The 89,566-nt window shown below is 71.4% G+C and carries 76 protein-coding genes, 4 tRNA genes, 2 pseudogenes and 1 riboswitch (1 of these 83 cut by a window edge); of the genes and pseudogenes, 44 read left to right on the forward strand and 38 right to left on the reverse strand.

What is annotated here, in order from left to right; all coding sequences use genetic code 11:
* Nucleotides 1–169: the 3' end of a globin domain-containing protein gene (locus tag ACGFRF_RS15475; protein WP_393739995.1), read on the forward strand. It extends 1,127 nt beyond the left edge of the window; the window shows 169 of its 1,296 coding nt (coding positions 1,128–1,296); the start codon falls outside the window, past its left edge; the stop codon is at nt 167–169.
* A 5-nt stretch (nt 170–174) separates the two neighbouring features.
* Here the strand turns inward: ACGFRF_RS15475 and ACGFRF_RS15480 are convergent, their stop codons facing one another.
* From ACGFRF_RS15480 to ACGFRF_RS15500, 5 genes are all read right to left on the reverse strand, one after another.
* Nucleotides 175–657: an NUDIX domain-containing protein gene (locus ACGFRF_RS15480; protein WP_391696324.1), complete on the reverse strand. Its 483-nt coding sequence runs from the start codon at nt 655–657 to the stop codon at nt 175–177.
* A gap of 88 nt (nt 658–745) precedes the next feature.
* A complete protein-coding gene (locus ACGFRF_RS15485; RefSeq protein WP_393739997.1) occupies nt 746–1,651 on the reverse strand; it encodes a LysR family transcriptional regulator in 906 nt (301 codons plus the stop codon).
* Nucleotides 1,652–1,888: 237 nt separating this feature from the next.
* Nucleotides 1,889–3,037, reverse strand: coding sequence for a cystathionine gamma-lyase (locus tag ACGFRF_RS15490; RefSeq protein ID WP_393739999.1), 1,149 nt, complete (start codon nt 3,035–3,037; stop codon nt 1,889–1,891).
* Nucleotides 3,034–3,525, reverse strand: coding sequence for a low molecular weight protein-tyrosine-phosphatase (locus ACGFRF_RS15495; RefSeq protein ID WP_393740001.1), 492 nt, complete (start codon nt 3,523–3,525; stop codon nt 3,034–3,036). Before ACGFRF_RS15495 ends, ACGFRF_RS15490 begins: the two co-directional genes overlap by 4 nt.
* 7 nt (nt 3,526–3,532) lie before the next feature.
* The gene (locus ACGFRF_RS15500; protein ID WP_393740003.1) at nt 3,533–3,910 is read right to left on the reverse strand and encodes a phage holin family protein; all 378 of its coding nucleotides are present in this window, start codon (nt 3,908–3,910) and stop codon (nt 3,533–3,535) included.
* A gap of 59 nt (nt 3,911–3,969) precedes the next feature.
* On the opposite strand from ACGFRF_RS15500, the gene ACGFRF_RS15505 reads away from it, so the two are divergent.
* The 4 genes from ACGFRF_RS15505 (at nt 3,970) to ACGFRF_RS15520 (ending at nt 6,306) form a co-directional block, all read left to right on the forward strand.
* A complete protein-coding gene (locus tag ACGFRF_RS15505) occupies nt 3,970–4,287 on the forward strand; it encodes a cupin domain-containing protein (protein WP_023548672.1) in 318 nt (105 codons plus the stop codon).
* Between the two features lie 132 nt (nt 4,288–4,419).
* On the forward strand, nt 4,420–4,632 hold the full coding sequence (locus ACGFRF_RS15510) for a DUF5326 family protein (RefSeq protein WP_393740005.1): 213 nt from the start codon (nt 4,420–4,422) through the stop codon (nt 4,630–4,632).
* Nucleotides 4,633–5,032: 400 nt separating this feature from the next.
* Nucleotides 5,033–5,770 carry an IclR family transcriptional regulator gene (locus ACGFRF_RS15515; RefSeq protein ID WP_393740155.1) on the forward strand — a complete coding sequence of 246 codons (738 nt, stop codon included), beginning with the start codon at nt 5,033–5,035 and terminating at the stop codon, nt 5,768–5,770.
* Between the two features lie 98 nt (nt 5,771–5,868).
* Nucleotides 5,869–6,306 (forward strand): SsgA family sporulation/cell division regulator, encoded by a 438-nt coding sequence (locus ACGFRF_RS15520; RefSeq protein WP_393740007.1) that lies wholly within the window; start codon nt 5,869–5,871, stop codon nt 6,304–6,306.
* A gap of 140 nt (nt 6,307–6,446) precedes the next feature.
* On the opposite strand, the gene ACGFRF_RS15525 is transcribed toward ACGFRF_RS15520, so the two are convergent.
* Nucleotides 6,447–7,910 (reverse strand): YibE/F family protein, encoded by a 1,464-nt coding sequence (locus ACGFRF_RS15525; RefSeq protein ID WP_393740157.1) that lies wholly within the window; start codon nt 7,908–7,910, stop codon nt 6,447–6,449.
* Between the two features lie 80 nt (nt 7,911–7,990).
* Nucleotides 7,991–8,168: riboswitch (TPP riboswitch) on the forward strand.
* Here ACGFRF_RS15525 and thiC point away from each other — a divergent pair.
* Both thiC and ACGFRF_RS15535 read left to right on the forward strand, forming a co-directional pair.
* A complete protein-coding gene (gene thiC / locus ACGFRF_RS15530; protein WP_393740009.1) occupies nt 8,161–9,945 on the forward strand; it encodes a phosphomethylpyrimidine synthase ThiC in 1,785 nt (594 codons plus the stop codon). (Overlaps the previous riboswitch by 8 nt.)
* Before the next feature lie 111 nt (nt 9,946–10,056).
* A complete protein-coding gene (locus ACGFRF_RS15535; protein WP_393740011.1) occupies nt 10,057–11,160 on the forward strand; it encodes a hypothetical protein in 1,104 nt (367 codons plus the stop codon).
* Nucleotides 11,161–11,221: 61 nt separating this feature from the next.
* Here the strand turns inward: ACGFRF_RS15535 and ACGFRF_RS15540 are convergent, their stop codons facing one another.
* From ACGFRF_RS15540 to ACGFRF_RS15550, 3 genes are all read right to left on the reverse strand, one after another.
* Nucleotides 11,222–12,085: a hypothetical protein gene (locus ACGFRF_RS15540; RefSeq protein ID WP_393740012.1), complete on the reverse strand. Its 864-nt coding sequence runs from the start codon at nt 12,083–12,085 to the stop codon at nt 11,222–11,224.
* 182 nt (nt 12,086–12,267) lie between these two features.
* Complete coding sequence (locus tag ACGFRF_RS15545; protein WP_393740014.1) at nt 12,268–13,347, reverse strand: metallophosphoesterase; 1,080 nt, start codon at nt 13,345–13,347, stop codon at nt 12,268–12,270.
* 321 nt (nt 13,348–13,668) lie between these two features.
* Nucleotides 13,669–14,781 carry a LacI family DNA-binding transcriptional regulator gene (locus ACGFRF_RS15550; protein ID WP_393740016.1) on the reverse strand — a complete coding sequence of 371 codons (1,113 nt, stop codon included), beginning with the start codon at nt 14,779–14,781 and terminating at the stop codon, nt 13,669–13,671.
* Between the two features lie 426 nt (nt 14,782–15,207).
* Here ACGFRF_RS15550 and hisC point away from each other — a divergent pair, with 426 nt between their 5' ends.
* A complete protein-coding gene (gene hisC, locus ACGFRF_RS15555) occupies nt 15,208–16,287 on the forward strand; it encodes a histidinol-phosphate transaminase (RefSeq protein ID WP_393740018.1) in 1,080 nt (359 codons plus the stop codon).
* A 13-nt stretch (nt 16,288–16,300) separates the two neighbouring features.
* Here hisC and ACGFRF_RS15560 read toward each other — a convergent pair.
* Nucleotides 16,301–16,486 (reverse strand): annotated as a pseudogene (locus ACGFRF_RS15560) (cyclophilin-like family protein); the annotation flags it as partial.
* Nucleotides 16,487–16,750: 264 nt separating this feature from the next.
* Here ACGFRF_RS15560 and ACGFRF_RS15565 point away from each other — a divergent pair.
* Genes ACGFRF_RS15565 through cydD form a run of 3 tightly spaced genes read left to right on the forward strand, consistent with a single transcriptional unit; the run spans nt 16,751 to nt 23,043 of the window.
* Nucleotides 16,751–18,259, forward strand: a complete 1,509-nt coding sequence (locus tag ACGFRF_RS15565; protein ID WP_393740019.1) for a cytochrome ubiquinol oxidase subunit I — start codon at nt 16,751–16,753, stop codon at nt 18,257–18,259.
* A gap of 15 nt (nt 18,260–18,274) precedes the next feature.
* The gene (gene cydB / locus ACGFRF_RS15570) at nt 18,275–19,294 is read left to right on the forward strand and encodes a cytochrome d ubiquinol oxidase subunit II (protein WP_393740021.1); all 1,020 of its coding nucleotides are present in this window, start codon (nt 18,275–18,277) and stop codon (nt 19,292–19,294) included.
* Between the two features lie 59 nt (nt 19,295–19,353).
* Nucleotides 19,354–23,043: a thiol reductant ABC exporter subunit CydD gene (gene cydD / locus ACGFRF_RS15575; RefSeq protein ID WP_393740023.1), complete on the forward strand. Its 3,690-nt coding sequence runs from the start codon at nt 19,354–19,356 to the stop codon at nt 23,041–23,043.
* 265 nt (nt 23,044–23,308) lie between these two features.
* Here the strand turns inward: cydD and ACGFRF_RS15580 are convergent, their stop codons facing one another.
* From ACGFRF_RS15580 to ACGFRF_RS15600, 5 genes are all read right to left on the reverse strand, one after another.
* Nucleotides 23,309–24,196 (reverse strand): Cof-type HAD-IIB family hydrolase, encoded by an 888-nt coding sequence (locus ACGFRF_RS15580; RefSeq protein WP_393740025.1) that lies wholly within the window; start codon nt 24,194–24,196, stop codon nt 23,309–23,311.
* A gap of 131 nt (nt 24,197–24,327) precedes the next feature.
* Nucleotides 24,328–25,230: an LLM class flavin-dependent oxidoreductase gene (locus ACGFRF_RS15585; RefSeq protein WP_393740027.1), complete on the reverse strand. Its 903-nt coding sequence runs from the start codon at nt 25,228–25,230 to the stop codon at nt 24,328–24,330.
* A 112-nt stretch (nt 25,231–25,342) separates the two neighbouring features.
* A complete protein-coding gene (locus ACGFRF_RS15590) occupies nt 25,343–25,891 on the reverse strand; it encodes an RNA 2'-phosphotransferase (RefSeq protein ID WP_393740029.1) in 549 nt (182 codons plus the stop codon).
* Between the two features lie 702 nt (nt 25,892–26,593).
* Nucleotides 26,594–28,348, reverse strand: coding sequence for an SDR family oxidoreductase (locus ACGFRF_RS15595; protein WP_393740031.1), 1,755 nt, complete (start codon nt 28,346–28,348; stop codon nt 26,594–26,596).
* Nucleotides 28,345–29,187, reverse strand: a complete 843-nt coding sequence (locus ACGFRF_RS15600) for a M24 family metallopeptidase (protein ID WP_393740033.1) — start codon at nt 29,185–29,187, stop codon at nt 28,345–28,347. Before ACGFRF_RS15600 ends, ACGFRF_RS15595 begins: the two co-directional genes overlap by 4 nt.
* Nucleotides 29,188–29,482: 295 nt before the next feature.
* On the opposite strand from ACGFRF_RS15600, the gene ACGFRF_RS15605 reads away from it, so the two are divergent.
* The 6 genes from ACGFRF_RS15605 (at nt 29,483) to ACGFRF_RS15630 (ending at nt 33,644) form a co-directional block, all read left to right on the forward strand.
* Nucleotides 29,483–30,445 (forward strand): ABC transporter ATP-binding protein, encoded by a 963-nt coding sequence (locus tag ACGFRF_RS15605; RefSeq protein WP_393740159.1) that lies wholly within the window; start codon nt 29,483–29,485, stop codon nt 30,443–30,445.
* Nucleotides 30,435–31,343, forward strand: a complete 909-nt coding sequence (locus ACGFRF_RS15610; protein WP_393740034.1) for an ABC transporter permease — start codon at nt 30,435–30,437, stop codon at nt 31,341–31,343. The genes ACGFRF_RS15605 and ACGFRF_RS15610 overlap by 11 nt, the downstream gene beginning before the upstream one ends.
* Complete coding sequence (locus ACGFRF_RS15615; protein WP_393740036.1) at nt 31,340–32,251, forward strand: ABC transporter ATP-binding protein; 912 nt, start codon at nt 31,340–31,342, stop codon at nt 32,249–32,251. The genes ACGFRF_RS15610 and ACGFRF_RS15615 overlap by 4 nt, the downstream gene beginning before the upstream one ends.
* A 10-nt stretch (nt 32,252–32,261) precedes the next feature.
* Complete coding sequence (locus ACGFRF_RS15620) at nt 32,262–32,981, forward strand: ABC transporter permease (protein WP_393740038.1); 720 nt, start codon at nt 32,262–32,264, stop codon at nt 32,979–32,981.
* 77 nt (nt 32,982–33,058) lie between these two features.
* The gene (locus ACGFRF_RS15625; protein WP_393740040.1) at nt 33,059–33,301 is read left to right on the forward strand and encodes a hypothetical protein; all 243 of its coding nucleotides are present in this window, start codon (nt 33,059–33,061) and stop codon (nt 33,299–33,301) included.
* A gap of 255 nt (nt 33,302–33,556) precedes the next feature.
* Nucleotides 33,557–33,644 (forward strand) — tRNA-Ser (locus tag ACGFRF_RS15630).
* 69 nt (nt 33,645–33,713) lie between these two features.
* Here the strand turns inward: ACGFRF_RS15630 and ACGFRF_RS15635 are convergent.
* The 10 genes from ACGFRF_RS15635 to ACGFRF_RS15680 form a co-directional block, all read right to left on the reverse strand.
* Entirely contained in the window at nt 33,714–34,121 is a 408-nt protein-coding gene (locus tag ACGFRF_RS15635) for a hypothetical protein (RefSeq protein ID WP_393740042.1), read from the reverse strand.
* A 37-nt stretch (nt 34,122–34,158) separates the two neighbouring features.
* Entirely contained in the window at nt 34,159–34,956 is a 798-nt protein-coding gene (locus tag ACGFRF_RS15640; RefSeq protein ID WP_393740044.1) for an HAD family hydrolase, read from the reverse strand.
* Nucleotides 34,953–36,230 (reverse strand): serine--tRNA ligase, encoded by a 1,278-nt coding sequence (gene serS, locus ACGFRF_RS15645; RefSeq protein WP_393740046.1) that lies wholly within the window; start codon nt 36,228–36,230, stop codon nt 34,953–34,955. The genes ACGFRF_RS15640 and serS overlap by 4 nt, the downstream gene beginning before the upstream one ends.
* Nucleotides 36,231–36,770: 540 nt before the next feature.
* Nucleotides 36,771–37,703 carry a prephenate dehydratase gene (gene pheA, locus ACGFRF_RS15650; protein WP_393740048.1) on the reverse strand — a complete coding sequence of 311 codons (933 nt, stop codon included), beginning with the start codon at nt 37,701–37,703 and terminating at the stop codon, nt 36,771–36,773.
* A gap of 79 nt (nt 37,704–37,782) precedes the next feature.
* A complete protein-coding gene (gene efeB, locus ACGFRF_RS15655; protein WP_393740050.1) occupies nt 37,783–39,066 on the reverse strand; it encodes an iron uptake transporter deferrochelatase/peroxidase subunit in 1,284 nt (427 codons plus the stop codon).
* Between the two features lie 6 nt (nt 39,067–39,072).
* On the reverse strand, nt 39,073–41,130 hold the full coding sequence (locus ACGFRF_RS15660) for a copper resistance protein CopC (RefSeq protein WP_393740052.1): 2,058 nt from the start codon (nt 41,128–41,130) through the stop codon (nt 39,073–39,075).
* A gap of 13 nt (nt 41,131–41,143) precedes the next feature.
* On the reverse strand, nt 41,144–41,602 hold the full coding sequence (locus tag ACGFRF_RS15665; RefSeq protein ID WP_393740054.1) for a copper chaperone PCu(A)C: 459 nt from the start codon (nt 41,600–41,602) through the stop codon (nt 41,144–41,146).
* Nucleotides 41,599–42,252, reverse strand: a complete 654-nt coding sequence (locus tag ACGFRF_RS15670) for an SCO family protein (protein WP_393740056.1) — start codon at nt 42,250–42,252, stop codon at nt 41,599–41,601. Before ACGFRF_RS15670 ends, ACGFRF_RS15665 begins: the two co-directional genes overlap by 4 nt.
* Before the next feature lie 90 nt (nt 42,253–42,342).
* Nucleotides 42,343–43,083: a YcnI family protein gene (locus tag ACGFRF_RS15675; RefSeq protein WP_393740057.1), complete on the reverse strand. Its 741-nt coding sequence runs from the start codon at nt 43,081–43,083 to the stop codon at nt 42,343–42,345.
* Between the two features lie 160 nt (nt 43,084–43,243).
* A complete protein-coding gene (locus tag ACGFRF_RS15680) occupies nt 43,244–44,080 on the reverse strand; it encodes a hypothetical protein (protein WP_393740059.1) in 837 nt (278 codons plus the stop codon).
* Nucleotides 44,081–44,266: 186 nt separating this feature from the next.
* On the opposite strand from ACGFRF_RS15680, the gene ACGFRF_RS15685 reads away from it, so the two are divergent.
* Both ACGFRF_RS15685 and ACGFRF_RS15690 read left to right on the forward strand, forming a co-directional pair.
* Complete coding sequence (locus ACGFRF_RS15685) at nt 44,267–44,713, forward strand: ATP-binding protein (RefSeq protein WP_393740061.1); 447 nt, start codon at nt 44,267–44,269, stop codon at nt 44,711–44,713.
* Between the two features lie 42 nt (nt 44,714–44,755).
* On the forward strand, nt 44,756–45,319 hold the full coding sequence (locus ACGFRF_RS15690) for a GNAT family N-acetyltransferase (RefSeq protein ID WP_393740063.1): 564 nt from the start codon (nt 44,756–44,758) through the stop codon (nt 45,317–45,319).
* A gap of 90 nt (nt 45,320–45,409) precedes the next feature.
* On the opposite strand, the gene ACGFRF_RS15695 is transcribed toward ACGFRF_RS15690, so the two are convergent.
* The 3 genes from ACGFRF_RS15695 to ACGFRF_RS15705 all read right to left on the reverse strand — a co-directional run bounded on the left by ACGFRF_RS15695 (nt 45,410) and on the right by ACGFRF_RS15705 (nt 49,903).
* Nucleotides 45,410–46,780 carry a PLP-dependent aminotransferase family protein gene (locus ACGFRF_RS15695; protein WP_393740065.1) on the reverse strand — a complete coding sequence of 457 codons (1,371 nt, stop codon included), beginning with the start codon at nt 46,778–46,780 and terminating at the stop codon, nt 45,410–45,412.
* Between the two features lie 93 nt (nt 46,781–46,873).
* A complete protein-coding gene (locus ACGFRF_RS15700) occupies nt 46,874–48,358 on the reverse strand; it encodes an aminopeptidase P family protein (protein ID WP_393740067.1) in 1,485 nt (494 codons plus the stop codon).
* 156 nt (nt 48,359–48,514) lie between these two features.
* Entirely contained in the window at nt 48,515–49,903 is a 1,389-nt protein-coding gene (locus ACGFRF_RS15705) for a PP2C family protein-serine/threonine phosphatase (RefSeq protein WP_393740069.1), read from the reverse strand.
* A 634-nt stretch (nt 49,904–50,537) separates the two neighbouring features.
* On the opposite strand from ACGFRF_RS15705, the gene ACGFRF_RS15710 reads away from it, so the two are divergent.
* Both ACGFRF_RS15710 and ACGFRF_RS15715 read left to right on the forward strand, forming a co-directional pair.
* Nucleotides 50,538–51,203, forward strand: a complete 666-nt coding sequence (locus ACGFRF_RS15710) for a bifunctional DNA primase/polymerase (protein ID WP_393740071.1) — start codon at nt 50,538–50,540, stop codon at nt 51,201–51,203.
* Nucleotides 51,204–51,257: 54 nt separating this feature from the next.
* A complete protein-coding gene (locus tag ACGFRF_RS15715; RefSeq protein WP_393740073.1) occupies nt 51,258–51,854 on the forward strand; it encodes a hypothetical protein in 597 nt (198 codons plus the stop codon).
* A gap of 260 nt (nt 51,855–52,114) precedes the next feature.
* Here the strand turns inward: ACGFRF_RS15715 and ACGFRF_RS15720 are convergent, their stop codons facing one another.
* The 3 genes from ACGFRF_RS15720 to ACGFRF_RS15730 form a co-directional block, all read right to left on the reverse strand.
* Nucleotides 52,115–53,104 (reverse strand): DUF5926 family protein, encoded by a 990-nt coding sequence (locus ACGFRF_RS15720; protein WP_393740075.1) that lies wholly within the window; start codon nt 53,102–53,104, stop codon nt 52,115–52,117.
* A 163-nt stretch (nt 53,105–53,267) separates the two neighbouring features.
* Nucleotides 53,268–53,906, reverse strand: a complete 639-nt coding sequence (locus ACGFRF_RS15725; protein ID WP_393740077.1) for an ATP-binding protein — start codon at nt 53,904–53,906, stop codon at nt 53,268–53,270.
* Between the two features lie 73 nt (nt 53,907–53,979).
* Nucleotides 53,980–54,807: a glycerophosphodiester phosphodiesterase gene (locus ACGFRF_RS15730; protein ID WP_393740078.1), complete on the reverse strand. Its 828-nt coding sequence runs from the start codon at nt 54,805–54,807 to the stop codon at nt 53,980–53,982.
* Between the two features lie 230 nt (nt 54,808–55,037).
* Here ACGFRF_RS15730 and ACGFRF_RS15735 point away from each other — a divergent pair, with 230 nt between their 5' ends.
* The 8 genes and pseudogenes from ACGFRF_RS15735 to ACGFRF_RS15770 form a co-directional block, all read left to right on the forward strand.
* Nucleotides 55,038–56,540 (forward strand): trypsin-like peptidase domain-containing protein, encoded by a 1,503-nt coding sequence (locus ACGFRF_RS15735; RefSeq protein WP_393740080.1) that lies wholly within the window; start codon nt 55,038–55,040, stop codon nt 56,538–56,540.
* 316 nt (nt 56,541–56,856) lie between these two features.
* On the forward strand, nt 56,857–57,489 hold the full coding sequence (locus tag ACGFRF_RS15740; protein WP_393740082.1) for a LysE family transporter: 633 nt from the start codon (nt 56,857–56,859) through the stop codon (nt 57,487–57,489).
* 990 nt (nt 57,490–58,479) lie between these two features.
* Nucleotides 58,480–59,838 carry an ice-binding family protein gene (locus tag ACGFRF_RS15745; RefSeq protein WP_393740084.1) on the forward strand — a complete coding sequence of 453 codons (1,359 nt, stop codon included), beginning with the start codon at nt 58,480–58,482 and terminating at the stop codon, nt 59,836–59,838.
* Nucleotides 59,839–60,235: 397 nt separating this feature from the next.
* A complete protein-coding gene (locus ACGFRF_RS15750) occupies nt 60,236–60,784 on the forward strand; it encodes a DUF5819 family protein (RefSeq protein ID WP_393740086.1) in 549 nt (182 codons plus the stop codon).
* 79 nt (nt 60,785–60,863) lie between these two features.
* Nucleotides 60,864–61,922: an HTTM domain-containing protein gene (locus ACGFRF_RS15755; protein ID WP_393740161.1), complete on the forward strand. Its 1,059-nt coding sequence runs from the start codon at nt 60,864–60,866 to the stop codon at nt 61,920–61,922.
* Nucleotides 61,923–62,335: 413 nt separating this feature from the next.
* A tRNA-Ser gene (locus ACGFRF_RS15760) sits at nt 62,336–62,420 on the forward strand.
* Nucleotides 62,421–63,093: 673 nt separating this feature from the next.
* On the forward strand, nt 63,094–63,843 hold the full coding sequence (locus tag ACGFRF_RS15765; protein WP_393740088.1) for a hypothetical protein: 750 nt from the start codon (nt 63,094–63,096) through the stop codon (nt 63,841–63,843).
* A pseudogene (locus ACGFRF_RS15770) lies at nt 63,843–64,227 on the forward strand (hypothetical protein); the annotation flags it as partial. The gene ACGFRF_RS15765 and the pseudogene ACGFRF_RS15770, both read left to right, overlap by 1 nt.
* Here ACGFRF_RS15770 and ACGFRF_RS15775 read toward each other — a convergent pair.
* A complete protein-coding gene (locus ACGFRF_RS15775; protein ID WP_393740090.1) occupies nt 64,195–65,067 on the reverse strand; it encodes a bifunctional DNA primase/polymerase in 873 nt (290 codons plus the stop codon). The pseudogene ACGFRF_RS15770 and the gene ACGFRF_RS15775 sit on opposite strands and share 33 nt — an antisense overlap.
* A 370-nt stretch (nt 65,068–65,437) precedes the next feature.
* On the opposite strand from ACGFRF_RS15775, the gene ACGFRF_RS15780 reads away from it, so the two are divergent.
* From ACGFRF_RS15780 to ACGFRF_RS15790, 3 genes are all read left to right on the forward strand, one after another.
* Entirely contained in the window at nt 65,438–65,749 is a 312-nt protein-coding gene (locus ACGFRF_RS15780) for a hypothetical protein (protein WP_393740092.1), read from the forward strand.
* A 492-nt stretch (nt 65,750–66,241) separates the two neighbouring features.
* Nucleotides 66,242–66,835 (forward strand): SigE family RNA polymerase sigma factor, encoded by a 594-nt coding sequence (locus ACGFRF_RS15785; RefSeq protein WP_393740094.1) that lies wholly within the window; start codon nt 66,242–66,244, stop codon nt 66,833–66,835.
* Between the two features lie 99 nt (nt 66,836–66,934).
* Nucleotides 66,935–68,590: a long-chain fatty acid--CoA ligase gene (locus tag ACGFRF_RS15790; RefSeq protein WP_393740095.1), complete on the forward strand. Its 1,656-nt coding sequence runs from the start codon at nt 66,935–66,937 to the stop codon at nt 68,588–68,590.
* 67 nt (nt 68,591–68,657) lie between these two features.
* On the opposite strand, the gene ACGFRF_RS15795 is transcribed toward ACGFRF_RS15790, so the two are convergent.
* Nucleotides 68,658–69,872: an MFS transporter gene (locus ACGFRF_RS15795; RefSeq protein ID WP_393740097.1), complete on the reverse strand. Its 1,215-nt coding sequence runs from the start codon at nt 69,870–69,872 to the stop codon at nt 68,658–68,660.
* 133 nt (nt 69,873–70,005) lie between these two features.
* Here ACGFRF_RS15795 and ACGFRF_RS15800 point away from each other — a divergent pair, with 133 nt between their 5' ends.
* Nucleotides 70,006–70,587: a TetR family transcriptional regulator gene (locus tag ACGFRF_RS15800; RefSeq protein WP_393740099.1), complete on the forward strand. Its 582-nt coding sequence runs from the start codon at nt 70,006–70,008 to the stop codon at nt 70,585–70,587.
* 50 nt (nt 70,588–70,637) lie between these two features.
* Here ACGFRF_RS15800 and ACGFRF_RS15805 read toward each other — a convergent pair whose 3' ends face one another.
* Nucleotides 70,638–75,488 carry a PAS domain-containing protein gene (locus ACGFRF_RS15805; RefSeq protein ID WP_393740101.1) on the reverse strand — a complete coding sequence of 1,617 codons (4,851 nt, stop codon included), beginning with the start codon at nt 75,486–75,488 and terminating at the stop codon, nt 70,638–70,640.
* Nucleotides 75,489–75,682: 194 nt separating this feature from the next.
* The gene (locus tag ACGFRF_RS15810; RefSeq protein ID WP_393740103.1) at nt 75,683–76,189 is read right to left on the reverse strand and encodes an SSI family serine proteinase inhibitor; all 507 of its coding nucleotides are present in this window, start codon (nt 76,187–76,189) and stop codon (nt 75,683–75,685) included.
* A gap of 241 nt (nt 76,190–76,430) precedes the next feature.
* On the opposite strand from ACGFRF_RS15810, the gene ACGFRF_RS15815 reads away from it, so the two are divergent.
* A tRNA-Ser gene (locus tag ACGFRF_RS15815) sits at nt 76,431–76,521 on the forward strand.
* Between the two features lie 214 nt (nt 76,522–76,735).
* Nucleotides 76,736–76,808: transfer RNA gene (locus ACGFRF_RS15820), tRNA-Arg, on the forward strand.
* Nucleotides 76,809–77,018: 210 nt separating this feature from the next.
* Here ACGFRF_RS15820 and ACGFRF_RS15825 read toward each other — a convergent pair.
* Nucleotides 77,019–77,513, reverse strand: a complete 495-nt coding sequence (locus ACGFRF_RS15825) for a MarR family transcriptional regulator (protein ID WP_393740105.1) — start codon at nt 77,511–77,513, stop codon at nt 77,019–77,021.
* 82 nt (nt 77,514–77,595) lie between these two features.
* Here ACGFRF_RS15825 and ACGFRF_RS15830 point away from each other — a divergent pair, with 82 nt between their 5' ends.
* From ACGFRF_RS15830 to ACGFRF_RS15870, 9 genes are all read left to right on the forward strand, one after another.
* On the forward strand, nt 77,596–77,970 hold the full coding sequence (locus ACGFRF_RS15830) for an HGxxPAAW family protein (protein ID WP_393740107.1): 375 nt from the start codon (nt 77,596–77,598) through the stop codon (nt 77,968–77,970).
* 81 nt (nt 77,971–78,051) lie between these two features.
* Complete coding sequence (locus tag ACGFRF_RS15835; protein WP_393740108.1) at nt 78,052–78,930, forward strand: DUF2797 domain-containing protein; 879 nt, start codon at nt 78,052–78,054, stop codon at nt 78,928–78,930.
* Nucleotides 78,931–79,018: 88 nt separating this feature from the next.
* Nucleotides 79,019–79,375 (forward strand): antibiotic biosynthesis monooxygenase family protein, encoded by a 357-nt coding sequence (locus tag ACGFRF_RS15840; protein WP_393740110.1) that lies wholly within the window; start codon nt 79,019–79,021, stop codon nt 79,373–79,375.
* Between the two features lie 101 nt (nt 79,376–79,476).
* Nucleotides 79,477–80,217 (forward strand): response regulator transcription factor, encoded by a 741-nt coding sequence (locus ACGFRF_RS15845; RefSeq protein WP_393740112.1) that lies wholly within the window; start codon nt 79,477–79,479, stop codon nt 80,215–80,217.
* Complete coding sequence (locus ACGFRF_RS15850) at nt 80,214–81,878, forward strand: sensor histidine kinase (protein WP_393740114.1); 1,665 nt, start codon at nt 80,214–80,216, stop codon at nt 81,876–81,878. The genes ACGFRF_RS15845 and ACGFRF_RS15850 overlap by 4 nt, the downstream gene beginning before the upstream one ends.
* 14 nt (nt 81,879–81,892) lie before the next feature.
* Complete coding sequence (locus ACGFRF_RS15855; protein ID WP_393740116.1) at nt 81,893–83,395, forward strand: glycosyltransferase; 1,503 nt, start codon at nt 81,893–81,895, stop codon at nt 83,393–83,395.
* Complete coding sequence (locus ACGFRF_RS15860) at nt 83,392–85,578, forward strand: ArnT family glycosyltransferase (RefSeq protein ID WP_393740118.1); 2,187 nt, start codon at nt 83,392–83,394, stop codon at nt 85,576–85,578. Before ACGFRF_RS15855 ends, ACGFRF_RS15860 begins: the two co-directional genes overlap by 4 nt.
* A gap of 49 nt (nt 85,579–85,627) precedes the next feature.
* On the forward strand, nt 85,628–87,052 hold the full coding sequence (locus ACGFRF_RS15865; protein ID WP_393740120.1) for an MFS transporter: 1,425 nt from the start codon (nt 85,628–85,630) through the stop codon (nt 87,050–87,052).
* A gap of 117 nt (nt 87,053–87,169) precedes the next feature.
* Nucleotides 87,170–87,928, forward strand: coding sequence for a TetR/AcrR family transcriptional regulator (locus ACGFRF_RS15870; RefSeq protein ID WP_393740122.1), 759 nt, complete (start codon nt 87,170–87,172; stop codon nt 87,926–87,928).
* 27 nt (nt 87,929–87,955) lie between these two features.
* On the opposite strand, the gene ACGFRF_RS15875 is transcribed toward ACGFRF_RS15870, so the two are convergent.
* Together ACGFRF_RS15875 and ACGFRF_RS15880 are read right to left on the reverse strand one after the other, a co-directional pair.
* Nucleotides 87,956–88,426, reverse strand: coding sequence for a PPOX class F420-dependent oxidoreductase (locus ACGFRF_RS15875; protein ID WP_393740124.1), 471 nt, complete (start codon nt 88,424–88,426; stop codon nt 87,956–87,958).
* Between the two features lie 145 nt (nt 88,427–88,571).
* A complete protein-coding gene (locus tag ACGFRF_RS15880; RefSeq protein WP_393740126.1) occupies nt 88,572–89,393 on the reverse strand; it encodes a YceI family protein in 822 nt (273 codons plus the stop codon).
* Nucleotides 89,394–89,566: the final 173 nt, after the last annotated feature.

Below are 89,566 nucleotides of genomic sequence, written 5' to 3' on the forward strand. Positions count from 1 at the left end.
GCTTCCCGACGCCGTACGCCAGTACGGCCCCTGGAACGAGTACGAGGCCTATCTCTCCGGGCCGCCCGGCATGATCCGCAGCGGAGTCGACGTGCTCCGGAACATCGGCATCCCGCCCAGCCGCATACGGCACGACTCGGTGGAGGAACTGCTCGTCGTCGGAGACTGACCGCGCTATCCGAGGTCGGGAGCATGCATGGCGCGTACCCCCTCGATATTGCCGTCCAGGTAGTGGCGCAGCGACAGCGGGACGAGATGGACGGAGGCGATGCCGACGCGGGTGAACGGGACACGAACGATCTCGTACTCACCGGCCGGCTCGTCCACTTCGGGGCCGTGGCGCAGGGAGGGATCCATGGATTCCAGTCGGCAGACGAAGAAGTGCTGCACCTTCACACCGGTGGCGCCGCCATCGTCACCGATGTGCTCCACGGTGTCCACGAAGCACGGCACCACATCGGTGATCTTGGCGCCGAGCTCCTCGTACACCTCTCGATGCAGGGCGTCCACGACGGTCGGATCGCCGGGCTCGACCCCGCCGCCGGGCGTGACCCAGTAGGGATCGACACCGGGCTTGGTGCGCTTGATCAGGATCAGGTCGTCACCGTCCAGCAGAACGGCACGGGCGGTGCGCTTGACCACGGGTCGGACGGTCATGGGAGAAATGTGGCCCGGCAGGTTCCACGTGAAACATCGCAAAGCGCCACCGTGCGACCGCAGGGAGTGCGCTCCTGGAAAGGCGCCGTCAGCACCAGGCCGCGGCAGCCCGCTGGAGCCACTCGAGGGCCCGGGCGATATGGGGCATGGCGAGGGTGCCGGTGCGCACCACCAGGAAGTATGTGCGCAGTGGTGGCACCACCGGGTCGTGCAGGCTGACGATCGTGCCGTGGGCGAGGGCGGGGACGCACAGGTAGCGGGGCAGCACCGCCAGCCCGGCGCCCGCGATCGCACAGGCGAGCACAGCCCGCAGGTCGGGGACGATGACCGCGCCCGAGGCAGCCGGGCGGGAGTCGAAGACGGAGGCCCAGTAGCGTGAGACGAAGGGCAGCGACTCATGGACCTCGACGACGGGCAGGTTCTCCAGGGCCGGCGCTCCCTTCAGGCGCAGCGCGTCCGAGCCGATCCGCTGTGCCCAGCGCGGGGCGGCGACCAGCAGGTGCTCCTCGTCGCAGAGCGGAGTGGCGGTGAGCAGGGCGCCGCGTGGCCGGGCGGTGCTGATGGCCAGATCGTGGTGTCCGGCGGCCAGCCCCTCCAGTGTTTCCTCCGCGGTACCGAAGGAGGCGCGCAGCGTGAAGCCCTGGCCGTCCTCGCCGGTCAGCTCGGTGAGGGCGGGCAGGGCGCGTTCGGCCGTGAACTCCGGCGGGCCGGCGAGATGCAGCGTCCGTAACGACGACTCGTCGTCCAGGCCGGTCTCGGCTATCTCCACCAGGGCGTCGAGGTGCGGTGCGGCCTTGTGCGCCAGCTCGTCGCCGATGGTCGTCGGGGTCACCCCGCGGGCCTGCCGGAGGAAGAGAGGTCTGCCCAGCTGGCGCTCCAGCGTGCGGATCTGCGAGGTGACCGCGGGCTGGGAGAGCCCGAGCAGGGCGGCGGCGCGGGTGAAGGAACCGGCCCGGTGCACGGTGACGAAGGTCCGCAGCAAGGCCAGATCCATGGCGTGCCCTCCCCTGTCCCTGCCGTCCTCCGGCCCCCGGGCAGGCAACTATAAATAAGTCGATAGGTCTCTGTCGCTAGCGTGATTGGACACTGACACAGAGTCAACTAGCCTTGTCCGGACGGTTCTCAGCACGCGGAACCGAGGACGGTCCGAGCCACGAGGGGGGAGGCTCGGACCGTCCGCCGACACCAGCGGGCGGACGCGTCCCAGCTCATTCGGTGGCTGCGGCCCGGCTCACTCCGCGGACTCGTCCAGGGCACGCTGCAGGTCGGCGATCAAGTCGTCGGGATCCTCGGCGCCGACGGACATGCGGATGAAGCCCTCCGGGACCGCGTCCCCGCCCCAGCGGCGGCGGCGTTCGGCCGTGGAGCGCACCCCGCCGAAGCTCGTCGCGTCCTCCACCAGACGCAGGGCCTCGAGGAAACGCTCGGCACGCGCGCGCGTGGGCAGCGTGAAGGACACCACGCAGCCGTAGCGGCTCATCTGCTGTGAGGCGATCTTGTGCGAGGGGTCGTCGGACAGACCGGGGTAGCGCAGGTCGGACACCTCGGGCCGCTGCCGCAGCGCCTCGGCGACCCGCAGGGCGGTGGCGTTCTGCCGGTCGACGCGCAGCTGGAGCGTGGCGATGGACCGGTGCGCGAGCCAGGCCTCCATGGGGCCGGAGATCGCCCCGACGATCTTGCGCCAGCGGCGTACGGCGGCCATCGCCTCGGCGTCCCGACCGCTGACGTAGCCCAGGAGGACGTCTCCGTGCCCGGTGAGCTGCTTCGTGCCGCTGGCCACGGAGAAGTCGGCGCCGAGCTCCAGCGGGCGCTGTCCGAGCGGGGTGGCGAGGGTGTTGTCGACGGCCACCAGAGCACCGCACGCGTGCGCCGCGTTCACCAGCCGCCGGATGTCGCACACGTCGAGCCCGGGGTTCGACGGGGACTCGATCCAGAGCAGCCGGGCGCCGTCGAGGACCTCCAGCTGGGCGTCGCCGCCGGTGGGCGCGGTGCGCACCTCGACGCCGTACGCCTCCAGCTGGGCGCGGACCAGCGGCAGCACCTGGTAGCCGTCGGAGGGCAGCACGACCGCGTCCCCGGCGCGCAACTGGGAGAAGAGCACCGCGGAGATCGCCGCCATGCCGGAGGCGAACACCAGCGTCTCGACGTCCTCCGCCCCCGGCGCCTCCAGCTCGGCGATGGCGCTCTCCAGCAGCGTCCAGGTCGGGTTGTCGTCACGGCCGTAGGAGTACGGCCCCGTCACCTCGCCGGGCAGGTGGAAGTGAGCCGCGAACACCGGTCCCGGCAGGGTCGGCTCGTGCTTGACCGGCTCGGGCAGTCCGGCCCGTACCGCGCGCGTGCCGTCGCCGATGGGGCCCTCGTCGTTGGTGGCGTCGCTCATGCGGCCCGTCCCTCCAGTTGTTCCTGTACGGCGGCGAGCAGACCAGTGCTCGCCGCTTCCACCATCTCAAGACACTCCTCGAAGCCGTCCCGGCCCCCGTAGTACGGGTCCGGAACGTCGAGGTCGCCGTCGGCGGTGAGATCGAACGAGCGCAGCAGGTGGATCTTCCGCGCGTCCTCCTCGGTGGGGGCGATGCGGCGCAGGGCCTGGAGGTGGCCGGTGTCGAGGGCGATCACGAGGTCGAGCCGGCCGAACCACGAGGGCTGGAACTGGCGGGCGATGTGCTCGGTGTCGTAGCCGTGCTCCTCGAGGACCGAGACGGTGCGCGGGTCGGCGGCCTCGCCCTCGTGCCAGCCTCCGGTACCGGCGCTGTCGACCTCGACCAGGTCCTCGAGCCCGGCCTCCGCCACGCGCGCGCGAAAGACGGATTCGGCCATGGGGGAGCGGCAGATATTGCCGGTGCACACGAAGCAGACGCGGTAGGACATGGCGCGTTCAGTCCTCGTCGGGCAGGACGACGTGCAGCGCCCAGGAGACGACGGAGACGATCAGACCGCCCAGGACGGCCGTCCAGAAGCCCTCCACGTGGAAGCTCAGGTCGAGCTTGCCGCACACCCAGGAGGTCAACAGCAGCATCAGCGCGTTCACCACCAGGGTGATCAGCCCCAGGGTCAGGATGAACAGCGGGAAGGTGAGTACCTTCAGGACCGGCTTGACCAGCCAGTTCACCAGGCCGAAGATCAGCGCTACGACGATCAGCGTGCCGGCCTTCTTGGCCGTGCTGTCACCGGTCAGGGTGATCTTGTCGAGCAGCCACACGGCGACCGCGAGGGCGCCCGCGTTGGCGATCGTCTTGACTACGAAATTCTTCATGTATCTGATCGTGGCAGACCGGAAGGGAAGCGGGCAGTGAGGCGAGGGCGGCAGCGGCGATGAAGGCATTCCGGCTGGACGAACTGGAGGCGGAGCGCGCCGCCAACGAGGGTGCCTACCTGCAGTTCCTGCGGGAGCGGAACATGTCGGTCGGCCTGTACGCCCTCAACGCGGGCGAGCACGACCCACAGAAGCCACACAATCAGGACGAGGTGTACTTCGTCGTCAGCGGACGGGCGTCGATCACGGTCGGTCTGGAGACGACCGAGGTGGCGCGGGGCAGCGTCGTGTACGTGCCCGCCGGGGTCGCGCACAAGTTCCACCACATCAGCGAGGACCTGAGGGTGCTCGTCGTGTTCTCTCCGCCCGAGGCGTGAGCCCGGACCCGGGGTTCCCTAGGGGACGCGTCAGGGGACGACAAGGGATACGCGACCCCCACGGCCCCCTTGGCGGCCCTAGCATCGAGTGCAGAACATCGACAACGCACGAGAACGCAAAGGACGAGGGCGATGCGAGAGATCTTCGCGGGGCTGCCGTGGTGGGTGAAGTGGGTCGCGGTGCCGATCACCGCCCTGGTCGTGTTCGGCGGCCTGATAGTGACCGTGGTCGGATTCGTGATCAACCTGCTGTTCAAGGCGCTGATCTTCGTCGCCCTGGTCGGCGGTCTGATCTACCTGGTGCGCAAGTTCATGACGAACTCCTCCACGCGCGGCGACTGGTGAGGAGGCGGGGACCGGCGACCGGTGAACGGTGAGGTGAACCGGTTCCCTCGGGGGAGGGAAGTTTCCCCGTGAGACCGCCTGCGCGCGGTGGCTGACGATTAGAGTCCGGAACTCCCCACGAAATCCGTGGTGGCGCAGACCCCCATCCGTGCTCTACCTCCGCACGGGCTGCCCCCTCGCGCTTCGGGAGTGACCCTTGGCCACGGTTGACACCGCACCGGCAGAACCCCACGCACCCCCTACCTCACCGCGCTCCTGCCCGCCCCCCGTCCAGCGGCCACCCACCGCGGTCGTCCCCGGGCAACCGCAGGCCGCGGACCACCCAGGCCATCCGCTGCCGGCGGGCGTCGCAGCGCAACCGGCCTCCAGGCACACTCACGGATCACCGGCCGCGGCGACCCTGATCGGGTCCGTACAGCGAGCCATGCGACTGCTGGAAACCGTCGCCGCGCACGCCTACGGCGCCCCCGCCAAGCAACTCGCCCGCGAGACCGGCCTCGCCCTGCCCACGACGTACCACCTGCTGCGCACCCTGGTCCACGAGGGATATCTGCGCCGGGAGAAGGGGCTGTTCTTCCTCGGTGACGCGGTGGAGCGGCTGAGTAGCAGCGGAGCACAGCAGAAACGTCGCAGCACGGTGGCTGACACGCTCGCGCACTGGCGCGATTCCATCGGTGTGCCGGTGTACTACGCGATGTACCGGGACGGCCAGATCGAGGTCATGTGCGTCTCCGACTCCCCGGAGGCCCCCGCGGTCGAGGAATGGGCCGACTTCCGCGAGACCGGTCACGCGCACGCGATCGGGCAGTGCCTGCTCTCCCAGCTGGACGAGGACGCCCGACGCGACCATCTCACCCGTTACCCGGTGCAGGCCATCACGCCGTACACCGTGCGGGACAACGATGCGCTGCTGCGACGGCTGGCCCGGACGCGGCGCATGGAGGCGGTCGTGGAGCGTCAGGAGTACGCGCTCGGCACAGTCTGCGCTGCGGTTCCCATCACGGTCGGCACCACCGCGGCCACCATGGCCATCTCCCTGCCCGCCCGCCACGCCGATCGCCTGCTGCCCGCGGCCCACCGGTTGCAGGCGGAGATCGGGCGCCACCTCGGGTCTCTCACCCTCTCTATCAGTATCTGAAAAACTACTCCTTGTGATCTCTCGAGTACTTTCAGCAAGATTTGACCCGGTCAGAGGGATCAATCCCGGCCAGTCGATGTCATATGACGGGGTAGACGATGCGCGAGTCCGTACAGGCAGAAGTCATGATGAGCTTTCTCGTGTCGGAGGAGCTCTCCTTCCGCATTCCGGTGGAGTTGCGCTACGAGACCTGTGATCCCTATGCGGTGCGACTCACCTTCCATCTGCCCGGCGACGCCCCGGTGACGTGGGCCTTCGGGCGGGAATTGCTGATCGACGGGGTCGGCCGGCCGTGCGGGGAGGGGGACGTGCACATCGCACCCGCCGATGCCGAGGTGCTGGGCGAGGTGCTGATCCGACTTCAGGTCGGTGGCGACCAGGCCCTGTTCCGTTCGTCCACCCCGCCCCTCGTGGCTTTCCTCGACCGGACGGACAAGCTCGTGCCGCTCGGCCAGGAGGGTGCTCTGGCGGATTTCGATGCCCATCTCGACGAGGCCCTGGACCGCATCCTGGCTGAGGAACAGAGCGCCGGCTGAGGCGTTACGGCAAGGGCACCAGGCGCTCTCCGCCATGCACGTGTGGGCGTGTGCAGGAACGCTTCTGCAGGGGGCTGGCACCGTCGGCCGTACACGGTGTGCGTGACACCGTCTGCCTTGCACGGTCGGCCGTGCCCAGTTCACCGCTTGCGGCGGCGGCCCCGGCCGGCGCGGGCTGGAGGCCGCTGTTCCGCGGTGGGTGCAGGGGCGGCCGGTCCGGACCGGTCGGCCGACACCACCAGCGCGGCGAGCGCGGTGGTGACCGGGACCGAGGCGACCAGGCCGATCGATCCCACCAGCGTGCGCACGATCTCCTCGGCCACCAGTTCACTGTTGGCCACGGTCCCCACGCTGCTCTGCGCGATCGAGAACAGCAGCAGCAACGGCAGCGCGGCACCGGCGTAGGCGAGGACGAGCGTGTTGACGACGGACGCGATGTGGTCGCGGCCGATGCGAATGCCCGCCCGGTACAGCCCGCGCCAGCCCATCGACGGATTGGCCTCGTGCAACTCCCAGACGGCCGACGTCTGCGTCACCGTCACGTCGTCCAGCACACCGAGCGAACCGATGATGACACCAGCCAGCAGTAGACCGCTCATGTCGATCGACGGATACAGGCCATGGATCAGACCGGTGTTGTCGTCCGTGTTTCCGGTGAGGGCGGCCCAGTCGATGAATTCCGAGCCGAGGACGCCGATCAGCAGGAGGGAGACCAGCGTGCCGAGCACCGCGACCGATGTACGGGCCGACAGCCCGTGGCACACGTACAGCGCGATGAGCATGATCGCGCTCGACCCGACGACGGCCACCAGCAGTGGATTCGATCCCTGGAGGATCGCGGGCAGGATGAACAGCGTGAGCACCAGGAAGCTCACGGCCAGCGCGACCAGCGCCATGACCCCGCGCAGCCGGCCCACCACGACGACGGCGAGCGCGAAGATCCCGGCGAGCAGTGCCATGGGGAACTTCCGGTTCACGTCGGTCACCGAGTACTGCAGGTCCTTGGGTGCCGCGGGCTCATAGGCGACGACGAGCTTCTCGCCCTCGTGCAACTGCCGTGACTGGTCCGGCTGCACGATCTCGGTGAAGGTACGGCCCTTGTCCTTGCCGGTGTCGACCCGGATGGTCGCCTTCTTGCAGGTGCCGCCCGCTTCTCGCACCGCCGAACTGCCCTCGGCGGTGGAGGTGTCGCCGGTCGGGGTTCCGCCGGAGGCGTTCACCGACTTGCAGCTGACCTCGACGACCCTGGTGACCGTGGCCTGCTGAGTCTGCCGGTCGAAGCCGACGCCGGTCGGCTTGTGCGAAGGGGCTCCGCCAGGCCAGAGCACGACCAGACCGACCAGGACCGCCGCGGTGAACGGGACCAGGATCGCCGCGATGACCTTGCGCAGGTGCTGGGAGACGGGCGCGGCGGGTCCGTGGCTGTGACTGTGCCCGTGCGCGTGGCCCGGTCCGTGTCCGTCGCCCCCGCCGGAGCCGTGGCCGTGGCCGTGCCCGGCGCCGGGCACGCGGCCGTCATGGGCGGGTTCAGCCACCGGTCCGCCGCCCGGTCCTGAGGCGTCTCGGCGGCGCGGCTCGGGCGGCTGGTACGGGTACTGCTCCATCCTGGTCACCGCCCGATCATCGCAAGAAGGGCAGAGGCCCACTGTTCACCGCGCCACAAATGACGCTAGCGTGGAGGCACCTTTGCACACGCGGGAGCTCGGAGCACCGGGCTGAGAGGGCGCTGACCTCCGTATACGCGATGTTTCACGTGGAACGAGCCATGTTCCACAGGGAACGTCGACAGACGGAAGCCGCTGCGTCGACCGCCGAACCTGTTACCGGGTAATGCCGGCGTAGGGAGTAGGTCTCATGACCAACAAGGACGCACGCACGCCTGCCTCCGTCCAGGACGACACGTCCCAGGAGGCCGGGAAGTCCATCGGCTGGCACAAGGCGTATGTCGAGGGCTCGCGCCCCGACCTGCGCGTGCCGGTCCGTCAGGTGCACCTCACCAACGGGCAGTCGGTCACGCTGTACGACACGTCGGGCCCGTACACCGATCCACTCGTCGATACGGATGTCCGCAGGGGTCTGCCCCCGCTGCGGGAGAACTGGATCATCGCCCGCGGCGACACCGAGGAGTACGCGGGCCGTCCCGTCCGTCCCGAGGACGACGGGATCAAGCACACCGCGCCGCGCGGCGGCCTGCGGAACCTGGACGCGGTCTTCCCCGGGCGCCCGCGCCAGCCGAGGCGGGGCCGCGGCGGCGCGGCGGTGACGCAGCTCGCGTACGCGCGTCGGGGCGAGATCACGCCGGAGATGGAGTACGTGGCCATCCGGGAGAACGTGTCACCCGAAGTGGTCCGTGAGGAGATCGCGGCGGGCCGGGCGGTGTTGCCGGCCAACGTCAACCACCCGGAGATCGAGCCGATGATCATCGGTAAGCGGTTCCTGGTGAAGGTGAACGCCAACATCGGCAACTCCGCGGTGACGTCCTCCATCGAGGAGGAGGTCGAGAAGATGACCTGGGCGACCCGGTGGGGCGCCGACACGGTCATGGACCTCTCCACCGGCCGCAACATCCACACCACCCGCGAGTGGGTGCTGCGCAACTCCCCCGTGCCCATCGGCACGGTGCCCCTCTACCAGGCGCTGGAGAAGGTCGACGGCAGGGCCGAGGAACTGACCTGGGAGATCTACAAGGACACCGTCATCGAGCAGGCCGAGCAGGGCGTGGACTACATGACCGTCCACGCCGGTGTGCGTCTGGCCTACGTACCGCTGACGGCCAACCGCAAGACCGGCATCGTCTCGCGTGGCGGCTCGATCATGGCCGCGTGGTGCCTGGCACACCACAAGGAATCGTTCCTGTACGAGAACTTCGAGGAGCTGTGCGAGATCCTCGCCGCCTACGACGTCACGTACTCGCTGGGCGACGGCCTGCGGCCGGGCTCGATCGCGGACGCCAACGACGAGGCGCAGTTCGCGGAGTTGCGCACCCTCGGGGAACTCAACCGGATCGCCAAGCGTTTCGACGTACAGACCATGATCGAGGGTCCGGGACACGTCCCGATGCACAAGATCAAGGAGAACATCGACCTTCAGCAGGAGATCTGCGATGAAGCTCCGTTCTATACGCTCGGCCCGCTGACCACCGACGTCGCACCGGCGTACGACCACATCACCTCCGGCATCGGCGCGGCGATGATCGCCTGGTGGGGTACGGCGATGCTCTGCTACGTCACGCCCAAGGAGCACCTGGGTCTGCCGAACCGGGACGACGTCAAGACCGGCGTCATCACCTACAAGATCGCCGCGCACGCGGCCGACCTCGCCAAGGGCCACCCGGGCGCCCAGGAGTGGGACGACGCGCTGTCCGACGCCCGCTTCGAGTTCCGGTGGGAGGACCAGTTCAACCTCGCTCTGGACCCGGACACGGCACGGGAGTTCCACGACGAGACCCTTCCGGCGGAGCCTGCCAAGACGGCCCACTTCTGCTCCATGTGCGGGCCGAAGTTCTGCAGCATGAAGATCTCGCAGGACATCCGCCGCGAACACGGTGGCAGCCGGACCGAGATCGAGGAGGGCATGGCCCAGAAGTCCAAGGAGTTCGCGGCAGCGGGCAACCGGGTGTATCTGCCGATCGCCGACTGAGAGGCGACGAGGGGGGCAGGCCGGGAGGCCTGTCCCCCTCGGGACCGGAGGCCGGTAACGGAAGGAGCACGATGGCGTCCGTGCACCGGCAAGATCCATAGGGTCTGCCGTGTGGGTGGGATCGATGTGGCCAACGGAGTGGTCGGCGCCGTCATCGGCATGCTGTTCGCGGTGCTGTTCCAGCAGCCTTTACAGGATGCGTGGTTCCGCCTGCGCAGGCGATCGGCCAGTGCTCTGCGCAGCTTGGGCCGCCGGGAGGAGTCCGGGCCGGCCTGGCGCACGTTCTCGCTGGGCCCTCTGCACACATCTGCGCTGATCGTGGAGGGTGACGGTGAGACCCCGATCCCGCCGGAGAAGGTCTTCGTACACGTACTCGACGACGAAGTGCGGTTGCCGACGGACATGGAGCCCTGGCGGGAGGAGATAGCACTCGAGAGCGAACAGCTGCGCGCCGAGGGACGCACGCCCTTGTGGAACGGACCGCGCTATGCGGTGGAGTCGTTCGACATCTCCCGCTCCGCGCTCGACGAGACCCCGGAGGTGCACCTGCGGCTGCGGCCGACCGACTACTACACCTTCCTGGCGGCCCAGCAACTCGACCGCCGGTTGCCGGACGGTACGACCCCCCGGTCGCGCTACCTTGATCCCGAACAGCCCCTGACGGCCCCGGCGTTCCTGCAGTGCAGCTTCGCCGTCAACATCGCCGTGGTCACCGCCGACGACATGCTCGTGGTGAGCCGTCGCAGCGAGCGGGTGCGGATGGCGCCCGGTGTGTGGAACTCCTCGGTGAACGAGGGGCTGTCCCGGCACATCGACTCGTCGGGCAGGAGCGCACCGGACCTCCATGCGGTGTGCCGCCGGGGCATGCGGGAAGAACTGGCCCTGGAGCCTCACGAATACACCCTCGAGCTCCTGGCCTTCGTCCTGGACGTCGACAAACGCCACTGGAGCGGCCACTACTTCGCCAGGCTCAAGGAACTGCGCAGTACGGACCTCCAGGCGAGGATGAGCAGGGGCGTGGCGGACCGCTGGGAGCACCAGACGATCGACTACGTGCCCTTCCGCCCCTCGGCGGTGGTCAAATACCTGCTGCGGGACGACCGCGTCCACCGCTGGGCGCCGCTGGCACCGGCCTTGTTCCATCTCGCGTTGGTGCGCGCCTACAGCCGCACGTCCGTGGAGCGCGTCGAAGCGCAGGCCGTCCGGCGGCTGTGAGCGAGCGCTGCCGCTCGCGACCGGGTGCCGCTGCCGACGGACCCGGTCGGGGCAGGTGCTCTCACTCGGGCTGGTGTTCGGGGCCGCCGAAGTCCGGGCTCGTGTAGTCGGGGCTGGTGAAGCTCGGGCGGCCGGAGGCGGCACCGTCGTCGGGGCTGCTGAAGCCGGGGCGGTCGTAGCCCAGGCGCGGCGTGCGGCCGGTCGGGGCGGGCGGGGTCGTGCGGTGCAGCGCCGCCGGACCGGGCTCGGCGAGGGCCTCCCGCAGGAACGGCAGGATGCCTCGCTCCAGAACGGCGTCGCGCCAGGCCTCTCTGGCCCTGGCCAGCTCCTCGTGCGCCGCGTCCCGTGCCTGGTCCTGAGCCGAATGGCTGTTGCGCAGTGCGGTGAGCAGCAGCCCGACGGCGGCGACGAGGACCGCCGCGGCGGTCACGGCGCCGAACACCCAGCCGGCGGTGAGCATGGTCCGGGCGAAGGACTGCTCGGGGTTGAGCATCTTCAGGATGTAGCCGACGAGCAGGAAGATGGCCGCCGCGGTTCCGGACAGGACGGGAGCCAGTACGGCGATGACCGCGAAGGCGCCCGCGCCGGTGGTCTCGGCGGCCTGACCGAGGGCGGCGGCGAGGCCCGCCGTGGCCGTGGCCGGGTCCGTGGCGGCGGAGTCGGCGGTGGTCGAAGGGGAGGACAGCGCCGGGTGGCGCAGTTCTTCGCGGACCTTCACGTAGTGCTGGTACTCGGCCGCCGCGGCCGCGGCGATCAGTGCGGTGGCGTTGAGCGCCATGGTGCGCAGTTGTTCGGGGTTGAGCCGCTGTCCGACAGCGGCCAGTTCCGGTCGGTGTGGTGCGGAGCGCAGCGCCTCATCGAGGAGCCGCTCGAATTCCTGGCGGTCCTCGCTCTGCAGGTACTGCGGAACGCTGTTCATGTGCATCCCCCGATGCTCCGTAGGGCTTGGGGCTCGCACGCCGGCGAGCCGTCGGGCAGAAACGGAGGGGAGCCTGCTACGGATAAGCCGATGGTAGAGCCGTGGCGGTGCACGGTGACAGGGGGTTGCCGGAAATTGCGTTCCGGTCCGGGTGTACTCCGGCGGGGCGCGCCGGCCCTCGGAAACGGTCAGTTGTCCAGAGGAAGTTGCTGGACCAGGAGCTTTCCGGCCATGGTCACTCCGCCGTCCATGGCGATGGCGAGTCCGTCGGCGTAGATGTGCGGCCCCTCGACGACCGGGCCGCTGCTCTCCTCGCCGTCCTCGGAGCCGACCTCGCCCAGCAGGTAGGGGATGGGGCTGTGGCCGTGAACGACCCGGGTGCCGCCGTACGTATCGAGGAGGGAACGTACGGCGTCGGCGCCGCCCTCGTCGCGGAAGGAGAAGCGCTTGGTGAACTTGCGGAACAGATCCCAGACCTCGTCGGCGTCGTTGCGGGTCAGGGCCTCGCGGACGGTGTCGTTGACCGCCTCGATCGAGTCGCCGTAGTCGAGGTAGGCGGTGGTGTCGGAGTGGATGAGCAGGTAGCCGTCGACCTCCTCGACGGCGTCCAGGCGGGCCATCCACTGCAGGTGGTGGTCCTGGAGGCGGTCCATGTCGGTCTTCTGGCCGCCGTTGAGCAGCCAGGCCGCCTGGAAGGTGGCGGTGCCCGCGCCGGAGTTGACGGGGGTGTCGCCGAACCGTTTGGCGCCGAGCAGCAGCAGCTCGTGGTTGCCCATGAGGGCCTTGCAGTAGCCGCCGGCCGCGGCCGCCTCGGCGGACAGCCGCATCACCAGGTCGATGACGCCGATGCCGTCCGGGCCGCGGTCGGTGAAGTCGCCGAGGAACCACAGCCGGGCGGTGCCGGCGCACCACTGGCCCGAGGTGTCGACCAGTCCCTGTTCCTGCAGGGCGGCCATCAGTTCGTCGAGGTATCCGTGGACGTCGCCGACGACGTACAGCGGTCCGGGTCCGGTCGCCGACTGCGGCGCCGGGGCGGCGGGGGCCGGTTCGACGGGTACCTGGACGGTGTCGCCGCGGTTGATGACGGGCAGATCGCGCTGGGTGGGCGTGTAGCCCTCGGGGTACGCCTCGTCGACGGGCGGGACGGTGTCGCCCGGGTGGACGCTGCCGTCGTACGGACCGGTCTCATGGACGTACGCAGGTACCCGGAAGTCGCGCAGCGTCGCCGTCCGCTCCACCTCGGGTCCCTGACCGGCCCCCTGAGTCATCAGACCCCTCCACCATCGCGCCGCATCTGCACCGCTTCGGACTGCCTGGTCGCAGCGGTCCGCGGTGTCGTGGGCCCATCATAGGAATGCGCGTCGCGCCGTGTGATGACCCAGGGGTGCTGAATCGGAACAAGACTCCGGTCCGCCGCGGCTTTCGCCCCGTTTGGGCAGGTGTTCGCTCGGCTGTCGGCCGACCGCGGGGCGTTTGCCGGGCCATGTCCCGGCCTGGCCCCGGCCCCGGACGATGGTTCGCCTCCGAAGCACCCCCGCGGGATTACCCCGAACGGGGCGTTCCCCCCAAGGGGTGCTACCTCTCGGGCGTCAGTTCTCGTCCGGTGTCCGCGGCGGGCTGACCGTCGTGCGCGGGGGGCGCCGCTGCGAGGAGGTGCGCACGATCAGCTCGGTCGGTATCACCTGCTCGACCGGCTGATCCGACTCGACGCCCTCGATGGCGTCGATGAGCAGCTGGACGACGGCGGTGCCGATGCGGCGCGGCTTCAGGGAGAGCGTGGTGATGGGCGGCTCGGTGCTGGCGTACACCGTGGACTCGCTGCAGCACACCAGCAGCAGGTCGTCGGGGACGCGCAGCCCGTAGCGTCGGGCGGCGGCGAGCAGGTCGGTGCCGTTCGGGTCGAACAGGCCGTAGACGGCGTCGGGCCGGTCGGGGCGGGCGAGCAGCCGGTCGGCGGCGACGGCGCCCGCGCACGGGTCGTGCGCCGGGTAGGCCTCGTAGACCGGGTCCTGGCCGACACGCTCGCACCACCGCAGGTAGGCGGTGGTCGACAGGTGTGTGTACGTGTCCGTCGTCGTGCCGGTGAGCAGGCCGATGCGGCGGGCGCCGGCGTCGGCGAGATGGTCGAGGATGTCGAGTACGGCGGCCTCGTGGTCGTTGTCGACCCAGGCGGTGACCGGGAGCGAGCCGGCCGGGCGGCCGTCGGAGACGACCGGCAGACCCTGACGGACGAGTTCGCTGACGACCGGATCCTGGTCGGACGGGTCGATGACGACCGTGCCGTCCAGCGCGACGTTCGACCACACGTCGTGGCGGGAGGTCGCGGGCAGGATGACGAGGGCGTAACCGCGGGCGAGCGCGGCGGAGGTGGCGGCCCGCGCCATCTCGGCGAAGTACGCGAACTCCGTGAAGGTGAAAGGTTCATCCCCGTACGTCGTCACGGTCAGGCCGATCAGACCCGACTTGCCGGTACGGAGGGTGCGGGCGGCGGCCGAGGGGCGGTACCCCAGCCGGTCGGCGACCTCGCGGACATGGCGTCGGGTGGCGTCCGGGAGCCTGCCCTTGCCGTTGAGGGCGTCGGAGACGGTCGTGATGGAGACCCCGGCGGCGGCGGCCACGTCTCTGATGCCCGCCCGGCCCGGCCGGCTGCCTCGCCGTGAGGTTTCCGCGCGGCTCACCTGGTGCTTCCCTGCTGCTGTCATGGCGAGCCGATAGTAGGGCTCATGCGGTGGGGTAGTGCGGACGCATATGCACGCGTTGACAGGCACGTTTCTGCATGGTTGTAGGGCATCAACTGCCTTAGAAACTAAGGCAGTTGAGCGCTACAATGCTAAGACGTGACTTGTCGACGCGTATGGACCTGCCAAGTGCCCGATGTCTCGAAGAGGTCTCAACTCACCTTCACGAGGGATGCGCGCCACGGCGCAAGCTACCGGCGCATAGATATATGTACGGCGCGCCCCCCGAAACGTACGCCTTCGTACGGTGATGCCCTTGATGCCAGTGGGACGGACCAGGTTTTCCTCTTGCGTCCGCACCTGTACGCAGCGGCGCCGAATCCTCATAAGGTGAGGAGTATTCGAGTCGGCGGCGTCGACGGTCCGCCGGTGGTCGCGAGGAGGACTGCGGTGAGCGAGATGAGCCCCAAGCTGCGCGCCGAGCTGGAGGGTATCCCCACCTACAAGCCGGGCAAGCCCGCCGCGGCCGGCGGGCCGGTCGCCTACAAGCTGTCCTCCAACGAGAACCCGTATCCGCCGCTGCCCGGCGTGATGGAGAGCGTGACGGCGGCCGCCTGCAACTTCAACCGCTACCCGGACATGGCCTGCAGCGGGCTGATGGACGAGCTGTCGGAGCGCTTCGGCGTCCCGCTCTCCCACCTGGCCACCGGCACCGGCTCGGTGGGTGTCGCGCAGCAGCTGATCCAGGCCACCAGCGCCCCCGGTGACGAGGTGATCTACGCCTGGCGGTCCTTCGAGGCCTACCCGATCATCACGCAGATCAGCGGCGCCAGGTCCGTGCAGGTTCCGCTCTCGCCGGGTGATGTGCACGACCTGGACGCGATGGCGGACACGATCACCGACCGAACGCGGTTGATCTTCGTCTGCAACCCCAACAACCCGACCGGCACGGTGGTGCGGCGGGCCGAGCTGGAACGGTTCCTCGACCGGGTGCCCGCTGATGTGCTGGTGGTGCTGGACGAGGCCTACCGGGAGTTCATCCGCGACCCCGAGGTACCCGACGGCGTCGAGCTGTACCGGAAGCGGCCCAATGTCTGTGTGCTGCGGACCTTCTCCAAGGCGTACGGGCTGGCGGGGCTGCGTGTCGGTTTCGCGATCGCCCATGAGCCGGTGGCGGCGGCGCTGCGCAAGACGGCGGTGCCGTTCGGGGTGAGCCAGCTCGCACAGGAAGCGGCGATCGCCTCGCTCCGGGCCGAGGACGAGCTGCTGGGCCGGGTCGGCTCGCTGGTGTGCGAGCGCACGCGCGTGGTCGACGCGCTGCGCAGCCAGGGCTGGACGGTGCCGGAGACCCAGGCCAACTTCGTGTGGCTGCGGCTGGGGGAGCGTACGGTTGCGTTCGCTCAGGCCTGTGAGGGGCACGGTGTGGTGGTCCGGCCGTTCCCGGGCGAGGGTGTGCGGGTGACGGTCGGGGAGACCGAGGCGAACGACATCTTCCTGAAGGTGGCGGAGGCGTTCCGCAAGGACTTCTAGTCCGGCGGCAGCTCTACTCGTCGATCAGTTCCACACGGATGGGGTCGCCGTCTCGTACGGTCGCCAGGACGACGGCGTCCCCTTCCAGGCTTCCGAGGATGTTGCACGGGCTCGCGAGGCGACACTCGTCTCCTCGTGAGATCGGAGTGGGGCCGTAGGGGAGGGCGAGCGCGTCGCCCTCCGTCCAGAAGGCCACCGATCTGCGTCGATGGTCGCGGTGATGGTGCCCGCGGGCCAGGAGATGCGTATCTGCATGGCGGGCCATTCAACAAGGTGTTGAAGTCGCTGCCGAGGGTGTGACGTGAAGGCGAAGGGGGGACCCCCCTTCGATTACCGAAAATCAGTGCGTCATAATGGCTTGTGAATGTGAACGCGTTCACAAGCGCGTCCCGATTGGTCCCGATGCGTGCAACAAAGGGGACAAACCGCCGCTGTACCACGGCGTAGTAAGGAGAGTGACGACGTGGACCTGGCTCTGGCGCCGGAGACACTGGCGCGCTGGCAGTTCGGCATCACCACCGTCTACCACTTCCTGTTCGTCCCGCTGACGATCTCCCTGGCCGCCCTCACGGCCGGGCTGCAGACGGCCTGGGTGCGTACGGAGAAGGAGAAGTACCTCAGGGCGACGAAGTTCTGGGGCAAGCTCTTCCTGATCAACATCGCGATGGGCGTGGTCACGGGCATCGTGCAGGAGTTCCAGTTCGGCATGAACTGGTCCGACTACTCGCGCTTCGTCGGGGACATCTTCGGTGCCCCGCTCGCCTTCGAGGCCCTGATCGCCTTCTTCTTCGAGTCCACGTTCATCGGCCTGTGGATCTTCGGCTGGGACAAGCTGCCGAAGAAGATCCACCTGGCCTGCATCTGGATGGTGTCGATCGGCACGATCCTGTCGGCCTACTTCATCCTCGCGGCCAACTCCTGGATGCAGCACCCGGTCGGCTACAAGATCGACAAGGCGAAGGGGCGTGCCGAGCTGACGGACTTCTGGGCCGTGCTGACCCAGAACACCGCGCTCAGTCAGGCCTTCCACACCCTTTCGGCCGCCTTCCTGACCGGCGGCGCCTTCATGGTGGGCATCGCCGCCTACCATCTGGCCCGCAAGAAGCACATCCGGGAGATGAAGACCTCCCTGCGGCTCGGCCTGGTCACCGTGGTCATCGCCGGTCTGCTCACCGCCGTCAGCGGTGACGTGCTCGGCAAGGTGATGTTCAAGCAGCAGCCGATGAAGATGGCGGCCGCCGAGGCGCTGTGGGACGGCCAGAAGCCGGCACCGTTCTCGATCTTCGCCTATGGCGACGTGGAGAAGGGCCACAACACCGTGGCCATCGAGATCCCGGGCCTGCTGTCCTTCCTGGCCGACGACAACTTCACCTCGTACGTGCCCGGCATCAACGACGTGAACAAGGCCGAGCAGCAGAAGTTCGGGCCCGGTGACTACCGCCCCAACATCCCGGTCGCCTTCTGGGGCTTCCGCTGGATGATCGGCTTCGGCATGTCCTCCTTCGCGATCGGCCTGGCGGGACTCTGGCTGACCCGCAAGAAGTTCATGCTGCCGCAAGCCCTGAGGGTCGGGGACGACGAGGTGCCGCACCTGGTGCTGTTCAAGAACAAGGCGCTCAGTCCGAAGCTCACCACCTGGTACTGGCGCATCGCGGTCTGGACCCTGGCCTTCCCGCTGATCGCCAACTCCTGGGGCTGGATCTTCACCGAGACGGGCCGCCAGCCGTGGGCCGTCTACGGCGTCCTGCAGACCAAGGACGCGGTCTCCCCCGGTGTCTCGCAGGGAGAGGTCCTCACCTCGCTGATCGTCTTCACCGCGCTGTACGCGATCCTCGCCGTGGTCGAGGTCAAGCTGCTCGCGAAGTACGTCAAGGCCGGCCCGCCCGAGCTGACCGAGGCCGACCTCAACCCGCCCACGAAGATCGGCGGCGACACCCGTGACGCCGACAAGCCGATGGCCTTCTCGTACTAGGCCGAGGGAACAGTCATGGAACTTCACGACGTCTGGTTCGTCCTGATCGCCGTCCTGTGGACCGGCTACTTCTTCCTGGAGGGCTTCGACTTCGGGGTCGGCATCCTCACCAAGCTGCTGGCCCGCAACCGGCCCGAGCGACGGGTGCTGATCAACACCATCGGGCCGGTCTGGGACGGCAACGAGGTGTGGCTCCTCACGGCGGGCGGTGCGACCTTCGCCGCCTTCCCCGAGTGGTACGCCACGCTCTTCTCCGGCTTCTACCTGCCCCTGCTCCTCATCCTGGTCTGCCTGATCGTCCGGGGTGTCGCCTTCGAGTACCGGGCGAAGCGGCCGGAGGAGAAATGGCAGCGCAACTGGGAGACGGCGATCTTCTGGACCTCGCTGCTCCCGGCGTTCCTGTGGGGCGTGGCCTTCGGAAACATCGTGCGGGGCGTGAAGATCGACCAGCACTTCGAGTACGTCGGCAACGTCTGGGACCTGCTCAACCCCTATGCCCTGCTCGGCGGCCTGGTGACGCTCACGCTGTTCACCTTCCACGGAGCGGTGTTCACCGCGCTCAAGACCGTCGGGGACATCAGGGCCCGGGCACGGAAGCTCGCCCGCTGGGTCGGCCTCGTCGCGGCCGTCGTGGCGCTCGCCTTCCTGGCGTGGACGCAGGCCGACAGTGGTGACGGCAAGAGCCTGGTGGCCCTGATCGTGGCGGTCGCCGCCCTGGTGGCCGCTCTCGTGGCCAACCAACTCGGGCGCGAGGGATGGGCGTTCGCCCTGTCCGGCATCACCGTCGTGGCCGCCGTGGCGATGCTTTTCCTGTCGCTCTTCCCGAACGTCATGCCGTCCACGCTCGACGGGGACTGGAGCCTGACGGTCACCAACGCCTCGTCGAGCCCGTACACCCTGAAGATCATGACCTGGTGCGCGGCGATCGCCACGCCGATCGTCCTGCTCTATCAGGGCTGGACCTACTGGGTGTTCCGCAAGCGGATCGGCACGCAGCACATCGCGCCTGACGCTGCTGCCGGCGCCGCGCACTGAGTCCGCCGAGGGTGTGTTTCACGTGAAACACACCCTCTGGACCGAAGGGCATGTTTCACGTGAAACCAATCGATCCACGCCTACTGCGGTACGCCCGCGCCACCCGCCTCTTCCTCGTGGCGGTCGTCGGTCTGGGTGCCGTTGGTGCCGGGCTTGTCATCGCTCAGGCGATGCTCATCGCCGAGGTCGTCGTCGGAGCGTTCCAGCAGGGGCAGTCGGTCACCGAACTACGCACTCCCTTGCTGTTGTTGGCTTCCGTGGCCGTGGGCCGGTCGGTTGTCGCATGGCTCACCGAACTCGCCGCGCACCGGGCGAGCGCGGCGGTGAAGTCGGAGCTGCGGGGGCGGCTCCTCGACCGTGCGGCCGCGCTGGGCCCCGGATGGCTGAGCGGGCAGCGGACCGGTTCGCTGGTCACCCTGGCCACGCGTGGCGTGGACGCCCTGGACGACTACTTCTCGCGGTATCTCCCGCAACTGGGGCTCGCGGTGGTCGTTCCGGTGGCGGTGCTGGCGCGGATCGTCACCGAGGACTGGGTGTCGGCGGGGATCATCATCGGCACCCTGCCACTCATCCCGCTCTTCATGATGCTGATCGGCTGGGCGACCCAGTCCAGAATGGACGGTCAGTGGCGCTTGCTGTCCCGGCTGTCCGGCCATTTTCTGGATGTCGTCGCGGGCCTGCCCACGCTGAAGGTGTTCGGCCGGGCCAAGGCGCAGGCCGAGTCGATCCGCCGGATCACCGGTGAGTACCGTCAGGCCACCCTGCGCACCCTGCGGATCGCCTTTCTCTCCTCCTTCGCGCTGGAACTGCTCGCCACGCTGTCGGTCGCGCTGGTCGCCGTGACGATCGGCATGCGGCTCGTCCACGGTGACATGGACCTCTCCATCGGCCTGGTGATCCTGATCCTGGCGCCGGAGGCCTATCTGCCGCTGCGGCAGGTTGGCGCGCAGTACCACGCGGCGGCCGAAGGGCTTGCCGCGGCGGAGGAGATCTTCACCGTGCTGGAGACGCCGGTCCTGGCGTCCGGTACCGGTGCGGTGCCCGCGGGCGCGGTGGCCTTCGAAGGGGTCACCGTGCGCTACCCCGGCCGCTCCGTGGATGCGGTGGACGATGTGTCCTTCAGCGTCGAGCCCGGTGAGACCGTGGCACTGGTCGGGCCGAGCGGTGTGGGCAAGTCGACGCTGCTGAACGTGCTGCTGGGCTTCGTACGGCCCACCGAGGGGCGGGTGCGGATCGGGGGAGCCGATCTCGCCGACCTCGACCTGGAGGAGTGGCGGTCGCGGATCGCGTGGGTGCCGCAGCGGCCGCACCTGTATGCCGGGACCATCGCGGACAACGTGCGGCTGGCCCGGCCCGACGCGGAAGAGAGCGCCGTACGCCGGGCACTGCGGGATGCGGGGGCGCTGGAATTCGTGGACGCGCTGCCCGAGGGCGCCGACACGGTGCTCGGGGAGGACGGGGCCGGTCTGTCGGCCGGGCAGCGGCAGCGGCTCGCCCTGGCGCGGGCGTTTCTCGCGGACCGGCCGGTGCTGTTGCTCGACGAACCGACGGCGGCGTTGGACGGGGCGACGGAGGCGGAGGTTGTGGCGGCGGTGCGGCGGCTTGCGGTGGGCCGCACGGTGCTGCTGGTGGTGCATCGGCCGGCGCTGTTGGAGGTGGCGGACCGGGTGGTGCGCTTGGAGGGCGCGTCGTCGGTGGGGCACCGGGGGGATGCTCGGCCTACCAGGGAGCTCCGTCCCCTGACCTCCCACCCTCGCCCACCCGCCACCCGACTCGCTCAGCTGGAACGCGGGCCGGAAGGGGCCGGCGTTGACGGGTCGGGACATGGCCTCCGGGGAGCAGCCGAGGTCGGTCGGCTCGGGAGTGGGCCGGAGGGGGCTGAGGTCGGGCGGCTGGGAAGCGGGCCGGAGGGCCTTCGGGTGGGGCGTCAGGGAAGTGGGCCCGAGGGGGTCGGGGTCGGTCCGTCGGAGAGGGAGGCGGTGGGGCAGGACCCACGGGGGCGAGGGGTGTTGGGGCGGGTTCGGGGGCTTGCCGGGGACCGGCGTGGGCGGCTCGGTGTCGCGTTGCTCCTCGGCACTCTGGCGGTCGGCAGTGCCGTCGGGTTGATGGCTACCTCCGGCTGGCTCATCTCGCGGGCCTCGCAGCAGCCGCCGGTGCTGTATCTGATGGTGGCGGTGACGGCGACGCGGGCCTTCGGGATCGGGCGGGCGGTCTTCCGGTACGCCGAACGGCTGGTGTCGCACGACGCCGTGCTGCGGATGCTGGCCGACACCCGGGTCGCGGTCTACCGCCGCCTGGAACGCCTCGCCCCCGCCGGACTGCGGACCACCCGCCGTGGGGATCTGCTCACCCGGCTCGTCGCGGACGTGGACGCGCTGCAGGACTACTGGCTGCGCTGGCTGCTGCCCGCCGGCGTAGCCGTGGCCGTCTCCGCAGCATCCGTCGGCTTCACGGCCTGGCTGCTGCCCGAGGCCGGTGCCGCCCTGGCGGTCGGCCTCCTGGCGGCCGGCGTCGGCGTCCCGCTGGTGACCGCGACCGCGGCCCGGCGGGCCGAACGGCGGCTGGCGCCCGCCCGAGCGGTGCTCGCGACCCGCGTGACCGACCTGCTCACCGGAACCGCCGAACTGGCCGTCGCCGGTGCGCTGCCCGCCCGTACGGACGCGGCCCGGCGGGCCGACGGCACCCTCACCCGCATCGCCTCGCGCTCCGCCGCCGTCACCGCGCTCGGCGACGGGCTCACGGCGCTGGTCTCCGGCCTGACCGTCACGGCCGGTGCGCTGCTCGGTGCCCAGGCGGTGTCGGCTGGCCGGCTCGGCGGCGTGGCGATGGCGGTGGTCGTCCTCACCCCGCTGGCCGCCTTCGAGGCCGTGCTGGGGCTGCCGCTCGCCGTGCGGTACCGGCAGCGGGTGCGGCGGAGCGCGGAGCGCGTGTACGAGGTCCTGGACGCCCCGGAGCCGGTACGTGAGCCGGAGCGGCCCCGGCAGGCGCCCGCCTCGCCGTTCCCGCTGGTGCTCAAGCAGCTGACCGCACGGTACGAGGGACAGCGGCGCGAGGCCCTGGCCGGTTTCGACCTCACCTTGGAGCAGGGGCGCCGGATCGCCGTGGTGGGGACGTCCGGTGCCGGCAAGACGACGCTGGCCCAGGTGCTGCTGCGCTTCCTCGACCCACAGGCGGGCTCGTACACGCTCGCCGGCGCGGACGCCTGCGCGGTGGCCGGTGACGACGTACGGCGGCTCGTCGGACTGTGTGCGCAGGACGCGCACCTCTTCGACAGTTCGGTGCGCGAGAACCTGCTGCTGGCCCGCAAGGACGCGGGCGAGGCCGATCTGCGCGGGGCGCTGGCCAGGGCCCGGTTGCTGGACTGGGTGGAGGGGTTGCCCGACGGGCTGGACACGCTCGTGGGCGAGCACGGTGCCCGGCTGTCCGGCGGTCAGCGGCAGCGGCTGGCGTTGGCCCGAGCGCTGCTGGCCGACTTCCCGGTCCTGGTCCTGGACGAGCCCGCCGAGCACCTGGACCTGGCGACGGCCGACGCGCTGACCGCCGATCTGCTGGCTGCCACGGAGGGCCGTACGACGCTGCTCATCACCCATCGGCTGGCCGGGCTGGACGCGGTCGACGAGGTGATCGTGCTCGATGCGGGCCGGGTGGTGCAGCGGGGTCCGTACGCCGAGCTGGCCGCGGTCGACGGGCCGCTGCGGGCGATGGCGCGGCGCGAGGCGGAGGCGGAGTCGCTCGTGGGGGTGGGGTGACCCGCACTCGTCGTACGGGACCGTGGCGGTCCGAGCCGTACAGGAGCCGGCAGCGTTCAGGCCGTACGGAACCGTGGCGGTCGGCGCCGTGCGGGGACCCATGGCGGTTCAAGCCGTACGGGAACTTGTGGCGGCGGTCGGCGCCGTGTCCGAAGGTAGTGGTTCACGCCGCACGGAACCCGGCGGTCGGCGCCGTGCTGGAACCGTTGGCGTCGGCGCCGTACCGGGATCGTGGTGGTCGGCGCCGTACCGGAACCCTGGGGGTCTAGTTGCGGTCCGTGAGGAGTTGCTCGATCACGACCGCCACGCCGTCCTCGTTGTTCGCGACCGTGCGGCCCGACGCCGCGGCGATGACGTCCGGGTGGGCGTTGCCCATCGCGTACGACCGACCGGCCCAGGTCAGCATCTCGACGTCGTTGGGCATGTCCCCGAAGGCCACGACCTCCTCGTGCGAGATGCCTCGCTCGGCGCAGCACAGGGCGAGGGTGCTGGCCTTGGAGACGCCGGGCCCGCTGAGTTCCAGCAGGGCGCTGGGGCTGGAGCGGGTGACGTTGGCGTGGTCGCCGATCGCCAGGCGGGCGAGGGCGAGGAAGGCGTCCGGGTCGAGGTCGGGGTGGTAGGCGAGGATCTTGAGCACAGGCTGGTCGGCGCCCGGGCCGTCGGGCGCGAGGAGCTTCTCGGCGGGCAGGAGATGGTCGGGTATCTCCATGTGCAGCTTGGGATAGTCCGGCTCCTGGTGGAAGCCGTACGTCTGCTCGACCGCGAACACCGTGCCGGGTGCCGCCTCGCGCAGCAGCCGTACGGCGGCCAGGGCGTTCTCCCGGGCCAGCTCGCGCACCTTCACGAAGCGGTGGGCGCCGGGGCCGCCGTGCAGGTCGACGACGGCGGCGCCGTTCCCGCAGATCGCCAGACCGTGGCCGTGGACGTGGTCGCTGACGACGTCCATCCAGCGGGCCGGGCGGCCGGTGACGAAGAAGACCTCGATGCCCGCCTCCTCCGCGGCGGCCAGAGCGGCTACCGTCCGGGGAGAGACCGACTTGTCGTCGCGCAGCAGAGTGCCGTCGAGGTCGGTGGCGATCAGCCGCGCGGGTGTGGCGGCGGCAGGGGTCCCGGGCTGTCTGGTCGCTGAGGTCACCCGGTCATTCTCGCGCATATGCCCGCACGGCCGTGCGGGACTCCGCACAGATGAGACACAAATGACGCTGCCTGTGCGTCGGCCCAGGGCGGAGAGCCGCGATGCGCCTGTGCGTCGGCCCAGGTGGGAAGGCGCGACGCGGCTGTGCGTCAGCCCAGTTGGGCGGTGGCCTCCAGGGCGATCCGCTCGAAGACCTTCTGGTCCGCGGCGAAGTCGGAGTCCGGGATGGGCCAGTGGATCACGATCTCGGTGAAGCCCAGCTGCTGGTGGCGGCCGGCGAAGTCCACGAAGGCGTCCAGGGACTCGAGCGGCCGGGTGCGGTCCGGGGTGAAGCCGGTGAGCAGGATCTTGTCCAGATCCGCCACATCCCGGCCGGCGGCCGCGCAGGCCTCGGACAGCTTGCCGACCTGCCCGCGCAGGGCCTCGACCGACTGCTCCGGGGTACCGGTCTCGTACAGCTTCGGGTCGCCGGTGGTCACCCACGCCTGGCCGTACCGCGCGGCGAGCCTGAGGCCGCGCGGGCCGGTGGCCGCCACCGCGAACGGCAACCGGGGCCGCTGCACGCAGCCCGGGATGTTCCGCGCCTCGTGCGCCGAGTAGAACCGGCCCTCGTGCGACACCGCGTCCTCGGTGAGCAGCCGGTCGAGCAGCGGAACGAACTCGGCGAACCGGTCGGCACGCTCGCGCGGGCTCCACGGCTCCTGACCGAGGGCGGTCGCGTCGAATCCGGTGCCGCCGGCGCCGATGCCCAGGGTGACCCGGCCGCCGGAGATGTCGTCGAGGGAGATCAGCTCCTTGGCGAGCGTCACCGGGTGCCGGAAGTTCGGCGAGGTCACCAGCGTGCCGAGGCGGAGCCGATCGGTGACGGCCGCGGCGGCGGTCAGCGTCGGAACGGCGCCGAACCACGGGCCGTCACGGAAGCTGCGCCAGGACAGGTGGTCGTAGCTGTACGCGGTGTGGAAGCCGAGCTGCTCGGCCCGCATCCAGGCCGAACGGCCGCCTTCGCTCCAGCGGCGGTACGGCAGGATCACGGTGCTCAGACGCAGACTCATGCGTCCGAGAGTAAGCGGCTCCGCCGCCAGCGGGCGAAACGGTCACCGCACGACCCGTGCTTCAGCGGGCTGGAAGGCCGGTCGGCGCCGCTGACGTGGGGCACGTCCGGGCTCAGCGGGGCCCGGGAAACCGCAGGTAGCGGGGTGGTACGGCGTTCGTCAGCCACACTCCGTTGGCGCTGACGTGGAAGACATGGCCGTCTCGGTGCATGGCGCCGGCGTCGACGGTGAGCACCACGGGGCGGCCACGGCGGGCGCCGACCCGGGTGGCGGTCTCCCGGTCGGCCGAGAGGTGGACGTCGTGCCGGTTCATGGGCTTGAGGCCCTCGGCCCGGATCGCGTCCAGGTTGCGGGCGACGGTCCCGTGATACAGGTACGGCGGCGGGGTCGCCGGGGGCAGACCGAGGTCGACCTCGATGCTGTGGCCCTGGCTGGCACGGATTCTGGTGCCCTCGATCACGAAGCGCCGTTTGTCGTTGGTGGCCACCACGTGGTCCAGTTCCTCGCGGGTGAACCGGAATCCGTGGGCTCCGGCCGCGGCGATCAGTGTGTCGATCTCCACCCAGCCGCCCCTGTCCGGCGTGAGCCCGATGCGCTCCGGTTGGTGGCGCAGGTGTCTGGAGAGGTACTTCGACACCTTGACGGTGCGTCTTTCGTCCATGGGTCCAGCGTGCGGCAGAGACGGGGATCACGCAGGTTGTTTTTGTTCGCAGGTTTGATCCACAAGCAAGTGGTGTTATCCACAGGGGAATTGACGAATCTGTGGACAACCGGACTGCCTGTCAAGGTCGTTCGCCAACCTTGCGCGCTTGACCGGTGCGTGAGGCCATGTCGTCCAAGTCCCCAGGTCACACCTCTCGTTCGGCGGCCGGCGTGATGACGTCCGGAGCGCGCTCCCGACCGACGAGCCTTTCCACAGCGGTGATCGTCTCGGCGGGAGGTGGACATGGCGGGCGTCGGGACGCGCTTGCGTAGGTGTCTTGGCGTTGGAGGCGCTTACGACGTCCCGGGTGGCGAACGTGCGCATGGCCCCGGCGGGTTCGGCGTAAACGGCCTGATGGACGAGGAGGCGCGGCCTGCGTACGAGCGAGACGGCTTCCGGGGCGTGTGCGTCCGTGCGGTGCTCAGGATCGTCCAAGTGGCGCGCGAAGGTACTCGGTGGTGAACTCCGGGAAACGGGCGGCGATGTGCCCCCCCTGTCCCCCCAACTCCCGGAGCCGGTCCGAGATGGCGGTCGGCGGGACGCCGGCGGCGTGCAAATCGACCGCCACGACGATTTCTTGGGTCGGGCACGAGAAAAATGTCAGGGCGCGGCGGGGCGGGGGTGGATCGCGAGTCCGGACGGTGCGACTTCGCTGCGGACTCACAACCTCGGCTCCACCCGCGCGATGCGCCGCAACGCCCCCGGCAGGAAACGGGACATGAGGTGGGCGCCGCGGGCCTCGGGGGTCACCGGTACCAGCGGCCTGTTGTGGATCACGGCGGTCAGGATCGCCTCGGCCACCTTCTCCGGTGGGTAGTTGCGCATACCGTAGAGGCGGGCCGAGGCCTTCTGTCGGCGCCGTTCCTCGGCCGCGTCGACGCCGGCGAAGCGCGCCGTGGCGGTGATGCTGGTGTTGACGAAGCCCGGGCAGATCGCGCTCACCCCGATGCCCTGGGCGGCGAGTTCGGCGCGCAGGCACTCGGAGAGCATCAGCACGGCCGCCTTGGAGGTGCTGTAGGCCGGAAGGGCACGGGAGGGTTGGTACGCCGCCGCGGACGCGACGTTGACGATGTGGCCGCCCTGTCCGCGCTCGGCCATGCGCGCGCCGAAGAGCCGGCAGCCATGGATCACGCCCCAGAGGTTGACGTCCAGGACCTTGCGCCAGTCGTCGGTCGTCGTGGCGAAGAAGGAGCCCGACAGGCCGATGCCCGCGTTGTTGACCAGCACGTCCAGCACGCCGTACTCGCGGTGGACCTTCTCCGCGAGCTTCTCCATGGCCTGTTCGTCGGAGACGTCGGCCGTCTCGGCCCAGGCTTCGGGCGCGCCGATCAGCCGGGACAGCTCGGCGGTGCGGGCCGCGGCCTCGGCGTCGCGGTCGACGGCCACCACGCGCGCGCCGGCCTCCGCGAACGCGAACGCCGTCGCCCGGCCGATACCGCTGCCGGCGCCGGTGATCAGGACCAACTGCCCGCCGAACCGCTCGGCATGGCGGCCGTCGGCCTTCGGTGCGGGTCGGTCGCCTTCCACGGACAAGACGAATTCCCCGATCCAGGAGGCCAGTTGGTCGGGACGGGTGCGCGGGATCCAGTGCTTCGCCGAAAGCGTGCGGCGGGTCAGCCGCGGCACCCACTGCTCCAGGTCGTCGTAGAGCCGCTCGGAGAGGAACACGTCCCCCTGGGGCGTGATGAGCTGCACGGGCGCGTGGGCGTACGCGTCCGGGCGCGGCCTGCGCAGCCGGGCGCGGACGTTGTCCCGGTACAGCCAGGCGCCGTGCGCCGCGTCGGACGGGAGGGAGGGCGTCGGGTAGTCGCCGGCGCAGACCTTCTCGGTCCGCTCCAGGATCTTCGGCCAGCGCTTGCCGAGCGGACCGCGCCAGGCCAGTTCCGGCAGAACGGGCGTGTGCAGCAGGTAGACGTACCAGGACTTGGCTCCCTGCCCCAGGAGCTGCCCGACCCGGCGGGGCGTCGGGCGCTTCACGCGCGCGTCGATCCACTGCCCGAAGTGGTCCAGGGACGGCCCGGACATCGAGGTGAAGGACGCGATACGGCCCTGCGTGCGGCCGACCGTGACGAACTCCCAGGACTGCACCGAGCCCCAGTCGTGGCCGACCAAGTGCACCGGGCGGTCCGGGCTGACCGCGTCCGCGACCGCCAGGAAGTCGTCGGTGAGCTTGGCGAGCGTGAAGCCGCCGCGCAGGGGCCGGGGCGCCGTGGAGCGGCCGTGGCCCCGGACGTCGTAGAGGACCACGTGGAAGCGGTCCGCCAGGCGGGCGGCGACCTCCGACCAGACCTCCTTGCTGTCCGGATAGCCGTGCACCAGCATCACCGTCGGCTGCTCCGGGTCGCCCAGCTCCGCCACGCACAGCTCGACCCCGCCGGTCCGTACCCAGCGCTCCCGCGCACCGTCCAGCGTCACTTGTCCTCCGCCCAGCGCCGCACGTGCGGCAGATCGTCGTCCAGCCAGAACGCGCTCTCCTCGGGGTCCCGGGAGTCGGTGACCACGAGGATCTCCTCGAACTTCGCGCCCGTACCCCTGAAACCGAGGTGTGGTTCGACGGCCCACAGGCCCGGCCGCGGCGGATGGTCGGAGAAGCGGTACGGCGACCACAGCGGCGACCAGCCCTCGCGGTGGCCGTGCAGCGCGTCGGCCGCCAGGCCCTTGAGGGACTGGGTGCCGAATCCGAAGAGGTGCGGGGAGAAGCGGCGCTGCTTCACCCGGTCCACCTTGTGGGCGATCACCCCGAAGGGGTAGGCCCGGTGCCGGTTGGCATAGCCCTGGCGGACCATGAGCCGGTCCACGTCCTCGTAGATCTCCCGCAGCGGGCGCCGTTCGCGCACCTCGCGCAGGATCAGCTCCCGGTGCGCCTCCAGGTCGGCCATCAGCCGGCCCTGCACCGGGTTGACGCCGAGCGAGCCGGAATAGCCGATGTCCGCCGTGTATCCCTCGTACACCGGGGCCATGTCCAGGATGAACGGCATCCCGGGCTCCAGCGCGCGGTCGGTGGGGAAGAACTGCAGCGGGATGCGGAAGTTCACGAACGCCGTGCGGTCCCCGAACCACGCGAAGGGCAGGTGGAACCAGTCCCGCACCCCGCGCTCGCGCAGCCACTCCCGCTGCATCCGCGCCGCCTCGCGCTCGGTCACGCCCGGTTCCAGCCGCGCCGCGACCGCCTCCGCGCATGCGTAGGCGAGGCGCTGCACCCGCCTGAACCCTCCCAGCTCCACGGAGAGTCCCCTGCCCACTGCCGTCGTCATGCCGCCCCGTCCCGTCGACTGCGGTACGCGTCCGTAACGTGACATGGTGAATGTGACAGTTGTTAGAGGTGGCGTCAATAGGCGGCCTGAAGGTTGTGGACAACGCTCGGCGCGCAGGCCTCCGGCACCTCTTCGGCGCGGGCTTCCGGAACGCTCGGGCGCGGGCTTCCCGGACTTCCGGTAGCACTCGGGCAGGGGATCCCTCAGGGTCCTCTACTCCTCGAGTCTGACGCGAAGACGGCTCTGTGGTCTGACGACCGTCGTGGCGCGGATCACTACCGTCGTAGACGTGACTGTGATCGCGACCGAAAGCCTGAGCAAGCGGTTCCCCCGGGTGACCGCGCTCGACCGGCTGTCCGTGGACATCGGACCCGGTGTGACCGGACTCGTGGGAGCCAATGGCGCCGGCAAGTCCACCCTGATCAAGATCCTGCTGGGTCTGTCCCCCGCCACGGAGGGCCGCGCCGAGGTGCTGGGCCTCGACGTCGCCACCAAGGGCGCCGCCATCCGTGAGCGTGTCGGGTACATGCCGGAGCATGACTGCCTGCCGCCGGACGTCTCGGCCACCGAGTTCGTCGTCCACATGGCGCGCATGTCCGGCCTGCCACCCACCGCGGCGCGCGAGCGCACCGCGGACACCCTGCGCCACGTCGGCCTGTACGAGGAGCGCTACCGCCCCATCGGCGGCTACTCGACCGGCATGAAGCAGCGGGTGAAGCTGGCCCAGGCCCTGGTGCACGACCCGCAGTTGGTCTTCCTGGACGAGCCGACCAACGGCCTCGACCCGGTCGGCCGCGACGAGATGCTGGGCCTGATCCGCCGCATCCACACCGACTTCGGCATCTCTGTCCTGGTCACCTCCCACCTGCTCGGCGAACTCGAACGCACCTGCGACCACGTTGTCGTCATCGACGGCGGCAAGCTGCTGCGCTCCAGTTCCACCACCGACTTCACGCAGACCACGACCACCCTGGCGATCGAGGTCACCGACAGCGACACCCACCCCGACGGCACCCGCGCGGTCCGCGAGGCGCTCCACGCGCGCGGGGTCGACACGCACGACAGCAGCGGCCTCCCGGGCGCCGGGCACATTCTGCTGCTCACCGCGCAGGGCGAGGAGACGTACGACCTGGTGCGCGACGTCGTCGCCGACCTGGGCCTCGGCCTGGTGCGCATGGAGCAGCGCCGGCACCGCATCTCCGAGGTGTTCACCACGAGCGACGAGCAGCGGAAGGAGGCCGTCGGTCATGGCGGTTGAGCATCCCCTGGCAACGCCCTCCGGCGACCAGACCCGCATCCACGACATCGGCTACCGCAACTACGACGGCCCCCGCCTCGGCCGCTCCTACGCCACCCGCTCCCTCTACTCGCAGTCCCTGCGCGGCTCCTACGGCCTCGGCCGCTCGGTCAAGTCCAAGGTCCTGCCGATGCTGCTGTTCGTGGTGATGTGCGTGCCGGCGGCCATCATGGTGGCCGTCGCGGTCGCCACGAAGGCGAAGGACCTGCCCGTCGAGTACACGCGCTACGCGATCATCATGCAGGCCGTCATCAGCCTGTACGTCGCCTCGCAGGCACCCCAGTCCGTCTCGCGCGACCTGCGCTTCAAGACCGTGCCGCTGTACTTCTCGCGGCCGATCGAGACCGCAGACTACGTGCGCGCGAAGTACGCGGCGCTGGCCTCCGCGATGTTCGTCCTCACCGCGGCCCCGTTGCTCGTGCTCTACATCGGCGCGCTGCTGGCGAAGCTCGACTTCGCCGACCAGACCAAGGGATTCGCACAGGGACTCGTGTCCGTGGCACTGCTCTCGTTGCTCTTCGCCGGTATCGGCCTGGTCATCGCCTCGGTGACCCCGCGGCGCGGCTTCGGCATCGCGGCCGTCATCGCCGTCATGACCATCTCCTACGGCGCGGTCTCCACGCTCCAGGCCATCGCCGAGGCGCAGAACAGCACCGACGCCATCCCCTGGATCGGCCTCTTCTCACCCGTCACGCTCATCGACGGCGTGCAGTCCGCGTTCCTGGGCGCGACCTCCTCGTTCCCCGGCGGGATCGAACCCACGAACGGGGAGGGCGTGATCTACGTGCTCGTCGTCCTCGGCCTGATCGCCGCCTGCTACGGCCTCCTCGTGCGCCGCTACCGGAAGGTGGGACTGTGACCACGCTCTCCATCGACCACGTCTCCCGCTGGTTCGGCAACGTGGTCGCCGTCAACGACATCACCATGACCATCGGCCCCGGCGTCACGGGCCTGCTCGGCCCCAACGGCGCCGGGAAGTCCACCCTCATCAACATGATGGGCGGCTTCCTCGCCCCCTCCACCGGCTCGGTCTCTCTGGACGGGCAGCCGGTGTGGCGCAACGAGTCCATCTACAAGCACATCGGCATCGTCCCCGAGCGGGAGGCGATGTACGACTTCCTCACCGGTCGCGAGTTCGTCGTCGCCAACGCCGAGTTGCACGGCCTGGGCGCCAAGGCCGCGCAACGGGCTCTCGCCACGGTCGAGATGGAGTACGCGCAGGACCGGAAGATCTCCACGTACTCCAAGGGCATGCGGCAGCGCGTGAAGATGGCGAGCGCCCTGGTGCACGACCCGTCGCTGCTCCTGCTGGACGAGCCGTTCAACGGCATGGACCCGCGCCAGCGCATGCAGCTCATGGAGCTGCTGCGGCGCATGGGCGACGAGGGCCGCACGGTGCTGTTCTCGTCCCACATCCTCGAAGAGGTCGAGCAGCTCGCCTGGCACATCGAGGTCGTCGTGGCCGGCCGGCACGCGGCCAGCGGCGACTTCCGCAAGATCCGCCGGCTGATGACCGACCGTCCGCACCGCTACCTGGTGCGCTCCAGCGACGACCGGGCGCTCGCGGCCGCGCTGATCGCCGACCCGTCGACGTCCGGCATCGAGGTCGACGTCACCGAGCAGGCGCTGCGCATCCAGGCCGTCGACTTCGGCCGCTTCACGGTCCTGCTGCCGAAGGTCGCCCGCGACCACGGCATCCGGCTGCTCACGGTCTCGCCGTCCGACGAGTCCCTCGAGTCCGTCTTCTCGTATCTCGTCGCGGCGTAGGAGGCCGAAGATGTACGACCCCACAGTCGCCCGGCTCACCTACCGGGCCCTGCTCGGCCGCCGCCGGGCCCTCATCCTGGGCGCCCTGCCCGTGCTGCTGATCGCGATCTCCGTCGTGGTCCGGGGCCTCGCGGGCGCCGACGACCAGACGGCCTCCGACCTGCTGGGCGGGCTCGCGCTCGCCACGATGGTGCCGATCATCGGCGTCATCGCGGGCACGGGCGCGATCGGGCCCGAGATCGACGACGGCTCGGTGGTGTACCTGCTGGCCAAGCCGGTGAAGCGGCCCACGATCATCTTCACCAAGCTCATCGTGGCGATCGCCGTGACGATGGTGTTCTCGGCCCTGCCGACGCTCGTCGCGGGCTTCATCCTCAACGGCAACGGCCAGCAGATCGCCGTCGCCTACACGGTGGCCGCACTGGTCGCGTCGATCGCCTACGCGTCGATGTTCCTGCTGCTCGGCACGGTGTCCCGGCACGCGGTGGTGTTCGGACTCGTCTACGCCCTCGTCTGGGAGGCCCTGTTCGGCTCCCTGGTGTCCGGCGCCCGCACCCTGAGCGTCCAGCAGTGGTCGCTCGCCGTCGCCCACAAGGTGGCCGGCGGTGACCTGGTGACCTCGGACGTCGGACTGCCCACGGCGACGGTGCTGCTGGTCGCGGTCACCGTACTCGCCACGTGGTACGCCGGTCAGAAGCTGCGGACGCTGACACTCGCCGGCGAGGAGTGACAGGTCCTGGTCCTGACGGGGGTTTCACCCCCGTCCGGGCACACTGGGCGCAGCGGACGCAGGGCTGGAGGCCGCAGATGGCTGAAGAGACGCCGCAGTACGACGCCCCTGGGCGGCCCGACGGTGACGTCTGGGACGAGCTGGTCCTGGACGAGGACTTCGTGCGGGCCGCCGGGACCTGCGAACCGTCCGCCCGGGCCCGGATGCTCGCCGCCCGCTGGCGGGCCGAGGAGCCACAGCCGCAGCCGTGGCGGTCCGACGAGCCGCCGGCGGGCTGGTTCTTCAGCAAGGCGCGCAGGCGCTGGTGGCGCCGCCGGTAGCGGCTTCCCTTTTATTCGGTGGCGCCCGATCCGGCTGCGGGGCACAGTGGTCGTGCCCCATCCGCCGGGATCGTCCCGGCGCCGCGTTCCGGGAGAGGAGACGGGCGATGTCCATGCACGGCAGTACGCCCAGCTCCCGACAGGGCGCCCCGAGGCGGGCTCCGGAGTGATCCCTACCGCTCCGTAGAGCCACGGGAGCTGCCCGGGGCGGCCGCTTCGAGCACGCGATGTCGCTCTCGCGTGGGCCGCCCACCCGGAGGATTGGCCGAGTGGTAAGGCACCGGTTTGCTAAACCGTGGTCGGGCCGGGAAAGCCCGCGCACGTTCGATCCGTGCATCCTCCGCGAGACGTTGCCACTGGGCCCGGTGAAGGCGAAGCTCGGCCGGGGCCGGGCTTGGCGAGGGCCGGGTGGTTACGCCTTCGCTTTCCGTTCGTCGGCGATCCTGTCCAGCTCGCGCATCGCCTCCGCGTGTGCGCTCATGCGCCTGCTCACGGTGCCGGTCGTGAAGAGGGCCACGCCGGCGATCGACGGGGGAAGGGACAGGCCGAGAATCATCACGACCTCCGGCCAGTCCCGTTCGTTCGCGCAGTAATCACCCTTGTAGGGACCTTCGTTGGCGGTGCCCCGGTCCGTCAGCAGGCGCGACTCGCACGTGTCGGGGTACTGGTCATCCGGGTGGCGATCCACCGTGTAGGGGGTGAGCAGCAGCACGGCGCACCAGATCCACAGCAGGCCCGCCACGGCCAGCAGACCGATGCCCCAGGCACGTATCCGGCTCGCGTTGTCGCGGAAGGCGAGGTCGTACTCGCGTGATCGCATGGTCGCCGAACCTAGCAAGCGGCCGGGCGGCGGTGCCTCAGCCCAGCAACCGCTCCAGCACCACCGCGATGCCGTCCTCCTCGTTGGAGGTCGTCACCTCGTCGGCGACCGCCTTGAGTTCCTCGTGGGCGTTGGCCATCGCCACGCCCCGCGCCGCCCAGGCGAACATCGGGATGTCGTTCGGCATGTCGCCGAAGGCGATCGTGTCGGCGGCCTTGAGGCCGAGCCGGCGGGCCGCCAACGACAGCCCCGTGGCCTTGGACAGGCCGAGGGGCAGCAGTTCGACGATGCCCTCGCCCGCCATGGCCACGGTGACGAAGCCTCCGGCAGCCTGCCGGGCGGCCTCCGCCAGCTCGTCGTCGCCCAGCGTCGGATGCTGTATGTAGATCTTGTTCAGCGGAGCGGTCCAGAGGTCGGACGCGTCCGTGAAGGGGGTGGCGGGCAGGGTGCCCCTGACCGCGTACCCCGGCCCCACCAGCACCTCACCGTCGAGGCCGTCGCGGCTGGCCGCCAGGTACAGCGGGCCCACCTCGGCCTCGATCTTGGCCAGCGCCACACCCGCCAGCTGCCGGTCCAGGGTCACGGACGTCAGCAGGCGGTGCGCCCCGGCGTCGTAGACCTGGGCGCCCTGGCCGCAGACGGCGAGGCCGTCGTAGCCGAGGTCGTCCAGGATGTGCCGGGTCCAGGGCACCGCGCGGCCGGTGACGACGATGTGCGCGGCGCCCGCCGCGGTGGCCGCGGCGAGCGCGTCGCGGGTGCGCTGGGAGATCGACTCGTCGGAGCGCAGCAGCGTTCCGTCCAGGTCGGTGGCGATCAGCCCGTAGGGGAAGCTCACCGGGACACCGGCTCCAGGACCTCCCGACCGCCCAGGTACGGGCGCAGGACCTCGGGAACGCGGACCGAGCCGTCGGCCTGCTGGTGGTTCTCCAGGATCGCCACGATCGTGCGCGGTACGGCGCACAGCGTGCCGTTGAGCGTGGCCAGCGGGCGGACCCGCTTGCCCTCGCGGACCCGGATGGACAGCCGGCGGGACTGGAACTCGGTGCAGTCCGAGGTCGAGGTCAGCTCGCGGTACTTGCCCTGGGTCGGGATCCACGCCTCGCAGTCGTACTTGCGGGCGGCCGAGGAGCCGAGGTCACCGGAGGCGACGTCGATGACGCGGAACGGCAGCCCGAGCGAGGTCAGCCACTGCTTCTCCCAGTCCAGCAGGCGCTGGTGCTCGGCCTGCGAGTCCTCGGGAGCGACGTAGGAGAACATCTCGACCTTGTCGAACTGGTGCACGCGGAAGATGCCCCGCGTGTCCTTGCCGTGCGAGCCGGCCTCGCGGCGGAAGCAGGGCGAGAAGCCCGCGTACCGCAGCGGCAGCCGGTCGGCGTCGATGATCTCGTCCATGTGGTAGGCCGCCAGCGGGACCTCGGAGGTGCCGACCAGGTACAGGTCGTCCTTGTCGAGGTGGTAGACGTCCTGGGCCGCCTGGCCGAGGAAGCCGGTGCCCGCCATGGACTGGGGGCGAACCAGCGCCGGGGTGAGCATGGGGGTGAAGCCGGCCGCGGTCGCCTGGGCGATGGCCGCGTTCACCAGGGCCAGCTCCAGCAGCGCGCCGACGCCGGTGAGGAAGTAGAAACGGGAGCCGGAGACCTTGGCGCCGCGCTCGACGTCGATCGCGCCGAGCAACTGGCCCAGCTCCAGGTGGTCCTTGGGCTCGAAGCCCTCGGCACCGAAGTCGCGGATCGTGCCGTGCGTCTCCAGCGTGACGAAGTCCTCCTCGCCGCCGACGGGCACGTCGGGGTGGACGAGGTTGCCGAGCCGGAGCAGCAGCTGCTGGGTCTCGGCGTCGGCCGCGTCGCGCTCGGCGTCGGCGGCCTTGACGTCGGCCTTCAGCTGCTCGGCACGCCCCAGCAGCTCGGCCTTCTCGTCACCGGAGGCCTTGGGGATCAGCTTGCCGAGCTGCTTCTGCTCGGCACGCAGCTCGTCGAAGCGGACGCCGGAGGACCTGCGCCGCTCGTCGGCAGACAGGAGAGCGTCGACGAGCGCGACGTCCTCTCCACGGGCGCGCTGGGACGCGCGCACACGGTCGGGGTCCTCACGGAGCAGGCGAAGGTCAATCACGGGCCCAAGGCTACCGGTGCGGGGTTGCGGCTCACGAATCGCTATTCCGGGGAGTTCTGATTCGCGGCTTACGTTCCGCTATGCGCTCATTGCCGACTGTGTTCTGCGCGTCAAGGGAAAGTGTCTCACTCCCTGGGACGGGGCATGTGCCGGGCGCCCGGTTGACCAGATTTCCTTGTGCGGAACGGCATTTGGAGACCCGGTTGTCCACAGGGGCCCGCGCCGTCCGAAGGGTTATCCACAGGCTGTGTGGAAGATCTGTGGATTTCAGGAATCGATCACTCCGGAAGCTTTGAACGGACTGAAGAATTCCCCGGCCAAACGCCATCGACACCCACGTTCGGGTGGAAAACGGTCGCCCCAAAAGATGAACCGAAGGAAACGGGTGGACGAAGGGTGACCCATACGACGGTGGCCGGGTCTGGGCGCTGTAGGGCGATTTGTCGACCGAGTGGCGCTTCCGTGTCGACTTGTCCCCAGGTCGAGAAGGGCACCTGTGGATAACACCTGTGGATAACGCCGAGATGCGGGTACGACTGGCTAGAAGCGGCCGTCCTGGCAGCGGGCCACCCAGTCCGCCGCCGCCATGAACTCCTCGTCCGACGTTCCCGGCAGCGTCGGCCGGGCCGCGTCCGACGTGATGTCGGCACGCGGATAGGAGCCGAGGAAACGCACCTGGAGACAGATCCGCTTCAGCCCCATCAGCGCCTCCGCCATCCGCCGGTCCGAGATGTGGCCCTCGGCGTCGATGCAGAAGCAGTAGTTGCCGATTCCGGCTCCCGTCGGCCGGGACTGCAGCAGCATGAGGTTGATGCCGCGCGAGGCGAACTCGCCGAGCAGGTCGCGCAGGGCGCCGGGGTGGTCGTCGCGCTGCCACAGCACCACCGAGGTCTTGTCGGCGCCGGTCGGCGCGGCGGGCCGGGCCGGCCGGCCGACGAGCACGAACCGGGTCTGCGCGTTCTCCGCGTCGTGGATCCCGGTCTCCAGGGCCTCCAGGCCGTACCGGGCGGCGGCGAACTCACCCGCGAAGGCGGCGTCGTACCGTCCCTCCTGGACCAGGCGGGCGGCGTCCGCGTTGGAGGCGGCGGACTCCCAGCTCGCGTCCGCAAGGTGCTTGCGCAGCCAGTTGCGCACCTGCGGCTGGGCCGCCGGGTGTGCGGAGACCGTCTTGATGTCCGAGAGCTTCGTGCCCGGACGGACCAGCAGGGCGAAGGTGATCGACAGCAGCACCTCGCGGTAGATCGTCAGCGGTTCGCCCGCGACCAGCTCGTCGAGGGTGGTGGTGATGCCGCCCTCGACGGAGTTCTCGATCGGTACGAATGCCGCCTCGGCCTCGCCTGCCCGTACCGCGTCCAGCGCGGACTGCACCGACACGTACGGCATCAGCTCCCGGGTGGCCGCTTCCGGGAGCGTCCGCAGGGCGACTTCGGTGAAGGTGCCCTCCGGGCCGAGATACGCATAGCTCGCTGGCATGTCCTCACCCTAATGGCGGCACGGCCCTCCGGCGCATCCGTCTAAGGACTGCCACCCGACCGAGTGGTTTGAACCCGGATCAGCCCTCCAGCAGCCGCTGTCCCACGTATTCGCCCTTCGCCGCGCCGCCCGGCACGGCGAACAGCCCGCTCGCCTCGTGCCGGATGTACGGGGACAGCGCGTCGCCCCGGTCCAGCTTGCGCTGCACCGGTACGAAGCCGCGCAAGGGGTCCGCCTGCCAGCAGATGAAGAGCAGACCGGCGTCGGGCGTGCCGTCCGCGTCGATGCCGTCGTGGTAGGAGAAGGGGCGCCGCAGCATCGCCGCGCCGCCGTTCTTGTCGGGCCGGGTGATCCGGGCGTGCGCGGTGAGCGGGACGACGTACTCGCCCTTGGCGTCGGTCTTCTCCAGGTCCATCGGGGTCGTCTCGTCGCCTCCGGACAGCGGCGCCCCGTCGGCCTTGCGGCGCCCGATGACCTGCTCCTGCGCGGACAGCGACAGCTTCTCCCAGTCGTCCAGGAGCATCCGGATGCGGCGTACGACCGCGTAGGAGCCGTTCGCCATCCAGGCGGGCTCGCCCGAGGCCGGCACGAAGATCCGCTTCTCGAAGTCTGCTTCGGCCGGCTTGGGGTTGCGGGTGCCGTCGATCTGGCCCATGAGGTTGCGGGCCGTCATGGGGTGGGCGGTGGCGCCCGGGGTCCGGTTGAAGCCGTTCATCTGCCAGCGCACCCGCGCGGCCGAGCCGGCGTCCTTCTGGATCGCGCGCAGGGCGTGGAAGGCGACCAGGGCGTCGTTCGCGCCGATCTGCACCCACAGATCGCCGTCGCTGCGCGCCTTGTCGAGGTGGTCGGAGGAGAAGGCCGGCAGCGGGTCCAGGGCGGTCGGCCGCTGCTTCTCCAGGCCGGTCCGGCCGAAGAAGCTGTGCCCGAAGCCGAAGGTGATCGTCAGCGAGGAGGGCCCCGCGTCCCGGGCCACGTCGGTGTCGTCGTGCGGCGCGGCCTCGCCCGCCATCAGCCGATCGGCCGTCGCCGACCAGCGGCGCAGCAGGGCCGCCGCCTCCTTGCGGCCCGCGCCCGCCGCCAGGTCGAAGGCGACGAGGTGGCCGCACGCCTGCAGTCCCTCGGTGATGCCGGGCTGATGTTTCCCGTGAAACACCGCCCGGTCGGAGCCCACCGAGGTCAGCGGAGTGGCCTGAGCGGGCGCGGCGGCATAGCCCGCCGCCCCGCCGGTCGCGCCGAGTACGAGCCCGGTGGCGCCCGCGGTGCCGAGCAGTGCGCGCCGGGAGACGCCCCGGCCGCTGTCGGGGACGGGCGTCCGCACGGCGGACTCGGGCGTACGGGCCTCCGGGATGGACTGGTCAGGCATGGTCGTTCAGCCGATCTGAGCGTTCTTGGAGACGGTCACCTGGTCGATGTCGGAGGTGCGCACGGTGACGGCGATCTTCCAGTCGCCGGCCATCGGGATCTGCACTCCGTTCGCCGACCAGTGGCCGGTGGTGATGTGGTCGGGGTCCACGGGAAGCGGGCCGATCTTCTTCGCCTCGAGGGTGAAGGAGACCTTCACCTCGGGGACGTCGAAGGCCCGCCCGTTGGGCCGGCGGACGTACACGTGCATCTCGTTGCCGCCCACGCGCGCGGGGTCGAGATCGACACTGACGACGCCCTTGCCGTCGGTGCCGCCGGTGTCGAAGGGCATGTCCAGGGTCAGGGCACCGGACGGGGCGGACGACGAGGGCGACGAGCTGGAGGAAGCGGAGGTGCCGGCCTTGGCCTCCAGCTCGGTGCGGCCCGGCTCGGTCTGCGTGAGCGCGGTGGTGACGGCGAGCAGGACGACCGCGACTCCGGCCTCGGCGAACACCGACCGGCGCAGCCCGAAGCGGTTCGGGTCGGCGTCGCGGAGCCGCTTGCGCCGGGCGGCGTCGATCACGGCCCGCTGCCGGGCGAGCTGGGCGGCACGCTGCGAGTCGCCCCCGGAGCCGGGCTCCGAGTCGGTGCCGGTGCCGGTGTCACCGTCGCCGGTGGCCTTGCCCTCACCGGCGACGGCCGCCTCCGCCCCCTTGGCCGCATCGACCGCGTTGCCTGCACTGCCTGCATGGCCCGTACTGCGCGTATCGGAGGTCTGCTCGACCGCGGCCGAGGTCACCCGCTCCTTCTCCGCCCGCTCCTTCCGGGCCCGTTCGGCCTTGGCCGGCGCGACCGTGTCGGCGAGCCGCCCCGTCCACCGCCGTGACACCGATGCGATGCCGACCAGCAGCGCCACCAGCGCGATCTTGATCAGCAGCAACTGCCCGTAACCGGTCTCGGTGAAGGCGGACCAGGAGCCGAGCTGCCGCCAGGACTGGTAGATGCCGGTGGCGGCGAGCGTGACGACCGAGCCGAACGCCAGCCGGGAGAAGCGGCGCACGGCGGCCGCCTCGACCGGGGTCTCGGCGGGCGCCCGGTACAGGGCGACCAGGAGGGCGGTGAGGCCGCCCAGCCACGCGGCGACGGCGAGCAGATGGACGACGTCGACCGGCATGGCGATGCCCGCCTGGAGCCCGACCGAGGCGTGCTCGGCCATCGCCCAGCTGGAGGCGAGCCCGGCCGCGACGACCACGCCGCCGATGGCGAGCCCGAAGGTCAGGTCGCGCTTCTCCTCGCCTTCCTCGCGCCGGTTGTAGGTGCCGAAGAGGACGGCGACGAACAGCGCGGCGGCGGCGAGCAGCAGCAGCCGGGAGACCAGCGCGGCACCGGTCTTGGTCTGCAGCACCTGGCCGAGCAGATCGAGGTCGAAGACGTCGGCGAGCTTGCCCGACGTGGTGTACGAGCCGCGCAGGAGCAGCAGCCACAGGGTGGCCGCGGTGAGCGCCAGCCAGCCGCCGACGACCAGCCGCTGCAGGGCTCGTACGCCCGCGCCGCGCTGCCAGCAGGCGAGTACGAAGGCCGCGCCTCCGGCGAGCACGATGAAGCCGCCGTAGGACAGGTACCGGCCGAACGCGTAGAGCGCGCCCACCACTCCGCCGCCCGCGGCCGGCCCGGAAGCGGAGACGACGGTCTGCGAGGGCGCCCCGACGGAGAAGGTGTAGGCGCCGGAGACGGGGTGGCTGTCGGCCGAGACGACCTGGTAGGTGACCGTGTAGGTGCCCTTGCCCAGGCCGCTTCGCAGCCGCACGGAGTACGTCGTCCCGCTCACGTCGGCGGGCTCGCCCTGCTGCACCGGCCTGCCCTGAGGGTCGAGCACACGCAGGGAGTCGCCGCTCATCGCCACCTTCTCGGAGAAGGTGAGGGACACCTGGGTGGGCGCCTTCGGAACCACCACCCCCTGCGCGGGATCGCTGCCGGTCAGTGCCGCGTGCGCGGAGGCCGGTCCGGCGCCGGCCAGCAGCGCGCCGGTGACGGCGAGGAACAGCAGCACCAGGGTCCGCAGGCGGGGGGTGATGGTCCGCGTCAAGGTGGTTCCTCCCTCAGTGGCCGGTCGACGGGTTGTACGTGGCGGACTTCACCGGCATCTCGACGGTGACGGGCCCGGACTCGGCGAAGGTGAGCTTCACGGTGACCGTCTGGCCCTGCTTCGGCCGGCGCTTCAGCTTCTCGAACATCAGATGGTTGCCACCGCTTCGGAACACGAGTCGACCGTGGGCCGGTATGGCGAACGAGGTCTTCTCCGCCATGGCACCGCCGACGGTGCTGTGCATGGTGACCTCGCCGGCGATGTCACTGGTGACCGAGGTCAGCTCGTCCGTCGCCCCGCCCTGGTTGGCGATCGTCAGGAAGCCGGCGGCCATGTCGGCGGAGACCGGCTGGGGCATGTACGGGGAGCTGACGGACAGGTCTGCCTGCCCGGAGTCGGAGCCGGATTCCGAGCAGCCCGTGAGGGCGAGGGCACCGGCGAGGGCGGCCGCGGTCAGGACGGCACGCCTCACGGCTTCGCTCCCTCGACGAGCTTGGGCAGGTCCTTGGTGTAGTCGTCGACCGTGGCGTCCTCGCCGTAGAGGACGTACCCGCCGTCGGTCTTCGGGGAGAACGCGATGACCTGCGTGCCGTGCACCGACACGAGCTTGCCGTTCTTGTCCTTCTTCGTCGGCTCGATGGAGATGCCGACGGAGCGGGCACCGGCCTGGACGGTGGAGAAGTCGCCGGTCAGGCCGATGAACTGCGGATCGATGCCCTTGAGCCACTTGCCCAGCTCGGCGGGGGTGTCGCGGGCGGGGTCGGTGGTGACGAAGACGACCCGGAGGTCGTTCTGCTCGGCCTTGGGCAGCGCCTTCTTGGCGACGGCGATGTTGCTCATCGTCGTCGGGCAGATGTCGGGGCAGTGCGTGTAGCCGAAGTACAGCAGGGTCGGGTGGCCCTTGGTCTCCTTGCGGAGGTCGTACTTCTCGCCGTGCGTGTCGGTGAGGACCAGGTCCGGCTTCTCGAACGGCTGGTCGAGGACGGTGGCGGCCTTGCCCGAGTCGGACTCCTCCGCGACCACGGCGACGGGCGACTTGCCGTCGTTCCCGCTGCCGCAGGCGGAGAGGGTCAGGGTGGCGGCGGCGAGCAGCGCGGCCGCCGCGAACGTCTTCTTGCGCATAGAAAAATGTCCCAGATGTGAGAACTCCGGCGCGCACCGGGGTCGCACGACAGCGTCGTACGACCCCCTGTGCGTGTGCGGAGCGGTGGATCAGGCGGCGGTCCGGCGGCGACCGGCGAGGACGCCGTACGCCACGCCCGCGGCGCCGACGACGATGCCGACCACGCCGAGCACGCGCGCGGTGGTGTCACTGCCCCCGTCGGAACCGGAGTCCGTGGCGGCTGCCGCCTTCTCGGTCTCGTCGGAGGTGTCCTTGGCGCCCGCCGCGCCGTGGTGGTCGTCGGTGGCGGCCGACAGTTCCAGCACCGGGGCCGGGTTCTCCGGCTCCTCCTGGCCCTCCTGCGGCACCTCGATCCAGCGCACGACCTCCTTGTCGGAGTACGTCTGGATCGCCTTGAACACGAGCTGGTCGGTGTTCTCGGGCAGGGCACCGAGGGAGAGGGGGAACTTCTGGAAGAAGCCGGGCTCGATGCCCTTGCCGTCGGCGGTCCAGGTGACCTTGGTGACGGCCTCGTCGATCTTCTCGCCGTGCATGGTCAGCGGCTTGTCGAGCTTGGACTTGGTGACCTTCGCGGTCCAGCCGGGGACCGGCTGGGGCATGACCGAGGCGATCGGGTGGTCGGTGGGGAGGTTGACCTCGAGCTTGGTGGTCGAGGTGTCGTCGCGCTCGTTGGGGACCTTGAAGTCGACGACCGCGTAGCCGCCCTTGGCCGCGCTTCCCTCCGGCTGCACGCTGACGTGCGCGAAGGCGGGGACCGACAGGGTCAGGACGGCCGCGCCCGCGACGGCAGCGGCGGCGGCGACACGAGAAGCGATGCGAGAAGCCTGCATGGCAGGAGCACTCCACTGTGAGTGAGATCCGGTGATGAAGAGGGATACGCGTGCGCGTGGCCGCGCCGCTCGATGCGGTGCGCACGCACGCGTGCCGCACGACGGCGGCCCCTTCGTCCGGCTCCGTTTCCGGCTCCGGTGCGTCGGTGGTCGCGTCGCGTCAGGCGGCGAGGACGAGAGCGGCGGGCGGGCCGCGCCGGATCACCGTGTGCTGGAGCGCGGTGGTGTGCGGGGAGGATGCCTCGTCCCGGTCGGTACGACGGCCGCGCGGGCCGGGCTCGACGGTGGGCAGCAGCCCCGCGCACAGGGCGTGCGCCAGCGCGAGCGCCCCGCGAAGGGCCCGGATGAGCGCCCCCTCGGCGACTCCGTGCGCCGACAGTTCGATCAGCCGCAGCACGGCGAGGTCGCCCCGGCGCAGCAGCCAGCCCGTGGCGACGGCCGCGAGGACGTGGCCGAGCAGCATCGGCAGCGAGGGCAGCAGCGATGCCGAGGAGCCGGTGGGGCCGGCCATGTGATGCACGGCCGGCACGGCACCCACGGCTCGGCCCGAGGGGTCGATGAGGTGCGCGTCGAGCAGAAGACGGTAGGCGTGTCCGGGGGTGAGCGCCGACGGGGTGGACCCGCACAGCAGCCGGGCGGCCCGCTCGACGAGCGCCGCGTTGCTCAGCGATCCGTCCGCAGCCCCCATCGGCATCCCGCCGGAGGCCATGGCCGCGACCCCGGGCCGGCCCAGCCCGAACAGCGTGTGCAGGACGGTCTGGCCGAACGCGAGGAGCACGGCGATGCCCGGCAGCGAGCGGGTCCGCCCGGCGAACGGTGCCACGAGCAGCAGGGAGCCGATGAAGCCCGCACCCAGCGTCCACAGCGGCACGCGCGCGCAGGAGGCCAGAGTGTGCCCGGCCGCGGCCAGCACGACGCAGACCGCGGCGAACACCGCGGCCCGCAGGATCCGGAGCGCGGCTCCGGGAGGCGCCGTGCGCGGGTGGGGGGCAGTCATGGCGGGCTCATCATTGCACTGTCCCTGCCGGAGGCGTACGGCAGGTCGCCGGACGCGTCCCTCATACACCGATTCCTCCCTCGCCGCATCGACCGGATGGGCGGAGTCACGTCGACGGAGTGCTTACGGCCCCTTACGGGCGGCAATACGTAACGGTATGTCGAGCCGCGGCCAGGAGGCTGGAGCATGAGCATCTGGTGGTCACTCCATCTGCGCCGCGAGGCCGCGAGCGTGCCTCTCGCCCGGCGTCTGCTGATCGGCACGATGGAGACGGCGGGCGTCGACCCGGAGATCTCCTACGACCTGTCCGTCGCCCTGAGCGAGGCCTGCGCCAACGCCGTCGAGCACGGCGGGGAGTCGGCGTCCGGTGATGCCTCGGAGGCGTACCGGGTGACCGCGTACCTCGACGGCGAGAAGTGCCGTATCGAGGTGGCCGATTCCGGACCAGGTTTCACCCGCACCCAGGACCTGCGGCCCGCCCGCCCGGACGCCGAGCACGGCCGCGGACTCTGTCTCATCCGGGAACTCGCCGATCACGTGCACATCGGCGCCAAGCCCGGCCGGGGCGGGACGGTGGTCAGCTTCGACAAGATGCTCAAGTGGCGGGGGGACGCGCCGCCCGTGGCGGTGTGAGGCCCCGTCCTCTTCGGGTGCGGCACCGCCTAGGGTGCGCGCATGCGTATCGAGACCGAGGAGATAGCGGCCGGTGTGACGCTGCGCCTGCTCGCGCGCGGGGACGTGGACGCGCTGTGCGCGGCCTATGTGGCGAACCGCAAGCATCTGCAACCGTGGGAGCCGGTCAGACCGGAGTCCTTCTTCACCGTGGCGGGACAGTCCGAGCGCGTGCACGGGCTGCTGCGGCAGTTCGCCGAGGGGTCCGTGCTGCCCCTGGTGCTCGCGGCGGCGGACGGCCGGATCGCCGGGGCCATCACCCTGACGGGGATCTCCCGGGGCCCGTTCTGCAGTGCCTACGTCGGGTACTGGGTGGCCGCCGACCAGCAGAACCGCGGTCTGGCCAGTGCCGCCGTGCGGCGGATGTGCCGGATCGCGCGGGACACGGTGGGTCTGCACCGCATCGAGGCGTCCACGCTGCTCGACAACACCGGATCGCAGCGGGTGCTGGAGAAGTGCGGGTTCGCACCCATCGGGATGGCCCCCGACTACCTGCACATCAACGGCGCCTGGCGGGACTGCCGGCTCTTCCAGCGGATCCTGCACGATCGCGACCCCGTGCTGTGAGGGCGGCCGGGCGCCTCTGACACCCGGTCAGGGTCGGTCTGCGGCCGGCCGGATCTGCGGCCGGTCTGTCCCCGGCCCCGGCCGCATGCGTCAGCGCCTCGGGTCCAGCACCTTCGCCAGCGCCTGAAGCGTCTCCGGGTACGCCCGCTCGCGGGGGGTGCCGTAGCCGACGACCAGGCCCTGCGGCCGGTCGGGGCCCGCGGTGTGCCAGTGGTCGCCGAGGGCGCAGAGCGCCAGGCCCTCCGCCTCCGCGCGGGCCAGCGCCTCCGCCTCGTCGGGCACGTCGATCAGGGCGTGCAGCCCCGCCGCGATCCCGCGCACGCTCCGCTGCGTCCCCAGCCGGTCCAGGAGCAGGTCCCGGCGGCGCCGGTAGCGCAGGCGGCACGCGCGTACGTGCCGGTCGTAGGCGTGGCTGTCGATCAGCTCGGCGAGCGCCAGCTGCCCGATGGTCTCGGTGTGGTGGTCGCTGTGCAGCTTGGCGTCGGCGACGGCGTCGACCAGGTGCGGCGGCAGCACCATCCAGCCAAGGCGCAGGGCCGGACCGAGCGTCTTGGACGCGGTGCCCAGATAGACCACCTGGCCGGGTGCCATGCCCTGCAGCGCGCCCACCGGCTGCCGGTCGTAGCGGAACTCGCCGTCGTAGTCGTCCTCGACGATCAGCCCGCCATGCGTGCGTGCCCAGTCGGTGAGCGCGCGGCGCCGCTCGGGGTGCAGGGTCACCCCGGTCGGGTACTGGTGGGCCGGCGTGACCACCACGGCGGCCGCCTCGCCCAGTTCCCCGGGCCGTACCCCGCGCGCGTCGACGGGCACGGGCCGTACGGTGCCGCCGTTGCGCCGCACCACCTCGCGGTGGAAGGGCAGCCCGGGGTCCTCCATGGCCACGGCGGCGCCGTCCAGCACGCGCGTGAGGAGCGCGAGGCCCTGGACGTACCCGGAGGTGATGACGATCCGCTCCGGCGGCGCGAGCACCCCGCGTGCCCGCCCCAGGTAGCCGGAGAGCGCGGCGCGCAGTTCGAGCCGTCCGCGCGGGTCGCCGTAGTCGTACGCCAGGGAGGGCGCCGTCGCTATGGCGCGGCGCAGCGCGCGCAGCCAGGCCGCCGCCGGGAACGCGCCGACGTCCGGGCTGCCGGGGCGCAGATCGAAACGCGGGGCACGCGCGTGTGCGTGCGTCCGCGGTGCCGCGGAGTCGACGGAGGGCAGCGAGGCGACCCGGGTGCCCGAGCCCTGCCGGGCCGTCAGATAACCCTCGGCCACGAGCTGGTCGTAGGCCGCCTTCGCGGTGCCCCGCGAGATGCCGAGTTCGGCCGCGAGGCGCCGGGTCGCGGGCAGCCGGGTGCCGGGCGCGAGCCGCCCGTCGCGCACGGCGTCCCTGAGGGCCCGCTCGAGCCCGACCCGGCGGCCGTCCGCCGCGTCGGGCTCGAGATGCAGGTCCACCCCCACACCGGACCAGAAGTCGTCCACGAACACCCTCCCCCTAGGCACGTGAAGCCTTCGCACGCCTACGAACACGCCGATGGCCGGGCTCCGCTCGGGTGCCCGGCCATCAGTGTCTTATCAACCCTTCAGCGACGCCATCCACGCCTCGACCTCGTCGGAGCGGCGCGGCAGCCCCGCGGAGAGGTTCCGGTTGCCGTCCTCCGTGACGAGGATGTCGTCCTCGATGCGCACGCCGATGCCCCGGTACTCCCGCGGGACCGTCAGGTCGTCGGCCTGGAAGTACAGGCCCGGCTCGACGGTGAGCACCATGCCCGGCTCCAGCGTGCCGTCGACGTACGTCTCCACGCGCGCGGCCGCGCAGTCGTGGACGTCCATGCCGAGCATGTGGCCGGTGCCGTGCAGGGTCCAGCGGCGCTGCAGGCCCAGCTCCAGGACGCGCTCGACCGGGCCCTCGAGCAGGCCCCACTCGACGAGCCTCTCGGCGAGCACGCGCTGGGCGGCGTCGTGGAAGTCGCGGTACTTGGCGCCCGGCTTCACGGCCGCGATACCGGCCTCCTGGGCCTCGTACACGGCGTCGTAGATCTTCTTCTGGATCTCGCTGTACGTGCCGTTGATCGGCAGCGTGCGCGTGACGTCGGCCGTGTACAGCGTGTGCGTCTCCACGCCCGCGTCGAGCAGGAGCAGGTCGCCGGAGCGGACGGGACCGTCGTTGCGGACCCAGTGCAGGGTGCACGCGTGCGGGCCGGCCGCGCAGATGGAGCCGTAGCCGACGTCGTTGCCCTCCACGCGCGCGCGGAGGAAGAAGGTGCCCTCGATGTAGCGCTCGGACGTCGCCTCGGCCTTGTCGAGGACCTTCACGACGTCCTCGAAACCGCGCACGGTGGAGTCGACGGCCTTCTGCAGCTCGCCGATCTCGAACTCGTCCTTGACCAGCCGGGCCTCGGAGAGGAAGACGCGCAGCTCCTCGTCGCGCTCGGCGGTGACCTTGTCGGTCAGGGCCGTCTCGATGCCGGCGTCGTAGCCGCGCACGACCCGCACCGGGCCGGTGGCCTCGCGCAGCTTCTCGGGCAGCTCGCGCACGTCGGCGGCCGGGATGCCGTACAGCGCCTCGGACTCGGTGAGGGAGTGCCGGCGGCCGACCCACAGCTCGCCCTGGCCGGAGAGCCAGAACTCGCCGTTCTCACGGTCGGAGCGGGGCAGCAGGTAGATCGTCGCCTCGTGGCCGTCGCCCTTGGGCTCCAGCACGAGGACGCCGTCCTCGGTCTGGTTGCCGGTGAGGTACGCGTACTCGACGGAGGCGCGGAAGGGGTACTCGGTGTCGTTCGAGCGGGTCTTCAGGTTGCCCGCCGGGATCACCAGGCGCTCGCCCGGGAAGCGGGCGGAGAGCGCGGCACGGCGGCGCGCGGTGTGCCCGGCCTGCTCGATCGGCGTCAGGTCACGCAGCTCCGTGTCGGCCCAGCCGGACCGCATGTTGTCGGCCAGCTCGTCGGAGACGCCCGGGTACAGGCCGTTCTTCCGCTGCTTGACGGTCTCCTCGGACTCGGTTTCCGGGCCCTCTGCGGTAGCAGAGTCGGGCACAGCCGGGTTGAGCTCGTCGGACACGTGATCCTCCTCGATACGCCATGTGATCTCCCCCGGGGCCCGCGACGCTCATGCTTGTGGCCGAGCGGGGACCTCCATCATCGTACGGTCGTACCCCGAGCGACCCAGGCCGGATGACCTGTTATGCCCGGTCATGCCGACGGTCGGGCGTGGTGCTCAGTCGAAGCGCGCCGCCAGCAGGACCACGTCCTCCTCGCCGTCGGCGGTGTCCAGACCGTCCGGCAGGACGGTGCGCAGGACGTGGTCGGCGACGGCACCGGGATCGTGCCGCACCGTGCGCGGGACGCTCGCGGCGGCCGCGTGCAGCCGGGCGAAGGCCCGGTCCATGGGGTCGCCGGTACGGTGCAGCAGCCCGTCGGTGTAGAGCAGGACCGTCTCCCCGGCCTCCGCCTGGATCTCCGCGCTGGGCGCCTCCCAGCAGGCGAGCATGCCGAGCGGCGCGGAGACGGAGGTCTCGGCGAACTCGGTGCGCCGCTCGCCGATCAGCAGCGGCGGGCTGTGCCCGGCACCGGCCAGGGTGACCTTGCGCAGGGCGGGCTCGCAGTAGGCGAACAGGGCGGTGGCGGAGCGGGCCGGCTCGGTCAGCCGCAGCAGCAGTTCCAGGTCGGACAGGACGGCGACCGGGTCCTCGCCCTCCATCACCGCGTACGCCCGCAGGGACGCGCGCAGCCGGCCCATGGCGGCCACCGCGCTGGGCCCGGAGCCGGTGACCGAGCCGACGGAGAGGCCGAGGGCGGCGTCCGGCAGCGGCAGCGCGTCGTACCAGTCGCCGCCGCCGCGCGGGCCGGTGCGGTGCCGGGCGGCGAGCTGGACGCCGGCCACGCGGGGCAGCCGGGAGGGGAGCAGTTCCTCGGCGATGGTCGCCGCACGCGCACGCGTGCGTTCCACTTCCAGCAGCCGCGCGAGGTGCTCGGTGGCGTGCCGGACGTAGAGGCCGGCGAGGTGGCGCTGCCGCTCGTGCGGCTCGGCCGGTTCGTCGTAGAGCCAGACGGCGGCGCCGAGGCGACCGGCGGAGTCGGTGGCGAGGGGCAGGGCATAGCTGGCGGCGTAACCGAGGCGGGCGGCCACCTCGCGGTGGCGGGGGTCGAGTCCCTCCTCGGCGAACAGGTCGGGGTGGACGATCTCGGCGCCCTGGCCGGCGTCGTACGGCAGCGCGCCGCGGGGGACGGTCTCGAGGTGGCCGAGATCGGCACGGCCGAGGCCGAGGCCGAGGGTGGTGCGGGGGCCGAGTCCGTCGCCGGGCTCCAGGACGACCAGGCCGCGGCGGGCGCCGACGAGGGCCGCCCCGGCGCGCAGCAGCTCGTGCAGGGCGGGGTCCATCGCGTGCGTGCGGGAGAGCCGCTCGGTGAGTTCGTGGAGGGTGGTCAGGTCGGAGACCCAGCCGGCCAGCCTGTCCTGCAGCAGAGCGCCGGGAGCGGGGGTGGGTGGGGCGGGGGAGTTCGTGACGGGCGGCCGGGTGTCCGGGGAGGGGCCGGCGCCTGGGGTGGGGGAAGTGGGCGCGACAGTGTGTGCGGGCGTGGGGACCGTGGGATCGATTCCGGCCACTTTCGGAGGGTGCGGGGCGTTCATGGCGTCCGGCTTTCAGACCGGTGCGTATTGCTCAAAAGCATCGCAAACCCCCATGTCATTCTGCGCGCTAGCAGTGTCTCCACATGTACACGCACTCGTGAGGGGATGTCCAGCATTGTCCTGCGGGGATTCCTGGTGTCCATGAGGTGGGTGTGGTTTTCCGCTAAGCCCTTGCCTTACTGCCAAGTTGGCTGAAAACTACCTTAGGTATCGGTTCATTGCGGTCGACTGGCCTTGCTCGACGGAGCGTCACAGCGGTCGTGATGGGTACGTACTCGGAGAAGGCCAGGGGTGGTTGGGGGCCACCCGGAACCTGGCGACGGACCCGGGCGTCATAGCCACCGACGGCCGAGCCCCATCCTCCCGTGGCGGAGGCGGAGAGAAATACGCGCGACGGCAAAACGCCATACTTCGCCACCCCCACGCCGCAGCCGTGCTTTTGATAGACGCACTATGGAAGCGGAAGCGGCCGACGATCGACCCCTTGGGGTTCCCCCTGCCGTGCGCGGGGGCGTGATGCGCCAACAGGTACGCCCAGTGAAGTGATCGACACATGGTGTGATGTGGTCCACGGTGTTGCCAGCGGTGCAACGGAAAGGAACGAGCGCTCATGCGCGAGATCCTCGGAAGGCGACGCAGGCTCCTGTCCAGGCGGAACGGCGGGCGGCCTGAGCTGATCAGCGCGGCCCTGACCTTTGCGACGGAATGGCAGTGGCCCGTACTCCCGGGCGTGGCCCCGGACCCGCGCGGGCGAGCCCGCTGCGCCTGCCCCGACCCGGAGTGCACGGTGCCCGGCGCCCACCCCTTCGACCCCGGCCTGCTCGCGGCCACCACCGACGCCCGCATGGTGCGCTGGTGGTGGACCAACCGGCCGACCGCCCCGATCATCCTGGCCACGGGCGGCAAGGCGCCCTGTGCGGTCAGCCTGCCGGCGCTCGCCGCGTCCCGCGCCCTCGCCCTGCTGGACCGGAGGGGCATGCGCCTCGGCCCGGTGATCGCCTCGCCCACCCGCTGGTCGCTGCTGGTGCAGCCGTACTCCATGGAGCAGCTGGGCGAACTGCTGTACGCCAAGGACTTCGTGCCCGGCTCCCTGCGCTTCCACGGCGAGGGCGGCTATGTCGCGCTGCCCCCGTCCGAGACCGGCCAGGGCGCCGTCCGCTGGGAGCGGGCCCCGCTGCCGGGCTCGGCCTCCCCCTGGGTGCCCGACGTGGAGGCCGTGGTGGACGCCGTGGTCGACGCCCTCACTCGTACGGGTGTGAGCGCACCCGAGTTGTAGGGGTGTCGGGCGCGGACGCGGCCGACGGGCCCCGACGCTCGTTATCTTCCGCACATGGCGCGTCATTCCGGGGGCCACCGCGCCCCACAGCCGCTGCGCGGCGAGCCGGAACCCCGAAAGCTCCGGCTGCTCGCCCTCGTGGGCGTCGTGGCGGCCGCCGTCGCGCTACCGCTGGCCATGGCGTCCGCGGGGCAGGTGGGCGACGCGGGACGGGCGGTCGCAGGCGCGCCGCCGCCCGGCACGGGCGCCGGGGAGCACGCCGACGCCAAGGACCCCTCCGTCGCCCCCCGCCGCTCTCCCCTCATCCTCGGCCTGGGACTCGCCACCGCCGCCCGCTGTGGTCCCGAACTCACCTCGCCCGAGGGCATCGAGGCACAGACCTGTGTGCTGACCCAGGGCGCGGACACCTGGGCGCGCACCTACTACCGCAACGCCACCGGCGAGCCGCTGGACTCCGTGCTGAGCCTGCTGGGACCGGGCGGCCGGAGCGTGCAGATGCGCTGCGTCACGGGCGCCGACGACGAGCCCGCCACCTGTGAGACACCCCGCGAGCACAGCCGGGGCCGACCGGACGCCTACACGGCCGTCGCCGAGTTCGCCCAACGCGGGCCCGGCGGCGCGCTGCTGCTGCGCTCGGGCAGCAACTCCTGAGGCATGAACGGCAGTTGACGCTCAGCAACCCGGCGTACACCGGGTGCGGACATGGAAAGACCCGGTTGCTGGCGACGGGGGATGCACCAGCAACCGGGATACAGGAACGGTAACAAGAGATCGGCGGTTCGCAAATTCGGTCCGGGTCATTCGGCCACCGATCTCCCTGCCACGACGGTGAGTTGTGACAGGCGTCACCTGTTGCGCGGACCGTCGTCACGGCTGACCGACCGGTCAGCCGTGAGCGCGCGCGGGGGGCCTCAGCTGAGCGTGACCTGCCGGTTGGTCAGTCCGCCGCGCGCCCGGCGCTCGTCCGCCGTGAGCGGCTCCTGGACGGCGAGAGCGGCGGCGAGGCGCTCGGCGAACTCGGCGGCCGGCTTCTCCACGTCCTCCGCCGAGACCCCGCTCGGCAGGTCCCAGACCGGCACGATGAGGCCGTGAGCACGGAAGGAGCCCACGAGCCGGGTGCCCTCCCCGAGGCTGGAGCGGCCCGCCGCGTGCAGCCGCGCGAGAGCGTCCAGAAGCCGCTCCTCCGGGTGGGGCATCACCCAGCGCAGGTGGTTCTTCTCCGGGGTCCGGCACCAGTACGCGGCGTCCACTCCGGCCAGCTTCACCGTAGGGATGGCGGCGGCGTTGGCCCGCTCCAGGGAGGCGGTCACCTCCGGGGTGGCGTTCTCCGCGTCCGGTACCCAGAACTCGAAGCCGCTGTGCACGACCGGCTCGAACGGGGCCTCGGCATCGAGCAGGTCCTGCAGCCGCGGACCGCCGGTGGGGGCACGGCGGCCCTGCACCGGGGTGCCGGGCTCCGCCTCCAGCGCCCGCAGGAGGGTGTCGGCGAGGTCGCGGCTGATGTCGCCGGACGCCGTGTCGTTCTGCAGGCCGATCAGCACCGAGCCGTCGTCGCGGCGCAGCGCGGGCCAGGCCATCGGCAGCACCGTGGCGAGGGTGACCGACGGGACGCCCTCGGGCAGGCCGTCCTTGAGGGTCAGCTCGGCCGTCGCGGCTGGGACCAGCTCACGCAGGGCCACCCAGTCGCACTCGCCCGGCAGTCCCTCGAACGGACGCTGCACCAGCTCGGTCACGGCGTGCGCCGCCGCCCGGCCGTGGCACGCCTTGTAGCGCCGGCCGCTGCCGCAGGGGCAGGGCTCGCGGGCGCCGACAACCGGAACCTGTCCATCAGCGCCTGCGGCGCGGGCCCCGTCGCTGAGCTGCGGCCGCTTGGCCTTCGTCTGGGGTCGCTTCTTGGCCATCGTGGGTGTCTCCCGGTTACGGCTCTTCTCGTACGGCGGGAGCCTAGCCGTTCAGGCCATCACCGACGGGAACCTGTGGACAACGCACGCGCGCTCGACGCCACTGGTGTGAACCTGTGGACCATCCGCGCGTCCCGGTGCGGCGGGATTCGGCCCGGACCGTTCAGTCCAGGTCCTCGAAGGCGTCCGCGAAGTCCAGGCCGGCCATGTGCGGAAGCGACGGGGTGGTGACGCGCGTAGCGAAAGCGTCAGGTCGGCACCCGGCGTCGGGATCGTGGACGTCCTCGTGGACCACCACCCAGACCGTCACCTCGCCCCGGACGTCGTCCCGGACACCCCAGTCGTCGGCGAGGGCCGTGATGATGTTCAGTCCCCGCCCGCCGTGCGCGGTCACCGACGGGGTGGCGGGCGCCGGGCGGGTGGGGCCGCCACCGTCCGTCACCTCCACGATGAGCCGGCCCCGCGTGTCGACCCGCCACGCGGCGCGGACGGCACCGTCCCCGGCCGGCGCGTCGCCCAGGGGCCGGCCGTGTTTGCAGGCATTGCTCAGCAGTTCCGAAAGGACCAGTACGGCATCGTCGATGACCGACTCCGATACGCCACCGCTCCGCAGCTGCGCGCGCATCCGGTGCCGCGCCTCCCCCACGCCCGCAGGGCCATGGGGCACGGCCATGCTCGACGACGTGGGCACCTCCTGTGCCACCACCAACGCCACCCCCGAGACCTCCTTCGCCCCACGCCACGGTGTGGATGCCCCATCGGCCTGAACCGGAAACCGGCCAATCACCTTCCGCTGACGCATTCGAAACGACCCTGTACGGAGCGAACGCGCCGGAGCACTCCCTGTGACGGTCACGGTGCTTGCGACGCCCGCGTCAGCGGCCGAGCTGGTCCAGTACCGCGCGCGGGCGGTTGGTGATGATGGCGTCGATGCCGAGGTCCAGGCACAGCTGCACGTCCTCGGGCTCGTTCACCGTCCACACATGGACCTGGTGACCGGCTCGTTTCAGCCGCTCCACGTACGTGGGGTGGCTGCGCACGATACGGATCGAGGGGCCCGCGATCCGCACGCCCGCGGGCAGCCGCCCGTCGCGCAGCCGTGGGGAGACGAACTGCATCAGATAGACCGTCGGCAGCGTCGGCGCGGACGCACGCACGCGGTGCAGCGAACGTGCCGAGAAACTCATGATCCGGACCGGGGAGTCGGCGGCGGAGGCCGGTGCGTCCAGGCCGAACCGCTTCAGCAGCGCCAGCAGCCGCTCCTCGACCTGGCCCGCCCAGCGCGTGGGGTGCTTGGTCTCGATGGCCAGCTCCACCCGCCGCCCGGCGTCCGCGACCAGCTCCAGCAGCCGCTCCAGGGTGAGCACGGAGGTGTCCTCGGGGTCCTCCGGCCGGTTCTCCCAGTCGGGCTCCTCGTCCCGCCCGCGCCAGGCCTCGCGCGTCTTCCAGGAGCCGAAGTCGAGGGCGGCGAGATCGGCCAGCTCCAGCGCGGAGACGGCGCCGCGGCCGTTGGAGGTACGGTTCACCCGCCGGTCGTGGACGCAGACCAGATGTCCGTCCGCGGTCAGCCGTACATCGCACTCGAGAGCGTCCGCGCCGTCCTCGATGGCCTTCCGGTAGGCGGCGAGGGTGTGCTCGGGCGCTTCCTCGGAGGCGCCCCGGTGGGCGACGACCTGGATGGAGTGCTGTCGTGCGTGGGTCACCGCGTCATGGTGCCACCGCCGCCGGGTATGCGTGGCGGCACGGACGCGGCCGTGCGACGAACGGGGATATGCATCATGCTCGTTTATGCAACTTTTGCCTAAAAGATCCCATATAAAGGGGAGCCTCGGACCCACAGCCACGGCTTATGGTGCTCTGACGGCTCGTGGGAAAAGCTGACTGCAGAGCAAGCGCGACCGACGACAACAGGCGTGGATCGAGGAGAAGAGCTGTGAGCACCGAGAACGAGGGCAACGCGGTACCCCCGGCCCCGTCCGCACCTCCCGTGCCGGTGGCCACTCCCGCGGCTCCCCCGCAAGGCCCCTCGCCCGAGGGGAACGCGCCGACGGCTCCGCTCCCGCCGGTGCCCCAGGACGCCCCCGCCGCGGCCGCCACGGCCGAGCAGGGCCCGGCGCCCGCCGGACAGGCCCCGGCACACCAGGGGAGCCCGGCCGGCCCGGCCCCGGACGGCTCCTGGGCGCCCCCGCCGCCCTCCACCCCGTCCTACGGGGACGCCGGTGCCGGTGGTTTCGACGGCGCTGGTGCCGGTGGCTTCGGCGGCGCGGGCGGCGCCGGCTGGGGAGCGTCGTACCAGCAGCCCGCCCCCAAGCCCCGCAGCGGGCGCGGCGGGCTGGTCGCCGCGGTCCTGGTGGCCGCACTGGTCGCGGGCGGCCTGGGCGGAGGCCTCGGCTACACCCTGGCCAAGAACAACGACAGCAACGGCTCCACCACCGTCTCGGCCTCCGACAACAGCGCCGCGCAGGTCAAGCGCGCCCCCGGCACCATCGCCAACGTCGCGACCAAGGCGCTGCCCAGCACGGTCACCATCGAGGCGGAGAGCAGCAACGGCGACGGCGGCACCGGCACCGGGTTCGTCTTCGACACCCAGGGCCACATCGTCACCAACAACCACGTGGTGGCCGACGCGGTGGACGGCGGCAAGCTGACGGCCACCTTCCCGAACGGCAAGAAGTACAACGCCGAGGTCGTCGGCCACGCCCAGGGCTACGACGTCGCCGTCATCAAGCTCAAGAACGCCCCCTCGGACCTCAAGCCCCTCGCCCTCGGTGACTCCGACAAGGTGGCCGTCGGCGACGAGACCATCGCCATCGGCGCGCCCTTCGGCCTGTCCAACACGGTGACGACCGGCATCATCAGCGCCAAGGACCGCCCCGTGGCCTCCAGCGACGGCAGCTCCAGCAGCAAACCGTCCTACATGAGCGCCCTGCAGACCGACGCATCGATCAACCCGGGCAACTCCGGCGGCCCGCTGCTGAACGCCTCCGGCGCGGTCATCGGCATCAACTCGGCGATCCAGTCCTCCAGCAGCGGCGGCTTCGGCTCCGGCCAGTCCGGCTCGATCGGCCTCGGCTTCGCCATCCCGATCAACCAGGCCAAGTACGTCGCCCAGCAGCTGATCAAGACGGGCAAGCCCGTGTACGCCAAGATCGGTGCATCCGTCTCCACGGAGGACTCCACCGACGGGGCGAAGATCACCGACCAGGGTGCGGACGGCTCCGCGGCGGTCGAGTCGGGCGGACCGGCGGACAAGGCCGGCCTCAAGCCCGGGGACGTGATCACCAAGCTGGACGACCACGTGATCGACAGCGGCCCGACCCTGATCGGCGAGATCTGGACCCACGAGCCGGGCGACAAGGTCACGATCACCTACAAGCGCGGCGGCCAGGAGCACACGGCGGAGCTGACGCTGGGCACCCGCGAGGGCGACAGCTGACCCCACCGACCGACCCGCACAACGTGGGGGCGCCCCTCGCCGAGGGGCGCCCCCACGCGTGCTCGGGGAGACGGGGCTTCGGGAGCCTGCGGCTGTCCGGGGCGCCGGGATGTGCTCGGGGCGTTTGCGGCCGCCGCCGGCCTTCCGGCCGAGTCCCTCGGACCCCTTCCGAAAACGGGTTGTCCGGGCCGCCGCACTGCCGTCAGGATCTGCCCATGACCACGATCGCCGCCTTCCTGCCGCCGACCGCCGCCGTCCGATCGGTGCGCGTCCAGCAGCAGACCGGCCGACCGCGGAGGCCGACGCCCGTCCACGCATGAGCGCGGCCCTGGTCGCGGGGCTCCTCGCCGGCTATGGCATCGCCGTGCCCGTGGGAGCGGTCGCGACGTATCTGGTGGCCCTGACCGCTCGGACCTCCTTGAAGACCGGCGCCTTCGCCGCACTCGGTGTCGCGACCGCGGACGGCCTCTATGCGCTGATCGCCGTGATCGGAGGCTCGGCGCTGGCCCGCGCCATCGAGCCGGTCATGCACCCCCTGCGAGGGGCCGCCGCCGTGGTCCTCATCGCACTGGCGGTCCATGGCGCGGTCACGGCGATCATCCGCCACCGCCGACCACAGACGGCAACCGGGACCGAAGAAGCTCCCGTCGGCCCGGCGCGGGCCTATGTCGGGCTGTGGGGAATCACGATGATGAACCCCGTCACCGTGATCTACTTCGCGGCTCTCGTGCTCGGCAACCAGGCCACGGGGGAACCGGAGCCCATGGAACAGGCCGTGTTCGTGCTGGCCGCCTTCGCGGCGTCCGCCAGCTGGCAACTGCTTCTGGCCGGCGGTGGCGCACTGCTCGGCAGGCTCCTGACCGGCAGCCGCGGGCGGCTCGTCACCGCCCTGGCCTCCAGCACCGTGATCACCGCGCTCGCCGTCCGCATGCTCTTCGCACCGCACTGACTCAGCTGATCCACCGGCAAGTCCGACGCGGCAGCACCAGCCTCCACCGAATCGATCCCCTACTCACCTCCGTGAGGGGCACCCCTTCTGTGGCACCAGTCCGACGCCGGCGCGGAGCGGGCACCGCTGACATAGGCGTGCGCCGTATCAGAATCCCAACACGTGGCGGGGGTAGGGGACACGCGGGCCGCCGCCCATGCGTGAACCGGCGGCCCGTGCAGCCCACCCCTGTGGCCGACCACCGGAGGAACGGCAGGGGCGCGTACAGCGTACGGCTTCCTCCCGTCCCGATATCCGAGGTGACCGGAGTCAGGATCGCCCGGGCACATCGCTGCTTACGCGTTTGTTCCACCTGCGTAGGCCTTTAACACTCCAGTCACTCGTAGGGACGATCAGCCACTTAAGGCCGCATGCCGATGAGGTGGAACGAGCCGAATGCGACGGAGTCCGGCTCACCTTCGGCATCGGTGAAGCGAGTACTGCTTTCTCCAACTGCGAACGCTATCCGAGTGGGTGAGAACCGAGGCAACGTCTCTGGCGGCACTGGAGTCGGTCTTCCGCGGGTCCGGTGTAAGCGAACTAATCTGCAATTGGATTAGTGTGATTTATTCGGCTCGGCTGTGCTCGTGTGCTGCGTAGTCCTGAACTCTTGGATCGGTCACACCGTCGAATTTCCCGACCTGGCGGCGTGATCGCGGCATGGGTCTACCAGACTCATGTTGCCTGGAGGATCGCCGGCTGCCTCTCCTGGAGAAGCAGTCCTCTTTGGTGATGCAGTCCTCGCCCGTCAGGGTGGACAGTTGACGCCATTCGGCCCACCAGGCATTTCTGTGCATTTGCGATCGCTCGCGAGTTTGGCGAAACCACTCGGATGCATCGTAACCAGACCTACGTTCCTGAGTAATATGCCAGCGGTAGACACGTGGCGATTCTGTGCGCTTAGGAAACGCCGAACAACGTCACCATCCCCTCACAGGAGTTGACCCCTCGATGACGCTGAATATCCCTGTCGCGCCGCTACGGCGCACGTTGTCGGTCTGGATCGCGGCGGCACTTGCTGTGGTGATCGCCGCTGTCGTAGTCGCTGTGACGCCGACGCAGGCAAGTGCCGTCGCCACACCCGTGCCGCTGGGCACGGCGGACAGCTTTGCGGTACTGGCCGGTTCGGCCGTCACCAACACCGGTCCCTCGGTGGTCACCGGGGATCTCGGAGTGAGTCCGGGGACGTCCATCACCGGATTCCCTCCCGGCCTGGTGAACGGGGCGCAGCACTCTGCGGACGCCGTGGCCGACCAGGCCCAGACCGACCTGGTCACGGCGTACAACGACGCTGCCGGACAGGCCACCGACGGTGCCCTTCCTGCGGACGCTGGTGGCCTGACGCTGGTTCCGGGCGTCTACACCGCTTCCTCCACTCTCGGGCTCACCGGCACTCTCACCCTGGACGCCCAGGAGGATCCCAACGCGGTCTGGGTGTTCCAGGTCGGTTCGAGTCTGACAACGGCGTCTGCCAGCCGGGTGCTCCTCATCAACGGTGCCTCGCCGTGCAATGTGTTCTGGAAGGTCGGCAGTTCAGCCACCCTCGGCACCAACTCCACCTTTGTCGGCAACATCCTGGCCCTGACGTCGATCTCTGCTACGACGGGCGCGACGATCGACGGGCGGGCGCTGGCCCGTAACGGGGCCGTGACGCTGGACACCAACACGATCACCCGGCCACAGTGCGCGGGCGGGACCACGGGCACCACGACGGCCGGGACCACGGGCACCACGACCGCTGGGACGACGGGCACCACGACCACCGCTGGGACGACGGGCACCACGACGGCCGGCACGACGGGCACCACGACGGCCGGGACCACGGGTGCGACGACCGCCGGGACCACGGGCACCACGACGGCCGGCACGACCGGTGCGACGACGGCCGGGACCACGGGTGCGACGACCGCTGGCACCACGGGCACCACGACGGCCGGCACGACCGGCGCGACGACGGCCGGGACCACGGGTGCGACGACGGCCGGGACCACGGGTGCGACGACCGCTGGCACCACGGGCGCGACGACCGCTGGCACCACGGGCGCGACGACCGCTGGCACCACGGGTGCGACGACGGCCGGCACCACGGGTGCGACGACGGCCGGCACCACGGGTGCGACGACGGCCGGCACCACGGGTGCGACGACCGCCGGGACCACGGGTGCGACGACCGCCGGGACCACCGGTGCGACGACCGCCGGGACCACCGGTGGAAACGGCCATGGGTGCAAGCCGGGCAAGCCCGGTAAGCCCGGCGACTACGGAGACCAGGGCGGCACGGACTATGGCTACGGCTGTGATCCTGCCTAGCGCGACGGTCAGCGCGGCCCGAAGCGATTCCCGCGCGTCCTGGGGATCTGCGACGGCGTAGCTGGATCACGTGCGTGCGGTCTCCGGCGGCGTGTGAGCTCGGGGGCCACCGCCCACGTGCGTGAGTAGGACGGACGGCGTACGGCGCGAATCGTCACCGATTCCGCCGCACGCCGCCGGCGAACCTCAGGAGAAACAAGTGAGAGAAGTCGGGCGGGACCGGCCGGACGGGGCCGTGCATGGTGGCGTCGCGTCACCGGACGCCGACGAGTCGGACCGGGCCGTTGCCGGGCGAGCCGCACAGAACGCCGTCGACACACCGTCGAAGCCGCCCATCGCCGTCAGGGCTGGGGTACGAGTCGCCGTGGTCCTGTGTCTGGCGATGAGCTTGGTGCACGTGCTCCTGGTGTTCCTGGAGGTGGCACCGCCGAATCCAGTCTCCCGGCAATACAGCCGGCAGGTCGACGCCTGGGTCTTCCCGCTGTTCGAGCAGAACTGGCGACTCTTCGCCCCGGACCCGGAGTCGGTCAACCGGAGGATCTCGGCGCGGACCATGCACACCGCTGCGGATGGCGCCTTGCGGGTCAGCGGCTGGTTCGACCTGAGCGCCGTCGATACAGCCGCGGTGAGACACGACCCCTTCCCGAGCCATACCGCGCAGAACATGCTGCGCCGGGCCTGGACTTCCTACCTCGAGACGCACGGAGGCGACGACCGGCCGCACTCCCAGCGCGCTGTGATGATTCAGGAATACCTGTGCAACATCGCGGCGGAGCGCGTCGCCGCCCGGCATCACGGCGCGTTCGAGTCCATCCAGCTGCGGGTGATCAGCCTGCCCATCGGCGCGCCCGCGGCGGTTGGCCCCGGTCCCCGCGCGGCAGCGCCTAAGCCCGCCGACACCCGTTACCTGCCCTGGTGGAAGGTGGCCCCCCATGCAGCAGGCTGAGCAGACACCGATCGCGGCAACCACGGCCTCCTACCCCGGACACGGCACCGAGCGGGCGGGCGCACGCGCGTCGCAGCACATGCCCGCCCGCATCCTCACGCTCCTCACCCTCCTGCTGGAACAGCCGATCTCCCTGTATGCGGCGGCGGTTCTGCGTATCGGGTACGGGTTCCTGTACCTCGCCTTCCTACTGCGCGAATTTCCCCACCGCGACGAGATCTGGGGTCCCGGCTCGCCATGGACGCCGACACTGGCCAGGCAACTCTTCGACCAGACCGGATGGGCCAGCATCCTCACCCTGTCCGACAGCCGCGCCTACTTCGAGGTCTGCTACGCGGTAGCCCTCGTCACCTCCGCACTGTTCATGCTGGGCTGGCGGACCAGAGCGGTGTCCGTGCTCTTCGCGGTCGTAGTCACGTCGTTCCACGCCAGGGCGATCTTCATGACGGACGGAGGGGACAACCTCATCCTCCTCATGGCCCTCTACCTCGTCGTCACCGCATGCGGCCGACGCTGGTCCCTCGACGCGCGTAGGGCCCGGCTCCGGGCACCCGCCGACAGGACTCACCGGCTTCCGCTGGCCCAGCCGTCCGGCGAGCTGCGACGCCACCTCCGTGACGCCCGCGTGACGGTGGTCACCGTGCTGCACAACTGTGGCATGCTCGTCATCGCCGCCCAGGTGTGCTTCCTCTACGGATCCGCGGGCCTGTACAAGGTGCAGGGCGCCACCTGGGGCAACGGAACCGCCCTCCACTACGCCCTGAACCTCGACGTGTTCCGGCCCTGGCCCGAGCTCTCCACCGTGGCGGACCGACACGACGTACTGATCGCCATCGTCTGCTATCTGACGGTGCTGGTGCAGGTGGCCTTCCCGTTCGTCCTGTTCGGCAGGCTCAAGTACCCCGTACTGGCGATGCTGCTGGGCATGCACCTGGGTATCGCACTCTTCCTGGGCCTGCCGCTCTTCTCCGGCGCGATGATCTTCGCGGACGCCGTGTTCCTCCCGGACCGCTTCTACCGGTATCTCGGACACCTGTTGCGGGGCACCACCTGGCGGACACACGTCCGGGAGGGGGGAACTCCGTGCCGCGAAGAGCCGGCACTCGTGCCGCCGCAGCACACACCGCCGAGCCAGTGAGAGGCCCCGTTCTGCGAGGGTGACGGTCAGGCGGGTCGCGAGTTTGTCCAACGTACCGGAGCGAGCGCTTTCGATCTGTTGGTTCGCGCGCTGCTGATTGCGGTGGACGGCCTTGGCGTAGAAGCGGAACAGGGCTGCGACTTGATGCGTTGGTCGTGGGCGATGTGGTGGCGGACCTGGGCGGCGATGAATTCCTCGCCGGGGCGGTAGCCGCTGGCGAGGTAGGTCCAGGAGGAGGTGGTGACGAGGGTGGTCTCGTCGGCGGTGGGGAGGCCGGCGCGGGCATGAGCGACTTCGGCTTGGGCGAGGCGCAGGGTGAACCGAGCCAGTGGACCCTGCGTGGACCACGCCTCCACGATCAGCTCCGATCCCGGTACGCTGTACCCGCTCCACCCCAGGTGGGACGGGGCAGAGGTGGGTTGCCCGAGCGGCCTAAGGGAACGGTCTTGAAAACCGTCGTGGCGCGAGTCACCGTGGGTTCGAATCCCACACCCACCGCAGTGGTTGAAGGCCCCTGACCAGCATCATCGGTAGGGGGCCTTCGTTGTCCCCGCTGTCCGTCGGTGACCGCGGTTCCCCGTGAGGTCCCGGTCTGTCGGGCACGGATGGGGCACGAGCTTCAGTCGCCCTGGAATTAGAGACAGCTGCCTGAGTGCCGGCGCACTGCTCCAGCGATGTGGCAAGGTCGTCCAACGCAGCGAGCTGCGTCGATCACGGGCTCCCTGGGGCCTGGAAAGACCCCAGCCCTACGACGGTCTACCGACCGCTGGGGGCCGCTCTCGTCCGGTCTTGTTCGCCGCTGTTGGTGTCAGCCGCTGGTGTCAGGCCACGACGGGCTTGATCCGATCTCCCGTAGGACAGCGGACTGCAGATGCTGTGAAGCACCGGGTAGTCGTGCGGTCGGAATGCCGCTTGTCGTGTCGCCCTGCATCGGTCCAGCAGCCGTCCATTAGGCTCGCGTCGCCCACGAACGTCCCGATATTCACGGAAGGCGACTGAGATCGACCGAGAGCGCCTGGTCAGAACGCTGACGCTTTGGCTGCGGCCCGCGTTTGCACTGCGGGTCATCAACCGGTTTCAGAAGATATCGGGTTTCGACCGCTCGATGGCCCTGGCGTCCAGCGCCTTGACGGCATTGGTCCCGCTATCCATCCTCCTTGGCACTGTCTTCGTGCACTACGACGCCGCTGAGCGGATCATCAAACGCTACGACCTCACTGGAGCAGGCGCCACGGCAGTCCGCTCGCTATTCACTTCTACCGAAGGGCCCAGCGCGAGCTTCGGCATTTTCGGCGTCGTGTTTCTGATGATCTCGGTGCTGAGTTTCGCGCGCGCCGCCCAGCGGCTCTTCGAACAGGCATGGGACCTCAAACCCCTCAGCGTGCGCAACACGCGCAACGGCTCGTGGTGGATCCTCACATTCGGCGGCTATGCCGTGGTCATTACGTTGCTCTCCGCGCTCCTTGGCGGGTACGCGCTGGGTCTGGTCGCCTTGGTGTGTGAAGTACCGGTGACTGCAGCGTTCCTGGTCTGGAGCGGCTGGATCCTGTCGGCGAAGCGGATCAGATGGCCGGACCTGTTTCCCTTCGGCGTCACCGGCGCCGCTCTGACGGCGGCCTATTCAGTGGGCGCAACCATCTACATGCCGCATCTCTTCAACTCCTCCGCGACACGCTACGGGGTGGTCGGTGCAGTCTTCGCGATGATTTCCGCCCTCTTCGCAGTCATGCTCGTCCTGGTTGCATCGGCGGCACTGGGACGAGAGGTACGAGACGAACTCAGCCGGATCCGTGAAGGCCGCCGCCCTTCCGACCGTGAGGTCCGCCAGCAGTGGGACAACGTGGTCGAGCAGGCTCGGTCACGGTGGCGCAGGGCACGGAAAGAGATCTCCCATCATCAGATCAAGGGGTCGAACCAGTGATGGGTGCCTCGCTCGGCGCCAACATCGCTACCGCGGGCCTCCTCGACCTTGGCAACGTCCCGGCCTGGCTGCGCATCCTCGTGGCCGGCCGGCCGGCCCGCCCCGGCCTTCCTCGGCGGCACCCTGCTCGTCCACTCACCCACCACCCCGCCCCCGGCCCCAGCCGAGCCGGAAACCGAAGAACCGGCCATGCCGGAAGTCGCCGTCCACCGCGCCGGCGAACCCGCCCCCACACCGCAGGTGAACGGCCCCCGACCGGGCGAACCGGTCCGGGGCCGTCGCTGTTGCCGCACGCAGGCCGGCATTCGGCCTGGTGTTTTCGCCCGGCGGGCGTCTCCCGGGGCTCACCCCTCACGGCCGGTGCCCCGTCATCCGGGCCGCTGAGGCGATCGTCGCGCGGGCCTCGCGTTCGGTCAGGCCGGTGTTGAGGGCCGCTTCGGTCAGCGGGTCGGCCAGGGCGGGGCCGATGCCGTTCTCGTAGGCGCGGCAGGCGGCCCAGAACAGGCGGGTGTTGCGCTGGCCCTCGTGGGCGGCGAGGACGAAGTGGACCAGTCCGCGGCCGTGGTCGCCGGGGGCGGGCGGGGCCGGATGGCTGCTGCGGGGCGGGGGCAGGAGCAGGCGCAGCAGGGTCGACGGGCAGGCGGCGGGGGGCAGGTGCGCGGTGCCGGGGGCGGTGGCGTAGACGCCGTGGTCGGTGCGGGAGCCGGGGCCCACGAGGTAGCCGCCGGCGCCCCGGATGTCGATTCCGGGGGCGAGGCGGCCGGCCGAGTTCGGGACGACGACGTCCGGTGGGCCGGTCAGCCACAGGTGCCGGCCGCCGCTGGGGGTCCGGATGACGACCGTCTCCGGGATCGTGAACAGGTGGCGGAGGGCCAGCTCGCGCAGGGCGACCGAGGAGTCCGTGCCGGACTTGGTGTCCAGGTCGACGCCGATCAGGTGGTACGGGGGCAGCCCGCAGGCGATGCCGTAGCCGGTGGCCCAGGGTGCGGCGGCGAACAGCTCGCGGATGCGGACGGGGTCGGTGGAGGCGTCGTACACGCCGTGGCCGAGGCGGCCGCACTCGCCGTGGCAGCGCGGTCCTGCCGGATCGGGGTCGGTGCGGTGGGGGGAGCGCAGGGCCGGGAGTTTCGTCCGGGACAGGGGGATGACGGCCAGGCCGCGTTCGGCGGCTGACAGGGCGTGTGCGAGGGCCAGCGTCGTGGCCTGCCGGTCGATGGTGGCCATGCTTCTATGTTCGTACGTACGTTCGAAAAAGGGAAGGGGAGGTGGCCGCGACGCGCCGGGGGGCGGGGAGATCGGCCGGAAAGGTGCCGGAACGATTCGCCCCCGGTGCGGCTTGGGGAGTGCGGGCCCGCGGTGGCCTGTGTCGGGACGGCTGGAGGCGAAAGGTGACGAAAGGGGTTTATCGACTTGTCATCACGCTTGCGTGCGAATCACGCCTTACGGGGTGGTTCGCCGGGGTTTCGGTGGGCAACTCTGGAGGCGTGACGTCGTCCACGACAGTCGAGGCGGTCGGCCAACTGCCTTGGCACAAGCCGTAGTTCACGTACTCCCGGCCCTAGGGTCGCTGAGTGCTCGGTTCTGGAGGAACAACATGGCAAGCATCCGTACCGTCCGCGTTCTCACCGCCGTCGCCGCGCTCCCACTCGCAGCCGCTCTCTTCACCGGCGTCGCGGCCGCGGACAACGGGGCCTTCGCGGACGACGGATCGAACGCGGGAGTGGCGTCCGTCATCGGCAGTGGAGTCGGCCACGACAACAACGGCAACTCGTCCACCACGCAGCAGAACGCGGTCGGCTCCGGCGCCTCGAACCAGAGCAACACCGCGCAGGTGAACGGATCCGCGTTCACGGCCATCCGGCAGGGCAACGAGAACGTCGCCGTCCACTTCACCCGCCTGTGGTGAGCCGGGGGCGCGGTTCCTTCTGAGGAGGGTCCTCGCGAGGTGTGCTTCAGGGTCGCAACACGTCCGCGCGGCGGTACTCCGGTACCGCCGCGCAGGCGTTCGCGGGTCGCGCGGGCCCCGGTGCGACCGCAGCGGGCGCGCCCTGCGGCCGACCTCGGCACCTCCGGACGGCTGGGGGGGGCAACCTGCACGGGACGGACTGGCGGAGGCGGTACGCCCGTTGCGCGGCACGGCGGTGAACCAGGTACCGGGGCGGCCCGGACCCTGGTGACGGCCGGGACCGGCGTGCCGGCATCGGGCCCGGCGCGGTGGCGGACGGCTGGGCCCGCGGCCCGACCCGCACACGGAATCAGGGTCGGACCCCCAGACGGGGCGGATCCGCCGTCCACCTTCAGGAGGTGGGGCCCGCCCCACCCCTACAACCTGAGGGGGACGCCGCTTCGGGACCTGCGGCCGATCCGCCGGGCCGGAGCCCGCTTCTAGCGTGGAGCCATGACCACACCCGTCTGCACCAGCGCCTCCACCGCCGCCGCACCGGCGGGACAGACCCTCGCCCACGCCAGGCGTCGGACGAGCGGGGGGACCCCGACGTACCCGTCGTTCACGTCGTACGTGCGGGCCCGCCAGCCGGTACTGCTGCGCACCGCGCGCTCGCTGACCGCGAACCCCAGCGATGCCGAGGATCTGCTGCAGACCGCGCTCGCCAAGACCTATGTGGCGTGGGAGCGGATCGAGGACCAGCGGGCGCTCGACGGCTATGTGCGCCGGGCGCTGCTCAACACACGGACCTCGCAGTGGCGCAAGCGCAGGGTGGACGAGTTCGCCTGCGACGAGCTGCCCGAGCTGGAGCCCGTGCCCGGCGACGACGACCCGGCCGAGCGGCAGGCGCTGCACGACGCCATGTGGCGGGCGGTCGTGAAGCTGCCGGCGCGGCAGCGGGCGATGGTCGTGCTGCGGTACTACGAGGACCTCAGCGAGGCCCAGACCGCCGAGGTGCTCGGGGTGTCCGTGGGCACGGTGAAGTCGGCGGTGTCCCGGGCGCTCGGCAAGCTGCGCGAGGACCCCGAGCTGGTGCTGGCGCGCTAGAGCACAATTTCTCTCCCCCTAGTGACATACCGCGCGGTATGTGCGCAGAATCAGCGCAACCTCTACCGCCGCGTAGGCAATGTCGCCCGGGAGGACGCCGTGCTGAGCACCATGCAGGACGTACCGCTGACCGTCACCCGCATTCTCCTGCACGGGGTGCAGGTGCACGGACGGTCACAGATCACCACCTGGACCGGGGAGGCCGAGCCGCAGCGGCGCAGCTTCGCCGAGGCCGGGACGCGCGCGGTACAGCTGGCGAACGCCCTGCGCGACGAACTCGGGGTCCGAGGCGACGACCGGGTGGCCACGCTGATGTGGAACAACGCCGAGCACGTCGAGGCGTACTTCGCGATCCCGTCCATGGGCGCGGTGCTGCACACGCTCAACCTGCGGCTGCCCGCGGAACAGCTGGTGTGGATCGTCAACCACGCGGCCGACAAGGTGATCATCGTCAACGGATCGCTGATCCCGTTGCTCGCGCCGCTGCTGCCGAAGCTCCCGACGGTCGAGCACGTCGTCGTCTCCGGGCCCGGCGACCGCTCCCCGCTGCACGGCACGCACGCCCGGCTCCACGAGTACGAGGAGCTGATCGCCGGCCGGCCCACCACCTACGACTGGCCGGAGCTGGACGAACGCCGGGCCGCCGCCATGTGCTACACCTCCGGCACCACCGGAGACCCCAAGGGCGTGGTGTACAGCCACCGTTCGATCTACCTGCACTCCATGCAGGTCAACATGACCCAGTCGATGGGCCTGACCGACCAGGACACCTCACTGGTCGTGGTGCCCCAGTTCCACGTCAACGCCTGGGGCCTGCCGCACGCCACCTTCATGACCGGCGTCAACATGCTGATGCCGGACCGTTTCCTGCAGCCCGCGCCGCTCGCCGAGATGATCGAGCGGGAGAAGCCGACCCACGCGGCCGCCGTGCCGACCATCTGGCAGGGTCTGCTCGCCGAGCTGCACGGCCGGCCGCGTGACGTCTCCTCCCTCACCCAGGTCACCATCGGCGGCTCGGCCTGTCCGCCCTCCCTGATGGAGGCCTTCGACCAGCTCGGCATGCGGGTCTGCCACGCCTGGGGCATGACCGAGACCTCCCCGCTGGGCACGGTGGCCCGCCCGCCGGCCCACGCGGTCGGCACCGAGGAGGAGTTCGCCTACCGCCTGACCCAGGGCCGCTTCCCGGCCGGTGTCGAGGGCCGCCTCACCGGCCCCGGCGGCGAACGCCTGCCCTGGGACGGCGAGTCGGCGGGCGAACTGGAGGTGCGCGGCCCGTGGATCGCGGGCGCCTACTACAACGGGCCCGACGCCGAACCGCTGCGCCCCGCCGACAAGTTCAGCGAGGACGGCTGGCTGAAGACGGGCGATGTCGGCACCATCTCCCCCGACGGCTTCCTCACTCTCACCGACCGCGCCAAGGACGTCATCAAGTCCGGTGGCGAGTGGATCTCCTCGGTCGAGCTGGAGAACGCGCTGATGTCCCACCCGGACGTGACCGAGGCCGCGGTGGTCGCCGTACCCGACGAGAAGTGGGGCGAGCGCCCGCTGGCCACGGTCGTCCTCAAGGAGGGTGCCACCGCCGACTTCGAGACCCTGCGCGCCTTCCTCGCCGAGGAGGGCCGTATCGCCAAGTGGCAGCTGCCCGAGCGCTGGACGGTGATCGGGTCGGTGCCGAAGACCAGCGTGGGGAAGTTCGACAAGAAGGTGCTGCGCAGGCAGTACGCGGACGGCCAGTTGGACGTCACCCGGTTCTGACCGGGGCGTCCGCCGAGGGGACCGTACGCCCCACGGGCACCGTACGGTCCCGGGCCGGTGGCCGTACTCACCGCCGTCCGGTACGGGCGGCGGCGGTCCCCCATCCCAGCACCAGCCACACCCCCGCCACCGCGCACACGCCCGTCCAGCCCCCGTGGCCGAAGGCCGGGCCCGCGGCGGCCGAGGCGAGGGCACCGCCGGCGAAGCCGGAGACGACGTAGGCGGTGTTGGCGGTGGCCGGGGTGGAGGTCGTGGTCAGGGCGAGGGTCTGGTTGGCCACATGCGAGGCGACCAGGGCGGCGTGGATCGCGACGGCCGCGGCGAACAGGGCCACCAGCCTGTGCCCGCCGAGCCAGAACAGCGGCACGGCCACGGCCGCCAGCAGATAGGCGGTGCGCACGACCCGCGCGGCACCGAACCGGTCGACCAGCCCGCCGGCCAGCGGCGCCACCGCGCTGGAGGTCAGGCCGAAGAGGCCGAAGAGGCCGGCGGTCGCGGTCGTCAGTCCGTAGGAGGGGCCGGTCAGCAGGAGCGCCAGGGAGGTCCACAGCGCGCTCCAGGCGCCGAACATCCCGGCCTGCCGCAGGCACGCCCGCCGCAGGTCGGGCGAGCGGCGCAGCAGTCCCGGCAGCTCGGCGACGCCCGCGAACAGACCGCCCTCCCTGGAGCGCCGCTCCGGCGGCAGGGCCAGTGCGGTGGCCAGGCCCAGCGTGAGGGTCAGCACGGCGGACCCGGCGAACACCCAGCGCCAGCCGAAGGCCTGTCCGGCGAGACCGCCGACGACGCGGGCGGCCACGATGCCGGTGAACAGGCCGGCGATGACGGCCGCGACATGCCGGGCCCGCCGGTCGGCGGGTGCGCGCGCGGCGACCAGCGGGACGAGCAGCTGCGGTACGACGGTCGCGGCGGCGGCGGCGAACACGGCGGCGGCGAGGGCGGTGGTGCCGGGGGCGGCCGCGGCGACGAGCAGCGCCACCGTGGTGGCCACGGAGAGGCCGGCGACGAGCGGGCGCCGGTTGACGCGGTCGCCGAGCGGCGCGAAGAAGAGCAGTCCGGCCGCGTAGCCGAACTGGGCGACCGAGGCGATCCAGGTCACGGCCGCCGGGACCGTGCCGAAGTCGTGGGCGATGAGGGGGAGCAGCGGGGCCGCGAGGTAGATGTTGGCGGCCGTGACGGCGGTGCAGACGGCGATGAGGAGGAGGAAGAGGGAGCCGGAGGCGGGCCGCTCGCGGGCGGGGATCCGCACTTCGGGGGCCTGTTCGGTGCTGATGGCTGACGGCATGCGGGGGAGCTGCTCCTTGGACCGACTCTCACAACTAACTGGTTGGTTGGGACTCTCAACAGCCTGCCCCGCCCCCGCATTCCGAGTCAACCAGATAGTTGGTCGGTCGTCGGCCGCCCCCTACCCTGTCCCCATGGCAGCAGTGAGGGACCCCGAGGCCACCAAGGCCCGCATCTTCGAGGCGGCGGTCGCCGAGTTCGCCCGGCACGGCATCGCGGGTGCCCGCATCGACCGCATCGCCGCCGCGGCCAAGGCCAACAAGCAGTTGATCTACGCCTACTTCGGCAACAAGGCCGAGCTGTTCACGAAGGTCCTCGGCACGTCCATGGTCGACCTGGCGGCGTCCGTCCCCGTCGACCCCGACGACATCGAGGGCTGGATCGACCGCCTCCTCGACTACCACGCCACCCATCCCGAACTGCTGCGCCTGCTGTTCTGGGAGGGCATCGAGTACGGCACCGCCGAACTGCCCGACGAGACGGAGCGCCAGGAGCACTACGCCCGCAAGGTCGCCGCCATCGCCGACGGCCAGGCCCGGGGCGTGATCACCGACGCGATCCCGGCCGGCGACCTGCTGTTCCTGCTGGTCGCGCTCTCCAACTGGACCGCCGTCGTCCCCCAGATGCGGCGCATCCTCGCGGGCACGGACGTCCCCGACCGCGACCGTCTGCGGGCCTCCATCAAGGAAGCGGCCCGCAGACTCGTCGCCCGCTGAGGCGGACCCGTGTCGCCCGGATCAGGCCACTCCTCACCGGCCGGTCCTGATCAGTTCGTCCCGATCCGGGCCAGCAGATCCACGATCCGCGTCTGCACCTCGGTGCTGGTCGACCGCTCGGCGAGGAACAGCACCGTCTCGCCCGAGGCCAGCCGGGGCAGGTCGGCCTGGTCGACGGCGGCGGTGTAGACGACAAGCGGGGTGCGGTTGAGCTGCCCGTTCGCACGCAGCCAGTCGATGATCCCGGTGAATCCGGCCCGCCGCCGCTGCACCTGCATCAGGTCCATCACCACGAGGTTCGGCCGGAACTGCCCCGCCAGCGTCACCGCGTCGTCGTCGTTCGCGGCCCGCGCCACCTGCATCCCGCGCCGCTCCAGCGTCGAGGTCAGGGCCAGCGCGATCTCCGCGTGCTCCTCGATGAGCAGCACGCGCGGCGGATGCTGCTCGCTGTCCCGGGGCGCGAGCGCCTTCAGCAGCACGGCGGGGTCGGCGCCGTACGCCGCCTCGCGCGTGGCCTGCCCGAGCCCGGCCGTGACCAGCACGGGCACCTCGGCGGCCACGGCGGCCTGACGCAGCGCCTGCAGGGCCGTACGGGTGATCGGCCCGGTCAGCGGGTCCACGAAGAGCGCGGCGGGGAAGGCCGCGATCTGCGCGTCGACCTCCTCGCGCGAGTGCACGATGACGGGCCGGTAGCCACGGTCGCTCAGCGCCTGCTGCGTCGTCACGTCCGGCGCGGGCCACACCAGCAGCCGGCGCGGGTTGTCCAGCGGCTCCGGGGGCAGCTCGTCGTCCAGCGGCTGCGGCCGCGGGGTGTCCGCCACCTCGACGGCCCCGCCGGGACCGTCCAGCGGTTCGGGGCCCTCGGCGGCGTTGGGCTCCGGGGCGCCTATGGCGTACGACCGTCCCGCCCCCTCGGTGCCCGGGGCGCGCCGGGACTGCCCGGCCGGCGCCTGGTGCGGCACGGGCGCCTGCCCGCCCAGCGACGGCTGCGCGGGCGCCGGTTCGGCAGACGGATGCGGCCGGGCCGCCTGCTCCGGCTGCGACTCGGCGCGGGCGGCCGGGTCGGGGGGCGTGCCCAGCTTGCGCCGGCGGCCGGAACCGCCCGGCGCGTGCGGGGGCGGGGTCGCCGTCGGCTGCTGGACCTGCGCGGCCTGCCGCGCGAACGGCACGCCCTGCCCCAGTGTCCGGACGCTGATCGACCGCCCCTGCGTCGAGTTCGGGTCGCCCGCGGCTCCCGTGGCCTCGGCGGGCAACGGCTGCGCGGCCCGCTGCGGCCGCGCACCGGCGTGCTCCGCGGGCAGCGGGGTGCCGGGCGCCGGGGTGCTGTTCGGGTTCGGCCTCGGCACGGGCGTGCCCGCGCCGGAGGTGTCGTCGATGCCGGGCCACTGCTGGGGGACGGTGGCCGCGGGCGCGGCGCCGGTGGCCGACTCCGCGGGCAACGGCTGTGCGGCCGGGGGCGCCACCGGAGTACCGGCGGGCGGGGTGGCGGGCTGTGCCGCGGGCGCCTGCTGCGCCTGGGCGGGGGCCGCCGGTACGGGCCTGCCGGCGGTGCCCTGCGCGGGAACCGCGGGGTGGGAGGCGGCCACCTGCTGACCGGGTACGGCGACACCGGGTCCCGCCTGCCCGGCCATGGGGGCCGGAGCGGGCGTTTGCCCCCCGGGTGCGGCGGGGCCGGCCTGGACGGGGATGCCCTGCCCGGCCGTACCGTGCGCCGGAAGGCCGTGCACCGGAGTGCCCTGACCGGGAGTCGACGGCACGGCCGCCCCCGGCGGGACCTGCCCCGGAACGGCTTGCGGGGGAGCAGCCTGACCTGCGGCGGCCGCGGGAGCCGTGTGCCCGGGGGTCGCCGGCGCCGGTCCGTGCTGCGCGGCAGCCGCTGCCTCCCCGGGCGCGGTCCCCGGAGCCACGGCCTGGGCGGCCTCGGCCGGCTGGGCCACGGCCCGCCGGCGCCGACCGGTCGGCGCACTGGTGGGATGCGGCTGCGGCGGTGTGTGGTCCTCGGCCTGGTCGAGCGGTACGGCGTCGTGCCGGCCGTCGGCACCGGGCAGGCCCGCCCCCGACAGGGGCAGCTGGGCGGGCACCTGCACCTGCCCGGGCAACACCCCCGCCCCGGGAACGGCGGGGCCTGGTACGGCACCGGCAGCGGCAGCGCCAGGCGCGGCAGCGTCGGCAACGGCGCCAGGAAGCGGCCCGGAAACCCGCGGCTGTCCTTCGACACCGGTCTCAGCACCGCGGGGCGCACCGGCGTCGGGGCCGGCAGGCGCACCGGCAGCGGGGGCCACGGGCGCCCCGGTACCCGGACCGACGGGCGCGGGGGCCCCGGGGACTACGGGCACACCGGACCCTGGCCCCACGGGCACACCCGGGGCCGGGTGCACAGGCACGCCCGCGGCCGGGTGCGCCGGCACGCCCGGCGCCGCCGGCCCGCTCGCCGTTGCGGCGGTCGTGGCCGCGTCCGGGTTCGCGTTCGGCGCCTCCGGTTGCCGGTCGGCCTCGGCCGGCGGCAGGGCGAAGACCGTACGGGCGCCGCCCGCTTCCTGGGCCGCGGCACGCTCCGCCGCGGCGGCCAGCGCACGCCGGCGCCGCCCGGTCGGCTGCGCACCCTCGGCCGAAGCGCCCTGCGCACCCGCGGCGCCCTCCGCGCCGGGAGGGGCCACCACACCGGGAGCGCCCATCGCGCCCGGCGCCGTCTCGCTGCCGGGCGCGGGCAGGGCGGGTGGCAGGGCGGCCTGCGGGGCGCCGGAGTCACGGCGGGCGCGACGGCCCGTGGGCACGGGCACGCCCTGCGGCGGCACGGTGCCGCCGAGTCCCGTACCGGAGGCGGCGGCACCCGCCGCGTGCTCGGCGGCGGTCACCACGGCACCCTCGGACACACCCCCCGCCACGAGTTCGGCCCCGCCCCCGCCGTCACCGGCACCGTGGGCGCCGGTGTCGGCGGGCCGGCCACGGCGCCGCCCGGTCCCACCGGACGCGGGCTCCGCGACCTCGGCCGGAAGCGCCACGGCGGCCTCCTCGGCCGGCGCACCGGCCCGCCGGCGCCGCCGCCCGGTCGGCGTGGGGGCTCCCGCCTCACCGGCGGTCTCGCCCGTGCCGGGAACGTCACTCTCCAGGAAGGCGTCCGTGGAGGCCCGCCGGGCCCGCCGCCGTCCGCCCCCGGTCCCACCGGCGACCTGCTCGCCCGCACCGGCCTCCTCCGACGCCACCTCACCGGCGTCCGGAACCTGCGCGGCGACCGCCCCGGCGCCACCGCCGAGCGGCACCTCGAGCACGTACGCGCTGCCGCTCATGCCCGGCACCTCGTGCGTCTGCAGCACCCCACCGTGGGCGCGCACGATCCCGCGCACGATCGGCTCGTGCACCGGGTCTCCGCCGGCGTACGGCCCACGCACCTCGATCCGCGCGACCTCACCGCGCTGCGCGGCGGCGACAACGACGGTGTTGTCCAGGTAACCGCCCGCGGAGACGGGCGTGTTGCCGGTCGCGTCGACCCCCGCCACATCCGCGACCAGATGGGCGAGCGCGGTGGCGAGCCGCTGCGGGTCGACCTCGGCCTCGATGGGCGGGGCGTGCACGGCGAACTGCACCCGCCCGGGACCGATCAGCTCCACCGCCCCGTCCACACCGGCGGCGACGACGGCGTCCAGCATCACCTTCGTACGGGTGATGTCCTCGCTGCCCGCGTCCAGTCGCTGGTAGCCGAGGACGTTGTCGATGAGGGTGGTGATCCGCGAGTACCCGGCGGACAGGTGATGCAGCACCTGGTTGGCCTCGGGCCACAGCTGTCCCGCGTCATCGGCCGCGAGGGCGGACAGTTCGCGCCGCAGCTCGTCCAGCGGGCCGCGCAGCGACTGCCCGAGCAGCGTGAGCAGCTGCTCGTGCCGCCCGGCGAGGGCCTCGTACCGGTCCTTCTCCCGCTCGCCGAGCGCGGCGTACCGCTCCTCGCCGGCCGCCAGCTCCTCCGCGTGCTTCTCGCGCAGCTCCTCCAGCTCGGTGACGTGCTGCTGGCGCAGCGCGGTCAGATCGGAGGCGTGCTCCTCGGAGAGCCGCTCCAGTTCCTCGGCGTGCGCCTTCTCCAGCGCGGCCTTCTCCTCGGCGAGGGCGTCGTACGGCCGGCGGTCGGTGAAGGTCATGACGGCGCCGACGAGCTGGTCGCCGTCGCGCACCGGCGCGGTCGTCAGGTCGACGGAGACCTTCTCGTCGCCCTTGGACCACAGCACCTGCCCGCGCACCCGGTGCTTGCGCCCGGAGCGCAGGGTGTCGGCGAGCGGGGACTCCTCGTACGGGAAGGGGGAGCCGTCGGCGCGGGAGTGCAGCACGAGAGTGTGCAGCTCCTTGCCGCCCAGCTCGCCCGCCCGGTACCCCAGTATCTGGGCGGCGGCCGGGTTGACGAGCACGATGCGCCCGTCGGTGTCGGTCCCCACGACGCCTTCCGCCGCGGCGCGCAGGATCATCTCGGTCTGCCGCTGCGAGCGGGCCAGCTCCGCCTCGGTGTCGACGGTTCCGGACAGGTCCCGTACGACGAGCATCAGCAGCTCGTCACCGGTGTAGCCGTAACCGTCGTACGCCTGCTGCCCGTTCTCCAGGTTCGCGCTCGTGACCTCGACCGGGAACTCGGTCCCGTCGGTGCGCCGCGCGACCATCCGCGTCGGCTTGGTCCGCCCGTGCGGGTCCATGTGATCGGGACGCCGCATGGACCCGGGGATGAGCCTGGAGTCGAAATGCGGCAGCAGATCGAGCAGCCCACGCCCGACGAGCGCGGTCCCCGGTGCCTCGAAGGCCTCCAGGGCGATGGTGTTGGCGTTGACGACGGTTCCGTTGGCGTTGACCAGGACCAACGCGTCCGGCAGCGCGTCGAGTATGGCTGCGAGGCGAGCAGCGCCTCGGGATGGCCTGCTGCTCACGAGACGCTTCCTCCCTGTCACCGCACCTTGCCGACCGCTCGGGCCATCTTGCCAACCGGCCCGCGACGTGTCACGCGAGGGAGTCTAAGCGCACGGATTGCGCTCGCGACGCCGGATGAGAGGGAGGTCCCACGGGGAAGTGACGGCGAACGCGTGACCGCACGTCCCGGCTCCGCGAGACCTTCGCGGGACCTTTACGACCCCGTCGGGTCCGCCCCGGGCTTCGGCAGCAGCGGCACCATCCGGTCCCACCGCCCGATCTCGCACCCGTCGCCGCGGTCGTAGGTGGCGTCGACCGGGCGTCCGGCCCAGGTGCCGGTCACATGGGCGGTGGCGGGCCCGCCGTAGACCATGGTGCAGATGCTGTCGGGGGGCACCGGGGCGAAGGGGTCCCGGCCCCACCGGGTGTACGTGTCGAGCATCCGGCAGGCCCCGGCCACGTCCGGGTGCCGGCCGGCGTCGGGATGACACGACACCTCGTACGTCCCGTCCCGCTCGGTCCCGGCGTGCCGGACGACGACGGTGAGGTGATCGCCGCGGTGATCGGCGCCCTGCAGCGGGGCCCGGTCCTCGGGGCGGACGGGCGGCGGCACGGCACCGGCCGCCACGGCGGGTACGGCGGTGAGGGGGACGAGGGAGGCGACGGCGGCGAGGGACGACACGAGGACGCGCCGTCCGGTGACCGGCAGAACAGAAACCATGCCCTGTCCAACGCCTCCGCGCGCCGGACGTTGCGCCGCACACCCCGCTGTCCGCCCGCCCGGCCCTCCTCACCGTCACTGACCGGCCCGGCCGGGGGGGAAGACCCCTGCGCCTCGCCGGGGGAAGCCCTTTGCCCTCCGCCCCGACTGCCTAGTACCGTGGGGGGCGATTGGTGACACCGCACCCGACTGTGTCATCATCTGCACGCACCGATCGCGCGCTCGCGTGAGCGGTTGTGCTGGAGGCGTCGCCTAGTCCGGTCTATGGCGCCGCACTGCTAATGCGGTTTGGGCCTTAAAGCCCATCGAGGGTTCAAATCCCTCCGCCTCCGCACCGATCCCGAAGCCCCGGTCCCTCAGGACCGGGGCTTCGGCGTTCCCGGCGTGCTTCTCCGCGCCGCCCCCACAGCCGCCGCTCTCGACGTTTCCGCAGGTCACAAGGGGTGCGGGAATCGGATTTCACATGACGGCGGCAGTCATGTAATGTTCTTCCTGTCGCCGCGAGCGGGCCGGAAGGGCCGGGAGCGAAGACGAAAAACAAAACAAGCACTCGTAGCTTAACGGATAGAGCATCTGACTACGGATCAGAAGGTTGCAGGTTCGAATCCTGCCGAGTGCACAGAGATTGAAGGCCCCGGAGAGATCCGGGGCCTTCGGCGTTCAGCGGGTGTTTTTCGATCGGCGGGGCCTTCGGACACCGAGTGGGACCGCCGTGTCCGTTGCCGCGCACGCCCTAACGCGGTGCGCGGCGTGCCGGACAGGCGGACGATCTTCCTGCCGGCAAGTCGGGCGCGGCCATGGCGGGTTGGGGAGCGGGTTCCGGCAGGCCTCAGCACTCCTCCTGCGGATCGTTCCGGTTCAGCTTCTCCAGGTACTCGTGGGCCAGTGCCGTGGCCCGGGTGAACCAGTCGGTGATGATCGCCAGCTCCTCCGCGGAGTAGTCGGAGAACAGGGCCGTCAGCCGCTTGTAGTGACCCGCGTACACGGCCTCCACGCGGGTGACGGCGGCCGGTACGGCGGCCACCCGGACCCGGCGCCGGTCGGTGGGGTCGGGGCGGCGGGTGACGTAACCGGCGCGCTCCAGGCGGTTGAGGATGCCGGTCACCGCGCCCGTGGTGACGTGGGCGCGGGCCGCGAGGTCGCCGGCCGTGAGCAGGTCCTCGCCTGCCTCCAGCACGAAGGCGAAGCACGTGAGATCGGTGACGGTCAGTCCCAGCCGCCGGGCCAGCTCCTGCTGTCCGATCAGGTGGGCGGCGATGAGGTGGTCCATCGCCGACAGCGCCTGGGCCGGCGTGGCGGGCGGTCGCGGCGGCGTGCCGTGCATCTTTCGTAATCCCTTAGCTCGTGAGATATTCGGGGCGGTAACTTCTTAGTCCGTGAGGGAATCTGTCCCTGGAGGCGGCTCCATGAGTCTGTACGACGAGGGTCACACGATCGCCGGCTGGACCGGCTTCGGTATCGCTACGGCCGGCAGCGGTGTGGTGGGGGTGGGGGTGTGCACGGCCTCGCTGCCGGTCGTCCTGGGTGGGCTGGCCGTCGTGGCCGCGAGCGTCCTGGTCGCCTGGGCGCTGCACCTGTCCGGCTGGGGCAAGCCGCCGGGGGTGCGGCCGCGGGGGCAGTGGGGCATGCGGGTCCGGGACACACAGGCCCGAGCGGGGCACGCCGGGTGCGTGGGCTGCCGGCTGGCCGGGCGGGGGCGCCGGGCGACCACCGTCTCGGTGGCGGCCGTGCCGGTCGCGGACCTCGGTGCGGAAGCGATCCCTCTGTCACCTATCGAGTGAACATGCGTTTTCTCGAGTCAGACCCCCGCGCGATGCCTCGCACATCCTCACTGTCCGACCCGACCCCTACCCTCAGGAGTGATGGCACAGGTGTGGAAGTGCACGGGGCTGCGCTGGGCGCCGGACGGTCCCGTGCTGGTGTGGGACGGCGGGCGGCGCAGTGCGCTGCCCCGGGGGAAGCGGGTCGCCTTCACGGTGCCGGAGGGGGCCGTGCGGACGTGCGTGGGGGCGCGGGGGCACGCCTGCCCGGTGCGGGCCACCGTGCCGGGGCGGAGTACGGGGGCCCGGTGCGAGGAGTGCGCGCGGCTGGACCGGGCGCACTCCGTGGCCGCCGACACGATCGCCGACGATCCCCGGCCGTACCGGGTGTATCTGGCGTGGTTCGGGCCCGGCATGGTCAAGGTCGGCATCACCGCCGTCGAGCGGGGCCCGGCGCGGCTGCTCGAACAGGGCGCCGTCTGCTTCAGCTGGCTCGGCACCGGTCCGCTGATGGCCGCGCGGCGCGCCGAGGAGCTGCTGCGGGCCGCGCTGCGGGTACCGGACCGGATTCCGTACGCCGAGAAGCGGGCGGTGCGGTCGGCGCTGCCGGGGACGGAGGAGGAGCGTGCCGCCGAGGTGCGCGAGCTGCACGCACGGGCCGTCGCGCTCGCCGGGTGGCCGGAGTCCCTGCGTCCGGAGCCGTGTGCGGTCGTCGATCAGGTACGGGAGTTCGGGCTCGAGGAGGGTCGGGGGGCTCTCGGTGAGGTCGTGGCACTCGTGCCGGGCGGCACCGTGAGCGGTGAGCTGGTCGCGGCCGCCGGGCCCGATCTGCATCTGGCGGCCGGCGGACGCGGGGTCGTCGTCCTCGACACCCGGCTGATGACCGGCTGGGAGCTGCTGCCCGCGGCACCGGAGACCGACACGGGCGGACTCACCGTCCCCGTACGGGAGTTCAGGAGGGAGCAGGAGGGGCTCTTCTGAGGGGTAAGGCAAAGAATCGGATCCCCTACGGATCCCTTTGGGCAAGGTCCGTGGACGCGCAACCAACCCACGGCGGAACGTGATTGCCATGAGCGATCAGAGAACAGACCCGGCCGTTCCCGCCGCCGTCCCCGAACCGCCCTACTACGCGGTCGTGTTCACCGCCCTCCGTACCGGCGACGACCCCGGCGGATACGACGGCACCGCCACCCGGCTCTCCCGTCTCGTGCGGGACGTGCCCGGCTTCCTCGGCGAGGACTTCGCCCACACGCCCGGCGGGCTCGCCATCTCCGTCGCCTACTTCCGCGACCTCGAGGCCATCGAGCGGTGGCGGCAGCACCCCGAGCACCTCGCGGCCAAGCGGCACGGGCGTGAGCACTGGTACGAGCGGTACGCCCTCCACATCGCCCGGGTCGAGCACAGTCACGCCTTCCAGCGGTCGTGATGCGTTTCCCAGGAATTCCCTGAGAGGCGCCTGTGTGTTTCTCAGGGAAATCACAGATTCTGGAAAGCGTCTTCTCAGAGGATCCCGACAGGGTGTCCACCATGACCACGACCTCGCCCCAGGGGCGCACCGAACTGCTGAGGCCGGACGGGAGCCCCGTCCGCGTGCTTGTGGTGGACGACGAGCTGTCGATCACCGAACTGCTGAGCATGGCTCTGCGTTACGAGGGCTGGCAGATCAGGAGTGCGGGGGACGGGCAGGGGGCCGTCCGGACGGCCCGTGAGTTCCGGCCCGACGCCGTCGTGCTCGACATGATGCTGCCCGACATGGACGGGCTGACCGTCCTCGGGCGGCTGCGCCGCGAACTGCCGGACGTGCCCGTCCTGTTCCTGACAGCCAAGGACGCGCTGGAGGACCGTATCGCCGGGCTCACCGCCGGCGGTGACGACTACGTCACCAAGCCGTTCAGCCTGGAGGAGGTCGTCGCACGGCTGCGGGGACTCATCCGCCGCTCCGGCGCCGCCGACCGGCGGTCGGACTCCGTGCTCGTCGTGGGCGACCTGACGCTCGACGAGGACAGCCACGAGGTCTCGCGCGCCGGTGAGTCCATCCACCTCACCGCCACCGAGTTCGAACTGCTGCGCTTCCTGATGCGCAACCCGCGGCGCGTGCTGAGCAAGGCGCAGATCCTGGACCGCGTGTGGTCGTACGACTTCGGCGGCCAGGCCAATGTCGTCGAGCTGTACATCTCCTACCTGCGGCGCAAGATCGACGCCGGGCGGGAGCCGATGATCCACACCCGGCGTGGGGCCGGTTACCTGATCAAGCCCGCCGTGTCGTGAGCGGGCGACGGCGGCCGCGTCCGCGAAGGGGCGCGAGCCGGCGGCGAGCGGGCCGGCCGCGCACGCTGCGGACCCGGCTCGTCGTCGCCTCGGTGGTGCTGATCGCCGTGGTCTGCGCGGTGATCGGCACCGTGACCACGCTGGCGCTGCGGACCCATCTGTACGACCAGCTGGACGACAAGGTGACGGAGACCGCCCTGCGCGCTGTCGGTCGCATGCAGCAGCCCCCCGGCGGGGTGAGCCCCGGTGCGGTTCCGGACCGCGGGGACTCCTCCCCGGCGGCCACCGCCACGCCGGGCGAGAAGGTCGACAACCTGCTCACCAAGGGCCCGACGCAGCCCGGGACCGTCGCCGCGTACGTGAGCGACGGCTCGATCACCGCCGCCGGCGTCTCCGAGCAGCTGAACGACGACTACGGCCTCTTCAAGAGGATGCGGGCCGCCTCCCTCACCACGGCGCAGGAGAAGGCGCTCGCCCAGGTGCCGAAGGACGGCCACGCGCACAGCGCGGAGCTCCCGGGGCTCGGGAACTACCTCGTCAAGTTCATGGCGAGCCGGGACAGCAGCGCCGCCTACTACGTGGCCCTGCCCACCAAGGACGTCGACGACAACGTCGACACCCTCGTCCTGGTCGAGATCAGCGTCACCGCCGCGGGCCTCGTGGCCGCCGGCATCGCCGGGTACGTGCTCGTCGGCCTGGCCACCCGGCCGCTGCGCAAGGTGGCCGCCACCGCCACCCGTGTCTCGGAACTCCCCCTGCACACCGGCGAGGTGAACCTCAGCGAGCGGGTCCCGGTGCCCGAGACCGATGCGCACACCGAGGTCGGCCAGGTCGGCGCGGCTCTCAACCGCATGCTGGACCACGTCCACGGCGCCCTGCACGCCCGGCAGCAGAGCGAGACGCGGGTACGGCAGTTCGTCGCCGACGCCAGTCATGAGCTGCGGACGCCCCTCGCCTCCATCCGCGGGTACGCGGAGCTGACGAGACGCGGACGCGAGCAGGTCGGGCCCGACACCCGGCACGCCCTCGGTCGGATCGAGTCCGAGGCCGGCCGCATGACCCTGCTCGTCGAGGATCTGCTGCTGCTCGCCCGGCTCGATGCGGGACGGCCGCTGCAGTTCGAGCGGACCGATCTCGTCCCGCTCGTCGTGGACACGGTCAGCGACGCGCGCGCGGCCGGCATGGACCACAACTGGCGGCTCGACCTGCCCGACGAGCCCGCCCTCGTCTCCGCGGACGCCGCCCGGTTGCAGCAGGTGCTCGTCAATCTGCTCGGCAACGCCCGCAACCACACCCCGCCCGGTACGACCGTCACCGCGCGCGTGCAGCGGCGCGGGCCCTGGATGTGCGTCGACGTCGAGGACAACGGGCAGGGCATCCCGCCCGAGCTGCTGCCGCACGTCTTCGAGCGGTTCGCGCGGGGCGATTCCGCGCGCTCGCGGTCCACCGGGTCCACCGGGCTCGGGCTCGCCATCGTGCAGGCCGTCGCGGTCGCGCACGGCGGTGCCGTGACCGTGGACAGCGTCCCGGGGCGGACGGTGTTCACCGTGCACCTGCCCGCGCTCGCCCCGGCCGTCGCGCGGCCCGCCCCCGAAACGGAGTGGCGATCGGACTCACAGGCACAGCACAGTGCCACCACATGGGTGCGACAGGGCGCTTGACGAGAGTCGGTGCCATGCGAACCGACTCTTCTCCCGGCACCCTGCCGGCGCGGGAGCACCTCCCGGCCGGAGACGCCGGTGCGCCTGTCCTGGACGTAGTGATCCCCGTCTACAACGAGGAGAAGGACCTCCAGCCGTGCGTCCGCAGACTGCACGAGCACCTCACGCGCACCTTCCCGTACGCGTTCCGCATCACGATCGCGGACAACGCGTCCACGGACACCACCCCGCAGGTGGCGGCGCTGCTGGCGGCGGAGCTTGCCGAGGTCACCGCCTTCCGCCTGGAGCACAAGGGCCGCGGTCGCGCCCTCAGGACCGTGTGGTCGGCGTCCGAGGCGCCGATCCTCGCCTACATGGACGTCGACCTGTCCACCGACCTCAACGCCCTGCTGCCGCTGGTGGCGCCGCTGATCTCCGGTCACTCCGACCTCGCGATCGGCTCCCGGCTCGCCCGCACCTCCCGGGTGGTCCGCGGTCCCAAGCGGGAGTTCATCAGCCGGGCCTACAACCTGATCCTGCGCGGCTCCCTCCAGGCCCGCTTCTCGGACGCGCAGTGCGGCTTCAAGGCCATCCGGCGGGATGTGGCGCAGGTGCTGCTGCCGCTGGTGGAGGACACCGGCTGGTTCTTCGACACCGAGATGCTCGTGCTCGCCGAGCGGGCGGGGCTGCGCATCCACGAGGTGCCGGTCGACTGGGTCGACGACCCCGACTCCACCGTGCACATCGTGAGGACCGCCACCGACGACCTCAAGGGGGTGTGGCGGGTCGGCAAGGCGCTGGCCACCGGTTCGCTGCCGCTGGACCGGCTGGCCCGGCCCTTCGGCGACGACCCGCGCGACCGCGAACTGCCCGACGTGCCCAAGGGGCTGGCCCGTCAGCTCGTCGGGTTCTGTGTGGTCGGTGTTCTGTCGACCCTGTTCTACCTGCTGCTCTACAGCCTCTTCCGGCAGTTCTCCGGCTCCCAGGTCGCCAACGCGCTCGCGCTGCTGGTCTCCGCGATAGCCAACACCGCCGCCAACCGCCGGCTCACCTTCGGGGTGCGCGGCCGGGGCGGGGCCGTCCGGCACCAGGCGCAGGGCCTGGCGGTCTTCGGCATCGGGCTCGCCCTGACCAGCGGCTCCCTGGCCGCCCTGGAGGCGGCCACCGACCGCCCGGCGCACTCCACCGAGCTGGCGGTGCTCATCGCCGCCAACCTCGCGGCGACCGTGCTGCGGTTCCTGCTCTTCCGCGCCTGGGTCTTCCCGGACAGGGGCGAGTCCGGCACCGGCTCCACGGTGGCCGCGGCCCACGCCCCGTCTACACCGGCCTACGGCACGACGGCTCCGTACGCGCCGCTGCCGCAGCGCCCGGCCCCGCACCAGCAGCAATACCCGCAGCCGTACCGGCAGCAGCCGTACCAGCCGTACCCGACCACCCAGGTCCGCGCCGGTGAAGCCGCGGACGGCAGCTGGAGGGAGGGCACCATGCGACTGCAGCCGGTGCGCCCTCACGACACCGACCCGGGGGACCCCCGATGACCACCCACTTCGATCAGCCGACCGCCGGACAGGGAAACACCGCCGCGTGGGGCCCGCCCCCGACCGCTCCCCCCGCAGCGGCTCCCGGGGCCGGTGAGCCCAGGCAGCCCCTCGCGCGCGGACTGTGGCGCGGCCGCCCCGAGGACCCGCGCTGGGCGCGCCCGGCCCTCCTCGGCCTGCTGGCCGCCACCCTCGTGCTCTACCTGTACGACCTGAGCGCCTCCGGTTACGCCAACTCCTTCTACTCGGCGGCCGTGCAGGCGGGCAGCACGTCGTGGAAGGCGTTCTTCTTCGGCTCGCTGGACGCGGGCAACGCCATCACCGTCGACAAGCCCCCGGCCTCGCTGTGGCCGATGGAGCTGTCGGTGCGGATCTTCGGCCTCCACTCGTGGGCGATCCTGGCCCCCGAGGTGCTGATGGGCGTGGCGACCGTCGCCGTCGTCCACGCCGGGGTGCGCCGCCGGTTCAGCCCCGCGGCCGGCCTGATCGCGGGCGCGGTGCTCGCGCTGACCCCCGTCGCGGCGCTGATGTTCCGGTTCAACAACCCGGACGCCATGCTGGCGCTGCTGATGTCCGTGGCCTGCTACCTCGTGGTCCGGGCCGTCGAGGACGGGCGTACCAAGTGGCTGGTGTGGGCGGGTGTCGCGATCGGCTTCGCGTTCCTCGCCAAGACGCTCCAGGCCTTCCTGATCCTGCCGCCGCTCGCGGTCGTGTACGCGGTCTGCGCTCCGGTGCCGCTGAGGAAGCGCTTCGGGCAGCTGGCCGTGGCGACGCTCGCGCTGGTCGTCTCGGGCGGCTGGTGGGTGGCGATCGTGGAGCTGTGGCCGGCCTCCTCCCGCCCGTACATCGGCGGTTCGCAGAACAACAGCTTCCTGGAGCTGACCTTCGGCTACAACGGACTCGGCCGGCTGAACGGCGAGGAGACCGGCAGCGTCGGCGGCGGCGGGGGCGCGGGCGGTACCGGCATGTGGGGTGAGACCGGCTGGGACCGGATGTTCAACTCCGAGGTCGGCGGCCAGATCTCCTGGCTGCTGCCCGCCGCGCTGATCCTGCTGGTCGCCGGTCTCGTGGCCACCCGGAGGTCGAAGCGGACGTCCGTCACCCGGGCCTCGTTCCTGGTCTGGGGCGGCTCCCTGCTCATGACCATGGTCGTCTTCAGCTACATGGCGGGCATCTTCCACCAGTACTACACCGTGGCCCTCGCCCCCTACCTCGCGGCCGTCACCGGCATGGGCGCCGGGCTGCTGTGGGAGAAGCGGCAGGAGCTGTGGGCGTCGATCACCCTCGCCGCGTCCGTGGTCGCGGCGGCGGCCTGGGGGTACGTCCTGCTCAACCGCACCTCCGACTACCTGCCCTGGCTGAAGTGGCCGGTGCTGATCGGCGGCCTGGCCGCCGCGCTCGGCCTGATCTTCGCCGGCCGGGTCTCCCGGCGGCTCGCGCTCGGGGCGGCGGCGGTGGGCCTGGTGGCCGCGCTGGCCGGTCCGACCGCGTACACCCTCAGCACGCTTCAGCAGGGCCACACCGGTTCGATCGTCACGGCGGGGCCGGCGGGCGCGAGCGTGATGGGCGGCCGGGGCGGTGGTCCCGGCGGCGGTGGCATGCGCGGCGGCTTCGGCGGAGGCATGCCGGGCCGGCCGGGGCAGCAGAACGGCAACGGCACTGCACAGGGCCGGCAGGGCCCGCAGAACGGCAACGGCCTGCCGGGCCTGCCGGGTCAGCAGAACGGCAACGGGAGCACCGGGGACCGGCAGAACGGCAACGGGTTCCCCGGCGGCGGCCGGATGGGCGAGGGCGGCATGGGCGCCGGTGGCGTCGGCGGCCTGCTGAACGGCGCGAGCGTGTCCGCCGAGGCCAGGAAGCTGCTGGAGACGGACGCGTCCGAGTACACCTGGGTCGCCGCGTCCATCGGCTCCCAGAACGCGGCCGGCTACCAGCTCGCCACGGGTGACCCGGTGATGGCCGTCGGCGGCTTCAACGGCACCGACCCCTCCCCGACACTCGCGCAGTTCAAGAAGTACGTGGAGGAAGGGAGGATCCACTACTTCATCGCCGGCGGCGGCATGGGCCGCGGCGGCAACAGCGGCACGTCCTCGCGGATCAGCTCGTGGATCGAGAGCAACTTCAAGAAGGTGACGGCCGGTTCGGCCACCTTCTACGACCTCACGAAGAAGACGAGCGACTGACGGAGACACGCGCTGTACACCGTATAGCGGCAGCTATACGGTGTATAGCATGTCCATCTCCCCGACCGCGTCCGGCACGGCTCCCGCCCAAGGCCACCCCCAGCGCTGGCTGATCCTCGGCGTCATCTGCCTCGCGCAGCTCACGGTGCTGCTCGACAACACCGTCCTGAACGTGGCCATCCCCTCGCTGACGCGCGAACTGCACGCGGCCACCTCCGACATCCAGTGGATGATCAACGCCTACTCCCTGGTGCAGTCCGGCCTGCTGCTCACCGCGGGGAGCGCCGCCGACCGCTACGGCCGCAAGAAGATGCTGATGGCCGGGCTCGTCCTGTTCGGCGCCGGCTCCGTGGTGGCCGGGTTCGCCGGCACCACCGGTCAGCTGATCGCCGCCCGGGCCGGCATGGGCATCGGCGGCGCCCTGCTCATCACCACCACGCTCGCCGTGGCGATGCAGATCTTCGTGCCCGACGAACAGCCGAAGGCCATCGGCATCTGGAGCGCGGTCAACGCACTGGGCTTCGCGTGCGGCCCGCTGATCGGCGGCTTCGTGCTCGACCACTTCTGGTGGGGTGCGATCTTCCTGATCAACCTCCCGGTCGCGGCGACGGGCCTGGTCGCGGTGGTGATCCTCGTACCCGAGTCCAAGGACCCGCGGGGAGACCGCCCGGACCTGCTCGGCGCGCTGCTGTCCACCATCGGCATGACCGCGTTCGTCTTCGCGATCATCTCCGGTCCCGGCCACGGCTGGACCTCGGGGCGCGTGCTCGGTACGGCGGCCGTGGCGGTGGTGGTGCTGAGCGTCTTCGCCTGGTGGGAGAGCCGGGTCGACGAGCCGATGCTCGACCCGCACTTCTTCCGCGACCGGCGGTTCACGGGCGCGGTCGCCGGGGCCGTCCTCATCACGTTCGGCATGAGCGGCGCCCTCTTCCTGCTGACCCAGCACCTCCAGTTCGTGCTCGGGTACGGGCCGTTGGAGGCCGGCCTGCGGATCGCTCCGCTTGCATTGACCGTGGTGGCGCTGAACTTCACGGGTGTCGCGGCGAAGTGGTCGAGGTCGTGGGGCACGCCGGTGTCGATCGCGCTGGGCATGGTGGCGATGTCGGCGGGGCTGGTGGCCATCGCCGAACTCGACACCGGCTACGCCGGGGCACTGCTCGGGCTGGTGCTGATCGGTGCGGGGTGCGCGGTCGCCAACCCGGCCATGGCACACGCGATCATGAGCGCGATCCCTCCCGAGAAGGCCGGCGTGGGTGCGGGCATCAACGGCACCCTGGCCGAGTTCGGCAACGGTCTCGGTGTGGCCGTTCTGGGGGCCGTGCTCAGCTCTTCCGTCGCCTCGGGCGAGTCGCTGTCCAGCGGACTGGAGGCCGGACAGCTGGTGGGGGCCGGTGCCGTGCTGGTCGGCGGCTTTCTGGCGGCCGGACTGCTCCGCCGGGCGGAGCGGGTGGTCGCCCGGGGGATCGGGGGGTAGGCGTATGCGTGCGGCCTCGGGTCGTCCGTGGCCGATCGCGTCCCAGCCGCAGATCGGGTGCGGCCCCACCCCCCTACAGTGGGGGCACCGGGCCGGAGACTTCAGGAAGGTGCGCCGATGGTGAAGCAGGCTGCACGGTCGGCGCGAGGCAGTGTCTGGCTGGACGGCAAGGCCCGCCGCGGTGGGCGCAGCGGGCAGCCCTCCGGGCTGGACCGGGAGCGGATCACCGAGGTGTCCGTGCGGCTGCTGGACGCCGAGGGACTCGCGAAGTTCTCCATGCGGCGGCTGGCCGGCGAGCTGAACGTCACCGCGATGTCCCTGTACTGGTACGTCGACACCAAGGACGACCTGCTCGAACTCGCCCTGGACGCGGCCTTCGGCGAGCTGCGGCTGCCCGATCCGGAGCACGCGGACGAGGACTGGCGGGAGCAGCTGCGGGGGCTGGCCACCGAGTACCGGGCGCTGCTGGTGCGCCACCCCTGGCTGTCGGCGCTGGCCGGGCGCTACCTCAACATCGGCCCGAACTCGCTCGCCTTCTCCCGCGCGGTCCAGCGGGTGGTCCGCCGGGCGGGGCTGCCCGCGCGGGGGGTGACCGGGGCGATCGCGGCCGTCTTCCAGTTCGTGTACGGCTACGGCACGATCGAGGGCCACTTCTCCGCGCGGATCGAGAACACCGGGCTGAGCCCCGACGAGTACATGGAGCAGGCCATGACCATGGTGGCCGAGGACCCCGGGACCGCCGAGGCCATGGAGGAGTCCAAGGACCTCATGGAGGCCCGCGGCGGGGACACGGTGGCCGAGATGCTGGACCGCGACTTCACCTTCGCCCTGGACCTGCTGATCGCCGGCATCGAGGCGATGGTCGCCCGCGGCTGACGGCCGGGGCCCAGCCGCGAGCGGTGCTCACTGGTCGGCCACGAGCCGGGCCGGGAAACCGCCCGTGGCCACCGGGCCCCAGCGCTCCGGGGTCACCCGGATGATCGACTTGCCCTGCTTGACCATGGCCTGCCGGTACTCGTCCCAGTCGGGGTGCTCGCCGGCGATGTTGCGGTAGTACTCCACCAGCGGTTCCACGGAGTCGGGCGCGTCGATGACCTCGGCCGTGCCGTCGATCTGCACCCAGGGCCCGTTCCACTCGTCGCTCAGGACGACCAGCGCGACCCTGGGGTCGCGCCGGGCGTTGCGGGTCTTGGCGCGCTCGGGGTACGTGGAGACCACGATCCGGCCCGAGTCGTCCACGCCACAGGTCAGCGGGGAGGCCTGCGGCCCGCCGTCGGCCCGGCGGGTGATCAGCAGGGCGCGGTGGCGGGGCCGTACGAAGTCCAGCAGCTCGTCCAGCGATACACGGGTGTTGGTCGCGATGTTCGGTGCCATGGCCGCAGCCTAGGGGAGCGGGGGCCGGTCGTCCTGACCCTGCTGAGGACAGTCACCCCCGCGGCGCGGGGAACCGCGCGATCCCCCTCGGACGGCCCGCAGCCGCGCGCACGACCGGTCCCGCGAACTCTTGGGCGGCCGGGTGCTAGGCCATGGGCAGCGAATCCCCCTGGACCGCCTGGATGTCCAGTTCCACCTTCAGCGTGGTGCCGATGGCGGCGATGCCCGCCTGGAGGACCTGGTTGTAGTTCATCGCGAAGTCCTCGCGGTGCAGTTCGGCGGTGGCCCGGAAGGCGGCCCGGGTGCCGCCCCACGGGTCGGCGCCGCTGCCGAGGTAGGCCAGGTCCAGGTCGACCGGCCGTACCACTCCGTTCATCGACAGCTCGCCGTGCACCGTCCAGCGGTCCGGGCCGGCCTGCGTCAGACCCGTCGAGCGGTAGCTGATCTCCGGGTGCCGCTCGACGTCGAGGAAGTCCGCGGACCGCAGGTGCGTGTCGCGCATGCCGTTGCCCGTGTCGATGGAGGCGGCCTGGATGACCGCTTCGACGCGGGACTTGGCGATGTCGTCGGGGGCGATCTCGATGGTGCCGCCGAACTGCGTGAACCGGCCGTGCACGCTGGAGATCCCCAGGTGCTGGGCGACCGCGGCGACGGAGGAGTGCGCCGGGTCGATGGTCCAGGGGCCGGGCGGCGGCAGCTCGGTGCCGCCCTGCCGGGCCAGCGTGACCGTGCCGACCTCGGCCCGGCCGCTCGCGGTGACGATCGCGCTGGACGCGGCGGGCGCGTACCCGACGGCCGTCACGATCACGGTGTACGCCCCCGGCGCCAACTCGGTGGCATCCCGTACGGCCCCCTCGGCGTCCGCCTCGGCCCGCAGCACCTGCGTACCGGTCATGTCGGTCACCGTGACGACCGCGTGCGACACGGCCCACCCGTCCCGCGTACGGACCTTCGCGGTCAGTCCCATCCCGTTTCTCCCTGCAAAGTATTACAAATTGGTCGTATGGCGTGGGGGGGGGGGGGGGGGGGGGGGGGGGGGGGGGGGGGGGGGGGGGGGGGGGGGGGGGGGGGGGGGGGCGGCGGGGGGGGGGGCGGGGGGGGGGGGGGGCGGCGGCGCCCGGCGGCGAGCCTAGGGAGGGG

Origin of the sequence: Streptomyces sp. NPDC048521 (genome assembly GCF_043199855.1) — a bacterium.
Taxonomy (GTDB): Bacteria; Actinomycetota; Actinomycetes; order Streptomycetales; family Streptomycetaceae; genus Streptomyces.

Excerpts from the sequence above, each read along its gene's own strand:
- ACGFRF_RS15480 (WP_391696324.1), bottom strand. The coding sequence starts at position 657 with ATGACCGTCCGACCCGTGGTCAAGCGCACCGCCCGTGCCGTTCTGCTG.
- ACGFRF_RS15485 (WP_393739997.1), bottom strand. The coding sequence starts at position 1,651 with ATGGATCTGGCCTTGCTGCGGACCTTCGTCACCGTGCACCGGGCCGGT.
- ACGFRF_RS15490 (WP_393739999.1), bottom strand. The coding sequence starts at position 3,037 with ATGAGCGACGCCACCAACGACGAGGGCCCCATCGGCGACGGCACGCGC.
- ACGFRF_RS15495 (WP_393740001.1), bottom strand. The coding sequence starts at position 3,525 with ATGTCCTACCGCGTCTGCTTCGTGTGCACCGGCAATATCTGCCGCTCC.
- ACGFRF_RS15500 (WP_393740003.1), bottom strand. The coding sequence starts at position 3,910 with ATGAAGAATTTCGTAGTCAAGACGATCGCCAACGCGGGCGCCCTCGCG.
- ACGFRF_RS15505 (WP_023548672.1), top strand. The coding sequence starts at position 3,970 with ATGAAGGCATTCCGGCTGGACGAACTGGAGGCGGAGCGCGCCGCCAAC.
- ACGFRF_RS15510 (WP_393740005.1), top strand. The coding sequence starts at position 4,420 with ATGCGAGAGATCTTCGCGGGGCTGCCGTGGTGGGTGAAGTGGGTCGCG.
- ACGFRF_RS15520 (WP_393740007.1), top strand. The coding sequence starts at position 5,869 with ATGCGCGAGTCCGTACAGGCAGAAGTCATGATGAGCTTTCTCGTGTCG.
- ACGFRF_RS15525 (WP_393740157.1), bottom strand. The coding sequence starts at position 7,910 with ATGGAGCAGTACCCGTACCAGCCGCCCGAGCCGCGCCGCCGAGACGCC.
- thiC (WP_393740009.1), top strand. The coding sequence starts at position 8,161 with ATGACCAACAAGGACGCACGCACGCCTGCCTCCGTCCAGGACGACACG.
- ACGFRF_RS15540 (WP_393740012.1), bottom strand. The coding sequence starts at position 12,085 with ATGCACATGAACAGCGTTCCGCAGTACCTGCAGAGCGAGGACCGCCAG.
- ACGFRF_RS15545 (WP_393740014.1), bottom strand. The coding sequence starts at position 13,347 with ATGACTCAGGGGGCCGGTCAGGGACCCGAGGTGGAGCGGACGGCGACG.
- ACGFRF_RS15550 (WP_393740016.1), bottom strand. The coding sequence starts at position 14,781 with ATGACAGCAGCAGGGAAGCACCAGGTGAGCCGCGCGGAAACCTCACGG.
- cydB (WP_393740021.1), top strand. The coding sequence starts at position 18,275 with ATGGAACTTCACGACGTCTGGTTCGTCCTGATCGCCGTCCTGTGGACC.
- ACGFRF_RS15580 (WP_393740025.1), bottom strand. The coding sequence starts at position 24,196 with ATGCGCGAGAATGACCGGGTGACCTCAGCGACCAGACAGCCCGGGACC.
- ACGFRF_RS15585 (WP_393740027.1), bottom strand. The coding sequence starts at position 25,230 with ATGAGTCTGCGTCTGAGCACCGTGATCCTGCCGTACCGCCGCTGGAGC.
- ACGFRF_RS15590 (WP_393740029.1), bottom strand. The coding sequence starts at position 25,891 with ATGGACGAAAGACGCACCGTCAAGGTGTCGAAGTACCTCTCCAGACAC.
- ACGFRF_RS15600 (WP_393740033.1), bottom strand. The coding sequence starts at position 29,187 with ATGACGACGGCAGTGGGCAGGGGACTCTCCGTGGAGCTGGGAGGGTTC.
- ACGFRF_RS15610 (WP_393740034.1), top strand. The coding sequence starts at position 30,435 with ATGGCGGTTGAGCATCCCCTGGCAACGCCCTCCGGCGACCAGACCCGC.
- ACGFRF_RS15620 (WP_393740038.1), top strand. The coding sequence starts at position 32,262 with ATGTACGACCCCACAGTCGCCCGGCTCACCTACCGGGCCCTGCTCGGC.
- ACGFRF_RS15625 (WP_393740040.1), top strand. The coding sequence starts at position 33,059 with ATGGCTGAAGAGACGCCGCAGTACGACGCCCCTGGGCGGCCCGACGGT.
- ACGFRF_RS15635 (WP_393740042.1), bottom strand. The coding sequence starts at position 34,121 with ATGCGATCACGCGAGTACGACCTCGCCTTCCGCGACAACGCGAGCCGG.
- pheA (WP_393740048.1), bottom strand. The coding sequence starts at position 37,703 with ATGCCAGCGAGCTATGCGTATCTCGGCCCGGAGGGCACCTTCACCGAA.
- efeB (WP_393740050.1), bottom strand. The coding sequence starts at position 39,066 with ATGCCTGACCAGTCCATCCCGGAGGCCCGTACGCCCGAGTCCGCCGTG.
- ACGFRF_RS15670 (WP_393740056.1), bottom strand. The coding sequence starts at position 42,252 with ATGCGCAAGAAGACGTTCGCGGCGGCCGCGCTGCTCGCCGCCGCCACC.
- ACGFRF_RS15675 (WP_393740057.1), bottom strand. The coding sequence starts at position 43,083 with ATGCAGGCTTCTCGCATCGCTTCTCGTGTCGCCGCCGCCGCTGCCGTC.
- ACGFRF_RS15680 (WP_393740059.1), bottom strand. The coding sequence starts at position 44,080 with ATGACTGCCCCCCACCCGCGCACGGCGCCTCCCGGAGCCGCGCTCCGG.
- ACGFRF_RS15685 (WP_393740061.1), top strand. The coding sequence starts at position 44,267 with ATGAGCATCTGGTGGTCACTCCATCTGCGCCGCGAGGCCGCGAGCGTG.
- ACGFRF_RS15690 (WP_393740063.1), top strand. The coding sequence starts at position 44,756 with ATGCGTATCGAGACCGAGGAGATAGCGGCCGGTGTGACGCTGCGCCTG.
- ACGFRF_RS15710 (WP_393740071.1), top strand. The coding sequence starts at position 50,538 with ATGCGCGAGATCCTCGGAAGGCGACGCAGGCTCCTGTCCAGGCGGAAC.
- ACGFRF_RS15715 (WP_393740073.1), top strand. The coding sequence starts at position 51,258 with ATGGCGCGTCATTCCGGGGGCCACCGCGCCCCACAGCCGCTGCGCGGC.
- ACGFRF_RS15720 (WP_393740075.1), bottom strand. The coding sequence starts at position 53,104 with ATGGCCAAGAAGCGACCCCAGACGAAGGCCAAGCGGCCGCAGCTCAGC.
- ACGFRF_RS15725 (WP_393740077.1), bottom strand. The coding sequence starts at position 53,906 with ATGCGTCAGCGGAAGGTGATTGGCCGGTTTCCGGTTCAGGCCGATGGG.
- ACGFRF_RS15740 (WP_393740082.1), top strand. The coding sequence starts at position 56,857 with ATGAGCGCGGCCCTGGTCGCGGGGCTCCTCGCCGGCTATGGCATCGCC.
- ACGFRF_RS15745 (WP_393740084.1), top strand. The coding sequence starts at position 58,480 with ATGACGCTGAATATCCCTGTCGCGCCGCTACGGCGCACGTTGTCGGTC.
- ACGFRF_RS15755 (WP_393740161.1), top strand. The coding sequence starts at position 60,864 with ATGCCCGCCCGCATCCTCACGCTCCTCACCCTCCTGCTGGAACAGCCG.
- ACGFRF_RS15775 (WP_393740090.1), bottom strand. The coding sequence starts at position 65,067 with ATGGCCACCATCGACCGGCAGGCCACGACGCTGGCCCTCGCACACGCC.
- ACGFRF_RS15780 (WP_393740092.1), top strand. The coding sequence starts at position 65,438 with ATGGCAAGCATCCGTACCGTCCGCGTTCTCACCGCCGTCGCCGCGCTC.
- ACGFRF_RS15785 (WP_393740094.1), top strand. The coding sequence starts at position 66,242 with ATGACCACACCCGTCTGCACCAGCGCCTCCACCGCCGCCGCACCGGCG.
- ACGFRF_RS15795 (WP_393740097.1), bottom strand. The coding sequence starts at position 69,872 with ATGCCGTCAGCCATCAGCACCGAACAGGCCCCCGAAGTGCGGATCCCC.
- ACGFRF_RS15800 (WP_393740099.1), top strand. The coding sequence starts at position 70,006 with ATGGCAGCAGTGAGGGACCCCGAGGCCACCAAGGCCCGCATCTTCGAG.
- ACGFRF_RS15810 (WP_393740103.1), bottom strand. The coding sequence starts at position 76,189 with ATGGTTTCTGTTCTGCCGGTCACCGGACGGCGCGTCCTCGTGTCGTCC.
- ACGFRF_RS15825 (WP_393740105.1), bottom strand. The coding sequence starts at position 77,513 with ATGCACGGCACGCCGCCGCGACCGCCCGCCACGCCGGCCCAGGCGCTG.
- ACGFRF_RS15830 (WP_393740107.1), top strand. The coding sequence starts at position 77,596 with ATGAGTCTGTACGACGAGGGTCACACGATCGCCGGCTGGACCGGCTTC.
- ACGFRF_RS15835 (WP_393740108.1), top strand. The coding sequence starts at position 78,052 with ATGGCACAGGTGTGGAAGTGCACGGGGCTGCGCTGGGCGCCGGACGGT.
- ACGFRF_RS15840 (WP_393740110.1), top strand. The coding sequence starts at position 79,019 with ATGAGCGATCAGAGAACAGACCCGGCCGTTCCCGCCGCCGTCCCCGAA.
- ACGFRF_RS15845 (WP_393740112.1), top strand. The coding sequence starts at position 79,477 with ATGACCACGACCTCGCCCCAGGGGCGCACCGAACTGCTGAGGCCGGAC.
- ACGFRF_RS15855 (WP_393740116.1), top strand. The coding sequence starts at position 81,893 with ATGCGAACCGACTCTTCTCCCGGCACCCTGCCGGCGCGGGAGCACCTC.
- ACGFRF_RS15860 (WP_393740118.1), top strand. The coding sequence starts at position 83,392 with ATGACCACCCACTTCGATCAGCCGACCGCCGGACAGGGAAACACCGCC.
- ACGFRF_RS15865 (WP_393740120.1), top strand. The coding sequence starts at position 85,628 with ATGTCCATCTCCCCGACCGCGTCCGGCACGGCTCCCGCCCAAGGCCAC.
- ACGFRF_RS15870 (WP_393740122.1), top strand. The coding sequence starts at position 87,170 with ATGGTGAAGCAGGCTGCACGGTCGGCGCGAGGCAGTGTCTGGCTGGAC.
- ACGFRF_RS15875 (WP_393740124.1), bottom strand. The coding sequence starts at position 88,426 with ATGGCACCGAACATCGCGACCAACACCCGTGTATCGCTGGACGAGCTG.
- ACGFRF_RS15880 (WP_393740126.1), bottom strand. The coding sequence starts at position 89,393 with ATGGGACTGACCGCGAAGGTCCGTACGCGGGACGGGTGGGCCGTGTCG.